A 115,343-nucleotide genomic window follows, 5' to 3' on the forward strand; every position below is an offset into this window, starting at 1 on the left:
CCGAAGCGGTGGACTGGGCGCTGCTGTGGCTGCCGGAAGGCGGCGAGCTGCTGACCGAAAGCTACGTCAACCTGATCCCGACCATGCAGGGCGGCACCCATGTCAACGGCCTGCGTCAGGGGCTGCTGGACGCGATGCGCGAGTTTTGCGAATTCCGCAACATCCTGCCGCGCGGCGTGAAGCTGTCGGCGGAGGATATCTGGGATCGCTGCGCTTACGTGCTGTCGGTGAAGATGCAGGATCCGCAGTTCGCCGGGCAGACCAAAGAGCGTCTCTCTTCGCGTCAGTGCGCGGCCTTCGTTTCCGGCGTGGTGAAAGATGCTTTCAGCCTGTGGCTGAACCAGAACGTTCAGGCGGCGGAACAGCTGGCCGAGCTGGCGATTTCCAGCGCCCAACGCCGTCTGCGCGCCGCCAAGAAAGTGGTGCGCAAGAAGCTGACCAGCGGGCCGGCGCTGCCGGGCAAGCTGGCGGACTGCACCTCGCAGGATCTGGCCATGACCGAACTGTTCCTGGTGGAAGGGGACTCGGCGGGCGGATCGGCCAAGCAGGCGCGCGATCGCGAATATCAGGCGATCATGCCGCTGAAGGGCAAGATCCTGAATACCTGGGAAGTCTCCTCGGACGAAGTGCTGGCCTCGCAGGAAGTGCATGACATTTCCGTGGCGATCGGCATCGATCCGGACAGCGAAGATCTCAGCCAGTTGCGCTACGGCAAAATCTGCATCCTGGCGGATGCGGACTCCGACGGTCTGCACATCGCTACGCTGCTGTGCGCGCTGTTCGTGCGCCACTTCCGTTCGCTGGTGAAAGGCGGGCACGTTTATGTGGCCATGCCGCCGCTGTACCGCATCGATCTTGGTAAAGAGGTGTTCTACGCGCTGGATGAAGAAGAGAAAGCCGGCGTGCTGGAACAGCTGAAGCGCAAGAAAGGCAAGCCGAACGTCCAGCGCTTTAAAGGGCTGGGCGAGATGAACCCGCTGCAGCTGCGCGAAACCACCCTCGATCCGAACACCCGCCGTCTGGTGCAATTGACGGTCGCGGAAGATGATGTCGATCAGACGCTGGCGGTGATGGACATGCTGTTGGCCAAGAAGCGTTCGGAAGATCGCCGCAACTGGCTGCAAGACAAGGGCGACATGGCCGAATTGGCGGTCTGAGCCTGACCCTGGCCCGGTGAAACGCCGGGCCGGCTTTCCCGCAGGGCGTTCATGCGGCGCCCGATAACCTGGGCCGGAATGCATGAAGATCACGCTCGAAGAATTGCTGGCGTTCACTTCGGTGGTCGACAGCGGTTCCATCACCGCCGCCGCCGATCGGCTCGGCCAGACGACTTCCGGCATCAGCCGCGCGCTCAGCCGCCTGGAGAATAAGCTCGATACCACCCTGATGCGCCGCACTACGCGTCGCCTGGAGCTGACCGAAGAGGGGCAAAGCTTCCTGAGCCATGCGCGTACGATCATCAACTCGGTGGAAAATGCCGAAGAACAAATGGCGGTGCGCCGGCAGATGCCGGCCGGGCGACTGCGGATCAATGCGGCTGCGCCTTTTATGGAGCACGTCATCGTGCCGCTGGTGGCGGGGTTCAGGGAACGTTATCCGCAAATTTCGCTCGAGCTGAACACCGACAATCTGATCATCGATCTGCTGGAAAAACGCACGGATATCGCCATTCGCATCGGCGCGTTGCGCGATTCGACCATTCATGCGCGCGCGCTGGGCGCCAGCCGGTTGCGCATCCTCGCCAGCCCGGCTTATCTGCAGAAGCACGGCACGCCGCAGAGCGTGGAGGCGTTGCACCGGCATTGTCTGCTCGGTTTTACCCAGCCGGAATCGCTGAACCAGTGGCCGTTGCGCTATCGCCAGGCGCCGCATTTCACCATCACGCCGACGATCTCGGCGTCCAGCGGTGAAACGCTGCGGCAATTGGCGCTGCGGGGCGAGGGGATCGTACAGCTGGCAGACTTTATGACCCGACGCGATCGGGAAGCGGGCAAGTTGGTGACGTTGCTGGAGCAGGAGACGCTGGACGTGCGCCAGCCGATTAATGCGGTGTATTACCGCAATACGCAATTGGCGGCGCGCATCACCTGTTTTCTTGACTACGTCAGCGCGCACATCGACGCGCAGACGTTATAAGGCGGAGCTTACAGGGCGTTTTCCAGGATGTAGATCTCGGTGTCCAGCACGCTGTCTTTGAGGGTGTCGCGGTGTTTGAGCATGTGCTCAATGGCCAGATGTTTTTCCAGATGCGCCATGCTTTCCCATTTCTCCAGCATGAACACCGAATCCGGCGACCGCTTCTGCCACGGCGCCTGGGTATTGCTGTCGACCATCGGCGTATATTCGCCGCAACCCTCTTCCGCCAGCACCAGCGGCACCAGCTTTTCAATGGCTTGCAGTACGGTGGCGCGGTGGCCGGGTTTCACTTTGATTTCTGCGATTACGGTGATCATGCTTACCTCGTTGATGAGTATGTTCTGCGTCAGTTAAGCAAAAATTTTCGCCAGATGCTCGCGATAACGTGCGATGTCCGCTTCGATATCCGGTTGTTTTATCACGTCATTGCAGATAAAGGTCGGCAGCGCTTCCATTCCCAGGAACTGGTTGGCCTTGTGGAAGTGCAGGTAAACGCCGTCGACGCCGACGCCGTGGAAGAACTGATCGGGATCGGTGAAGGCCTCCAGCGGGGCGTTCCAGGTCAGGCTCAGCAGGTATTTTTTGCCCTGGATCAGGCCGCCGGAGCCATATTTTTTGCTTTCGTCAGAACGAGAGCGGCCGTCGCTGGCATACAGGCTGCCGTGACCGGCGGTGAACACTTCATCGATGTATTTTTTCAGGATCCAGGGTTCGCCCATCCACCAGCCCGGCATCTGGTAGATGACCGCGTCGGCCCACAGGTATTTCTTTACCTCTGCTTCGATGTCATAACCGTCGTCGACCACGGTGACCTGCACATCGTGCTGCAGATCGCGCAGGAAGCTTTCCGCCACGTCGCTCAGGGTTTGGTTGAGTTCGCCGTTAGAATGGCCGAATTGTTTTTTAGCGTTGATAATCAGGATATTGCTCATCTTTCGCGGCTCCCGTCAGAGTTAAGATATGGCATGCTTCCCGCCGAAAAGGCGGAAACCAGCTCGCTGGCGACGAGTGTAATCGTTAGGCAGGCAAGTAAAAATGCGATCCAGCGCACAACAGTGTTGACTGCCAGTCAATAAACGAGCCACCAGACAGCGAAATTTTGCATAAACCGCAGCGCGCAACCGGCCGCCGCCGGCGATCCTTGCGCCAACTGTGACAGCCACCCTGCAGATGGGTTACTATCGCGGGCAGAATCGACAAGCGATGCCTTTTGTCGTCCAAGGGATTGCCAAGCCACGGTCTGAGGATAATTGAGTAATGAGTGATCTGACTCATGACGGTGTAGAGCGTTTACCGCTGCACACATTCACTGAAAACGCCTATCTGAACTATTCCATGTACGTCATCATGGATCGGGCGTTGCCGTACATTGGCGACGGTTTGAAGCCGGTACAACGCCGCATCATCTACGCCATGTCTGAACTGGGGCTGACCAACAGCGCCAAATTCAAGAAGTCCGCCCGCACCGTGGGCGACGTGCTGGGTAAATATCACCCGCACGGCGACAGCGCGTGTTATGAAGCCATGGTGCTGATGGCGCAGCCGTTCTCGTATCGCTATCCGCTGGTGGACGGCCAGGGGAACTGGGGTGCGCCGGACGATCCCAAGTCGTTCGCGGCGATGCGTTATACCGAATCGCGCCTGTCCAAATACGCCGAGGTCTTGCTGGCCGAGCTGGGCCAGGGCACGGTCGACTGGATCCCGAACTTTGACGGCACGCTGCAAGAGCCGAAGATGCTGCCGGCGCGCCTGCCGAACATCCTGCTGAACGGCACCACCGGCATCGCGGTCGGCATGGCGACCGACATTCCGCCGCACAACGTGCGCGAAGTCGCCGCCGCCGCGGTGGCGCTGCTCGACAAGCCGGGCGCTTCGCTCGATGACCTGCTCGAGTTCGTGCAGGGGCCGGACTTCCCGACCGAAGCCGAGATCATCACCCCGCGCGATGAAATTCGCAAAATTTACCAGAGCGGCCGCGGCTCGGTGCGCATGCGCGCCGTGTGGAAGAAAGAGGATGGCAGCGCGGTGATCACCGCCTTGCCGCATCAGGTTTCCGGCGCCAAGGTGCTGGAGCAGATAGCCAGCCAGATGCGCGCCAAGAAGCTGCCGATGGTCGAAGACCTGCGCGACGAATCCGATCACGAGAACCCGACGCGTCTGGTGATCGTGCCACGTTCCAACCGCATCGATCTGGAGCAGGTGATGAATCACCTGTTCGCCACCACCGATCTGGAGCGCAGCTACCGCATCAACATGAACATGATCGGTCTGGACAACCGCCCGCAGGTGAAAGGGCTGGTGGAGATCCTCACCGAATGGCTGGCCTACCGTCGCGATACGGTGCGTCGCCGCCTGAACTACCGCCTCGAGAAGGTGCTCAAGCGCCTGCATATCCTCGAAGGTTTGCTGGTGGCGTTCCTCAACATCGACGAGGTGATCCACATCATCCGCAGCGAGGATGAGCCGAAGCCGGTGCTGATGCAGCGTTTCGGCATCTCCGATACTCAGGCGGAAGCGATCCTCGAGCTGAAATTGCGTCACCTGGCCAAGCTGGAAGAGGTCAAGATCCGCGGCGAGCAGGACGAACTGGCGAAAGAGCGCGATCAGCTGCAGGCGCTGCTGGCGTCCGAACGCAAGCTGAATACGCTGATTAAGAAAGAGATCCAGGCCGATGCGCAGACCTACGGCGACGATCGCCGTTCGCCGCTGACCGAGCGCGCGGAAGCCAAGGCGATGAGCGAGCACGACTTCGTGCCGTCCGAGCCGGTGACCATCGTGCTGTCGGAAATGGGCTGGGTGCGCAGCGCCAAGGGCCATGACATCGATCCGACCGGGTTGAGCTACAAGGCCGGCGACAGCTTCCGCGGCGCGGCGCGCGGCAAGAGCAATCAGCCGGTGGTGTTTATCGACTCTACCGGGCGCAGCTATGCGCTCGATCCGATGACGCTGCCTTCGGCGCGCGGGCAGGGCGAGCCGCTGACCGGCAAGCTGACGCCGCCGCCGGGCGCCACCATCGAGCAGGTGCTGATGGCGGCCGACGATCAGAAGCTGCTGATGGCGTCTGACGCCGGTTACGGTTTCGTCTGCACCTTTAACGATCTGGTGGCGCGCAACCGCGCCGGCAAGGTGATGATCACGCTGCCGGACAACGCCAGAGCGCTGCCGCCGATGGAGATCCACGGCGCAGACGATATGCTGCTGTCGATCACCGCCGCCGGGCGCATGCTGATGTTCCCGGTCGCCGATCTGCCGCAGCTGTCGAAGGGCAAGGGCAACAAGATCGTCTCCATTCCGGCGGCGCAGGCCGCCGCCGGTGAAGACAAGCTGGCCTGGCTGTTCGTGCTGCCGCCGCAGGCGTCCGTCACGCTGCACGTCGGCAAACGCAAGCTGACGCTGCGCCCGGAAGATCTGCAGAAGTTCCGTGCGGAACGCGGCCGCAAGGGCACCCAACTGCCGCGCGGCCTGCAGCGCATCGATCGCGTCGAAGTGGATGCGCCGGTGCGGGCGTCGGGTGGCGACAGCGAAGAGTAAGCGTTGGCACCAGCGTTAACGGGCGGTCGCAGCATGCTGTGGCCGCCTTATTTATTTTTGCTGGCGTTTATTTTCCAAATAGTTAACATTTCTGCGCATAAAATTATTGTGCGTACTGCCGCCTGGCGGGAAAATAGCGAGAAATGCAGGCGACATAGGCGTGCTTTCCGCCTGGTCGGCAAATAATGAGTAAAGGAATCTGCGCAGCGAAGTAAACTGCGTTGGCAGTGTGCTAATGAGGTTGTTATGTTATTGATTTTGCGTGCCGTTCTCGCCACTCTTTTCTGTATTCTGGTGTGTATTTTCGGTTCGGTTTATTGCTTGTTCAGTCCGCGTAATCCTCGCCATGTGGCGACCTTCGGCCATCTTTTCGGCCGTCTGTCGACGCTGTTCGGCATCAAGGTTGAAACCCGCGTGCCGGCCGATGCGGCCAACAACGGCAACTGCATCTATATCGCCAACCACCAAAATAACTATGACATGGTGACGGCCTCTAATATCGTGCAGCCGCGCACCGTGACGGTCGGTAAAAAAAGTCTGGTGTGGATCCCGTTTTTCGGCCCGCTGTATTGGCTGACCGGTAATCTGCTGATAGATCGTGATAATCGCGCCAAGGCGCACGGCACCATCGCCCAGGTGGCGGAGCAGTTCAAGAAGAAAGACATTTCGATCTGGATGTTCCCGGAAGGGACCCGCAGCCGCGGCCGTGGGCTGATGCCGTTTAAAACCGGCGCGTTCCACGCGGCCATCGCCGCCGGCGTGCCGATTGTGCCTATCTGCGTATCCACCACCAGCGGTAATATAAATCTTAATCGCTGGAATAACGGTCATGTGATCGTCGAGATGTTGGCGCCGGTGGATACCAGCAAATACGGCAAAGAAAACGTGCGCGAGCTGGCGGCCCATTGCCGCGAGCTGATGGAGGCGAAAATCGCCGAATTGGACGCCGAAGTCGCCCAGCGCAACGCCGCCAAAAAATAAGAGTCTACCGGCTTCAAAGAAGAGTATTTTAATTGGCGTTCAGCGCCGTTAACGCCTGAGCGCCTGCTAATCTTGATTGGCGGGCGTTTGGGTTTTGCACACGGTTTAGTTATTGCTTTTCATGGAGAAAATATGTCACTCAGTCGACGTCAGTTTTTACAGGCATCGGGCCTGGCGCTGTGCGCGGGCGCCGTGCCGCTGAGGGCTGAGGCGAGCGGAACGCAGACCCCATTACCCATTCCCCCGCTGCTGGAGTCTCGCCGCGGTCAGCCGCTGTTCCTGACCTTGCAGCGCGCCCACTGGGCGTTTATGGATAACCGCAAAGCGGCGGTGTGGGGCATCAACGGCATGTACCTGGGGCCGACGGTGCGGGTTTACAGCGGCGACGACGTCAAACTGATCTACAGCAACCGCCTGCAGGAACCGGTAGCGATGACCATCAGCGGTCTGCAGGTGCCGGGCACGCTGATGGGCGGCGCGCCGCGCATGATGTCGCCCAACGTCGACTGGTCGCCGGTGCTGCCCATTCGTCAGGCGGCGGCTACCTGCTGGTACCACGCCAATACGCCAAACCGCATGGCGCCGCATGTGTATAACGGGCTGGCCGGATTGTGGCTGGTGGAGGATGCCGTCAGCAAAGCGCTGCCGCTGCCCAACCACTACGGCGTCGACGATTTCCCGCTGATCATTCAGGACAAACGCTTCGATAACTTCGGCACGCCGCAATACGATGCACCGTCGCAGGGCGGCTTCGTCGGCGATACGCTGTTGGTCAACGGCGTGCAAAACCCGTATGTCGACGTGTCGCGCGGCTGGGTGCGTTTGCGTTTGCTCAACGCCTCCAACGCGCGGCGTTATACCCTGCAGCTCAGCGACGGGCGGCCGTTCAACGTGATTGCCAGCGATCAGGGCTTCCTGCCTGCGCCGGTTGCGGTGCAGCAGCTGTCGCTGGCGCCGGGCGAGCGCCGGGAAGTGCTGATCGACATGTCGAAGGGCGACGAGGTGACCATCACCGCCGGTGAAGCGGCGGGCATCATGGATCGCCTGCGCGGCCTGTTCGAGCCGTCGAGCATTCTGGTGTCCACCCAGGTGCTGACGCTGCGCCCGACCGGCCTGCTGCCGCTGGTAACCGACAACCTGCCGATGCGCCTGCTGGCGGATCAGCTGTTGGACGGCAGCGCCAGCCGCACCCGCGATTTCCGCCTGGGCGACGGCGGCGTCGGCATCAACGGCGCAATTTGGGACATGAACCGCATCGACGTACAGGCGCAGCAAGGCACCTGGGAACGCTGGAACATTCATGCGGATACGCCGCAGTCGTTCCATATTCAGGGCGTGCAGTTCCTGATCAAACGCGTCAACGGCGCGCAGCCGATGGCGGAAGATCGCGGCTGGAAGGATACCGTCTGGGTCGATGGCGACGTCGAGCTGCTGGTGTATTTCAACCAATCCACCTCCGAACACTTCCCGTTCCTGTATTACAGCCAGACGCTGGAGATGGCCGATCGCGGCACCGCCGGCCAGCTGATGGTGCAGCCGACGATGTAACCCGCTCTGCGGGCCGCTTAGGGCGCCCGCAGCATCTCCAGGAAGGCCTGCACCACCGGCGTGACGCTGTCGGTACGGTATACCGCGTACAGATCCGCCGGCGGCGCCTGTTGCAGCGAGCAAAACCGCACGCCGGGCCACGGAATGCGGCCGTAGCTGTCCGGCAACAGCGTAATGCCGCAGCCTTCCGCCACCAGCGCCAGCAGGGTTTGCGGCTCGTTAACCTGATAAGCGACGTCCGGCAAAAATCCCTGCTGCAGGCACAGATTGTGCAGATACAGCCCCAGGCTGGCCTCATGCGGCGGCAGCACGATGAAGCTGTCGTTCTGCAGCGCCGCCAGCGGGATATTCTCCTGCTGCGCCAGCGGATGATCGAGCGGCAGCACCACGGCGATGCTTTCGCGCGCCAGCCGTTGGCAGCTCAATCCCGGCAGCGTCTGCTGCTGCGCCTCTCGCCATACCCCGATATCGATATGCCGCTTTTGCAGCGCGGCGATTTGCTGGCTGGGCGTCAGCTCATTCAACGACCAGGTAGCGCCGACGCTCTGCTCGCTGAACCGCCGCAGCGCCGCAATCAAGCCGCCCCAGGCCGAGGTGCCGACCATGCCGACCACCATGTGGCCGCCTTCGCCGCGCCCCATTTGTTGCACCTGATGCAGCGCGCTGTCGGCCTGATCCAGCAGCCGCTCGACGTTGCGCAGCAGCGTGCGGCCGGCCGGCGTCAGCGTCATGGAGCGGGTGGTGCGTTTGAACAGCACCACGCCGAGCTGGCTCTCCAGCTCTTTGATGTGCTTGCTGAGCGGCGGCTGTGACATATTCAACCGCCGCGCCGCCTGAGTGAAATTCATCTCTTCCGCCACCACGCGGAAATAGTGCAGCAGGCGGAAGTTAATTCGACCGGGATCGGGCAGGGCATGGGGCGGGTTCATCCGGGGTATCGCCTCCTGTGACGCAGCTCAACTTATAGATAAATGGAATAAATCGGCCGCCAAGAATGTATTGGTCTCGGCCGCGCCTCGCTCTCTACTATGGGGCTTATTGTCCCCCGCTTAAAGAGAGAATACGATGTTTAATCAAGAAGATGCTTTTATCTGCGCCGATGTTGTCCGCGCACGTCTGCCGGGTTTTCAGCCGAAAGCGGCCTTGATTCTCGGCTCCGGTCTCGGCGCTCTGGCGGAGGTGATGACCGAAACCGTCACCCTCGATTACGCGGCGCTGCCGGGCTTCCCGGTGAGCGGCGTCGCCGGCCACGCCGGGCAACTGGTCGCCGGCAAGCTGGAGGGCGTGCCGGTCTTGTGCATGAAAGGGCGCGGCCACTTCTATGAAGGGCGCGGCATGCAGGTGATGACCACCGCAGTGCGCACCTTCAAACTGCTGGGCTGCGAATTCCTGTTGGCGACCAACGCCGCCGGTTCGCTGCGCCGCTCGGTAGCGCCGGGCAGCCTGGTGGCCATTACCGATCATATCAATTTCATGCCGGAATCGCCGCTGGTCGGCGCCAACGACGAGCGCTTCGGGCCGCGCTTCTTCAGCCTGGCGAACGCCTACGATCGCGATCTGCGCGCCCAACTGGCGGCGGTGGCCGAAAGCGCGGGCATCCCGCTGGCGGAAGGGGTGTTCGCCGCTTACACCGGGCCGAACTTCGAAACGCCGGCGGAGATCCGCATGATGCAGACCCTCGGCTGCGACGTCGTGGGCATGTCGATCGTGCCGGAAGTCCTGACGGCGCGCCACTGCGGCCTCAAGGTGCTGGTGGTGTCCGCGATGACCAACTACGCCGAAGGGCTGTCGGATACGCCTCTTTCTCACGAACAAACGCTCAGCTGCGCGGCGCTGGCGGCGGACGATTTCATGCGCCTTATCCGCGAGCTGTTCAAAACGCTGTGACACCGTAAGCAAACCGGCGGCGGGCTGCAGTGGGCCCGCCGCACCAATCATCGTTGAAAGCATAATAACAAGGTGATGGCGATGACGATAAAAACACGATTGAAGGTGATGATTTTCCTGCAGTTCTTTATCTGGGGCGCCTGGCTGGTGACGCTGGGCTCCTATATGATCAACACGCTGCATTTCAGCGGCATGCAGGTGGGAATGGTTTACAGCGCCAAGGGGATCGCGGCGCTGATCATGCCGGGCCTGGCGGGCATCATCGCCGACCGTTGGATGAGGGCCAACTACCTGTATGCGCTTTGCCACCTGCTCGGGGCGTTGGCGCTGTACTGTGCGGCGCAGGTTGAGCAACCGATGCTGATGTTCTGGGTAATGCTGTTCAACGCCATGGTCTATATGCCGACCATCGCGCTCTCCAACGCCATTTCCTATTTTTGCCTGGAGAAGCACGGCTTTGACACGGTAAAGGACTTTCCGCCGGTGCGGGTGTACGGCACCGTGGGATTCATTCTGGCAATGTGGCTGGTCGGTTTCAGCCAAATCGAGCTCAGTAATCTGCAGCTGTATCTGGCTTCTGCGGCGTCGCTGCTGCTGTCCGCCTATTCGCTGACGCTGCCGCGCTGCCCGACCAACCGCGCGGCCGAGTCGAAGCGCTGGGTGAGCGTGCTGGGGCTGGATGCGCTGGTGCTGTTTCGCCAGCGGCGCATGGCGCTGTTTTTCCTGTTCGCCATGTTGCTCGGCGCGGCGCTGCAGATAACCAACACCTTCGGCAACCCGTTCCTGCACGATCTGTCGCTCAATCCGCTGTATCAGGACAGCCTCAGCGTCCGGTATCCGGCGGTGCTGCTGTCGCTGTCGCAGATCTCTGAAGTGTTCTTTATCCTCACCATTCCCTTTTTCCTGCGCCGTTACGGCATCAAGCAGGTGATGCTGATCAGCATGGCGGCCTGGACGCTGCGTTTCCTGTTCCTGGCCTACGGCACGCCGGTCGGTTTTGGTTTCGTGCTGCTGCTGTTGTCGATGATCGTCTACGGTTGCGCGTTCGACTTCTTTAATATTTCCGGCGCCATTTTCGTCGAGAAGGAGGCCGATCACCGCATCCGCGCCAGCGCGCAGGGGCTGTTCATGACCATGGTCAACGGTCTGGGCGCCTATGTGGGGGCGCTCGCCAGCGGCGAAGTGGTGGATTTCTTCAGCCGTGACGGCGTGAAAGACTGGCAGAGCATCTGGCTGGTGTTTGCGCTGTATACGCTGGTGCTGGGGATTGTGTTCGCGTTGAGCTTCAACTATCGCCACTCGCCGCAGGAGAGTGCGGCGGCGGCGCAGTAAGGCTGAGGGCGCTGGATGGCGGCGCCCTGAAACGTCAGGCCTGCGGGAAGCGTTGTTGCAGTTGATGCCGGTCCGGCGGATTGGCGGCGCCGAGGCTGGCCACCACGCAGGCGGCGACCCGGTTGGCCAGATCGACCGCCCGCGGCAGCGGCCAGCCGGCGGACAGCCCCGCCAGCAAACCGGCGCAGTGGGCATCGCCCGCGCCGATGGTATCGATGACGTCCACCGGATAGGCGGGAACGTGCAGCGGCGGCGTGCGGCCGTCGCAGATCCAGGCGCCGTCGCGATCCAGGCGGCAGATCAGCGTCAGGTTACGGGCGGCGGCATAGCGTTGCGCGGCATCCACGGCGTCGCCGGCGCCGCACAGCGCGGCCACTTCGTCGCGGTTGAGCGTCAGCAGGGTGTGGCTGTCGCTGAGCATGGCGAAGAAATCTTCGCTGAGCTGGGCAATGCGCGGGCCGGGATCGATCAGACGCGGTTGGTCGAACGGCATGCGCGTCAGCCACTCGCGCAGCGCTTCGCCGTTTTCGCCCGCCAGCTCGTAGCCGCTGGCGTAGATCAGGGTGTGTTCCGTCAGCGGCAGCGTGGCCAGCTGCGCTTTATTCCATTGGCTTTCGCAACCGGAAACCGTGATGAAGGTGCGTTCGCCGTTCGGCTCCACCAGCGCCAGGCACCAGCCATTGTCCATCTGGCCGTGGCGCAACAGCACCTCCAGCCCCAGTTCGCCCATGGCGGCTTCGATCGCCGCGCCCCATTCGCCGTTGCCGACCGGCATACCGTTGATCACCGGCACTTCAAGGCGCGTCAGCGCGCGCGCCACGTTGAACGCGCAACCGCCGATTTGGCGCGCCTGCGGCTGGGCTTCGATATCTTCGCCGCTGGTCGGCAGACGCGGCAGCGTCATCACCAGATCGCCGACCGCGCCCCCTATCACCAGGACCGGCGTTACAGCTTCCCATTCATTCATTGATGTTCTCTGCGTTGGGTCAGGTACAGACCGTAAGCGATCAGACTAACCGCAAACGACACAAACAGCCCCAGACTGGAGTCGGCAAACAAGCCTTTAGCCAGCGGGCCGTCGATAAAACCGGTTTTGGTGACCAGCAGGCCGCACAGGGCGCCGAGGAACCAGCAGAACAGCGGGGCTTTGCGCACGCCGCGGTTCTGGCCATGCAGGCCGTACAAAGCGTTGCCATCATACCCGTGGCGGCGGCGCAGGCACAGGTAATCGAGCAGGAAAATCGCCTCCCAGGCCGCCAGGAACACCCCGCAGAACACCAGGAAGGAGATGAACGGCCCCATAAAGTCACCGGAGATGAACAGCACATACAGGGCGATACCCAGCACCACCACGGCGTCGATCGATACCGCCAACCACTGTTTGACCTGCACGCCGATGGTCAGCAGGTTAAGGCTGGCGGAATACAGGCTGAGCACCGCGATGGTGACGATGCCGGCGGTGGCGGCCAGCAGATAAGGGATCGCCATCCAGGCGGGCAGCACTGAGCCTATCAGCGCGATGGGATTGGCGGCGTTGGCCAGATCGGGCAGCTGCACGGAAAGCAGAATGCCGGCCAGCATCAGCAACATCAGCGGCAAACAGGCGCCGCCCATCACCGCGGCGAAAATGCTTTTGCTCGACGAATTCGGGCTTTGATAGCGGCTGTAATCGGCGCCGGCGATCGCCCAACTGATGCCGGTACCGGCGGCGATCACCGAGACCGCCGGCAGGAAGCCGGTCAGCCAGCTGCCGGAAGGCAGCGCCAGCACCTGGCTCCACTCGGTGTTGAACAGGATATAGAGCACCACGATCAGCGTCATGGTGCCGAAGATGCGGCTGAACCAGCTTTGCATCCAGACTACGGTATTCTGCCCCAGCAGGCTGACGACGATAGTGAGCCCGGCGAACAGCAACAGGCTGAGCGCGGTCAGCAGATGGCTGGCCCCCAGCCCGAAGGCCTCGAACAGCGCCGCCAGCGTCAGGGTGCCGGTGATCACGTTGACCGCTTCCCAGCCCATCAGATTGATCCAACTGAACAGGGTAGGCGCCACGTTGCCCTTCAGCCCGAAAATCACTCGCGACAGCGTCAGCGTAGAGGTGCGCCCGCGCTTGCCGGCGAAGCTGGTGAGGCCAACCAGCACGAAGCTGGCGACGCCGAACAAGGCGGCGAGCACCGATTGCAGGAAGGATAAGCCGAAGCCGACGATGATGGCACCATACACCACGCCGAGAATGCCGATATTGGCTGCCGACCAGATCCAAAACAGCTCGATGGGCCGCCCGGTCTGTTCCGCATCCGGCACCCGGTCGATACCGGTGCTCTCTACCTTCCATGCTTCATTGCGATTGATATCGGTCATAGCAATTGATCCCTGTTGCGCAGCGCCTTGAGGGCCGCCGCAGTTGACTGAAAAGCGATTTTGTTGGCGCGGTGGCCGCCGCCTCGGATGAGGCTTGCCGACCGCACGGCGCCAATGAGTGTAGACAAAGAGTGGGTCTGCAGCGGAGTTTGGAAGAGAGAGAACGTTTTTATTTGCAGGCATCAGTCCGTTTCACCCGGCGCAAGGGGGATCGCGCGAGGGGATGATGAGCCGTGAGCAAGCTATCCATTAGCACCGTTGCTTATTATTTGTCATTTTTAGTGGCGTCTTGGGCAACGTGACCCATCGGGTACGGCGAGAAGCGGGCAATTCATCCCAAAGGGGCGCCCATCCGCTTCAGCGAACAGGATGCGGACAGCGTATGCCCGCTGCCTGACCATCAGGTGCGTCCTGTCTGGTCGGCAGCGGATTTTTAGTTGTTTTAAAGGTGGATCCCTGGTGTTGGTGCCATTGATGTTTCAACATCAATAAGCACAGATTACGCGCGATCTAGATCCAATGAAAGTCCATTGAATAAAAATTGTGATGTCCCTCTGAAAACATTAGTAATATTTTAGTTATGGTGAGAGGCTTTATCGCCGGATCGGCGATAGGAGAAAGCGAAGTTTGGGCATAGGGCGGAACAAGAGGGCGGGCGAATGACGGATTTTATGGCCTGGCTGCGTGAACATCTGGCGCAGGGGGCGGCGGCGCCGCGCTATATTCAGCTGGCGACGGCGATAGAAACCGCGATCAGGCAGCAGGTGCTGGCGGCGGAGGCATTTCTGCCGCCGGAGCGGCACATGGCGGAAGGTTTGGCGCTGTCGCGCGTCACCGTCAGCAAGGCGATGAAACTGCTGGAGGAGAAGGGGCTGATTTCGCGGCAGCAGGGCGTTGGTACCCGCGTGGCGATGCGTATCGGCTATTCCCTCGATAAGGACAGCGGTTTTACCGCTCAGGCGCTGCGTCACGGCAGCAGCGTCAGCAACCGATGGCTGCTGCGCGCGCGGGTCGGCGCGCCGGCCAAGGCCGCGGCGGCGCTGGGGATCGCGGAAGGGGATGAGGTGGTCAAACTGCGGCGTTTACGCCTGTTGAACGGCAGCCCGGTCTCGCTGGAAACCACCTATATTCCGCTGCGCTTCCTGCCTGAACCGGCGCAGCTGGAGCACTCGCTGTATGCGTTATGGCAATCGCGCGGCATCGTGCCTGAAGATAAACACTTTTTGTTGAAGGCGGTGTCATGCAGCGGCGAGGTCGCCGAGCTGCTCAACGTACCGTGCGGCGCGCCGTTGTTGCACATCATCCAAACCAGCCGCAACGCCCGGGGCGAGGCGCTGGAGTTCAGCGATATCTTGTGCCGCAGCGACGTTTATGAATTCGAGGTGAATGGTTAGCGAAATAACCATGCTCTTTTTGCCACTAGTGCGTATAATCGCCGCCCGGCGATTAATTAACCTGTAAAAAGAGCAGCAGAATGAGCACCACCAGCCTGATCCAACCCGATCGTGAACTGTTTTCTTATAAGCCTTATTGGGCGGAATGTTATGGCACCGCGCCGTTTTTACCGATGTCGCGAGCAGAGATGGATCAACTGGGCTGGGACAGCTGCGACGTGATCATCATCAGCGGCGACGCCTATGTCGATCACCCGAGCTTCGGCATGGCGATCATCGGCCGCATGCTGGAAGCGCAGGGCTTCCGCGTCGGCATCATCGCGCAGCCGGACTGGAGCAACAAAGAAGACTTCATGCGGTTGGGGAAACCGAATCTGTTCTTCGGCATCACCGCCGGCAACATGGATTCGATGATCAACCGCTATACCGCCGATCGCAAACTGCGCCACGACGACGCCTACACCGCCGGCAACGTCGGCGGCAAGCGCCCGGATCGCGCCACCCTGGTCTACAGCCAGCGCTGCAAAGAAGCCTATAAAGACGTGCCGATCGTGCTGGGCGGCATTGAAGCCAGCCTGCGTCGCATCGCCCACTACGACTATTGGTCGGATACCGTGCGCCGCTCGGTGCTGGTGGACTCCAAAGCCGACATGCTGATCTACGGCAACGGCGAACGCCCGCTGGTGGAAGTGGCGCACCGTCTGGCCGCCGGCGAGAAGATCGGCGATATCCACGATATTCGCAATACCGCGGTGATGCGTAAAGAAGCGCTGCCGGGCTGGAGCGGCGTGGATTCCACCCGCCTCGACAAGCCGGGCCGCATCGAACCTATCCCGAACCCGTACGGCGAGGATCTGCCGTGCGCCGACGGCGCCAAACCGAAGGAGCCGGAAGCCAAGCCTGTCACGGTGCGCGCCGCCAAGCCGAAGCCGTGGGAGAAGACCTACGTGCTGCTGCCGTCCTTCGAGAAAGTGAAGGGCGACAAGGTGCTGTATGCGCACACCTCGCGCATTTTGCACCATGAAACCAACCCCGGCTGCGCCCGCGCGCTGATGCAAAAACACGGCGATCGCTACGTGTGGATCAACCCGCCGGCGATCCCGCTGACCACGCCGGAGATGGACAGCGTCTTCGCCCTGCCTTACCAGCGCGTGCCGCACCCGTCCTACGGTCAGGAGCGCATTCCTGCCTACGACATGATCCGCTTCTCGGTGAACATCATGCGCGGTTGCTACGGCGGCTGTTCGTTCTGTTCGATCACCGAGCACGAAGGGCGCATCATCCAGAGCCGTTCGGAAGATTCGATCGTTCGCGAAATCGAAGAGATCCGCGACAAAGTGCCGGGCTTTACCGGCGTGATCTCCGATCTGGGCGGCCCGACCGCCAACATGTACATGCTGCGCTGCACCAACCCGCGTGCCGAGCAGACCTGCCGCCGCGCCTCGTGCGTGTATCCGGAGATCTGCACTTACATGGATACCAACCACGAGCCGACCATCAAGCTTTACCGCCGCGCGCGTTCGCTGGAGGGCATCAAGAAGATCCTGATCGCCTCCGGGGTACGTTACGATCTGGCGGTGGAAGATCCGCGCTATATCAAGGAACTGGCGACCCACCACGTCGGCGGCTACCTGAAGATCGCGCCGGAGCACACCGAAGAAGGCCCGCTGTCGAAAATGATGAAACCGGGCATGGGCAGCTACGATCGCTTCAAACAGCTGTTTGATCACTATTCGAAGCAGGCGGGCAAAGAGCAGTACCTGATCCCGTACTTCATCTCTTCGCACCCGGGCACCCGCGATGAAGACATGGTGAACCTGGCGCTGTGGCTGAAGAAGAACCGTTTCCGCCTCGATCAGGTGCAGAACTTCTATCCTTCGCCGATGGCCAACTCCACCACCATGTATTACAGCGGCAAAAACCCGCTGAGCAAGGTGGGGTACAAGAGTGAAGACGTGGTGGTGCCGCGCGGCGAGCGCCAGCGTCGCCTGCATAAGGCGCTGCTGCGTTACCACGATCCGGCCAACTGGGCGCTGATCCGCACCGCGCTGGAAGAGATGGGGCTGAAGCACCTGATCGGCAGCCGCCGCGAGTGTCTGGTGCCGGCGCCGAGCATCGACGAGCAGCGCGAAGCGAAACGGCTGCAGCGCCACACCCGACCGGCATTGACCAAGCATACCGACATCAATCGGCAGCGCACGCCGTCCAACCGGCCGCCGCGCAAACCGATTCGCAAGGCCAAGCCGTAACGACGAGGCCCGCGCGCAAACAAAAAGGAGAACCCTCGGGTTCTCCTTTTTACTTTGGCTAATTACAACCGTTCGTAAGCGGCTTCCACTTTCATCAAATGGCGCGGCGCCTGCGGTGCGGGATGGTATTTGCGCACGTGCCAGTTAAAGGCTTCCGGCGACAGGTTGTTAATCATCGCGATCGCCTGCTGGCGGTTGCTGGAGAAGGTGCGCAGTAGCGCGCCGGTGCCGTTGACGTAGGCGATGATGGTGGCGTAGCGCAGCGTGACGGGATTGGCGATCCCTTTAAGCTGTTGTTTTTGCAAGGTGGCCAGATAGGCGGCGCCGAGATCGATATTGGTGTCGGGATCCCGCAGGTCATCGTCGTCCGGGCAGCCGCGTTTGCCTTTGTAGCGGTAGGCATCACAGCCGGCGGTATCGGCTTTCAGCTGCATCAGACCGATCGCATTGGATCTGCTCACTGCGGAAGGGTTGAAGCCGGACTCCACCTGGATCATGGCGGTGATCAGCTTGGCGTCCACGCCGTATTCGCTGGCGGCGTCTTGAATGGCGCTATCGAAGGCGTGGCGATCGTAGCTGACGCGCTGTTTCTTGCCGGCGCAACCCGCCAGCACCAGCATGATGCAAAGCATGCCCAGCCGTGACCCGTGTGAGAAAGAGAATTTCATGGTGCTCCGTGCTTGTCTGTTTTTTTAACGGCGTTAACCGGTGGCCGGAGCCTCCGGCGTCGTCATCATAACGTCAGGCGGTGCAAAGGAGCAATGTGCGGGAAGGAAAAGCCCCCTCCGGCGGGAGAGGGCTGAGGGGGGTTACAGGGTATCCGGATCCGGCCCCAGGCGGTTGCCGACGTCCAGCTTGGCGATCTCGCCCAGTTCGTCCTTATCGAGTTTGAAATCAAACACCTCGAAGTTTTCGCGGATGCGCGACGGCGTGACCGATTTCGGGATCACGATAAGGCCGCTGTCCAGGTGCCAGCGCACCACGATCTGCGCCGGAGTCTTCTCGTATTTCTCGGCCAGCGCCTTGATCAGCGGCTGGTCGAATACCCCTTCACCGCCCTGCGCCAGCGGGCTCCAGGATTCGGTGGCGATATGGTGCGTGGCGTTCCAGGCGCGCAGCTGGCGCTGTTGCAGCAACGGGTGCAGCTCGATCTGGTTGACGACCGGCGCCACGTTGGTTTCATCCAACAGACGCTGCAGGTGCGGCGTATGGAAGTTGCACACGCCGATGCTTTTCACCAGGCCTTGTTCGCGTAGTTTGATCAGCTCGCGCCAGGCGGAGACGTATTGATCCTGCTGCGGGCGCGGCCAGTGGATCAGATACAGATCCACGTAGTCCAGCTTGAGCTTTTCCAGACTGGTTTCCAGCGCCGCCAGCGGATCGCCCTGATCGTCGTTCCACAGCTTGGTGGTGATGAACAGGTCGCTGCGCGGCAGCGCGCTGGACTGCAGCGCGGCGCCGACGCCTTCCTCGTTCTTGTAGATCGCGGCGGTGTCGATGGAGCGGTAACCGATCTCTAGCGCTTTGCTGACCGCGCGGGTGGTCTCTTCAATACTCGCCTGCCAAACGCCGAGACCCAACTGCGGCATCAGATTACCATCGTGGAGTTTGATGATGGGTTGTTGCGTTGTCATGCGCATCTCCTTGTGTACGGATTGCGGCGCCTGCGGCACCGAAACGGCTATAGATAAATTCTAGTTGGCAAAATGGGCGGTTGCCGGGTTTGCCAGCCTAATTTCAGCGGTGGCGGGAGGGCGATTTTCTCCCCGCTCTCCCTGCGAATGAGCGGTAAGACGAAGGGTACGAAACGAGCGACGGCGCGCTGAGGCGCCCGACTGCGCCCGACTGCGCCCGGCGATCGGCCGAGCGCAGAATGCGGCGAAAAATGGCTGGCGAAGACTAAAGCCTAGCAAAAAATCGCCGTTTTGCGATTAACGCGCCGCTTCATAAATGCGGCGGCTGACGTCCAGGGTGATGTCCTGATGTTCGCCCAGGGCGGTCATGCCGTGCTGCTGCAGCTTGTCGAGCAGCGCGGGAATGCTGCTGCCGTCGAGCTGATAATCCGCCATGCGGGTCGGCACGCCCATCTGCTCGAAGAAGGCGCGGGTGGCGGCGATCGCGTCGTCGATGCGGCTGTCTTCGCTGCCTTCGCGCAGGCCCCAGACGCGTTCAGCGTACTGCAGCAGCTTTTCGCGTTTCTGCGCTTTCTTCTCGTGCAGCAGCGCCGGCAGCACGATGGCCAGCGTTTGCGCGTGGTCGAGGTCGTGCATGGCAGTCAGCTCATGGCCCAGCATGTGGGTCGCCCAGTCCTGCGGCACGCCGGCGCCGATCAGGCCGTTCAGCGCCATGGTGGCGCTCCACATCACGTTGGCGCGCACCGCATAGTTCTCCGGCTCGGCCAGCGCGCGCGGGCCGTCTTCCAGCAGGGTCAACAGCAGGCCTTCGGCGAAGCGATCCTGCACCTTGGCGTCGACCGGGTAGGTCAGATACTGTTCCAGGGTGTGCACGAAGGCGTCGACCACGCCGTTGGCTACCTGGCGCGGCGGCAGCGAGTAGGTCACTACCGGATCCAGCACGGCGAAACGCGGCTGCACCAGCGGCGAGAAGAAGTGCTGCTTGTCGCCGCTGCTCTTCCGGGTGATCACCGCACCGCTGTTGGATTCTGAACCGGTGGCCGGCAGCGTCAGCACGCAGCCCATCGGCACCGCGTCAGTGATGTGGCTGCCGACGGTCTGCAGAATATGCCAGGCATCGCTGTCGGCCGTATAACGGGCCGCGGCGGCGATGAACTTGGTGCCGTCAACCACCGAACCGCCGCCGACCGCCAGCAGGAAATCGATGTTTTCCGCTTTCACCACCTCGACCGCTTTTATCAGGGTTTCGTAGGTCGGGTTAGGTTCGATGCCGGAGAATTCCCGCACGTCGCGGCCGGCCAGCGCGCTATACACCTGGTCGAGCACGCCGTTTTTCTTCACGCTGCCGCCACCGTAGGTGATCAGAATGCGCGCGTCCGCCGGGATCTGGCCGGCCATTTCGGCGATTTGCTGCTTGCCGAACAGGATTTTGGTTGGGGTATGCAGAATGAAGTTTTGCATGGTTGATTTCTCTCTTTCTGTCAGGCGGGCGCCAAAGCGGCGCAAAGGTTTCTGGCCCGTATTGTCAGCAACCTGGCGGTAACGCACAATGCACATTCCTGTTTGGTTCTTGCCTATTTCTACAACTGACTGTAGAAATAGAGAGTTTTAAATTATGATTTATGCCGAATCGTTCTGACTGTAAGAGGGTGTTTCCGTGATTGAAATCGATGCGCTGCGCAGCCGCATGGCGCGCCAGGCGATGGCTATCGCCACCGGCAACGGCTATACGCCGTCACCGGTGCCGCGGGTGAAGATCCTGTATGTCGATCGCCACTGCCCGCGCCAGCCGGTGATGTACGAACCGGGGATCGTCATCATCTTTCAGGGGCACAAGGTCGGCTATTGCGGCAACAAGGTGTTCCAGTACGATCCGCGCAACTACCTGCTGATGACGGTGCCGCTGCCGTTCGAGTGCGAAACCTTCGCCAGCCCGGAGCTGCCGCTGGTTGGGTTGGCGGTCAATATCGATACCCAAATGCTGCAGGACTTGCTGATCGACATCGGCGACGACGACTACCTGATGCAGCCGCGCGCGGAGAGCAACGGCGTAAACCTGGCCGAGCTGACGGAAGAGCTGTTGTGCGCCACCGAACGCCTGCTGGACGTGATGGCCAAGCCGCTCGACGCTCGGGTGTTGGGGCCGCAGATCGTGCGCGAGATCCTCTACTACGTACTGCGCGGCACCTGCGGCGCGTCGCTGCAGGAGCTGGTCAACCGTCATACCCATTTCAGTCAGATCGCCAAGGCGCTGCGGCGCATAGAAAATCAGTATGCCGAGAGCCTCAACGTCGAGCAGTTGGCCGGCGAGGTCAACATGAGCGTGTCGGCGTTTCACCATAACTTCAAGGCGGTGACCAACACCTCGCCGCTGCAGTACGTGAAGTCGTACCGGCTGCACAAGGCGCGTTTGCTGATGGTGCATGACGGCCTGAAGGCCAGTACCGCGGCGATCCGCGTCGGCTACGAGAGCGCGTCGCAGTTCAGCCGTGAATTCAAACGCCTGTTTGGCGTCACGCCGGGGGATGAAGTCGCCCGGCTGCGCGACGCCAATCCGCTAATGCTGGAGGGGTGAGCCGCCGCCGGGCGGCGGGCTATGGGGTCAGCACGATCTTGCCGAACGGGCCGCGATCGAGGTGATCCAACGCCTGCGGCAGTTGATCGAGCCGGTATACCTGGTCGATCACCGGCTGCAGATTGACGGCGTCCACGGCGCGCACCAGATCTTCCAGCGCGCGGCGGTGGCCGACGCCGATGCCCTGGATCTCCGCCGATTTCAGCAGCAGCAGGCCGGCGGGGGCGGAGATCTCGGCGCCCGCCAGCACGCCGATCACTGAGATGCGGCCGCCCACCGCCACGGCGCGCACCGAGTTGCCCAAATTCGGGCCGCCGACGGTATCGATCACATGGTCGATGCCGCGATCCTGCGTCAGCGCATAAATCGCCTCCACCCAATCGCCGTCCAGCCGGTTGATGCCATGATTGGCGCCCAATGCCAGGGCTCGCGCCAGCTTTTCATCGCTGCCGGAGGTGACATAGACCTCCGCGCCGTGGGCTTTGGCGATCTGCAGCGCGAACAGCGCCACGCCGCCGGTGCCTTGCACCAGCACCGTCTCGCCGGCATGCAGTTTGCCCTGTTCCACCAGCGCGAACCAGGCGGTCAGCCCGGCGCAAGGCAGGGTGCTGGCCCGCACGTCGTCCAGCGACGCCGGCGCCGCCACCAACCAGTCTTCATGCAAAATCACGTATTCCGCCAGCACGCCCTGATAGAAGCCGCCAAGGGTGTGGTAAGGCACCTGGCGCGCATCGCCGTACGGTTTTTGCCGGCCGTCGATCCAGCCGGGGCTGAAGGTAGAAATGACCCGGGCGCCGGGTTGGAAACGGCTGACGCCGGGCCCGACGGCGTCGACCTCGCCGGCCATGTCCGAGGCGGGGGTGAACGACTGCGGCAGCGTCAGCCCCATGCCGCTTTCAATCATCATTTTGTCGCGGTAGTTGAGCGCCACCGCCTTCACTTTCACTCTGATCTCGCGCGGCCCCGGCTGCGGGATCGCGTCGGTGGCCAGCTGCAGGTGTTCACGCCCCAGGGCGTCCATCGTCCAGCGTTGCATCGTGTCGGTCATGATGTTCTCCAAAGTCTGCGATTAACGACCTGTCGATAATATCGTTGATGAAGGTTCGCCAGTGGCGATAAGATTTCCGCAGATTGTTTCTTTTAGAGCGACAAACCATGAGCGATCGATTGAGCGGCATTTCGGTATTCGTCACCGCCGTGGAGGCGGGCAGTTTTGCGTTGGCGGCCAGTCGGCTGCACCTGTCGCGCTCGGCGGTGGGGAAAACGATCGCCCGGCTGGAACAGCGGCTGGGCGTGCGGCTGTTTCATCGCACCACCCGCAGCCAGAGCCTGACCGACGACGGCGCGTTGTTCTATGAGCGTTGCCTGCGGGCGCTGGAGGAGATCCGCGGCGCGGAAACGCTGCTGGAGTCGGGCAAGCGGCAGGTCAGTGGTCGGCTGCGGGTATCGATGCCGGTGTTGTTTGGCCGCATGTGCATCGCGCCGCTGCTGACCGAGCTGACGCGTGAGCATCCCGGCCTGGAGCTGGAGCTGTCGTTCAGCGATCGGGTGGTGGATCTGATTGAGGACGGTTTCGATATGGCGATCCGCAACGGCACGCTGGCCAACAGCAATGGGCTGGTGGCGCGGCGCATCGGCGATCACCGCATGACGCTGTGCGCCTCGCCGGCCTATCTGCAGCGGTGCGGCGAACCGCACAGCATCGAGCAACTGGCCCAGCACGAGGCGGTGACCTATATGCGCGCCGGCGCGCGGCGCAGCTGGCGGGTGCTGGACGAGAACGGCGAGCCGCAGGAAGTGATGCCGAATAACCGATTGCAGATGGACGATTTACAGGCGATTGCGGATGCGGCGACGGCCGGGTTCGGCATCGCTTGGCTGCCGTGTTGGCTGGTGCGTGAGCAGCTGTTGAGCGGGGTGCTGGTGCGCCTGCTGCGCGATCGGCCCGGCGCCGCCTTTGAAGCGCATGCGGTGTGGCCGCACACGCCTCACCTGCCGCTGAAGGTGCGGCTGGCGGTGGATACGCTGGTGAGCAAGTTGCCGCCTCGCCTGGCGTTGGTCGAGAAAGCGCTGTAGCGCGCCGGGATCAGGAAGAGGAGGCGCGTTTTTTACGCCAGACCACCAGCATGGCGCCGAGCAGGCCGACGAACAGCAGCAGCAGCGGCAGCAGCATCAGGCCGGTCATCACCTGGCTTTCGTGGCGTTTCACCAGCGGAATTTGGCTGAAAGCGTAGCCGAGGCCGACCAGCGCGCAGACCCAGATCGCCGCGCTCAGCCAGTTGAAAACCTGGAAGCGCGAGCTGTTGAGCCCGGAAATGCCGGCCATGGTCGGCAGCAGCGTGCGTACGAAGCCGAGGAAGCGGCCGATCAGCAGCGCCGTCAGCCCGTGGCGGTTGAACAGGTTATGCGCGCGCTGATGGTATTGCGCCGGCAGTTGCAGCAGCCAGCCTTTCACCAGGCTGGTGTGGCCCAGCCAGCGGCCCTGGATATAGCTCAGCCAGCAGCCGAGGCCGGCGGCGGCGGTCAGAATCAACAGGGTGGGGGCAAAGCCCATCACGCCTTTGGCGATCAGCGCGCCCGACAGCAACAGCAGGCTATCACCGGGGAGGAAGGAGGCGGGCAGCAGTCCGTTTTCCAAAAACAAGGTGGTGAAAAGTACGGCGTAAACCACCCAAATCACGCTGGGATCGGCGAGGGCGATGAAGTCCTGCTGCCAAAGCGCATGAATAATCTCTCGTAATACATCCATTTTATGTCCTGTTGCATGCCGGTTGCGCCCGGGGTCACGTTCTCCAGGATGCGGCGGTTACCGTATCTGACAGTTACCCGGTTAGTGTACCGCTAATAGCTTAAGCCGACATTAAACGAGACGAAGAAAATTACCGGAATCCGCCTTAGCGCACGCCGTTGAGGCGATCGAAGCCGGCCGCCAGATCGGCGATCAGGTCTTCGACGTTCTCCAGACCGATATGCAACCGCACCAGCGTGCCTGAAAAATCGACGCCGCCCGCCGGGCGGATCGCTTCCAGTTCTTCCGGCTGGTTGGCCAGGATCAGCGACTCGAAGCCGCCCCAGGAGTAGGCCATGCTGAAGTGGCTGAAGTTGTCCAGGTAAGCGGCCAGCTGCGCCTCATCCAGCCGCTCTTTCAGCACGAAAGAGAACAGCCCGTTGCAGCCGCTGAAGTCGCGGCGGTAGAACGCGTGGCCCTTGCAGCTGGGCAGGGCCGGGTGATTGACCGTCGCCACCTCCGGCCGTTCGGCCAGCCAGTTGGCGACCTCAATGCTGCTGCGTTCGTGCTGCTTGAGCCGCACGCTCAGGGTGCGCAGGCCGCGGCTCGCCATGTAGGCGGTGTCGGCATCCACCATCTGCCCCATCAGATAGGAGTACTCGCGCAGTTGCTCCCAACAGCGCGCGTTGGCGACGGCGGTGCCGAGCATGTAATCGGAATGGCCGATCAGGTATTTGGTGCCGGCCTGGATGGAAATGTCGATGTCAAAATCCAGCGCCTTGAACAGCACGCCCGCCGCCCAGGTGTTGTCTATCATGATCACCACGTCCGGCGCCACGGCGCGAATGGCCTGCACCATCGCCGGGATATCCTGCACTTCCAGGGTGATGGAGCCGGGGGACTCAAGGAACACCACGCGGGTATTGGGTTGGATAAGCGTGGCGATGTCGGCGCCGATCAGCGGATCGAAATAGGTGGTGCTGACGTTCATGCGGCCGAGGATGTGGGTGCAGAAGTCCTGGGTCGGTTCATACGCTGAGCCGGTGACCAGCAGGTGATCGCCAGCGCCGACGAACGACAGGATCGCATTGGCCACCGCCGCCGCGCCGCAGGGGTACAGCACGCAGCCGGCGCCGCCCTCCAGCTCCACCATCGCATCCTGCAGCGCGAAGTGGGTCAGCGTGCCGCGTCGGCCATAAAACAGCTCGCCGTGGGCGCGTTGCGCGGTGGCCTGTTTTTTGGCGGCGACGGAGTCGAAGACCAGGGAAGAGGCGCGTTGAGTCACGGGGTTGACGGAGCCCTGGGTGTAGCGTTTGCCGCGGCCGGCGCCGATCAGCGTGGTTTCGATGTGTTTTGACGTCATGGTACCTGGCTCACCTCTGGTTGCTCTGCTCTGCCCGTTTGCGATAGCCCTTACGTTAGCATGAGTTATTATAGCCATCCAGACGTTTTAACTTCTGGATATAGAAACGGCTATAATTGGCTGCCGCCCGCGCATTTTTCGCGTCATCCTTCTGCCGAGCGGCCAGAGAGAAGCCCATTCATCGGTCGAGACGCCGTTCGGCAGCGTGGCGTTGTTGCGCTGTTGTGGGAGAAAAGTAACGAAATCGCCCTATAAAAGGGGCTTTTAGCGGTGAACGGGCGTGGATTGGCGTTTGGTTGCGGAGGTGTCTAAAATTTTCTCGTTTATTTGGTAAATAATAATGAGAACTACTATCAATCCCCGGTTGGTTTGATATGATCGCACGCTGAATTATTCCTTAATTTTGATCGGTAATGGGTGGAGGCACAGCGTGAAAACGGCTGGCAAGAATTTAAATCAAGGATCGTTCGGCCAGGGCCGGGCGCAGTGGGGCAAGGCCTTTGGCCGCAGCCTGATGGCTTCAATGGTGCTGGTCGTAGGGTTGGCCGGCAGCGCGCAGGCTGCGCCGGCGACCCATCCGGCCGTTGCCGAAAGCGTTGCGCCGGCCACCGCGCCTGCGCCTGCAGCCGCCGCGCCGGAAAGCATCACACCGGTGAACCCGGCGCCCACGATCCAGCCACCGGAAACCCGCGGTATGGACTTGTCCATTTGGGGCATGTACCAGCACGCCGACGCGGTGGTGAAAGCGGTGATGATCGGCCTGGTGCTGGCGTCTATCGTGACCTGGACCATTCTGTTCGCCAAAGGCAGCGAACTGCTGCGCGCCAAGCGCCGTCTGCGCCGCGAGCAGTCGGCGCTGGCCGACGCGCGCTCGTTGGATGAAGCTTCCGAGCTGGCGCAAAATTTCTCCCCGGAGAGCGTCAGCGCGGTGCTGCTGAACGATGCGCAAAACGAGCTGGAGCTGTCCGCCGAGTCTGACGATAACAACGGCATCAAAGAGCGCACCGGTTTCCGCCTCGAGCGCCGCGTGGCGGCCTACAGCCGCAACATGGGCCGCGGCAACGGCTTTCTGGCCACCATCGGCGCCATCTCACCGTTCGTCGGCCTGTTCGGTACCGTATGGGGCATCATGAACAGCTTCATCGGCATCGCCCATTCGCAGACCACCAACCTGGCGGTCGTGGCGCCGGGCATCGCCGAGGCGCTGCTGGCGACCGCAATGGGCCTGGTGGCGGCGATCCCGGCGGTGGTGATCTACAACATCTTCGCCCGCGTTATCAGCGGCCATCGCGCCCAGGTGGGCGACGTGGCGGCCCAGGTCTTGCTGCTGCAGGGCCGCGATCTGGATCTGGCCGCAACGGCGGAAGCCAAGCGCTCACAGCACGCACATCAACTGCGGGCGGGGTGAGTCATGGCGATGCGCTTAAATGAAGATCTGGACGACAGCGGCGAACTGCATGAAATCAACGTGACGCCGTTTATCGACGTCATGTTGGTGCTGTTGATCATCTTTATGGTGGCCGCGCCGCTGGCAACGGTAGATATCCGCGTCGATCTGCCGGCTTCTTCCGCCAAGCCGCAGCCGCGGCCGGAAAAACCGGTTTTCCTGTCGGTGAAGGCCGACAAGCAGCTCTACGTCGGCGATCAGCCGGTGAATGCCGATCAGCTGACCTCGGTGCTGGATCAACGCACTCAGGCGAACAAAGAAACCACCATCTTCTTCCAGGCGGACAAGAGCGTGGACTATGAAACGCTGATGAGCGTGATGGACACCCTGCGTAAAGCCGGTTACCTGAAAGTGGGGCTGGTGGGCATGGAAGGCGCCGCCAAGTAGCGGCAGCAAAACGATAAAGGGCGCTCAGGCGCCCTTTTTTTACGGCTAAAGAGCTGTCACGCCTTTGCCAACAAATCCCTGGAACCGGCATGGCGCCAGTGGATGCGGCCCGGCAGATACAGCGCGTTCTGTTCCAGCGGCCGCTCGTCGATAAGCGCGGTGACGTTGTCGAAGCTATGTTGCGCCAGTGCCAGGCAGTCTTGCGCGACCGTGTCTATCTTCAGCGTCATGCAGTCGAACAGGTAGTGATCGTCGAAGCTGCACAGGTGAATGTCGCTCTCCATCAGCTGATGCTGAGTCAGATAACGCAATACGCCTTCCAGCAGGCCGCAGGCGGCGGTAAACAGCGCTTTGGGCGGACGCCCCAACTGTGCGCACAGCTGAGCGAACATCTCGTAACCTGAGCTGGGGTGATAGTTGCCGTTGATGATCCATTCCGGTTTGCACGTTACGCCGGCGCGCTCCAGGCCAAGCTGGAAGCCGGCCAGGCGATCGCGGGTCGGCGAAATGCGCGGCTGCCCGCCGAGAAAATAGATCTCATCCGGATGTTGGCGCGCGACCGTTTCCACCAGGTCGGCGGTCGAATTGACCGAATCGGTGATCACCAGCGGCAGTTCGGAGCCGGCGATCAGGCGATCCATTTGCACCACCGGCAGCCCGGCGTTGATCTTCTGGTATTCTGCGTCGTTCAACTGGCTGGAGGCGACGATCAAGCCGTCCACCTGCCGCTGTACCAGACTGTTCACCGCCATCATCTCCTGCGCCGGGTTTTCATCGGTGCAGGCGATCAACAGCTGCAGGCCGGCTTCGCGGCACAGCGTTTCCAGCTCGCGCGAAATCACCGCAAAGCCGTAGTTGGTCATCTCCGGCACCACCAGCCCCAGCGTGTGGCTGCGGTTGGAGCGCAAAGAGCGGGCGTGGATGCTGGGCTGATAATGGTGTTCGTGCGCCAGCGCCAGAACGCGGTCGCGGGTGTCGTCGGACACCCGATATTCCTTGCTGCGGCCGTTCAGCACCAGGCTGGCGGTCGATTTCGACACCCCGGCCAGCGTGGCGATGTCACTGATGGTAATGCGTTTATTTTTTTTCACTGACGCCATCTGAAGTCATCGGAGGATGCGTCATTCTAGCATGCATGGCGTCAGCGGCCAGTATTCCAACGCCAGCGGCGCGCTTCCGGACAGCCGCAGTTGCGGTTCGCTGGCCGGGAAGTAGCGTGTGCTCATCACCGCCTCGCCGCGGTTGATGAAGATCTCCACGCTGGAACGATCGAACAGCAACTGCAGATGCGTGACCGGGCCGCGCCAGTAACGGTGCTCCGGCTGGCCGTCGGCCAGGGAAGCGCGCGTCAGCCGCAGCCTTTCGCCGTCCCAGTTCAGCGTCATTGCGTCGCCAAAGGCGGCGTTGAACGCGCCCTGCGGCGCCAACTGCAGCTCCGCGGCCCCCAGCGCGCAGGCGGGGGCGTCATCGGCGCGGCCCTGCCAGCATGTTCGTTCGCCGCGCAGCTGTTGCAGCTCGCGCGCCGGACGCTGCTGGAGGCGGCCATGCCGCAGCGACAGCTCGCGCGGGCAGGTCATGGTGTGGATCCAGCCGTAGCGGCGCGTCGGATGGGCTTCTTCATCTTGCTCGGGCACGCCCATCCAGCCGAACAGCAAGCGGCGGCCATCTTCCGTCAGCGTAGTCTGCGGCGCATAAAACTCGAAGCCGGCGTCCAGTTCGCGGAATTCGCCGTGACGCAAGGCCGCCTGGCGGTAATCCAGCTTGCCGATCAGATAACCGGCCTGATAGCGATTGAGGTAGCGTTCCGGCTGCGGCGCCAGCCCCTGCGGGCAGCAGATCAACACGTCGGCGTCGTCCAGCGAGAACAGATCCGGGCACTCCCACATGTAGCCGAATTCGCCTAAGCCGTTCAGGCCGGAACCGGCGATCTCGCCCAGCGGTTGCCAGCCGCGCAGATCGGCGGAGCGCAGTAACAGCACCTTGCCGCGATCCTGCAAGTCCCGCGCGCCGAGCACCATGTACCACGCATTCTGATGACGCCACACTTTCGGATCGCGTACGTGCCCGCTGTAGCCCGCCGGCAGCGGCAGCACCGGCCCGAGTTTGCGGTACTCGCCCCGATCGCTTTCCTGAGCCAGGCACTGGTAAGCGGTGCGTGAGCCGTCGGGGAATTTCACGTTGCCGGTGTAGATCAGCGTGATTTTGTCTTCCGCCACCACCGCCGAGCCGGAGTAACAGCCGTGGCTGTCGTAACAGGCGCCCGGCGCCAGGGCGATCGGCTGATGCGTCCAACGCAGCAAGTCGGTCGACTGCCAATGTCCCCAGCACTTGTTGCGATGGTCGCAGCCCAGCGGATTCCATTGATAGAACAGATGATAAACGCCGTTGTGCTGGATAAAGCCGTTGGGATCGTTCAGCAAGCCAACGCTGGGCGCCAGATGCCAGGCCGGGCGGTGCGGATCGCGCAGCGCGAGTGACTGGCCGCTCATTACCGCCCGCAGCGCCTGTTTGATTAAGCTGAGTTCTTCCATCATTGCGCGTCCGTTTTATATTTCAGCAGCAGGGAGAGCACGAAGGCGCTGCCAAACGCGATCGCCAGGCCGATGATATAACTGACCAGCGAACTGGCCTGCACGATCGCCATGCCGGGGATCGCCGTCAGCCCGACCGCGTTCATGCCGACATGGTTGGCCACCACCCAGGCGCCGCCGAGCGCGCCGCCCGCCAGCGCCGCCAGGAACGGTTTCACGAAACGCAGGTTGATGCCGAACAGCGCCGCCTCGGTGATGCCGAGCATGGCGGAAAAGGCTGAAGGCACCGCGATGGCTTTGATTTTGGCATCGCGCGTTTTGAAATACACCGCCAGGCAGGCGCCGCCCTGAGCGATGTTGGCCATCGACCAAATCGGCAGCAGGAAGTTGACGCCGATGTTGGGGTTGCCGAGCAGCCCGGCCTCCACCGCGTGGAAGCTGTGATGGATGCCGGTGATGACAATGGCGGAATAGAGGCCGCCGAACAGCAGGCCGGCGAACCAACCGGCATGGGCGATCAGCGTGCTGAGCACGAAGGAGATGCCGTCGCCCAGCGCCCGGCCGGCGGGGCCGATAAACAGCAGGGCGACAAACCCGGAGATCACGACCGTCAGGAACGGCGTCAGGATCAAATCCAGCGCGTTGGGGATCACCTTGCGCAGGCGTTTTTCCAACAGGCTCATGAACCACACCGTCAGCAGCACCGGAAATACCGTGCCCTGATAGCCGATCATGGCGATCTCCAGACCGAAGAAGTTCATGGTATGGAACCCTCCGGCGACGCCCCAGGCGTTGGTCAGCGCCGGGTGCGTCAGAATGCCGCCGAGCGTGGCGCCCAGATAGGGGTTGCCGCCGAATTCGCGGGCGGCGGTGAAACCGATCAGAATCGGCAGGATAATGAACGCCGCCGAGCTGAACATGTTCAGCATCACGAACAGCGCGCTGTCGGCATCCGCCCAACCATAGGTTTTCACCATGCCGAGCAGCCCCATCAGCAGGCCGGAGGCGACGATGGCCGGGATGATCGGCACGAAGATGTTCGACAGCAGGCGGGCGATGCGCTGCAGCGGGTTGAGCTTTTTCGCCGCGATATCGGCGGCTTCGGCCTTGCTGGATTCGCTGACGCCTGCCGCCTTGATGAATTCCGCATGCACCTTGTTGACCAGCCCGGTGCCGAAGATCACCTGGATCTGACCGGCGTTGCTGAAGCAGCCTTTGACGCCGTCCAGTTTGCCGATGGCCTCTTTGTCCACCTTGCTGTCGTCCACCAGCACCAGGCGCAGGCGCGTGGCGCAGTGGGCGGCGCTGGCGATGTTCTCTTTACCGCCGAGCAGCGGCAACAGCGCGTTGGCGGTTGCGGTAATGTCCATGTTGTCCCCTTGCTGAATTAAAATGCCGCCGCGCTCTGCGCGGCGGAAATACGTTCATCGATGTCAGAAGAAATACTTGAATCTGGCGCGCACGCCATAACGCTGGTCGTTGTCGCCGTTGGCGATCTTGTTCTCGGCGTTGGCTTCCAGCAGCGAAACATAGGCGCCTAAATACACATTGAAATTCTTCATATTCATAATGTTAGGTATCTGATACGACGCGTGAACGGTGTGGATGTCGTAGTTGCCCGGCTCGCTGAGCGGATTGTGGATATCGGCGGCGATCCCGGCGGTATTGAACTCTTTGATGTTGTTGTGCGCATAGATATAACCCAGTTCGAAGCGCCGCCACAGCACGTTGACGCCGGCGGTCAAGTCCTGCTCGCCGGCGGCGTCCAGGTAGGCGGTGCTCAGGTTGGTCACCACGCCGTTATCCGGATCGGCCGCGTTGGTGTTCCAGCTCATGGTCATGCCGTAGCCGTTGCGCTTGGATTGATCGACGAAGCGGCCCTGGCTGTCCTGATAGCCGTAGGCATTATTCACCACGTTGCTTTCCATCGCCGCCGCGATGCTGAAGGCCTCTTTCTTCCAGGCGATCACCGGGCGCAAATAGGCGACGTTTTTCTTATTGTTCAGCGCATTGCCGTGGTAGCTGTTGTCCTGGAACAGTGAGGTGCCGTCTTCCACCAGCGTGTTCAGTTCGAAATAGACATCCCCGGCGTATTTGCTCAACATCAGGTTTCCGCCGCTGCTGCTGCGGCCACGGCCTTCTTTCATCATATAGATATAGCCAAAGCCGTCAGCGTAAAGATCGTTGGCGGTGTTGCCTGAATACTGAATGAAAGTGTCCTGATTCAGCGGGAACATGTCGTAGGCTTCGAAGCGGCCGATTTTGGTTTGCCAGTTCTTTTCATTGCCGAAGAAGAAAGCGGCGTCGTCCAGGTTCATTTTGCCGGTCATGTCCGCCAGCGGCTGGACGCTGAAACCGGAGAAGTTGCCGTCCGGATTGCGGCGATAGCCGTCCAGCCCCACCAGAATGCGGCCGTTGATGTCCCAGCGCTCTTTGTTGCCGGGTTTCCAATCCTTGTGATCGCTGCCTTTCAACGACGTCAGTTGGCCGCTGCGGCTGGCGCCGTCCAGATTGAACTCCACGTCGCCGTATAGCTTCAGATCGTTGAAGCCGTTCAGTTTCAGCGCGCCGGTCGTGGGGGATTGCGTTTCCAGCGCGGCGGCGCGTTGCGCGACCCGCGCGGTTTGCCGCTCGGTGCTGGCGGTGCGCTGCTCCAGCTGTTGCGCCCGGCGTTCCGCCGCCGTGGCGCGGGTTTCAGCCTGAGCGGCGCGCTGTTCCGCCTGCGCCAGACGTTGTTCCAGCGCGTTAAGACGCGCCTCGATACTGCCGTCGCCGGAGGCCGCAGCGGCAGAAGTGGAGAGGAAAAGCCCTGTTGTTATCGCCAAATAGCTGAGTTTTTTCATCATCGTCTATCATCCGGGAAGGGTTGTTATTATTTTTTGCTAAAATGCTAAACCGGTTTTTCATGGCGAAAGATAACGATCGAAAAGCGGACTGGCAATCAAGTTTGCTAACCCGATTCAGCTATTGTGATCGAGTGCGCAAATCGTGGGGTCAAAAGACCACGGCGCCCAGGGGATCGCCGTGGATGCAGGGGATCAGCGCAGAAAAGCGGCGAGCTCTTCGGCGTGGGGCAGGGCGGTCATGGCGCCTTTGGCGGTGGTGGCCAGCGCGCCGCAGGCCTGAGCCTGGGCGATAATCGCCGGCCATTGCGCTTCTTGCGGCAATGCGTGAAGGCGCGCCAGCGCCGCTAACAGCCCGGCGACAAACGCGTCGCCGGCGCCGGTGGTATCGACCGGCACGACAGGCGCCGCACGGAAATGACGCAGCCGTTGGCCGTCATGCACGTAGACGCCGTCGCCGCCCAGCGTGACCAGCAGCAGGCGCAGCGGATAGGTTTGCATCATCCAGCGGATGCCGTTCTCCACATCGTCAAGATGGCTGATGAAAACCAGCTCTTCGCGCGACAGTTTCACCACGTCCGCCAGCAGCAACGCCTTTTGCAGGCAGGGGCGCAGCGCTTCCGGTTGGTGCCAGATCTCTTCGCGGATATTGGGATCGAAACTGACCCGCCCGCCGGCCGCCCGAATGTTTTCCATTGCCGTAAAGGCCGCGCTGCGGCTGGGCTCCTGCGACAGTGCGATGGAGCAGAGATGCAGCCACTCGCCGCGTTGGAAGGCCGGCAGATCGTCAGGCTGTAAAAACAGATCGGCACTGGGCTGTACCATGAACGTGAATGAGCGTTCACCGTGCTGATCGAGATCCACCACTACCGTGGAGGTGTGGTGTTCGGGATCCGAAAGCATATGGTCAATATCCACCCCTTCTTCGCTCAGCACCTGCTGCAGAAAGGCGCCGAAGCTGTCTTGCCCCACTCGGCCGATAAAGGCGCTGTCGCCGCCCAAGCGGGCGACGCCCACCGCCACGTTAGCCGGCGCGCCGCCGGGGCATTTAAGATAACTGTTTGAATTTTCTGGCACCAAATCGACCACTGCGTCGCCCAGCACCCATACGCGATTCGCCATGCTTAATCCCTGTTTCTACCGATGTCTGATGGGTGGCTAAAATAGAAGAACCGGTTTAGCAAAGCAATGAAATAATGCGTCAGGCGTTTGGGGAGTGAGGAAGATCAAAAAATAGGGCGGGTCAGGCGCAGGAAATACCGCCCGCGATGCGAGCGGGCGGTATGGATGAACGAAGCGCCTGTAGTGGGCGCTGGGCGTCAGAATGCGACGGAACCCTGCACGAAGAAGGTGCGCGGTTCACCGACGTACTTGCCGAAGTTATTGTCGTTGGAGCGGGTAAAGTAGCGCTGATCGAACAGGTTTTTCACCCCGGCGCCCAGCGTCAGGTTCGATAGCTGCGGCCCGAAATTATATTCCCCGCGCATGTTCCACACCATGTAACCGGCGATATTGCCGAACTGACCATCGGCGCTTTCCTGCGTGACGTACTCCGGCCCGGTGCCCGGCGAATGCTGTTTGGACTGCGCGTAACCGTCCAGATTCCATACCCAGTTGCCGGTGGCGTAGCGCGTGCCGACGGTATAGACCTGGCGCGAGTAGAACGGCAAGTCTTTACCGGCGAAGTCGCCCTTGTCGGTGCTGGCCTTGGTGTAGGTATAGCTGGTGTAGACGCTGGCGCCGTCCAGCGCGCGGTTCAGCTCGCTGAGATCGTAGCTGAGCGCCAACTCGATGCCTTTGTGCTTGGTGGCGCCCATGTTGGTCCAGCCCACATCGTTGCTGATGTATTGCAGCTGATTATCGAAGTCGATATAGAACAGCGTGGCTTCGGCCTTGACCACGGTGTCGTCGTAGCGGGTGCCGAACTCATAGGTATGCGCTTTTTCCGCCGTCAGCCCCGGCGCAGGCTGGTTGCCGTTGCCGCCTTTGGTCAGCTGGAAATACTGCATGCTGCCGAACGAGGTGTTGGCGTTGGCGAACAGTTTCCAGGCGTCGGACAGGTGGTACATCACGTTCAATGACGGCAGCGGTTCGCTGTAGCTTTTCTCGCGGCTGATGTTGTTGAACGAATCGTCCACGTGGGTGCGAATGCTTTCATAACGCAGGCCCGGCGTGACCGTCCAGTTGCCGACGTTAATGGTATCGTCGATATAGAACGCGTTGGCTGCGGTGCCGCCGGAGGTGTGCTGGTAATAGTCCGGGGTATCCGGCGTGGCGCCGACATTCGCCGGGTTATACCAGGCCGAACGCGACGCCTTTTCATCCATGGTTTCATTCAGGTAGCGGTAACCGAGGGTGATCTCGTGCGCCATATCCCAGAAGCGAAACAGCTGCGAATAGCTTGGTTCGATCGCCCAGGTCGAATAGTGGCGCGGATAGGACACCATGCGCCGCAACCCGGCATTTTTGCCGGTGCCTTCCGACTCGATGTTGCTGCCGCGGTAGCTGTCGGTGAAGTAGGTCAACACTTCGAACTGTTTGTCGTCTTCCTGATGTTTGTATTTGAACGACATATCCTTGCGGCGGCCTTCGAACTGGTCCCAGGGACGCGTGGACTGGAACGGGTTCTGCGCGTATTGCGCGCTGCTCAGCCCGCCCGGCATGCCGGCTTTGGCGTCGTAGTAGTGGAAATTGGCCAGCAGTTCGTCACGATCGGTGAACGCATAACGCGTTTTCAGCATGAAATCGTCGATGTCGGTGTTGTCGTTGTTGTCGCGGTAGCCCTGGCCGTGCAGGCCGGAGTAAAGCAGCTCGGCGCCGAAGCCGTTATCTGCGGTGCCGCCCACCGAGGCGCTGGTCAGGGTCTTCAGGCCGCCGTGGCTGGCGCCCTGAGTTTGCACGCCGGCGGTGCCGCCAAACGCTTTTGGAATGTCGCGGGTGACGAAGTTGATCACGCCGCCGACGTTTTGCGGCCCGTAACGCACCGCGCCGCCGCCGCGCACCACGTCAACCGATTGCAGGTTGCCGATCGACAGCGGCGCCATCGACAGCTGTGGCTGGCCGTAAGGCGCGACGGCTAACGGAACGCCGTCCATCAGAATGGTGGAGCGCGGAGAAAGGCGTGAGGTCAGGCCGCGCACGCCGACGTTGAGCGAAATGTCGCTGCCGCCGGTGCCGTTGCTGTCGCGCACCTGCACGCCGGGCACACCGCGCAGGCTGTCGGCGATGGTTTGGTCGCCTTGCTCATGCATCTGCTGCTGAGTGACGATGGATCGCGCGCCCGGATGGTTGAGCAGCACCGAACTGGTATCAGGGTTGTCCAGCCAGTTGCCGACGACGGTTACCGTATCGGCATCGTTTTGAGATGAGTTATCAGCAGCAAGGATGGGGAAAGCAACGGCGATAGAGGTCGCCAGCAGGGAGAGGCGAAAAAGAATTGACATAATAATGCCTTAGAAGTTTCAGACCCGGATGTGTTTTTTTAGAAACGACAATCTTAATGATAATTATTGGCAAGTAAATAGAATTGTTATGGAATAGTTAAGCGGGTAACTACATGAAGGATGCCGGTAGCAGGGCCCGGTTGGCGGGCCCTGGCGGGGATTATTGCGGCGTAAGCCAGAAGACCCCGCTGTAATCCAGCGCGGTGAATTTCTGGTGCACGCTTTCGATATCCGCTTGCGGATCAATATCTTTAAACAGCGCCGGGTGCAGGAATTTGGCGATCGCCTCGACCGCGATAAAGTTGAGCGGCGTGTCGTAAAATTGATGATAAATCGCCATCACGCGTTTTTCTTTCACCGCTTTCAACACGTTAATGCCGGTGCGATCCAGCAGATGCACCAGTTTCTTTTGGCTGGTGGCCATATCGGTGGTGTAGCCCAGCGGCACGGCCAGCGTGCCGCGATGGCCACGGCTCCAGTCGGCGCCGGTCAGCAGATAGAAATCCGGATTGCTGGCGATCACCTGTTCGACGTTCACTTCACCGCCCATGTCTGAAAACAGTTTGCTGCCGATATTGTCGCCGCCGGCGGTATCGATAAACTGCCCGAAGCTGCCTTTGCCGAAGGTGTTGCAGCACTGTTCGCCTTTGATGCCGGCGCTGCGTTCGATGAAGACGCTGGGGCGCTGCTCCGGTTTCAGCGTGGCGACGCGCTGGCGCACCAGCTCGAGGCGTTGCTGATAGAAGCGGATAAAGGCGTCGGCGTTGGGCTGCTCGTCAAACACTTTGCCCAACAGCGCCATGCTGGCGACGGTGTTGGTCAGCGGCTGCTGGCGGAAATCGATGATCAGCACCGGGATGCCGACTTTTTCCAGCTGGGTCAGTACGCCGCTGTCCTTCAATTTGCTCAGCAGACCGATGTCGAAAATGATCAGGTCCGGTTGGCGCACCACCGCGCTCTCCACGCTGAAGTCACTGGTGTAGGGGTTGTCGAAGGTGGGGATTTGCATGACCTGCGGGAATTTTTTCGCATAGGCCTCAACCAGATCCGGCGCTTTGACCTTCAGCGAGTTGTCCCAGGCGATGATGTTTTTCAGCGGCTCCTGCGGATGCAGAATATTCAGCGCCAACAGCGCGCGGGCGTCGGCCAGGATAACGCGCTTGGCCGGTTGCGGCAGCGTAACCTGACGGCCGGCGACATCGGTAACGACGATCGGCGCGGCTTGAGCGGCGCCGGCCAACAGCAAAACGCAGGCGGCCAGCCAGCGGCCGGCTTTGGCGATAAGAACAGCGGACATGGAGATCCTTGAGTAATCGGCTAGGAACGAGAACGCAATGATAAGCGATATCCTTTCGCTTTTTGAACCTCTTCGCTGTCGATAGGCTACTCCTGGCCCATCAGCGGGTCGCTGACGCTGTGTTCGCCATCCTCCAGTCGGCCCGCCAGGCGGCGCCGCCAGCCTCCGGCGCTGTGCAGCGCAAGATCATACCAACCGCCGCTGGCGCGGGCGTCAAACGTTTGGCGGTGGCTGCCGCCCGCAGGCAGCGTGATGGGCCACGGGCCTTGTTGCGTGTAAGGGCAGCGGTCGAGAGTGACCGTCACCGTTTCGGCACCTGGGTTATCCAACTGCAGCAGCAGGCTGCGGCCCGTCGGGCGCAAACGCACTTCCGGCTGCGGCCGGCTCAGCGCGCCGCGCATTTCACGATGAAAGCCGTTGGGGCCGAGCAGCCACAGATGGTACCTGTCCTCCGTCTGCCAGTCGTCGCTGACCGCCTTGCCGGCCTCGACGGTATAGCGGCGCGGGATCTGCGTCAGATCTCGCCGGTCGTAGACGTGAAACACCGCCCCTTGCTCGCCGGTATTGAACAGGTTCAGCGTTACGCGCCGCTGCTCGGCCGCGACGCTGGCCTCGACGTGCAGCTGATAGGGCAGTGCGCGAGAAGGGCGCGCCAGGCGGCGTTGGTGTGGCAAACGCTGGCGGGCGGGCGGCGGCAGCGGCACCTGCGGCAGCTGCTCCTGGCGTTGACGCAGACCGTCGGCGGCGTGGCGGCTGGTGGCGGGCAGGCTCGGCAATGCTTCGCCGTTAGGATCGACAAAGTTGAACGCCGAGGTGAGATCGCCACACACCGCGCGGCGCCAGGCGCTGATGTTGGGTTCATGCACCTGAAAGCGCTTTTCCAGGAATTGCAGCACCGAGGTGTGATCGAAGACCTGCGAATTGACCCAGCCGCCGCGGCTCCAGGGCGACAGCACCAGCATCGGCACCCGCGGGCCGGGGCCGTAGATGCGGCCGTCCGGCGGCGGCTGGTTCTGCGAGCCGGGCGGCGCCACGTGCTGGAAGATCTCGGTATCGAACGGCACCGTCGATTTACCGGCGAAGCTGCCGTCTTCGCGCAGCGACGGCGCGGAAGGCGAAGGCATATGATCGAAAAAACCGTCGTTTTCGTCGTAGTTGACCAGCAGCACGGTTTTACTCCACACCTCCGGGTTGTCGGTCAGCGCGTTGAGGATCTCTTGCGTGAACCAGCCGCCCTGCACCGGGCTGGAGGGATCGGGATGTTCCGAATAGGCCGCCGGCGCGATGATCCAACTGACCTGCGGCAGTTTGCCCTGCTGCACGTCGGTGCGGAATCCGGCCAGCATGGCGTCCAGATCGTTGCCGTCGGCGGCCGGCAGGGTGTTGCCGTTGCCTTTGTACAGCGGCGCGGTCGCGTTGAGCTCGTCGCGATAAGGCACGAAGGCGTTGAAGTCTTTTGGCGGCCGAGCCGGGTTGCCCACCTGAATGCTGGCGGCGCGGTATTGGCGAAAGCCCGCCAGCGGGTTGTCGGTAAAGTTGTCCGGCAGGAATTGGTATACCTTCCAACTGACGCCGCTCGCCTCCAGCCGTTCCGGATAGGTGGTCCACCGGTAGCCGATCTCTGCCGGGCCGGGGCTGTCCCATTCGTTGACCACTACCGCCACGTCGGCGGCGGACGGGCCGTTGGTGCCGGTCCAGTGGAACAGCCGATTGGTGTTGGTGCCGGCGTGGATGGAGCAGTGATAGGCATCGCACAGGGTGAAGGCGTTGGCCAGCGCGAACTGGAACGGCAGCTCCTGCTGGCGGTAGTAGCCCATCGAGGCCGGCGTTTTGTAGGTGGGCCAGGCGCTCATGCGGCCGTGATCCCAGGCGGCTTGCTCATCCACCCACGAGTGCGGCGTGCCGGTGACGCGCTGGGCGTTGCCGCGTTTGCTGTCCAGATGGTAGGGCAGCACCAGCCGTTCAGCGCCCTGTTGCTGCCAGACCAGGCGATCGCCGGGCAGTGGAATGGTAAATCGATCGCTGAAGCCGCGCACGCCCGGTAAGGTGCCGAAGTAGTGATCGAAAGAGCGGTTCTCCTGCATCAGGATCACCACGTGTTCGACGTCGCGCAGGGTGCCGGTGCGGTTATTGGCGGGAATGGCCAGCGCTTTGCGAATCGAGGCGGGCAACAGCGAGAACGCCGATCCGATGGCGGCAGCCCGCAGGATGTCTCTGCGAGAAAGGTCAGGCATGCGTCGTTAATCTCCGTCAGTGTGCTTTGAAGATAGCCGCTGACGACGATAATGGCGAAAAATAACAGGGAGATGAAAGCGAGAGAAACAATGCTCCCTGGCGGGAGCATTGGGGGATGGGGCTTACTGTCTGATCAGGCGGCCGAGCGTCGGCGCCGTTTCGAAATCGCTGCGGAAGGGGTTGATGTCCAGGCCGCCGCGGCGGGTGTAACGCGCGAACACGCTGAGTTTTTCCGGGCGGCAGCTCTGCTTGATGTCGTTGAAAATGCGCTCGACGCACTGCTCGTGGAATTCGTTGTGCTGGCGGAAGGAGATCAGGTAGCGCAGCAGGCTTTCGCGATCGATTTTGCGGCCTTCATAGCGGATAACCACGCTGCCCCAGTCCGGCTGGTTGGTGACCAGGCAGTTGGATTTCAGCAAATTGGAAGACAGCGTCTCCGCTACGTGCTCCCCTTGATCGGCCGCGCCGCTCAGGTATTCCGGTTTGAAGGCGAAGTCGTCGACCGCGATATCCAGATCGTCGATGTTGATGCCCGGCAGACGATCGATCTGCGCCGGGTAACCTTCCAGACCCGGATAGAGCTTGACGGTGACCTGGCCATTGGCCGCCTGCGACAGATCCTTCTGCATGGCGGCGCTCACCTGTTCCACGCTGTCGAAGCGCGTTTGGTTGAAGCTGTTGAGATACAGCTTGAACGATTTGGATTCGATCAGGTTGGAAGAGGAGTGCGGGAAGGTAAATTCGCCGATGCCCACCACCGGTTTGCCCTTGCCGTTGAGCCACGACAACTCGAAGGCGGTCCACAGATCAAAGCCGCTGAACGGCAGCTGCCGTTCGTCCACGCCGATCAGATCGCGGCCGCGTGCGCGCGGCAAGGCTTCGAGCAATGCGGGAGCATATTGGTCCGGATAATCGGAGTTCGCGCCAAGATGGGTGATCTTATCTTGCTTTTGGATATGCATATTCATTGCCCTTTGCTTGTTCGGTATTGATGTAGCGGTTAAACAGACTGCGGGTGGCGTAAATCGGCCCGACGCCCAGCAGGGCGTAAACCACCTTGATCAGGAACTGAGACAGGATCATGGTTTTGATGATGTCCCAGCTCAGCACGTTGTAGAACGCCAGCGTACAGAACACCACGCTGTCGATGGCCGATGCGATTACGGTGCTGGTGATCACGCGCACGAACAGGTAGCGGGAGTTGGTCAACTCCTTGATCTTGCAAAGCAGATAGGAGTTGACGTTCTCGGAGATCAGATAGGCCGCCGAAGAGGCCACCAGCACCGCCATGATGCTGTGCACGATGCCGTTGTAGGTCTCGCTGTACTCCCACTGTGGAATGCTCGGCACCAGCGTCGTCACCCAGACGCCGAGGACGAAGGTCAGGTTGGCGATGAACGAGATGATGATGGTGCGTCTGGCCAGCCGCAACCCATAGAACTCGTTGAGAATGTCCACCAGGATGAACGTGAGCGGATAGATGAAGATCGCCGGCGGCGTGATGAGATGCAGCACCGGAATTTGGATCGGCTTGACGCCGCACAGCGTCGAGAAGATATAAATCACGCTGAGCGCCACGGTAATAATCAGGTAGGCGTACCAGGAACGTTCATGGCGATCGCTGAGCTCATAGGCGGTTTTTTGTTGATTGTCGCCGTAGAGTTTACGGTACAGCGCCTGCAGCTCGTGCCGGCTCAGATCTTCCGATATTTCGCTGTCGGCCAGCTCATTGAGCCCCATGGTAATGGTTTTGCCGGTGGCCAATACCATGACATTGGCCGCGATGGTGCCATGTCGGGTGAAGCCCAACAGCTTGAACTTCTGATTCGGTTCCATTTATAACCTTTCTCCAACGATATAACCCAGGAATTGCACCGTCTCCTGAAGGCGTTTGTCCATGCTTTCGCTGTCTTTGTCGTCAACCACAAAGAAGCCGCTTTTTCCCGAGTGATACAGCAAAGGTGAATCGCAAATCAGTACCGGCGGACGTTTAATGATAATGACTTCGCCCGGAATGAATGACCCTTTAATTTCGGTCTCTATTTTCATTGCCAACATGTTCGACTCATCGCCGAAGAAATAAGTCAAAGGAAACTCGGTGACCAGCTGCCCGATCTTGCGCTGCGAGACGGCCAGATAGCGCGACTGCGGGATCACCGGAATGGCGGAAGGGTTCTTGTTGCCTTCGGTGGACAACGTTTCGTTGAGCAGCTCCAGTTTTTCCAGATCGTAGTCTTCGATCTCTTCACAGGAGACACCGAAAAAATCTGAAATCCGATTAACGGTGGATTGCTGAACGTTGTTCACTCTTCCATCAAGAATTTTGTATAGGGTAGTGCGCGTCAGGCCGCTGCGGTTGGAAAAGGAAGCCTTGGTTTCACCGCGGGTACGCATTAGATATTCAATATTTTTAATGATGTTGATTTTGCGCTGTGCGTTGGGGGTTTTCATAGGCTGTCCTTACAAACATTACGCTGGCTTCACTATATCTTACGCGTTGGCGTTGTCCAGATAAAAAGGCGCAGGGGATAGGATAACAGACTGATTATTTTCGTTAATTATTGCTTTATGTCAGCGGCTTGGCGGGGGGCGGGCGACGTGGATGCGGAAGGCGGTTTGGGGAAATGATAAAGCTGTGCAAATCAATTGATTAGCTTTTGCTTATGGAAAAGTGAACACAAAAGCCAATTTTATGTTCACTTTTATGTTGACCAAAGGCGATTTCATGGGCTACTGTTCATGCAAGCTGAAGTTTTTCTTTACGATCAAAACACTGAAGCTAACGACTTTTATAATAAAAAGCTCAGAGGGGGATGTTCCCGCACTCTGAGCATAATGGATAGCTTGCTACCGACACCAGGGACCCTCATCACCACGGCCGTTTGTCTGCGCGATCGGCCTATTCCTTTGCGCTGAACTCCGCATTTTGCGAGCAATAAAACACTCCCCCGTCATCGGAGGAGTGCGTTAACGCCTGTGCGAAAATCAGAGCGACTTCTGCGAGGCCAGGGGTTTTTGCGCCCGACTGAAGGCCAGCTTGAGCACCCAATACAGCAGGCTGGCGGCCACCAGTGAGTTGATGGTCGGTACGCCCCATTCGGTCGCCAGGCCAACGGCGCCGCCGGCGATGCTGGCGACGATCGCCGCCCAGCCGATGGTTGGGGTTTCGTTCGGCAACTGGCCCGTACGGCGGCTCTCGTCCAGGATTTTGCGGTGGCTGCGCAGCAGGTAATAGTCCACCAGCATGATGCCGATAATGGGCGGGAAGACCACGCCAAGCACCGTCAGGAAGTCGACGAAGCGGTCGAGAATGCCCAGCACCGACAGCGTGGTGCCCAGAATACCGATCGCCAACGTGGTGTAGGTGTACTTCAGCTTTTTGCCGGTGATGCCTTCCACCGCGTTGACGATGCCCAGCGAAGAGGAGTACAGGTTGAGATCGTTGACGCGCAGGGTGGAAAACACCACCACCAGCAAACCGGCGCCGCCGGCCGCTTGCGACATGATGGTGACCACATCCGCGGTGCCCAGGGTTTTGGCGATCAGGATAGCCAGGCCATTCACCACGAACTCGCCGGCGACGATGGTGAAGATCGTAACGCCGAGCACGTGTTTGCCGTTTTTGGAGTAACGGGTCAGATCGGGCGTCATCAGGCTGGCCACGATGGCGCCGCCGACGACGATGGTGATGCCGGCGCTGATGGTCAATGGTTCACCCGGCGGCGCCAGCTGGATGATCTCCTGCAGGTTATGGCCGGAAAGCGCGGTCACTGAAATATAGGCCACCAGCATAATGAACATCGGCACCGCGATACGGGCGGCGATGCGCAACGCCTTGAAGCCGAATGCCACCAGGATGGTCAACAGCGTGCCCGAGAGCCCGGCGGCCAGGCCAAAGCCCAGCTTATTGCCGAGCGCGAAATCGAGCGACTTGGCGAAAATGGCGTTTTGAATGCCGAACCAACCCAGCAGGCTGACGGCCACGACCACGCCGATCAGCACCGAGCCCAGGCGGCCAAAGCCGCACCAGCGCGCCAGCAGGCTGCCAGAAATCCCTTCGCGCATGCCCGCCATCCCAAGCCCATAGGTCACCACGCCGAAGATCAGGCTGCCGACGAAAATGGCGGTGAAGGCGTCAATCAGCGTCATGGAGTTGCCGAGCACGGCGCCGAGCATGAACTGGTCCAGCGCGGTCAGCATGCCCATATGCACGATGGCCACGCTTAAAAACGAGACTCTTTTATCCTGCGGCACCCGGGTGAGCGGATAATCTTCGATCTTTATCACGGTGAGATCTTCCTTGCGGTTCAAATAAACTGAATGCCCTTGGTTATCAGGCGATCGGGAATGTAGTTATCCAGGTTGGCGTATTTGCAATACTCCTCAAACTGTTGCTGAGTATGCACGTTGGCCTTCTGGTAAATATTATAAATGCGGTTTTCGATGGTCTTATTGCTGACGTTATAGATTTTGGCGATCTCTTTCACCGTAAATCGCTGCAGCATAAGAAAAATGACATCGAGCTCGGCGCGGGTGAACAGCTCGTTGTTAACTTCGGTGGTCAAGATGCTGGGTTTTTGCTGATTGATGTATTTCAGCGGCGACAGGCTGTTCATCGGCTTGGCGTTCCAGATCACGCCGATCACCTGTTTGTCATCGTTGTAGACCGGCAGCTTTTCGCTGATAAACGGCGTCAGGCTGTCTTTGCCATACCAGTAGTGCGTCTCGATGACCGTGACCCGATCGCGCGCCGCTTCGGTCATCTTGTCATGCTCGATAAAGTCGGCGGCGGAATCGGCCCAGTCGGCGGGGAATTCGTGGTCATATTTTCCGGCGACGTCGAAATTCAGCGGCGTATTGGTATAGAGATAAGCGGCGCGGTTCATATAGAGGTGGCGGGACAGCTGGTCTTTGATGCCCCAGGGCTCGCTCAGGTGCTCCATCATGGTGATGAGGCCCTTGAAATAAGATTCATTATTTTTATGCGATGAACCCATACCCACCTCTGCGCCGCTCAGGCCGCGTTACAGGCTTTTAGCCAGGTAATGGCGGGTATGGCGATGCGCATAGTCACCCAGCTCGCCATAGACCCGGTAGCCCAGTTTTTCGTAGAAGCCTCTGGCCTGGAAATCGAAGGTATCGACGTAGGCCATATGGCAACCGCGCTTGCGGGCTTCTTCTTCGGCCAGCTGCATCAGTTGGCGACCGTAACCGCTTTTGCGGCATTGATCGCCGACCCAAAGATACTGTACTTCCAGGCCGCCCCACCAGGTACGTGCGACCAGACCGCCGACGATCTGCTGGTTGTCGTCGGTGACGGTCAGGAACAGCGGGTGAATGTCTACGGGCTGGGTTTTATGGTTGTGCGCCCAGAGGCTGTCGATAACGAACTCTTCATCCTGCGGGTTGGGTTTGTCGGTGATATTAATATTCATTTTTAATATAATTCCCTGATTTAATTATTCAAATCTGAACTAGACGCTTTCGCCCCAACCGCTTCTATTATCACTTTTATTAATGTATTTCAAGGGTGGTTTTCACCCTTTTCCGCCGTGCAGGCGGGCGCTTATAGTAAGCATCACAGGGTGAAGAAAATAGCGAAACAGGCAGTATTAAAACGCTGAAATGCCCTGCCAACACCATCTTTTCCTACTTGCGCCTCACCAGGGCCCCACCGGGAAAACTGCAGTACTGTACGGCTCCACCGGATAGAGCAAGCTAACTTGCCGACGGGGGAGCCACTTTGTTTTTGCGCATCCGTTCCGCGATGACTGCGCGCTGTCTCAGATATTAAACGCTCTTCTTATCAGAAGATATGAGCCGCCGATGAAAATGCGGTCGATACCCTCCTTTAGTCTTCATATGCCACGCTGCTCAGTGCCGGCTCGATGGCGGCACCCAGCATGGCGCCGTGTCCCAAGCTGGGCCACTCCCGATAGCCGACGGTAAGACCGTCGAGCTTTGCCAGGCGTTCCGCCAGCATTTGCGCCGCGTTCGCCGGCAGTGCAGGGCTCTTCACGCCGGGCGGGGCCGCGCGCTCGCGCTCCGCCAGACCCACCCACAACTGCAGCCTTGCCGCCGGCGTCGGATGCCGTTCCGCCCACTGCTGCGCCTCTTGCAGGATCATGCCGTTGCCCCACCACAGCGAGGGTTCCACGGCGATATAATGCTGGAAGGCGGCGGGATGGGCGAATAACGTATGCAGAACGAAGAGCCCGCCGTAGGAATGGCCCCACAGCGTTTGCCGCTGCTGATCGACCACCAGTTTGGCGGCGATCGCCGGTTTGATCCGCGTTTCAATCAATTGCAGGAAGGCCTCCGCGCCCCCGCCCGCCTGCGGGGGGTTCTTCATGCCCGTCGGCAGAGGCAGCGTATAGTCGTAGGCGCGGCCGGCGGCATCGATGCGCAGATCGTTGTCATAGCCGATCATCACCAGCACCGGTGGCCGCTTCGCCGTCGCCAATCTGGCCAGTAAGCTGGCGTTCAGCTCCATCAGCACCGCATTGCCGTCGAGGAAATAAATCGTCGGATAGCCGTCAGGCGCAGGCGCCCGACGCGGCTGGGCGATACGGACGCGGTAACGCCGTTGACCATCGGCGGAGGTGAAGCGCAGATCGCTGAAGCGGTAATCCGCAGAGTCGCTATCGGCGACGGTCACGCCGATCCTGCGTTCCAGATCGGGCCTGGCCTGCACGGCAGTCGGCAACCAAAAGCCGATGGCGAGCGCCAGAAGCGTGCAGATAAAATGCCGGTGAGACAATAACATGCGGGGCAGCGTCCTCGAAAAAGGCCGATATTAGCATCGGTACGCGCCCAGTAAAAACCTCTCCTTCGGGCGGGTATTTCAGTGGCGAAGTGCGGCCGGGATCAGGCGGTGGCTGCCTGATGCTTCGCAGGGTTAATAGCAACTCATTGTTATTATTGGCAAGTCAGGAATAAGAAGGGTTAAGATTAATTAGAAATGATTATGTTTTTTGGGAGGGGATAATCTGCTGATGGGTGCAAAAACACTCAATCATAAATGGGTGTTAGCGAAAAAAAAGCCCTATAAAATAGGGCAAAGACACACAACAACACCAGGGAAACTTTCCGGTATCTTATATTATAGCTTCCTATACATATAGAACATTTTATTATAAATATGTAAACGATTCTTATTAATGTTCTAATGCCATTGTTTTTCAAGGGGTTATGCCGCCCAAGGGGGAACGTTCCCGATGGCGGTGCAAGCCACTCCGCAGTGGATAAAGCGCAGGTGGCGGGGCGGTGCCGACCCGCCGCCCCACAGTGAGATGCCGGCGGGCGGCCTGCGAAAACGCCGGCCGGTATCTCCTGTTTGATGGATGCGCAGGGGAATTGCGCCGCCTTTTGTTGATGATAATCAGTGTTGTTGCAGCGTCAGCATCTTGCCAAGCAAAACATCGGTCGGTGGCAGAATATCCGTATCCAGCCCGGCCGAGGGGGTAAAGGTCAGCTCACCGAAAATGATTTGGCCCTGAGAGATGTAGAAATCAACGCGCACGAACTCGAAGGGCGCCGACAAACGAGCGGCATACTCAAACAGCTCATCGTATCCTTCCGGTTTCACGAAGGCGTCTATCTCCTCCTGGCTCAACGCCAGGCAGTCCTCGCTGTAGCAAAGGAACTTGAAATCTTTGTCGAAGAAGTAATATTTCGGCGTCCCGGTATCTCTGCCGACGCACAGCAAGGTGCAGTAAGGCACGCCGCGAAAACAATAAATTTTATAGTCTTCAGGCCCGTGACCATTGGCCGATTCGATATACTTTTCTCCAATGATCTTTTTTTGTATCCCTTTGTAGTTGAGTTCTACATAGGTTTTCCAGTAATCGTCTTTCATCCAGCCATCGATCAGCTGGGAGGCGCTTTTAATGTTCAACGATTGTTTATTCTGGCAAATTAAATTATATCCTGAGCCGTGATTTCCCTTGATGACAAATTTCTCAGGCAGCGTTTCCCATGGGATCTCCTGTACCGAATCACAGGCAAAGTACAGCTCATTTAGGATCTCTTCACATCCTTTTGCCTTGATGTACTCTCTAACCGCATATTTATCTGCGCATTGAGTGACTAAGGCATTTTTACTGTAGTCATTCAACTTAAGGTGATTGATTTTTTCATTCCAGGTCGATGGCGCCTGCAAGTTCAGCGGTTTGCCAAATGCTCTTTTGTAGATCAATCTGGCCTTGAATTCGGGGGCCAATACGGCCAACTGATTCATAATGAACTTGTTTATTTGTCTTTTCATATACGTAATTCCATCAAAGCATAGTGACAATGATTAAGACGTTCTTGTATTTAAAACGCGGGTGGCGCGCCTTCACTGCGCCATTGAATGGCTGTCGGCGTTGTTCCCAGATCAAATGGCTGGTGGTCTAACGCCCGATTAAGAATGCGGGCCGAACGCCACGCCATCAGGCTCAGCTGAGGATCGGCAATACCGTGATTATGCATACTGGCGTTCATCGCAAATAAGCAGTTCTCCGCCGGGCCTTCCCACTCAAAGGTAAAGTCCGGGGCTATGCGGTACTCGCCGTCCGCCGTGGTCAACAGTCGGTGGGCCAGAGGCGCAAGGAATTCAGGCGTCGCCGATTGATAACCGGTAGCAAAGATCACCACGTCCGCCTTGAAGGTTTCCTCGCCGTGATCGAGATGATGACGCGTTTCGAGTTGGTAGGCGTTATCCAGCGTGTGTTTTACGGCCGTCAGCGAACGGCTGGGCAGCAGGCGCACCCATAATTTCTCGCGCAGTACGTCGAAGCGGTGGTACATGGCGCGATAGATGGCCAGCAGCGACTCGCTGGTGATGCCGTCTGAGGTCATCTTTTGTTCGGCCAGCATATGCCGCTTGGCCGCGCTGTCCAGTGAGTAGAAACTCTCGACGTAATCTGGCGTGAAATATTCATTGGCAAAGGCCGCCTCATCAAGCGCGTTGTAATTGTTGCGTCGCGATATCCAGTCGAGTTGTTCTGGCTGCCCCCATTCCCCTTTAAAAATATTCAGGAACAGATCGGCGCCGCTCTGGCCGCCGCCGACGATCGCCACGCGTTTGCCTGCCAGATTAGGGTTGCGCAGCATCATTTCGCTGGCGTGGAAACAGCGATCGTTTTGCGCCGTCACGCAATCCGGTAACTTTATTTTCTTGCCAATACCGATGCTTACGTGTCTGGCGTGGAAGACCTCCCGTGAGGTGGTCACCACGAACTGGCGTTGCCGATCGTCAAACTCGACTCGCTGAACGTCTTGATTGAACGCCAACGATCCCATCCCGCTTGCGGCCCAGGTGAGGTAATCGGCGAACTCTTCACGCGATGCGGTACGCTGTTCGGTCGTCAGGAAACGGTAGAATTTTCGGTTTTTTACCAGATAGTTGAGAAAGCTGTAGGGATTGGTTGGGGCAACCGCGCTCACCAAATCCTTTAAAAAGTTGGTTTGCATGTTGCAGTCAGCCAAAATCATGCCCGGGTGCCAGGAGAAATGAGGTTTGCGCTCAAGGAATTGCCCCGTAAATCCCTCGATTTCGCTCCCTAAGGCCGCCAGGCTAAGATTCGACGGGCCAAGGCCAATACCGATGATATCGAAACGCTGATTCATTAATAAGCTCCAGTATAATGAGAATAATACCCAGAAATACGGCTGCAAAGGGGTTGGCTTATAGCAACCAGGCTGCCTTTTTCTTATAAGTAAACGACATGAATTAAAAATAATTAAAAGATATGCGGGTTAAAAATGCGTCATTTTTAAATGCCCGTTTAGAATTCGGTAGCACATCAGGTAAAGACTACGGGTGTATTTCTTTCCATGAAAGTCCCTGCGAAAGCTTGCGTATGTGTTTAATTAATATTCTTAAGCAATAATCTTAGAAACCGCGTTCATCATTCCATGTAAACGACACTCCGCAAAGAGGATAAGCCGCATGGGATTGGCATCGACTATTGACTGTTAACGTGTATACGCCGTTCTGCGTTCGGCTTGTGTTTCTTGAATCAGGTATTCGCTGCTTAGAATAGCGTTAAAAAGGATTCTGGGAAGGTGAAATAACATGATATTAGGCGTTGAGCGCTTTTTGAAAAGATGAAATTAAAGTGAAATTATGAAATCAGGCCGTTTTGATGATATTTTCATCATTATATTCAATGTGTTATTATCTTTTGGATGCGAGAGCTATTGCGTCTGGGCGGCATGGGGGTATCCGCTTTCACATCGGCCAATGCGCCCAGTTTTGTTGTTTGCGGGCCTGTATGGCGGGAAGTTATCCCTATATGCATTAATTTCAATGAGTGAATGTTCATGTTATATACAGAGGCGCCTGTTGACGTTGGAAAAGCGCCAATTAAAAACCGATTGGCCGACAGTTCGACGTTTAGGTTCGTTTAGGTTCAGCGACGGCGTGACGTGCAAGGATATCCGTGTGCCGCCGGAACTTACCTGAATGTAGCCGCCATTATATCAACCCGGTTTGAATTGTTTTGGCGTTTCTCTTTTATAATTCCTTTGCCGCTGATGATGATTCTCATTACCTGAGCGTTAAACGCCATGGGAATGGGGTAAAGTATGGCGCTCGCGGGCAAGAGAATCGATGTTGGCGCTGCGACAAACGGATTGCCGCAGCAATAATTTACTCGTGGATAAATTTAACGTCAGTTGGCGTACCTATCTGGACGCTTACGCCGTTGCCATATAATTCGCCGGTATCCAGATCGCGTTGTAATACGGTAACGTTATTACTAAACACATTGGCGACTAGCAAAAACTTTCCGCTTTTATCGAAGGCGAAAGCGCGCGGTTCGATACCGCCGGAAAGCGTGCGGCCAATCAGCGTGAGTTTGCCATTCTCCGGGTTAATTTTATAACCCACGATTTCGTTGGTTTTTTGGCGATTGCTCGCATAGAGGTATTTTCCGTCAGGGGAAAATGCCAGCCCGCCGCCGCCCTTTGCATCCGCGCGGGTGCTTTCCGTCAGCGCTAATGTCTGGATGTTCTCCAACCGATCGTTATTAATCTGGTAGGCAAAAATATTCGCTGACATTTCGCTGATCACGTAGGCGAATCTGCCATTTGCGGAAAAGATCATATGTCGCGGGCCGGTGCCCGGCGGAAACGACAAATCGTAATCCGGCGCGAGCCTGAACGGCGCGGCCTTATTTGCCGCGTCGTAGAAGAAGGCATGAATGATGTCGCCACCTAAATCGGCGGCGTACATCATGCGCCCGTCGGGGGTGAAGTTGACGGAGTGAATATGGGCGCTGGCTTGCCGCTCGGCAACGGCCTCTGAGCCCTTGGTGAAGGGAAAGCGCTGCAGCACCTCGCCGAGTTCACCGTTCTGGAGAATGGGGGCCACGATGACGCTGGCATGCCCGGGGGCGTTGGAGTAATTGGCGGCCAATAAGTAGCGTCCGTCTGGACTGATGGCGGCATGCGTCGGCTCTTGTCCCTGCGAGTCGATGCCGCTGATGCGTTGCGGGTCGCCGCCTTTGCCGAGCCTGAGCGTGCTGATTTGGCCTTGCTGAGTTTCATTGGTGGTATAGGCAAATTGGCGATTTTTGCTCAGAACTATCCAGGAAGGGCTGTCCATTTTTATGCGATTCAATGGCAGCAGGCTGCCGTCTTCGTTGAGCGCCAACCGATACATCCCCTGGCTGGGATAAACGGGCGGCTGAACCCGATCGCCGTCTCTTTCCCCTGTCCAGGTGCCAATCAAAACGATTTGCGCGGTGCTGCCCGGCTGCGGCTGCGGGGGAGCGGCCTGGGTGATCCAGGCCGGCAATAATAAAGACAGAAAGGAAAACTTGGCGATGCTGGGGAACGTTGCGTTTTTCATGGTCGGGCTCCTGGCGTGATTGACTGTGTTTTGTGACCGAGGCGAACGGTGTACAGGGTTTATCGTCGTAGCGAGGCACCGCCCAGAATGAACAGGCAGACATAACCAAAATAGTGCAAAACGCCGGCGGGGCCTATTTTTAGCACATCATTGGCGTATGGCATCAGAGCCTTGCGCGCCGGCAGACAAGCTCCCTGCGGCCGCCAGCGTAGGGAGCTTTAATTGGCGTGAATCACGCGCCGCGGCGTTTGCGCACCCGCCACGCGATGGCCGCCAATAGCGCCAGCGCGCCGCCGCCCAACCCCGGGGCCATATAGGGCTGCATCTCGGCCAGCAAGGGCGCCGGGCCCCCTCGTCTGAGGATCGCAACGTCTTCGGCGGTGACGTGCGCCGCGGGGTTGCCGTAATGTTGCAAGACATAGTTGCCGATCGCCGCAATCTGTTGGTCGTTCAAGGGATTGACATAGGATTGCGGGCCGAAATTCGGCATCAGGATATGTTGATCCCCGACGCGGCGCTCGACGCCGAACAAAATGGCCGAGATCAGATTGGAGGGATTGCGCGAGCCCGTCGCCGTGTTGTTGAACAGCGATGGATAGGCCTGGTTTTGACTGCCGCTGCCGTCGGGTTGGTGGCAGCTGGCGCAGTTGCCGCTAAACAAGGCGGCGCCGTCAATCACCGTCTCGTTGGCAGTCGGCGGATGCGCGCCGCGCAGCTCGGGTTCAACGTTGAACGGCTTGCCAAAGCTGTCTGCCGGCCGCGTATCGCGTCGATCTCTGATCGGCGGACTGTTTTTCAGGTAAGCGGCAATCGCGGCCAGATCGTCGTCCGACAAATATTGCAGGCTGTTTTCTATCGCTTCCGCCATGCCCCCCGCTGCCTGGTTTTTTCCCGCCGCGCGCCCGGTTTTCAAATACTGGATTAGCTCAACCTGGCTCCATCCGCCAATGCCGCTGATCGGGTCGGAAGTAATATTGGGCGCATACCAACTGCCGACCATGGCGCCGGAAAGCGGTTGCCCGCTGTATTCAGCCAGTAACACGTTGCGCGGCGTATGGCAGGTATCGCAGTGTCCAGGGCCGTTGACCAGGTAGGCGCCGCGGTTCCATTGCGCATCTTCGCTGCTGTCGGCGCTGAAATGCCCCTCTTCCAGAAACAAACTGTTCCAGGCCGGCATGATAAAGCGCAGGTTAAAGGGGAAGGGCAGTTCGGTTCGCCTGTTGTGCTGAACGACGGGGGCGACGCCGTTCATAAAGTAGGCGTACAGCGCGTGGATGTCCTCGTCGTTCAATTTGACGTATGACGTATAAGGCATTGCCGGGTACAGCGGGGTGCCGTCCGCGCGAATGCCTTCACGCACGGCGCGGGCGAATTGCGCTTCGCTGTAGCGGCCAATGCCGGTTTCCTTGTCGGGTGTGATGTTGGTGGTGTAAATCACGCCTACCGGCGTGGCGATGCTGTAACCGCCGGCAAATCGCTCGCCGCCTCCCGTTTGGGTGTGGCAGGCCTGGCAGTCCGCCGCTACCGCGAGCCGCTCGCCTTTTTCAATCAGCTCGGCGCTGAAATACGGTCCTTCGTCGGCGGCGAACGCCGAGCCTCCGCCCGCCGCGAGGAGCAGCGCCAGCCAGGCTATCCTTGCAGGTTTTCTCATGATTTCACCGCCAGTTTGCGGGCAATGTCGTCCGCCGCTTTAAGGCCCAGGGCCGCCATCGTCAGCGTGCTGTTCACCACGCTGGCTGAAGGGATGGCGCCACCGCCGGGCAGCCACAGGTTCGGATGATCGTGCGCACGGCAATCGCCGTTCACCACGGAATTTTTCTCATCGTTGCCCATGATGGTGCCGCCCATAATGTGATTATTGGCATTCAGGCTGGTGGTGATGTTGAATTCATCGGCATCAAACAATTGGCCAATATGCTTGAGCTGCCGGTGCGCCGCTTCAGCCCCTTTTCGCACATAGTCCCCCACGTCATAGTAAATGTCGGGGCAAGGCAAACCGTGGGCGTCTTTGCGCGTTGCGCTCAACGTCAGACGGTTATTGGGATCGGGCAGCGGTTCCAGACTGATGGACAAATCGACGCCGTACGCCGCGCGGCGGCGGATCTCGTCATCCAGCGCTTTCCCCACCAGGCCCTGCGCCAGGGCCTGGTGCGTAGCCGGCAAAACGCGGTTGATGTTATTGAGGATCATCTTGTTGGCTGAGTAATGCTTGCGGAAATCCCCATCGCGCGGGCCGACCAAACAGCTGCTCTGCGCCGGGCCGCGTCCTGGCCACAGCGGCTCTTTCGCCAGGAAGGTGCAGTGAAAGCCGGAGTGATCCATCATATTGCGGCCAACCTGATCGGAGCCGTTGGCGATCCCAGTCGGGTTTTGCGCATTGGCGGCCATCAACAGCAGGCGCGGGGTTTCGATGCCATTGCATGCCAGGACGAACGCGCTGGCGCTGGCTTTGTGCGACCGCTTTTGATTGTCCAGCCAATGCACGGCGGTAACCTGATTTCGTCCATCGGTATCGATTTTGTACGCCACCGCTTCCGCCAGCACGAGCGCTCCTTTCATTTCGGCGCGTTCGATGTGATGGATGCCGTTATACATGGCGCCAATCGGGCAGATAGGTTGGCAGTTATTGTTGCCGCAGCAGGTGGGCCGCCCCTGCCATGGTCGCGTGCTGCGCCCTTGGGGGATCGGTACGGAGCGGTAACCGTGCGGGTTGACCACTTCGGCGAAGCGCGTATCTCCGTGGGCCCAGGGCACCATATCCATGGGATAAGGCTTGCTGCGTGCTGAAGGCGATTGTTTGGCCGGATCGTTTGGGCCGGCGACGCCAATCGCCTCCTCCGCGCGGCAGTAGTAGGGCTCGAGATCGTCATAGGCGATGGGCCAGTCGCGGCCAACCCCGTACAGCGTTTTCATTTTGAAATCGTTTGGCAGATGGCGCCAGCAGGAGGCCGCCCAGTGCCAGGTTGTGCCGCCCACGGTGCGTAAATAGCCCTGCTTAAAGCTGTCCGCGCTTGGGCCACTTAACGCGACATAATCGTTTGGCGGAAAATAGAGCGGCGCGGTGGCGTAGGCTGATTGCGGGTACAAGCCTTGAAAATCGGAGCCCGCACGGTTATCAAACGGCATATTGCGCCAGTTTTCGACGGCCTGCGCGCGATCGATACGCAGGCCCGCCTCCAATACCAGCACGGAATAGCCTTGGCCGGCCAACTGGTCCGCCATCATGCCGCCGACGATCCCCGAGCCGACGATGACAATATCGGCCGAGGCATCGCCATCAGCCGTGAATACCGGTTTTTTCATGATTCAGCTCTCAGAGGGCAGTAAGGCGTTAACCTCAGGTGGGGCGGCGGTCCACCAAAGCGGGCCGTTGCCGCAATAGGTGGGCACAATCAAGGCGTCTTTAACCGGGCGATACATCAGGGCATCTTTATAAGCGATGAGACTGGCGTTTGCCCCCTGGCCCACGGTACCGGTATACCAGGCGGTGACGATGGCCGAGACCAATGCCGAGAGCCCCAGTTGGCCGGCGATTTGCTGAAGTTGCCGGGCGCTTTGTCCGGCCTTCACGCGTGCGCTTAATCGCTCAACCTGTGATGAGAATTGCGGGTTTGCGAGGCTCAACGCAGTGAAAATACGAGCCGAAAGGCCAGGGTCAATATCCTGACGTTCTGTCAATTGCCGGGAGAGCGCGAAGAAACGGGCAAAAAGCAGGGGGTTTTGCGCGGCGGTATGCTGTTCCGCCAGCGTGAGGAATGGGGCGCCGGCCAATGCGGTGGCGACAAGCGTTGACGCCAGGCCGAGCAAGACATTTCTGCGGCTGACGCCCTTGCCATGTTGATCCGGCTGTTCGCCATTGTCTGATAAACCATATTCCATATGTTTTTTCTCAACGGGTGTTTAATGCCAGAGCCAAAAAAGGCCAAAATATCAGTGGGTGAGCAGGCTAAATTAAGCGTTCTATTACGGTGATATGACGATCTTCACCGATGTGATGTTTTAAGAACGCCTGTCGGTAAATTAGCAGCGGCAACGGACGGTATTTATCAAAAAATCACAAGGTGAGTGCCGACCGCATTTTTGGTTTATTTTTAATAACGGCAGGGGATTATGTGGTGTGGCTCTGTTTAATTGATTGTTATTTAATGTTTTTATCGGTTTGTGACTGTGGGTTTTTATCAGGCGCAGAATGAAAACATTAATCGCATTGTTGCGTAACCCGTGTTTGCGTATTAATTCAAATGACGGCGAAAATAAGGAGGATCGGGTTATGGCGCAAATGGAAATAATACAGTGCCGTAAACACAGGCCAGGGGGGCGGGCATCAATTAAGACTGCGAATATAAAGGCCGAGATTTAGGTTAAAGAGATAGGAACAGGAGCACTTCTGCTCGGTATTCAAGGTCTCAGCGCTGGCCCGCAGGGTGAGGCCTTTGGCCGAATAATCGAACGCAGTTCGATGGAGAGTCCGTATCTCAGAAAGCGAAGAACCCGCCATAGGCGGGTTCTTCTAAATATGGTGCCCGGACTCGGACAACCGGCGCTGGCGCCGTGTTGAACAGCGCTTTAGCGCTGGCCCGTAGGGTGAGGCCCTTGGCCGAATAATCGAACGCAGTTCGATGGAGAGTCCGTATCTCAGAAAGCGAAAAACCCGCCATAGGCGGGTTCTTCTAAATATGGTGCCCGGACTCGGAATCGAACCAAGGACACGGGGATTTTCAATCCCCTGCTCTACCGACTGAGCTATCCGGGCAACGGGGCGCATTAAACCGTATTGGCCGGATGGCGTCAATCGCTTTCTGTCACAAAGCCGATCGGTTGCTCTATTTTCAGGCAGCGAACCCGAAGCGCTAGAGCCTGTGGCGATATCGGTACCCAATAAATATGCATAAAAAACGTGTATTTATACCACTTTGTCAATATTGTTTTTTATTTTTGTTGTTAAATAACAACGCGTTATCTTTGCGTTAACGCAAGCTCAACCCAGATGATTCTCGCTTGAACCTCGTAACGAATCATGCAATCATTGCGCAAATTTTAGCACTCTCCGTTCCCTGACGGTGTTCCCGCTTCTTATAAGTCAGAGGGTTATTGGCATGACTGGTTTTGTCGCTCAAGCGCTGTCGCGCACCAGACCTCTGACGCCGCCACCGTTCCGTCTCTGCTTGCTCCGAACGCCATCTGTCCGAATACGCCTGCCGATCATGCGGTAAGGCCGCGTGATGCTCGCTGTTAGGCATGCGTAAAGCCAGCGCTGCGGCCCTGATTTTACTGATGCCTGTCGGACGCTGCCAAGACCAGTTCCCCCGATAGCTGCCTGATGGTCCCCGATCATGAGGCGGTCACGCACGCCGCTTATGCTGCCGTGCCCGGGTATCGCTTTTACCGGGATAACCGCGTTATCTCATTACCGTGCCGGTGGCACACCCTCATCCTTCACCGTTTGAGAGTCAGCATGATGAAAGAATTGAAAATCGCAACCAGCGCCAGCCTGGTCGCCACCATTGAGACGCTGCGCCAGATCGTGCGCGTAGAGCAGACGGACTACACCGACGTGGCGGCGGTGGTGGTGTCGGTCGCCGACGTGGATGCCGGCATTCTGGCGCGCTTGCAGGCGACGGGGTTCGATATTCCGACCTTCGTGGCGGTAGAAGGGGACGAGCATCTTTCCCCGGATTATCTGCCGTTTGTCAGCGGGGTCTTCGCGCTGCTGGCCGGCGCCAGCAAGCCATTCTACATGGCGCAGCTGGAGGCAGCCGCCGACGCCTACGAGCAGGCGCTGCTGCCGCCGTTCTTCAAAACGCTGAAGACCTACGTCGAGATGGAGAATTCGACCTTTGCGTGTCCAGGCCATCAGGGCGGCGAGTTCTTCCGCAAGCACCCGGCCGGCCGGCAGTTTTTCGATTTCTACGGTGAAACCCTTTTCCGTTCCGACATGTGCAACGCCGACGTTAAGCTGGGCGATCTGCTGATCCACGAAGGCTCGGCCAAGGATGCGCAAAAGCATGCGGCGCGGGTGTTCAACGCCGATAAAACCTACTTCGTGCTCAACGGCACCTCGGCGGCCAACAAGGTGGTGACCAACGCGCTGCTGACCCGTGGCGATCTGGTGCTGTTCGATCGCAACAACCACAAATCCAATCACCACGGGGCGCTGATCCAGGCCGGCGCCACGCCGGTGTATCTGGAAACCGCCCGCAACCCGTTCGGCTTTATCGGCGGCATCGATGCGCGCTGCTTCGACGAGCGCTACCTGCGCGAGCAGATCCGCGAGGTGGCGCCGGAGAAGGCCACGGCGGCGCGGCCGTTCCGGCTGGCGATCATTCAGCTCGGTACCTACGACGGCACGATTTACAACGCTCGCCAGGTGATCGACACCATCGGCCACCTGTGCGATTACATCCTGTTCGACTCCGCCTGGGTGGGCTACGAAGGTTTTATCCCGATGCTGAAAGAGTGTTCGCCGCTGCTGCTGGAGCTGGACGAACACGATCCGGGCATTTTCGTCACCCAATCGGTGCATAAACAGCAGGCGGGGTTCTCGCAGACCTCGCAGATCCATAAGAAAGACGACCATATCAAAGGGCAAAAGCGCCACTGCAACCATAAGCATCTGAACAATGCGTTCATGCTGCATGCGTCGACCAGCCCGTTCTATCCGCTGTTCGCCGCGCTGGACGTCAACGCCAAGATGCACGCCGGCCCCGCCGGGCGCCGCATGTGGATGGACTGCGTCAAGCTGGGCATCGAGACGCGCAAACAGCTGCTCACGCGCTGCTCGCAGCTGAAGCCGTTTATTCCGCTGCAGGTGGCGGGCAAGGACTGGCAGGATTACGATACCGATCTGATCGCCAACGACGCGCGCTTCTTCACCTTCGTACCGGGGGAGACGTGGCACGGCTTCGAAGGTTACGCCCAGGATCAGTATCTGGTCGATCCGTGCAAGCTGCTGCTGACCACGCCGGGGATTGACGCCGCGACCGGCCAATACACCGAGTTCGGCGTGCCGGCCACCATTCTGGCCAACTTCCTGCGCGAGAACGGCATCGTGCCGGAGAAGTGCGATCTCAACTCGATCCTGTTCCTGCTGACCCCGGCGGAGAACCCGGCCAAGATGGAACAGCTGGTGGAGATGCTGGCGCAGTTCGAACGCTATGTCGAAGAGGATGCGCCGGTGAGCGTGGTGCTGCCGACGGTGTACCGCAAGAACGAGCAGCGTTACCGCGGCTACAGCATTCGCCGGCTGTGCCAGGAGATGCACGATCTGTACGTCAGCTTTGACGTTAAGCAGCTGCAAAAGGAGATGTTCCGTCAGGATCATTTCCCGCCGGTGGTGATGAACCCGCAGGACGCCAACGTGGAATTTATCCGCGACAACGTCGAGCTGGTGCCGATCGGCCAGGCGGAAGGGCGCATCGCGGCGGAAGGGGCCCTGCCGTATCCGCCGGGCGTGCTGTGCGTGGTGCCGGGCGAAGTGTGGGGCGGCGCGGTGCAGCGCTACTTCCTGGCGCTCGAGGAGGGCATCAACCGCCTGCCGGGCTTCTCGCCGGAGCTGCAGGGGGTCTACATCGAGAAAAAAGATCACGGCTGGAAGCGCATCTTCGGCTATATGATCAAACCATGAAAAAAGGGCCGGTTCGCACCGGCCCTTCTCCTATCCACGTGGGAAGCGCTACTTTCTGCGGTAGCTCTTCTGCGCGGTATTCACTTTCACCAGATAGCGGCGCGACTCGGCTGCCGGGTGCTTGGTGGTCAGCGTTTGGTACACGTCGCCCGGCTGCATGCCGTTGATGATGCCCACCGCGCGCGTTCTGTCGCTGGAGAACACCCGCAGCACGCTGCCGGCGCCGCCGTTGTAAGCGGTGATCACCGCATAGCGGCGCGAGGTCGGGTTCTGAATGCCGCCCAGGTAGTTGTTCTGCAGGATCGCCAGGTAGGCGGTGCCGGTATCGATGTTGTTCTCCGGATCGAACAGGTAGCTGCGGCTCGGGGTGCCCCATTTGCCGCGCATCTGGAACACATCCTTACCGGCGGTGTGCTGCACCACCTGCATCAGGCCCAGCGCGTCCGAACCGCTCACCGCATACGGGTTGAAGCTCGATTCGGTCTGCATGATAGCCAGGATCAGCGACTCGTCCACGCCGTATTTTTCCGACGCCTTGCGCACCATCGGCAGATATTTATGCGCACGTTTGTCCAGGTGGTTCGGCACCAGTTGGATGGTGACCGAGTAGATGACGTGCAGGCCGGAGGTGCGTTTTTGCAGCTTGGTTTGCAGCAGGTAATCGGCGAAGTGCGCCGCGCGCCATTCCCAGCGGATCGGCGCCCCTTTGTTATCCAGCACCTGGCCGTACAGGAACGGCTCTTTGCTGATCTGGATATCGTTGGCGTCGGAATAGAGGTCGATCGAACCCGGATCGTCACCCATCAGCAGCGTGCTGATGATCGCCTGGCGCAGGTGCGCGGCCGGATCGGTGGTGGCGATGGTCTCGACGGTGATGGCGCCGGTGTCGAAGTTGATGTGGCTGCGGGTTTGGTATTGGTCGGTGTACTTGACGTAGTCTTTCGGCCCGGCGATCAGAACTTCGTTCAGACCCCAGATGTTCTCGATGTTGTGGGCGAATTGGCCCATCAGAATGTCGAAGCCGTTGGTGTCTTTGATCCAGGCTTCGTTGATTTCTTCACTTTTTTTGCCGGAACAGGAGATCAGCAAAGGCGCTATTACGAGCAAAGCTAAAATTTTCTTCATCTTAAAGCCGTTTGGAAGAAGTATAAGAGGATTGAAGCGGGCCAGCGCCTGGCCCCAACAGCGTTATTCGCTCGGCGGCGTATAGCCTTCGATGTGCACGTCGTGCCCTTCGAACAGGAATTTGATCATTTCCTCTTCCAGCAGTTTGCGGTCATCAACGTTCATCATGTTCAGCTTCTTCTCGTTGATCAGCATGGTCTGCTTCTTCATCCACTCGCCCCAGGCTTCCTTGGAGATCTCGTTGTAGATGCGCTTGCCGACGTCGCCGGGATAAAGCTGGAAGTCCTGGCCTTCGGCGTCGCGTTGAAGGAAAGTACAAAAAATGGTGCGGCTCATGCTAATTCCTCATCGATGGCGCTATCGCCATATAAGTTTTGTTGGACCGGGGGCTGCTTCGCCAGCTGTTGCAACAGGCGGTCCACCGGCGCTGCCAGCCCGACCGACGGCGGCTGCGCTAAGTTATACCAGAGACCCGCGCCCTCATCCATGCCGCTGCCTGCCGCGTCGAGCGACAGCCACATCGGCACGATATCGAGATGGAAATGGCTGAACGTGTGGCGAAACGCGGTCAGCTGTTCCAGGCGCTTGCCTTTCAGACCGCGCTGCTGCAGCCAGAGTTCCAAATCCACGCGCGCGCTGAACTGCGGGAAGCAGAACAGGCCGCCCCACAGGCCCACCGCCGGGCGCTGCTCCAGCCACACGCGGTCGCCGTGTTGCAGCAATAAGAAGTAGGCGGTTTTTTCCGGCAGGGTCTGCTTGGGCTTCTTGCCGGGGTAGTTGGCCCAGCTGTGGTTGGCGTAAGACAGGCAGCCGACGTTGAGCGGGCAGAGTTCACACTTGGGCTTGGAGCGGGTGCAGACCATGGCGCCCAGATCCATCATCGCCTGGTTGAACTGGCCGACGCCCTGGGCCGGGGTGACTTCTTCGCTGATTTTCCACAGCCGGTTTTCGACCTCTTTTTTGCCCGGCCAGCCTTCCACCGCGTAGCAGCGAGCCAGCACGCGCTTCACGTTGCCGTCGAGGATCGGATAGTGTTGGCCCAGCGCCAACGATAGCACCGCGCCGGCGGTGGAACGGCCGACGCCCGGTAAATCGGCGATTTCTGCGAAGGTTGTCGGGAACTCGCCGCCGTGCTGTGCGACAATGGTCTGCGCCGCTTTGTGCAGGTTGCGGGCGCGAGCGTAATAGCCGAGGCCGGTCCACAGATGCAGCACTTCGTCCAGCGGGGCCTCCGCCAGCGCGCGCACGTTGGGAAAACGGGCCATAAAGCGCTGAAAATAAGGAATGACGGTGGCAACCTGGGTCTGTTGCAACATCACTTCGGAGAGCCATACTTGATAGGCGGTTTTCTCCAGCTGCCATGGCAGGGTTTTGCGGCCGTAGCGCTGGTACCAGTCAAGCACCACCTGTGCGAATTGTTGTGCTTGCATCATGAAGAGTCGTTATCCGGCAGAAAATGAAGCGAGATTGCAGCATAGAGTCATGATGCTGTAAACCGGAACTTTCCGACGCCGCACGGCGGGTACAGAAGATGAACACTTGCTAAACCAATGTATCTTTGCATAATGCGCGTTTCCCTAATTGGCAGCCAAACAGACAGAAAGCACTATGATTAATGACGTCATCTCCCCGGAATTTGATGAGAACGGCCGCGCGATGCGCCGTATCCGCAGTTTTGTCCGCCGCCAGGGGCGGCTGACCAAAGGCCAGCAGCACGCGCTGGAGAACTATTGGCCGGTGATGGGCGTGGAGTATCAGGCTGACGCTGTCGATCTCGCCGCGCTGTTCGGCCGCGAAGCGCCGACGGTGCTGGAGATCGGTTTTGGCATGGGCGCCTCGCTGGTGACCATGGCGGGCAACAACCCGCAGCAGAACTTTTTAGGGATCGAAGTACACTCGCCGGGCGTGGGCGCCTGCCTAGCCGACGCCCACGAGGCGAAGCTGAGCAACCTGCGCGTAATGTGCCACGATGCGGTTGAAGTGCTGGAAAACATGATCCCGGACGGCTCGCTGGACATGGTGCAGCTGTTCTTCCCCGATCCTTGGCACAAGGCGCGCCACAACAAGCGCCGCATCGTGCAAACGCCGTTTGTCGAACTGGTGCTGCGCAAGCTGAAGACCGGCGGCGTCTTCCACATGGCCACCGATTGGCAACCTTATGCGGAACATATGTTAGAGGTTATGAACGGGGTCGCAGGCTACCGTAATCTTTCCAGCGATAATGATTATGTGCCGCGTCCGGATTCGCGCCCACTGACGAAATTTGAATTACGCGGCCAGCGCCTGGGACATGGCGTTTGGGACTTGATGTTTGAGAGGAAAGAATAATGGCTAAGAACCGCAGTCGTCGTTTACGTAAAAAGTTGCACATTGAAGAATTTCAGGAGTTGGGTTTCTCCGTAGCCTGGCGCTTCGCCGAAGGCACGTCGGTGGAAGATATCGACAGCACGCTGGATACCTTCATCGATGAAGTGATCGAGCCGAACGGTCTGGCGTTTGACGGCAGCGGCTACCTGCAGTGGGAAGGTTTGATCTGCCTGCAGAAGATCGGCCACTGTACCGACGAGCATCGCGAACTGGTGAAAAACTGGCTGGAAGCGCGCAAACTGACCGACGTTAAGGTCAGCGATCTGTTCGATATCTGGTGGGATTGATCGCGCTTGCCCGATGAGCGCGGCTTCGCGCCGCGCCGTTTTATTGATCTAAGGTGCCTTAACGGCGCCTTTGTTTTGCCCGGAGTGTGACCGAGGTGGTAACAACATTGGATAACGCGTTGCTGGAAGAGATCCTGCAACAGGTGCGCCCGCTGATTGGCCAGGGAAAAGTGGCCGACTACATCCCGGCGTTGGCGGAAGTGCCCGCCGATCGGCTGGCGATCGCCGTGTGTACGGTGGATGGCGAACTGTTCCAGGCCGGCGACGCCGCGGAGCGCTTCTCCATCCAGTCGATCTCCAAAGTGCTGAGTCTGACGCTGGCGCTGACGCGCTATCAGGAGCATGAGATCTGGCGGCGCGTCGGCAAAGAGCCTTCCGGCCTGCCGTTCAATTCGCTGCTGCAGCTGGAGATGGAGCAGGGCAAACCGCGCAATCCGTTTATCAACCCCGGCGCGCTGGTGGTGTGCGACATGCTGCAAACCCGGCTCAGCGCCCCCAAACAGCGTATGCTGGAGGTGGTGCGTCAGTTGGCCGGTGAAGACGACCTGGCCTATGATCTGCGGGTGGCGCGCTCCGAGTTCGAACACTCCGATCGCAATGCGGCCATCGCCTATCTAATGAAATCGTTCGGCAACTTCGAAAACGACGTCATCACCGTGCTGCAAACCTATTTCCACTACTGCGCGCTGCGCATGAGCTGCGTGGAACTGGCGCGCAGCTTCGTCTATCTGGCCAATCACGGTCGTGATCTCAGCGGCGAGGCGGTGATCAGCCCGCTGCAGGCGCGGCAGATCAACGCCCTGATGATGACCAGCGGCATGTACGACGGCGCCGGCGAATTCGCCTATCGGGTGGGGATGCCGGGCAAGTCCGGCGTGGGCGGCGGCATCGTGGCCATCGTGCCGGGCGAACTGTCGATCGTCGTTTGGTCGCCGGAACTGGATGCTTCCGGCAACTCGCTGGCGGGAACTGCGGCGCTGGAACTGTTGTCTCAACGTATCGGTCGTTCGATTTTTTAATCCCAGTCTGGATGGGAGTCAGGAGAAGCTATGTTGAAGAAAACCGGGTTAGCCTTACTGCTGCTGGCGGCGACTGCCGCGCAGGCCCACGCCGAGTACCAGTGCAGCGTTAAACCCCAGGACGATGTGATCATCAGCCCGCAGAGCGTGCAGGTGAAAGGCGCCAGCGGCGATCTGCAAATATCGCCGGATGGCGACGTGATCCGCAACGGCCAGGCGCTGAGCCTGAACGACAGCCAGCGGCAGAAAGCCTTCAGTTACCAGAGCGCCTTGCGCAAGCAACTGCCGTGGATCGACGACGGCGCGCAGAAACACCTGGAGAAAGCCCGCGCAGCGCTGGATAAAGTGATCGTTAAAGAGCTGGGTAGCAACAGCAACGTGCGCAACCGGCTGACCACCCTGAATGGCCAACTGAAACAGCAGATGAACCGCATCATCGAGCACCGCAGCGACGGCCTGACCTTCCACCACAAGGCGATCGACCAGGTGGAGCAGGACGGCCGCAACATCGTGCAGCAGAGCATGGGCGGCGTGCTGCAGGACAGCCTGAACGAGATGGGCGTCAAACAGGCCGCCAACAGCGGCGGCAACCCGCTGCAGGCGATCATGGGCAATTTGGGCGGCTTGCAGAAGGCGATCCAGAACGAATGGAACAACCAGGAGCAGGACTTCCAGAACTTCGGTCATGACGTGTGCAACCGCGTCACCGCACTGGAAACCCAGCGCAAGGATCTGCTGAAGGCGTTGAAGTAACGGATAGATATCGCATATCCATATCAGAGACGCTGAGGCGAAGCGAAATTCTGGTTGATACCTATCAGGCATTGTTTTTGGAGGCTTGGCATGAGTATTTCGGCTAAACGCGTCAGCTTTGAGACGCGTGGGACGAGGATGTTTCCGTTGAGGGATTGCTGAAGGGGCGTGGCGACGTGACGCATCGCCCTCATAATGCCGCCTGAACATGAAAAAAAGCGCTGATCATTCAGCGCTTTTTTTTACTCGTCGTCCGCCAGGAACAGTTCCAGCAGCGAGTTGAGGAACAGTTTGCCCTTCTCGGTGATCTGCCAGTGCTCCGCGGTTTCTTCCAGATAGCCTTTGGCCAGCGCTTCGTCCAGCTGCGGGCGAATGACGCTTTCCGTCAGCCCGGTGTAGTTAGCGAAGTCGGCGCGCGGCGCGGCTTCCAGCAAGCGGAAGCGGTTCATGAAGAATTCGAACGGCCGATCCGCCGCCGCCACCTCATGCTGCTTGTCCATGTAGTCGCCGCGCATAAAGCCGCGCGGGTGCTTGGTCTTGGCGGTGCGCAGGATGCGCCCGTCGCTGAAGGTCACCTTGCCGTGCGCGCCGCAGCCGATCCCCAGATAGTCGCCGAAGCGCCAGTAGTTGAGATTGTGCTGGCATTGGTAGCCCGGCTTGGCGTAGGCCGAGGTTTCATACTGCTGATAGCCGGCGGCGCTCAGCAACTGGTGGCCGCGCTCGAAGATGTCCCACAGCGCATCGTCGTCCGGCAAAACCGGCGGGCGCGAGCTGAACAGGGTGTTCGGCTCGATGGTCAGCTGATACCACGACAGGTGCGGCGGATTGAGGGCGATAGCCTGGCGCAGATCGTCCAGCGCCTCTTCCAGCGACTGATCCGGGAGGCCGTGCATCAGATCGAGGTTGAAGCTGTGCAGGCCGAGGCCGGTCGCCAGCGTCGCCGCGCGTTTGGCTTCTTCCGGGCCGTGGATGCGCCCCAGACGGTTCAGCTTCTCGGCGCTGAAGCTTTGCACCCCGATGGAGATGCGGTTGACGCCGGCGCGCTGGTAGCCGCTGAAGCGATCGGCCTCCACGGTGCCGGGATTGGCTTCCATGGTGATTTCGGCGTCGTCGGCGACGCGAATGCGCGCCCGCACGCCGTCCAGCAAGGCTTGCATCGCCTCGGCGCTCAGCAGGCTGGGGGTGCCGCCGCCGATAAAGATAGTGCTGATTTCCCGGCCGCCGGCCAGCGGCAGGTCGGCATCCAGATCCGCCAACAGATGATCGACATACTCCTGATGCGGCACGTCACCCTTCAGCGCATGGGAGTTGAAGTCGCAGTACGGGCATTTCTGCACGCACCACGGGATGTGGATGTAGAGACTCAGCGGGGGCAGCTTAAGCATTGCGCATGGCTTCCAACATCAGCTTCAGCGCCTTGCCGCGGTGCGAAATCGCCCGCTTCTCGTCGCGGCTCAGCTCGGCGGCGGTGCGGCCCAGCTCCGGCACGTAGAAGACCGGATCGTAACCGAAACCGCCTTCACCGGCGGCCTGTTCGGTGATTTCGCCGGCCCAGCTGCCGTGGAACACCAGCGGCGTCGGATCTTGCGCATGGCGCAGATAGACCAGCACGCAGTGAAATTGTGCGCCGCGCCGGCCCGGCGCCACGTCTTTCATCGCCGCCAGCAGCTTGTCGAGGTTCTGCCGATCGTCGGCGTCTTCGCCGGCGTAGCGCGCGGAGTAGATGCCCGGCGCGCCGCCCAGCGCATCTACCGCCAGACCGGAGTCGTCGGCGATCGCCGGCAGGCCTGTGACCTGTGCCGCATGGCGCGCTTTCAGAATGGCGTTTTCGATAAACGTCAGGCCGGTTTCTTCGGCGGACTCCACGCCCAGATCGGTTTGCGCGACCACGTCCAGGCCGAAATCGGCCAACAGGTCGGCGAGTTCGCGCACTTTGCCCGGGTTACCGGTGGCAAGAACGACTTTTTGCATAATGACTACCTTGAAAATTATTCGATGAGCGCCGCGACCACGGCGGGGATCTGTTGCGGATTCACGATGCGTAACTGTTTATGCCGCCCCAGTTCGCCTTTCTCGATGGTGACGTTGCTTTTCGCCACTTTGAACTGCTTGGCGATAAACTTGATCAAATGGGCGTTGGCTTGGCCGTCGACCGGCGGGGCGGTGATGGCGACTTTCAGTTCGTCGCCATGCAAGCCGATAATTTGGTCGCGGCTGGCTTTCGGCTGAATATATAGCCTGATCGCCAGCCCGTCCAGCACGGGAGTGACTGCACTCACAGCAGGAACCAGATCTCGCCGAACACATCCATGCCCAGGTAGTTGATCAGATAGAGGATCAGGATCACTACCATGGCGGAAAAATCGATGCCGCCCATCGCCGGGATGATGCGACGGATCGGCGCCATCAACGGTTCGGTCAGTTGGTACATCACGTAGTCGATCGGGCTGCGGCCCTGGCTTACCCAGCTCATCAGCGCACGAATGATCATCACCCAGAAGATCAGGTAACCGGCGGACTTGACCAGCGAGATCAGGCCGAACAGCAGGTTATACGGACTAAGCGACAGCGCGTGGCTTTGTATCAGCAGCAGCAGCGGGTACTTGATGGTCATCAGCAGAAACGCCAGCAGCAGCGAAGCGCTGTCGATAGGCCCAAGCGATGGGATGATGCGGCGCAGCGGGCCGACCACCGGTTGGGTGATCTTCACCACAAACTGCGAGAACGGGTTGTAAAAATCGGTGCGCGTCCATTGCATCCAAATGCGCAGCAACAGCACCATCACGTACAGATCAATAACGGTCTTGACCAGGAAAGTCAGCGTTAGCATGAAGTGGTCCTTCTCCTTAACTCGGGGTTATTTAAAATAATTTTTCCATTTCTTGCGCACGGGAAACGGCGGCCTGCATCGCTTGCGCCACGGTTTCCGGCAGTTGGCGTTCGTTGAACACCCGCAGCGCTTCGGCGGTGGTGCCGCCTTTGGAGGTCACCTGCTCGCGCAGCGTGCCCAGCGGCGTATCCGGGTTGGCTTCAACCAGCGCGGCGGCGCCGGTAGCGGCCTGCTGCACCAGATCGCGCGCGGTCTGGCTGTCGAAGCCCATGCGTTCGGCTTCTTTTTGCATCGCTTCCATAAACAGGAAGAAATAAGCCGGGGCGCTGCCCGCAGCGGCGATCACGCCGTTGATGCCATTTTCGTCATCTACCCAGCAAACTTTACCGACCGAGGCCATTAAATCGCCGGTGTAGTCGCGATCCTGTTGGCTGACCTGCGCCGGCGCGTACAGCCCGCTCATGCCCTTGCCGACCAGCGACGGGGTGTTGGGCATGATGCGCACGATGTCCAGTTGGTCGCCGAGCAACTGATAGAAACGGCTGACCTGAATGCCGGCGGCGATCGACAGCACCAGTTTGCCGCCGAAATCGACCTGTTCGCGCAGCGGCTGACACACGTCGGCCATCATTTGCGGTTTGACCGCCAGTACCACGACGTCGGCTTCACGCGCGCAGGCGACGTTGTCGCCGCTGCTGACGATGCCGTAGTCCGCCGCCAACGCGTCACGGTTTTTCGGCGAAGGGGCGCAGACGCTGATGGATTTGGCCGGATAGCCGCCCGCGACCAGGCCGGCGATGATTGCACGCGCCATGTTGCCGGCGCCGATAAAGGTAATCTTGCGATGTTGCATCAAATCCCTCGTCTGTTTGTCAGGCCTGCGAGTAGTCGCGGGCGCCAAAAATTGCGGTGCCGATGCGCACCAGGGTGCTGCCTGCGGCGATCGCCGCCGCCATATCGTCCGTCATGCCCATCGACAGCGTATCGGCCTGCGGATAACGCTGACGCAGGGCGAGAAATGCGTCGTTCATCCGGCTGAATACCGCCAACTGCCGCTGATAATCCGTTTCCGGCGCCGGGATGGCCATCAGGCCGCGCAGCGCCAGATTCGGCAGCGCCGCGATCGCGTCGGCCAACGCCGGCAGTTCGTTCAACGCGATGCCGGATTTGCTCTGCTCATCGCTGATGTTGATTTGAATCAGCACGTTGAGCGGTGGCATGTCGGCCGGGCGCTGATCGCTCAGGCGCTGGGCGATGCGCAGCCGATCCACGGTATGACACCAGGCGAAATTTTCCGCCACCAGCCGACTCTTATTGGATTGCAGCGGGCCGATAAAGTGCCACACCAACTCACCGCCCTGCGTCGACTCGGCGAAATGCCGGATCTTGTCTACCCCTTCCTGCACGTAGTTCTCGCCGAAGGCGCGCTGGCCGGCGGTGATGGCTTCTTCGATCGCCGCCACAGGTTTGGTTTTGCTGACTGCAAGCAGAGCAACTTCTTCCGGCGCCCGTGCGCAGTTTTGCGCGGCGGACGCGATGCGGTTTCTGACATCCTGCAGGTTCTGTTGGATAGTGCTCATTATTGACCCGGGAGAGTGATATGGATATCGATGAATTCGTGGCCCTTAGTGTAAAGCATAATGCTTCCGATCTGCACCTTTGTGCCGGTCATCCGCCGATGTTGCGCATCGACGGTGAACTGCAACCGCTGGCGGCGGCGCCAACGCTGACGGCGCAAGGCGCGCAGGCCCTATGCGATGGATTGCTGAATGCGCAGCAGCGCGAGAGCCTGCGGCGGTTGGGGCAGGTCGATCTGGCGTTGCACAGGCCGGGCGGGGAGCGGTTGCGCGCCAACGTTTTTCAACAAAGCGCGGGGATTTCTCTCGCGTTGCGGCGTATCGCCGGGCAATCGCCTTCGCTTGCCGAGCTGGCGGCGCCGGCCATCGTCCCGGCGCTGCTGCGGCGCGCCGACGGATTGATCCTGGTCACCGGCGCCACCGGCAGCGGTAAGTCCACCACGCTGGCGGCGATGATCGACGAGATCAACCGGCACCAGCAGCGGCATATTTTGACGCTGGAAGATCCGATCGAGTTCCTGCACCGCAGCCGGCGATCGCTGATCCAGCAGCGGGAGATCGGCCGCGACAGCCACAGCTTCGATGCGGCGTTGCGCGCCGCGCTGCGCGAAGATCCGGATGTGATCCTGCTGGGTGAGCTGCGCGATACCGCCACCATCCGGCTGGCGCTCACTGCGGCGGAGACCGGCCACCTGGTGCTGGCGACGCTGCATACCCGCAGCGCGCCGCAGGCGGTAGAACGGCTGGTGGACGTGTTTCCGGCGGAAGAGAAACCCTATGTGCGCGCCCAGCTGGCGGGCAGCCTGCAAGCGGTGATCGCGCAAAAGCTGATGAGGCGCCCCGGCGGCGGACGAGTGGCGATCTTTGAAGTGCTGACGGCGACGACGGCGGTCAGCAACCTGATCCGTGAAGGGAAAACGCATCAGTTGGCGAGCGTGTTGCAAACCGGCGCGCAGTCCGGCATGCAAACCTTTGAGCAAGGTTTGCAGCAGCGGATCGACGCCGGTGTGTTGGGGGACTGCGCGGGGGAGGGAACGGGCGTTTAGCCCAGCTGCCGTTCGAACCAGCTTTCGAGGATAACCACCGCGGAGGCGGAATCCACGCTGCCTTTATCAAGCGCGCGGAAGCCGCCGCGATCGAACAGGTTGGCGCGCGCCTCCACGGTGCTCAGACGCTCGTCATGCAGATCGATCTGGATGCCGAAGCGGCCGTGCAGGCGGTTGGCGAACTTGCGCGCCTGGGCGGTAACGGGCTGTTCGGTGCCGTCCATGTTCAGCGGCAGGCCGACCACCACCAAATCCGGCTGCCACTCCTTCAGCAGTTTTTCGATTTTCAGCCAGTCCGGCGAACCGTCCTGCGCTTTGAAAGCCGGCAGGGCGCGGGCGCTGCCGGTCAACTCCTGGCCGACGGCCGCGCCGATGCTTTTGGTGCCAAAGTCGAAGGCGATAATGGTGCGGTTACTCATCAGGCGTGTCCTGCGTGGTTGGCGATGCTGCGAATGTCGATACCCAAAAGGTTCCCCGCCTCGCGCCAGCGGCTGGCGATCGGCGTGCGGAACAAAATGTCGGTGTTGGCTTCGATGGTCAGCCAGGCGTTTTCCAATACTTCCTGCTCCAACTGGCCCTTTTCCCAACCCGCATAACCCAGCGCCACCAGCACGTCGTCCGGTTGCTCCGGCGTGCCGAGCGTTTCCAGCACGTCTTTTGAGGTGGTGATCATGGTGTTGGGGGAAATTTGAATGCTGGCGCCAAAGCCGTGGCGCGGCGTATGCAGGATAAATCCGCGATCGTCCGCCAGGGGGCCGCCGGCGAACACCGGCTTGTCCAGGCTGATGGCCGGATCGCGCGCAGGCGGCATGATCTTCAGCTTGCTCAGCACCGTGGCTACCGTGAACTGCTCCACCGGTTTATTGATCACCAAACCCATGGCGCCTTCTTCATTGTGCTCGCAAATGTAAATCACCGAGCGCTTGAAGCGAGGATCCTGCAGCGTTGGCATGGCGATCAGAAAATGGTGCTGTAAATTCATGGCGTTAGTATAAGGTAATCAATGGGTGAGAAAATAAACAGCCGCCAGTATGCGGCTATACCCGCCGCCTTTCAAGCCGCTGCCGGAATGGCGGGCTTTGGCGGGCGCGATACAGGATAGCGGGCGGCATGCCGCCCGCATGACGCATTACTTCGCCGCCAGGCGCTTTTCAATGGCGTCCATCAGCATGCCGGTAATCGAAATCGGGAATGCCGCTTCGATCTCGCGCGCACAGGTTGGGCTGGTGACGTTGATTTCGGTCAGGCGATCGCCGATCACGTCCAGGCCGACGAAGATCAGCCCTTTCTCTTTCAGCGTCGGGGCGACGGCGCGGGCGATTTTCCAGTCGCTTTCGCTCAGCGGGCGCGCTTCGCCGCGGCCGCCGGCCGCCAGGTTGCCGCGGGTCTCACCCTGCGCCGGAATGCGCGCCAGGCAGTAAGGCACCGGCTCGCCGTCCACCACCAGGATGCGCTTGTCGCCGTCCTTGATCGCCGGCAGGAAGTTCTGCGCCATGCAGAAACGGCTGCCGTGTTCGGTCAGGGTTTCGATGATCACCGACAGGTTAGGATCGTCCTGCTTCACGCGGAAGATAGACGCGCCGCCCATGCCGTCCAGCGGTTTCAGGATGATGTCGCCGTGCTGCTGGTGGAATTTGCGGATGTGCGCGGCGCTGCGGCTGACCAGCGTATCCGGCGTCAGTTCCGAGAACCAGGCGGTGAACAGCTTCTCGTTGCAGTCGCGCAGGCTTTGTGGCTTGTTGACCACCAGCGTGCCTTTGACTTCGGCGCGTTCCAGAATGTAGGTCGCGTAGATGTATTCGGTATCGAACGGCGGATCCTTGCGCATCAGGATCACGTCCAGATCGTGCAGCGCCAGATCCTGCTCGGCGCCGAAGCTGAACCAGCTCTCCTTGTCTTCCTTCACGCTCAGCAGGCGGGTGCGGGCGCGCCCGTCACCGGCGTGCAGATAGAGATCGTTCATCTCCATGTAGTGCAATTCGTAACCGCGGCGCTGCGCTTCGAGCAGCATGGCGAAGCTGGTGTCTTTCTTGATGTTGATGGAATCGATAGGATCCATCACGATGCCGAGCTTAATCATCTTTTCTCCTTTAACCCAGGTCGCCGAAGCGGACCTGCAGAGCGGTAATGGCGGTGAGCGCTGTGGTTTCGGTACGCAGAACGCGTGGTCCCAGCAGAATATCAGTAAATCCGTGGTCGGTGGTCATGGCGATTTCGTCGGCGGACAAACCGCCTTCCGGGCCGATCAGCAGGCGAACGCGGTCTACCGGCTGCGGCAGCGTGTTGATGCTGTGGCTGGCGCGCGGGTGCAGGTTGAGTTTCAGGCTGCCGTCCTGCTCGGCGCACCAGGCCTCCAGCGACATCGCCTCGCGGATTTCGGGAATGCGGTTGCGGCCGCACTGTTCGCAGGCGGCGATGGCGATCTTCTGCCATTGTTGGATTTTCTTCGCCAGACGCTCGCCGTCCAACTTGACGCCGCAGCGCTCGGAAAACAGCGGGGTGATGACGTTGACGCCCAGCTCGATGGATTTCTGGATGGTGAACTCCATCTTCTCGCCGCGCGAGATCACCTGGCCCAGATGCAGGTTGAGCGGCGATTCGATGTCTTCCACGCGGCCGTCGCCGAGGCGCACCAGCACGCTCTTTTTGTCCACCCGGACTATCTCGGCGTCGAACACCTGGTTGCTGCCGTCGAACAGCTGTAGCGCCTGGCCGGCGCTCATGCGCAGCACGCGCCCGACGTGGTTGGCGGCGTCCTCGCTGAGGGCGATCTCCGCCCGGTCGGTCAACGGCTGCGGATGGTAAATGCGGGGTATGCGCATGGGTAGTCTGATCCTGACGAAACGGCGCCGCGGGTTGGCGGCGCCATGAAAGATAAAGGCTATAGTAGGTTAGCTTTTCCGCTGCTGACAAGCCTGTTGAATATAGGGGTTGTGGTTGCCCTGCACCTTGGCGATACGTGCTTCACGCTGACATTCCCATTGGCTCACCGGATATTGCCGGTTCCACACCTCGAACAGTTGGGTTTGCTGGCGTGACAGCCGCAGCTGGTAGCGATCGCGCATGTAGAAGTAGGTGCGGGCAATGGCGCCGCGGGCGCGGGCGGGCGGCTCCGCCTGTTTATTCTTGAAGTCCACCTTCATTGGGCACTGCCCGTACTGGCCTGCGCCGCCGTTCCATTGGCTGTACATGAAGTTGTTGCGGTCGCCGTTCACTTCGCCGATCGCCGGCTGCAGGTTGTGCAGATCGGTTTCTATCTGGCGATAGGTGGCGTCCTTATTGCAGTTTTTGCGTCCGCCGTCTTGCCAGCACTGCAGTTGGTGGCCGAACTGCCAGGCCGGAACCACGTGTTCCCACTCGATGCGCTGCGCGCGCTGGGCGTTTTTACGCACCTGATAGCCGCAGCCGGCGAGATCCGGGATGCCCTTCTTGCCTTGCCAGTCGATGCGGCAGCCGCAGTAAAAGCTGCCCGGCGCATCCTGGTTAATCTTGGCCGCCGCCGCTTTGGCCTGAGAGAAGTTATTGATGCCGTGCGCCTGTACGGCGCCTGCGGCGAAAACCGCCATAAACAAAATTCTGCGAAGCATATTCCAAAACAGCTCAAAATTGGAAAAGCAGGCAGGGTAACGGAACTTGCCGGTAGTGGCAAATGGCGATATTTGCTTGTTTTAACGTATAAATCGTTTAACTAAAGGTTCTCGCTAGCAAGAAATTTCAGTTTTTCGCCGCATCGGCGGCAGCGGTATTCGCTTTCGCCGCGCAGCACGCGGTTATGGCGGCGAATGGTGAGCGGGTGATGCCCACAGGCGCAGCGGTAGGGGAAGGTCTTGCTTTGCACCGAGGCGGTTTCGAAACGGTGAGTGCGGCTGGCGGGCGTCAGCAGCACGCTTTCCATCATCCAGCGCCATTCGCGGCCGTGCGGCGCCACCCGGCCGAATTGGCGAAACACCAGCAGGTGCGCCAGTTCGTGCGGCACCACTTCATCGATAAACGGCTGTTGGTTTTCCAGCAGCAGCACCGGGTTCAGGCGGATTTCCCAGCTTTGCAGCCAGGCGGTGCCCGCGCTGGTGCCGCGTTGCTGATAGACGATGCTGGGTTCGGGGAACTCGACGGCAAAATGCCGGCGGGCCAACTGCAGCTTTTCTCGCAGGCAGCGCATCACCGCTTGTTGCAGCGCGATGGGGATTCTCGGTTTGTTCATTGCGGCTAGCTTAAGCAATGGCGCGGCGGCTGACAATACGCGCCGGCGCAAATCGCATCCGGCGCTTTTTCGCCACATTGATAAAGCGATCGCCACCGATGGATTGTAATCAATGTGTTAACTGCGGGATAATAAAGCGTGCATGATGAGCCTGTACCCGCAGTTCTCACCGAGCAAGGTTGAAACGCCGCCTGTGGCAATCCCTTACGCAAAGAGCGGTTATTTTGCGATTTGGCGCAATAACTGACTGATTAAAAATACGTAAGGTGAAGGCAGTTTTTTGACAAGGCGCCGCCTCGCGCGCCGCAAGTGTGAATTTAACGCAGCTGATGTTGCAAGTGAGAGATCAATGTCGAATAAACCGTTCCACTATCAAGATCCGTTCCCGCTGAAGAAAGACGATACCGAATATTACCTGCTGAGCCGCGACCACGTTTCCGTGAGCGAGTTTGAAGGCCAGGAAATACTGAAAGTTGCCCCTGAAGCGTTAACCCTGCTTGCCCAGCATGCGTTCCACGACGCGTCGTTCATGCTGCGCCCGGCGCACCAACAGCAGGTGGCCGATATCCTCAAAGATCCGGACGCCAGCGAAAACGACAAGTACGTTGCGCTGCAATTTCTGCGTAACTCAGAAATCGCCGCCAAGGGTATTTTACCGACCTGCCAGGACACCGGCACGGCGATCATCGTCGGCAAAAAGGGCCAGCGCGTCTGGACCGGCGGCGGCGATGAAGAAGCGCTGTCGCGCGGTGTGTACAACACCTACATCGAAGAGAACCTGCGCTATTCGCAGAACGCCGCGCTGGATATGTACAAAGAGGTCAATACCGGCAGCAACCTGCCGGCGCAGATCGATCTCTACAGCGTGGACGGCGAAGAATACAAGTTCTTGTGCATCGCCAAGGGCGGCGGTTCAGCCAACAAAACCTATCTGTATCAGGAAACCAAGGCGCTGCTGTCGCCGGGCAAGCTGAAAAACTACCTGGTCGACAAGATGCGCACGCTGGGCACTGCGGCCTGCCCGCCGTACCACGTGGCGTTCGTCATCGGCGGCACCTCGGCGGAAGCGACGCTGAAAACCGTCAAACTGGCCTCGACCAAGTATTACGATGGCCTGCCGACCGAAGGCAACGAGCATGGTCAGGCGTTCCGCGATCTGGAACTCGAAGCGGAACTGCTGCAAGAAGCGCAGAACCTGGGGCTGGGCGCGCAGTTCGGCGGCAAATACTTCGCGCACGATATCCGCGTCGTGCGTCTGCCGCGTCATGGTGCCTCCTGCCCGGTCGGCATGGGCGTTTCCTGTTCGGCGGACCGCAACATCAAAGGCAAGATTAACCGCGACGGCATCTGGCTGGAAAAACTGGAGCACAATCCGGGTAAATTTATTCCTCAGGAGCTGCGCCAGGCCGGGGAAGGCGAGGCGATCAAGGTCGATCTCAACCGTCCGATGGCCGAGATCCTCAAACAGCTGTCGCAGTATCCGGTTTCCACCCGCCTGTCGCTGAGCGGCACCATCATCGTTGGCCGCGATATCGCGCACGCCAAGCTGAAAGAGCGCCTGGATCGCGGTGAGGGCCTGCCGCAGTACGTCAAGGATCACCCGATCTACTACGCCGGCCCGGCTAAAACGCCGGAAGGCTATGCGTCCGGTTCCTTGGGGCCGACCACCGCCGGGCGTATGGATTCCTACGTCGATCTGCTGCAATCTCACGGCGGCAGCATGATCATGCTGGCGAAAGGCAACCGCAGCCAGCAGGTGACGGATGCCTGCCACAAGCACGGCGGCTTCTACCTCGGCAGCATCGGCGGCCCGGCGGCGGTGCTGGCGCAGCAGAGCATCAAGAGCCTGGAGTGCGTGGAGTACCCTGAATTGGGCATGGAAGCGATCTGGAAAATCGAAGTGGAAGATTTCCCGGCGTTTATCCTGGTGGATGACAAAGGCAATGACTTCTTCCAGAAGATCCAGGCCGGCCAATGCGCCAACTGCCTGAAATAAGCGTTGCCCCCTTCGCCGCTCGCGGGCGGTGAAGGGGGACTGTGTAAAGTCCTGTAGCTTGCTGGACGGCGAGTTTTAACCTGTATACCCTACGCGGATAGCACTAAAATTCGACTAATGGAATATCGGTAACATAAGGTTCGGCAAGCACATGGGTACGCAGGAAAGTCACATCAGGGAATTGCTGGTCTGGATTGAAGACAACCTGACCAATCCGCTGTCGTTGGATATCGTTTCCGCCAAGTCAGGCTATACGAAATGGTACCTGCAGCGCATGTTCAAGAAGCAGACCGGATTATCGTTAGCCTCCTACATCCGCGCTCGTCGCCTCTACCTCGCCGCCTTCGCCTTGCGCTTCACGCAGAAGAGCATTCTGGACATTTCGGTTGAATATCAATTCGATAATCAGCAGACGTTCTCGCGCTGTTTCAAGAAACACTTCGCCGAGTCGCCCAGCGTTTATCGTCATGCCCGCAAACAGGACTTCAGCAATCTGGTGCGTTCACTCGCGGCCAGCCAGCCCGGCGATATTGAGGTTGAACGCGTCAGCATCGCCAGAGGGCAATACGCTTTTCACGGCAAGCAGTACGCTTACCACCTGGACATAGAGAGGTTGGATAAGTCGCATCTGCCGCAGCGCAGCGCGCTGCGGGCGCAGTTTTACACCTTGTTGGGCGAGCGCCCGACGCAAACCTATTCGTTTACCCAACTGGTGCCGGACGGCGAGCGGGTCAGGGTCGACTATACCCTGGGCGTGACGACGGACTACCCGCTGCGTGAAGGCGTGGCGCTGGAGCCGCTGCCTGAGATCCACGGCGAGTTTTGCCGTTTTCGCTATTCCGGCAAGCCGGTGGCGCTCAATGATCACATCATTAAAATTTACACGCAGGTGCTGCCCGAAATGGGGCTGGCCCGCGGTGACGGGCCGGACATGACGGTGTTCAGCTATTCGCTGAGCGGGAAAGAGGAGCTGCATCTGGAGCTGCAGCATCTGGTGCCGGTGGTGCCGTTGCACTGATCCCGTCGGCGGCCGGCCGCCGGTTTTTCTGCTGCACGATCGCCGCCATCACCGCCAGGGCGATCTCCGCCGGCGTTTTGCTGCCCAGCGGCAGGCCGATCGGCGCATGGATGCGTTCCAACTCCTGCGGCGTGAATTCGGCAATCTGCTGCAACCGCTGGCGCCGCCGCGCGCTGTTTCTCAGCGATCCCATGGCACCGATGTAAAACGCCGGAGTGTGGATCGCTTCCATCAACGTCAGATCGTCCATACGCGGATCGTGGGTCAGCGCCACGACGGCGGTATTGGCGTGGCAACCGCCGTCCTCAATGAACTTGGCCGGAAACTGGCGCAGCAGCGTTACGCCCGGTTTTAACTCGGCGGCGAAGTTATCCAGCGCCTCCGGGCGATTCTCGCAAACCAGCACCTCAAACCCCAGCGCCACGGCGAAATCGGCGCAGTACAGCGCCACGCTGGACAGCCCGGCGATCAGCAGGCGCGGTGCGGCCGCGATATGCAGGGTAATCTGTTCGAGCCGGCGTTCCACCTGGGTGGCGCTGGTGAAATGACTCTGCTCGAGGCTGTGGCAGGCGTGGGGCAGCGTCAGGCGTTTGATCAGCGCGTGATGCCCTTCCAGCGCGCCGGCGATGCGTTGCAGGTAAGCGACGCTGGCTTCTCCCACCGGCAGATACTCGATCAGCACGTCCAGCACGCCGCCGCACGGCAGCGCCACGTTGGGCGTCATACCGCCTTCGCCGTAACGGATCACCTGGCTGGCCGCCTGATACTCCCCGGCGGCCACGCGGCGCAGAAAGTCCTCCTCCACGCACCCGCCCGACAACGAACCGCTGTAGCGGCCGTCGTGGGTCGCCGCCATCAGCGCGCCCGGCGAGCGCGGCGAAGAACCATAGGTGCTGAGGACGGTGCATAACCAGACCGGCTGGTGTTGCAGCCAGCTTATCGCCTGGCTGACCACGGTGACATTAAGATGTTGCATAGGTGAATTTACTCGCTGGCCGGAAGTTGCGATGGAAGATCAATATCCTGCACGACGCCGGGGTGCTCAAGCGGCAACAGGTGCACCGCTGCGCCTTGCAGCAGCCCACGGGCGCCATTATCGCCGCGCAGTTGGCAAAGTTGTTTGCGCAATAGGGCGGAAAAGCCGACCGGGTGACCGGGCTGTTGCGCATAGCTGGGGCGTACGATCGCGTGTTGCCGTAAGGCGCTCGCCACCTGCCGGAAGACATCGGCGCTGACGAACGGCATATCGGCCAGATGGATCAGCCAGCCTTGCCAGTGCGGCGTGGCCGCAACGCCTGCGGCGATCGAGTCGCCGAGGCCCGCGCTGGCGAGCAGGGTAACCGGCACCTGGTTGGCGGCGCAGGCTGCCAGCACCGGCAGATTATCCGGACGGGTCACCACCTGCACCGGCAGCTCGGAAGCCAGCGCCTGGCGCAGGGTGTGTTCGAACAGCGAACGCCGCTCGCCCGCCGCATCGGCAAACCCGGCGTTCAGTTTGTTGCCCTGGCCGCCGGCCCGAATAAAGCGCTCCCCGCATCCGGCGGCGGTAATAATGATGCCCGTGATCATGGTTCAAGCCCGCGTTTGCGCAAATTATTTATTAGCGTACAAACCTTATGTGTTTTGCAAATGTTTTTTTGTTGAAAACAGCCTGTTAATCATCACATAATTTTAGTTATAAGCATATGCTTATGACGTCTACGGCAAGGTCGTCAGCGTTTGCGCAACAACACCGCGAACAAAAACCAATTACAAGAAAGACGTGAAGGACTTATTTATGAGCAATTTCAACCCGTCGCGGCGTCGCTTTATCAAAAGCGCCGTGATTGCGGGGGTATCCGTGTACCTCGCCCCCCTGTACAGCCGCGCCTACGCCGCGCTGTTCGAGCAAAAAATCCTCCAGTCGCCCAATTGGGATCCGCAGACCAAGCGCGTGCGTTTCCGTATCGACGGCCGCGCCAAGGTCATGGGACAGAAGGTGTTCGCGCGCGATATCCGCGCGGTGGACATGCCGCACTGGCCGCAGAAACAGGCGCACGCCTTCATTCTGCGCGTGACCAAGGCCGACCGGTTGTTCGAAGGGGTCGAGCTGTCGCTGTTGGGGGACGATCTGCAGCCGGATCGCCTGGTGACGGCGGAAGATCTGGCGCGCGACGGCCTGGCCTTTCCGGCGTTCTACGGTGACGACATGCTGCTGCCGAGCGGCAAAACCCCGGCCTACCTCGGCCAGGCGGTGGCGATCCTGATCTATCACGACTTCGCCCGTTTCCGCTTCGCCAAGGACAAGCTGAAATTCCGCGAAGAAACCATCAAATATGGCGCGGTGACCGGCCCGCTCGAGCGCGATCCCTGGGGCAGCTTCCGCTATGTGCGGGTGGGGGGAGAACAACCGTTCGACGACGATCGCTTCTCCAGCCTGAAGGACACGCCGATCTTCCCGGTGTCGATGAAAAAACACCTGCCGGTGTGGCCGGAAGGGCGCGAGGGCGGCAAGCTGGATCAGGAAGGCATGCGCTATGCAGGGATGATCGCCGACGAGTTGGCGAATCCGCCGGCCGACTGGCTGGTAATGTCGCGCCGCTACACCACGCAGTCGATCGACACCTCGGCGCTGGAGCCGGACAACGCCAACGGCTGGTTCGACGCGCAGACGCAAACCTTGCATCTGGTGGTGCCGACTCAGTCGCCGCAGGAAGTGGCCGACGAGATGCCGCGCATGCTGGCCAAGCGCAATCCGCCGGTGAAACAGCTGATCCTGCACCCGTGCTATACCGTGGGCTACGGCTCGAAAGACCACTACAACTTCCCGTATTACGGCGCGGTGGCGGCGATGTATGGCGACGGCCACCCGGTGCGCCTGGCCAACGATCGCTTCGAACAGTTCCAGACGGCGTTGAAGCGCCACGCGTTCGACATGAACTACCGCATCGCGGTGAATAAGCAGACCGGCGTCATGCAGTCGTTCCTCGGTGACATGACCGCGGACGGCGGCGGCCGCAGCAACTTTACCCCTTCGGTGGTGATGGTCGGCGCAACCGCCGCCCAGTCGATTTACTACTTCCCGAAAAGCGATCTGTCGTCGGTCGGGCTGGCTTCACGCGCCATCGACGCTGGTTCGGCGCGCGGTTACGGCACGCTGCAGAGCATGGCCGCCACCGAGATGATGGTGGATGAGTTGGCCGCCGAGCTGAAGATTGACCCGATCGAGTTCCGCCTGCGCAACGTGCTGAAATCCGGCATGAAAAACACCCAGGGGGCGATCCCGGCCGGTGCGATCCGCGCCGATGAAGTACTGGAAAAGGCGGCGAAGCATGAGATATGGCTTAAGCGCGCCGAACGCAAGGCCGAGTTTGAGAGCCGCCATCCCGGCAAGCGCTATGGCGTCGGCTTCGGCTGCGTGCAGAAAGACTTCGGCACCGGGGCGGAAACCTCGTTCGCCCGGGTGGAGCTGAGCGAAGACGGCCGCATCACCCTGCATCACAGTGGCGCGGAGATGGGCACCGGCATGTCGACCTCGCAGTCGGTATTGTGCGCGCAGTGGCTGGGCAAACCGGCCGACGAAGCGCACTTCTCGGTCACCGACTGGTCGGTATTGCCGATGGTCACCAGCGGCGATCCTTACCTGATGTCGCAGGAAGAGCAGGACAAGCTGCAAACCAACCCCAACTGGACGCCGAGCTACTGTTCGCCGTCGAGCGCCAGCAACTCGGCCTATTACTTCTCGCACAGCACCCGCGAAGCGGCGCGCCTGATCTTCGATCACGGCCTGTGGCCGGCGGCGATGGCGCTGTGGCAGGCCGGTATCGGCGGCGGCCAGGCGGCGCCGCTGGTGGTGCGGCGCGAAGATGCGCGTTGGGTCGAAGGCGGCCTGACGGCGGCGGGCATGTCGGTGCTGAGCCTCGAGCTGCTGGCCAAGACGGCTTATCAGATGGGCGGGGTCACCGGCGCGGCGGTGCATGTGTTCAACCGCTGGCAGTGGGCGGAGGCCGATTTCACGTTGAACGGCAAAAGCGAACGCCTGCCGGTCGACGGCATGGCGCTGCGCAACGCCGGCGGCGAATTCAAACCGCTGGCGCGCGGGCAGGTCTATTATCCGCCGACCCAGCGCAACAATGCGGCGGTGACCTACTACAGCGCCGTCGGCACGCTGGCGGAAGTGGCGGTGGATATCGCCACCGGCCAGGTGGAGTTGCTGAATCATCACTCGATCATGGAGTGTGGCAACCTGATCGTGCCGGAACTGGTTTCCGGCCAACTGCAGGGCGGGCTGGCGATGGGCATCGGCCATGCGCTGCACGAATATTTACCGCTGTACGAAGACGGCCCGGGCAACGGCACCTGGAACTTCAACCGTTACCACCTGCCGCGCGCCAGCGACGTGGCGGTATGGAAACAGAGCGGCGACATCCTGCCGGCGCTGTCGGAAACCGATCCGCCGAAAGGCATGGCGGAAGTGGTGATGATCCCGATCGTGGCCGCACTGGTCAACGCCATTGCCGACGCCACCGGCCACCGTTTCCGTGATTTGCCCGTTCGTGCAGAAAATATTCGTGAGGTATTACAATGAGCATTAAAACCCAGCCGATTTCCCTGACCATCAACGAGAAACAGTACGGCCCGATCGAGGTGCCGGAAGGCTTGATGATGATCGATTTCCTGCACGAGTATCTCGATTTGACCGGTTCGCGCCTCGGCTGCGGGCAGGGCATTTGCCACGCCTGCGTAGCTATTGTCGATCACCCGAGCGGCACCAGCGAAGAGGTGCGCACCTGCATCACCGGCGCGCATTTCTTCAACGGCAAGAAAGTGCGCACCGTCGAAGGCCACGCCAGGGTGGACGAACAGGGGGAGGTGGTTGAGCTGTCGCCGATCCAGCAGGCGTTTCTGGAGCACTACAGCTTCCAGTGCGGCTACTGCACGCCAGGCTTCGTCAACGCCGCCACCATTTTCGTGGAAAAGCTCAAGCGTGAGCCGATCGCCCGCGATCAGCTGGAGAACGCCATCGAGCAGGCGCTGGACAGCCATATCTGCCGCTGTACCGGCTACGTGCGCTACTACGAAGCGGTGCGCGACGTGGTGCTGAAAACGCCGGGCCTGCTGAAGGAGACGGCGCAATGAAAAAACGTCTCGCAGTGTTGATTGTGCTGGTGGCGATCGTGGTGATTGCGCTGCTGTGGTGGCGGGAAAACCGCCGTTACGACGGCCCGGTGCAGCAGGTAACCGCCAGCGCCGAACAGATCGCCCGCGGCCGCTATCTGGCGCAGGCCGCCGACTGCGCCGCCTGCCATACCGCCAGCGGCGGGGCGCCGTTGGCCGGCGGCTATCCGCTGGACACGCCGTTCGGCACGATTTACGGCAGCAACCTGACGCCGTCGGCCGACCACGGCATCGGGCGCTGGAGCAAGGACGACTTCTTCCTGGCGCTGACGCAGGGCGTGGCGCCGGGCGGACGGCACCTGTACCCGGCGATGCCTTACACCTCGTACAAGGGCATTTCGCGTCAGGACGCCGATGACATCTACGCTTACCTGATGACGCGCCCGGCGGTGGACGTGGCCATTCCGGCCAACGAGATGCCGTTCCCGTTCAACCAGCGCATGGCGCTGATCGGCTGGAATCTGCTGTTCCGCAGCCAGGATCCGCTGCCGGCCAGCTCGCAGGGCAGCTCGCCGCAATGGCAGCGCGGCCGCTATCTGGCCGACGTGCTGGGCCACTGTGGCGAATGTCACACGCCGCGCGGCGCGCTGGGGCAGATGGATCTCGGCAAGCCGATGCAGGGCGGCGATCTCGGCCGCTTCATGGCGCCGGGCATTACGCCGCACGGCTTGGCGCAGCGCGGCTGGACGCCGCAGGACGTCAGCCGCTTCCTCGGCACCGGCCTCGCGTCGCAGGGTTCGGCCTTCAGTGAGATGCATATGGTGGTGGATCTCAGCACCCGTCATTTGACGCCGGAAGACCATCAGGCGCTGGCGCTGTATCTGATGGGCGAGCAGCCGCCGGCGGCAGTGCCGGTGAAAATGGGGCAGGGCAGCGATGCCGGGCGCATGACCTATCTGGATCAGTGCGCCGGCTGCCATGCGCGCGAAGGCGAAGGCAAACCGCACGTCGCACCGGCGATGCGCGATAACGCCACGCTGCGCCAGGCGGACGGCAAGAACCTGATCGTGTCGGTGCTGGACGGCCTGCCGGCCCAGCAGTTCCCGAACGGTGAAAGCATGCAGAGCATGCCGGGCTTCGGCGAGCGTCTGAGCGATGCCGACGTGGCGGAACTGGTAAACTACCTGCGGGTGACCTGGGGTGGTTTGCCGGCGGACGTCACCGCCGAGCAGGTGAAAGCGCTGCGCAAGTAAGCGGCGTTCAGACGAAAAAAATGGCCCGCATCTGCGGGCCATTTTATTGCGCGGTCACGGGATTCAACGGCTGGTGACGCCGTCGACACGTTGGCTGCGCTGTTTGATGGCGTAACCGACGGCCAGGATCGCCACCCATACCGGGATCAGCAGCACCGAGATTTGAATGCCCGGCGTCAGGTACATGATCACCAGGATGCCGGCCATGAACAGCAGGCACAGGTAGTTGCTGAACGGGTACCAGAACGCTTTGAACTTCGGCACCACGCCTTCGCGGTTTTTGGCGGCGCGGAATTTCAGGTGCGCCAGGCTGATCATCGCCCAGTTGATCACCAGCGCCGATACCACTAACGCCATCAGCAGTTCGAAGGCGCGGCCCGGGATCAGGTAGTTAATCAGCACGCACAGCGCGGTGGCGAGGGCGGAAATGCCGATGGCCACCACCGGCACGCCGCGGCCGTCGACCTTCAGCAGGCTTTTCGGGCCGTTGCCCTGCTGCGCCAAGCCGTACAGCATGCGGCTGTTGCAGTAGACGCAGCTGTTGTAGACCGACAGCGCGGCGGTGAGCACCACGATGTTCAGCACGGTCGCCACCAGGTTGCTGTTCAGCGCGTGGAAGATCAGCACGAACGGGCTACCGCCTTCGACCACTTTGCCCCACGGGTACAGCGACAGCAGAATGGCCAGCGAACCGATATAGAAGATCAGGATGCGGTAGATCACCTGATTGGTGGCTTTCGGAATGCTTTTTTGCGGGTTGTCGGCTTCGGCGGCGGTGATGCCGACCAGCTCGAGGCCGCCGAAGGAGAACATGATCACCGCCATCGCCATCACCAGGCCCATGACGCCGTTCGGGAAGAACCCGCCCTGCGCCCACAGGTTGGTGACGGTGGCTTCCGGGCCGCCCATGCCGCTGAACAGCAGGTAGGCGCCGAACACGATCATACCGATAATCGCCACCACTTTGATGATGGCGAACCAGAACTCCATCTCGCCGTAAACTTTCACGTTGGCCAGGTTGATGGCGTTGATCGCCAGGAAGAATACCGCGGCGGAAACCCAGGTGGGGATCTCCGGCCACCAGTACTGCACGTAGATGCCGACCGCCGTCAGCTCCGCCATCGCCACCAGGACATACAGCACCCAGTAGTTCCAGCCGGAGGCGAAGCCGGCGAAATTGCCCCAGTATTTGTAGGCGAAGTGGCTGAAGGAACCGGCGACCGGCTCTTCCACCACCATTTCCCCCAGCTGGCGCATGATCAGAAACGCGATGAAGCCGCCGATGGCGTAGCCGAGAAGCACTGACGGGCCGGCCATTTTTATTGTTTGAGCGATACCGAGAAATAACCCGGTGCCGATTGCGCCACCTAAGGCGATGAGCTGAATATGGCGGTTTTTCAGGCCGCGCTTCAGCTGGTCACCATGCTGTTGACCATCCATCAATCTAACCCTCTGTCGTTGTGAATGCCCACCTGCCTGTAAAGCAGTGGTTACGATGTGTGTTTTGTTTTATTTACGGCGTTATAGCTATTAATTCCACGGCGCCGCTACCGTTTGGCAGAGAATAATGTTATGCGCGTCGGTTTGCACCTGCTTTGTCGTGTGAGTGATTAAGATTGCAGCAGTTTAGGAAACAAAATGCGGGTTGTGTGACGGCAGGGGGGATTCAGTGCATGAAATAAGCAACAAATCACATAATGCGCAAAAATAACGTAGATCTGAACGGTGGGCCGCGTTCAAATAATGAACGAACCGCCGTTGCGCTGTTCGCCAAATAGCCATTCATGAAAGCGTAATAACCATGCAATAAAACTCGGGCAAAAAGTTTGCACTCTGCCTTGCGTAAGGTTTGGTAAAAGTTAAATCCCCAACCCGCCGCGTAAATGGTAATACCATCACGGCGTTACCGGTTTGCAGCGGGGTTTTCAGCGGGGTGTTAAAATGTGCGGGTAACCTGATTTCGATCAAGGCCCGTATGGACAGGAGGTGAATACTTTGTTACTTTACCGTCACGTTTTTGAAATTGGTATTACCAATTGACTCCGCGCCATTCGCAGAGAAGAATTCACTCATGGCCTACAGCAAAATCCGCCAACCCAAGTTGTCAGATGTTATCGAGCAACAGCTCGAATACCTGATCCTCGAGGGGACACTGCGCCCAGGCGAAAAACTGCCTCCGGAGCGCGAGCTGGCGAAACAATTTGATGTCTCCCGTCCTTCTCTGAGAGAGGCCATTCAGCGCCTTGAAGCGAAAGGGCTGCTCCTGCGCCGTCAGGGCGGCGGCACCTTCGTGCAAACTAATCTGTGGCAGAGCTTCAGCGATCCGCTGGCCGAGCTGCTGGCCGACCATCCCGAATCACAGTTCGATCTGCTGGAAACCCGTCACGCGCTGGAAGGCATTGCCGCCTATTACGCGGCGCTGCGCGGCACCGATGAAGATCTGGCGCGCATCCGCGATTGCCACATCGTGATTCAACAGGCTCAAGACAGCGGCGATCTCGACGCCGAAGCCGATGCGGTCATGCAGTATCAAATCGCCGTGACTGAAGCCGCTCACAACGTTGTGTTACTTCACCTGCTACGCTGCATGGGGCCGATGCTGGAACAGAACGTGCGTCAGAACTTTGAATTGCTCTACTCGCGCCGTGAGATGTTGGCAAAAGTGAGCAGCCACCGCGCCGGAATTTTTGAGGCGATTGTGGCACGCGAGCCGGAAAAGGCCCGTGAAGCCTCGCATCGCCACTTGGCGTTTATCGAGGAAATCTTGCTGGATCTCAGCCGGGAGCATACTCGGCGCGAGAGATCGCTGCGGCGTCTCCAGCAACGCAAGGATTAAGAGCTGTCCTCTTCAGGGTACACCAGCCTGCGGGGGTTAAGTTCGAGGTACTTAGTTAAGTACTTAAGCGGCAACTAAACTGATGGGCCTGTCTTCGTGTGTTTTTTCACAGAGCACAGGAAGACAGGCTCCAAACAAACCATTAGACAGATAAGGAATACCACCATGTCAGAACGTTTAAACAATGACGTGGATCCGATCGAAACCCGCGACTGGCTGCAGGCGATCGAATCGGTCATCCGTGAAGAGGGTGTTGAGCGAGCTCAGTTTCTGATTGATCAGGTATTGGGAGAAGCCCGCAAAGGCGGCGTTAACGTTGCGGCCGGTGCTGCAGCGCACAACTACGTCAACACCATCGCGGTAGAAGACGAACCGGCTTACCCAGGCAACCTGGATCTGGAACGCCGCATTCGCTCTGCGATCCGTTGGAACGCGATCATGACCGTTCTGCGCGCATCCAAGAAAGACCTGGAGCTGGGCGGCCACATGGCTTCCTTCCAGTCTTCCGCGACCTTCTATGAAGTCTGCTTTAACCACTTCTTCCGCGCACGCAACGAGAAAGACGGCGGCGACCTGGTGTACTTCCAGGGCCACATCTCTCCGGGCGTTTACGCGCGTGCCTTCCTTGAAGGCCGCCTGACCGAAGAACAGATGAACAACTTCCGTCAGGAAGTGCACGGCAACGGCCTGTCCTCTTACCCGCATCCTAAGCTGATGCCGGAATTCTGGCAGTTCCCGACCGTATCCATGGGCCTGGGCCCAATCAGCGCCATCTATCAGGCGAAGTTCTTGAAATACCTGGAACACCGCGGCCTGAAAGACACCTCTGAGCAGACCGTTTACGCCTTCCTGGGCGACGGTGAGATGGATGAGCCGGAATCCAAAGGCGCCATCACCATCGCGACTCGCGAGAAGCTGGACAACCTGGTGTTCGTCATCAACTGCAACCTGCAGCGCCTGGACGGCCCGGTCACCGGTAACGGCAAGATCATCAACGAACTGGAAGGCATCTTCTCCGGCGCAGGCTGGCAGGTGCTGAAAGTGATCTGGGGCGGCCGTTGGGACGAGCTGCTGCGCAAAGACACCAGCGGTAAACTGGTTCAGCTGATGAACGAGACCCTGGACGGCGACTACCAGACCTTCAAATCCAAAGACGGCGCTTACGTGCGCGAGCACTTCTTCGGCCGTTACCCGGAAACCGCGGCGCTGGTCAAAGACATGACCGACGACGAAATCTGGGCGCTGAACCGTGGTGGTCACGATCCGAAGAAAATCTTCGCTGCACTGAAAAAAGCGCAGGACACCAAAGGCAAACCGACCGTTATCCTGGCCCACACCATCAAAGGTTACGGCATGGGTGAAACCGCGGAAGGTAAAAACATCGCTCACCAGGTGAAGAAAATGAACATGGAAGGGGTTCACCACTTCCGCGATCGTTTCAACGTGCCGGTTGCCGATGCTGACATCGAAAAACTGCCGTACATCACCTTCGAGAAAGATTCCGAAGAGTACAAATACCTGCACGAACGTCGCCAGGCGCTGAAAGGCTACGTGCCTACCCGTCTGCCGGAGTTCACCCAGAAGCTGGAAATGCCGGCGCTGGAAGATTTCAGCTCGCTGCTGGAAGAGCAGAACAAAGAGATCTCCACCACTATCGCCTTCGTGCGTGCCCTGAACGTGATGCTGAAGAACAAGTCGATCAAAGATCGCCTGGTGCCAATCATCGCCGACGAAGCGCGTACCTTCGGTATGGAAGGTCTGTTCCGTCAGATCGGTATCTACAGCCCGAACGGCCAGCAGTACACCCCGCAGGACCGTGAGCAGGTTGCTTACTACAAAGAAGACGAGAAAGGCCAAATCCTGCAGGAAGGCATCAACGAACTGGGCGCAGCCTCTTCCTGGCTGGCCGCAGCGACGTCCTACAGCACCAACGATCTGCCGATGATTCCGTTCTACATCTACTACTCGATGTTCGGTTTCCAACGTATCGGCGACCTGTGCTGGGCAGCGGGCGACCAACAGGCGCGCGGCTTCCTGATCGGCGGGACCTCGGGCCGTACTACCCTGAACGGCGAAGGTCTGCAGCACGAAGATGGCCACAGTCACATTCAGTCTCTGACCATCCCTAACTGCATCTCTTACGATCCGGCTTACGCGTACGAAGTGGCGGTCATCATGCACGACGGTCTGGTGCGCATGTATGGCGACAACCCGGAAAACGTGTACTACTACCTGACCACGCTGAACGAAAACTACCACATGCCTGCGATGCCGCAGGGTGCGGAAGAAGGTATTCGCAAGGGTATCTACAAGCTGGAAACGTTGGAAGGCAGCAAAGGCAAGGTGCAGCTGCTGGGCTCTGGCGCCATCCTGCGCCACGTGCGCGAAGCTGCGCAGATCCTGGCGAAGGACTACGGCGTGGGTTCCGACACCTACAGCGTGACCTCGTTCACCGAACTGGCGCGCGACGGCCAGGATTGCGAGCGTTGGAACATGTTGCACCCAACCGAAGCGCCACGCGTGCCTTACATCGCTCAGGTGATGAACGACGCGCCGGCGGTAGCCTCTACCGACTACATGAAACTGTTCGCCGAACAGGTTCGTACTTATGTGCCGGCCAGCGATTATCGCGTACTGGGCACCGACGGCTTCGGTCGTTCGGACAGCCGCGAAAACCTGCGTCACCACTTCGAAGTCGATGCGTCCTACGTGGTGGTTGCTGCTCTGGGTGAACTGGCTAAACGCGGTGAGATCGAAGCTTCTGTGGTTGCTGATGCAATCAAGAAATTCGACATCAACCCGGAAAAAGTTAACCCGCGTCTGGCCTAAGAGGTACTGAATAATGTCTATCGAAATCAACGTACCGGACATCGGTGCAGATGAAGTCGAAATCACCGAGATTCTGGTGAAGGTCGGCGATAAAGTTGAAGCGGAACAATCGCTGATCACCGTGGAAGGCGACAAGGCTTCCATGGAAGTGCCCTCCCCGCAGGCGGGCGTGGTGAAAGAGATCAAAGTGGCGGTCGGCGATAAAACCGAAACCGGCAAACTGATCATGATCTTCGAAGCGGCAGGCGCAGCGGAAGCTGCACCGGCGGCGAAAGCGGAAGAAAAACCGGCGGCAGCAGCTGCCCCGGCTGCCGCTGCGGCCAAAGACGTTGCCGTGCCGGATATCGGCGCCGACGAAGTCGAAGTGACCGAGATCCTGGTGAAAGTGGGCGACAAGGTGGAAGCCGAGCAGTCCCTGATCACTGTGGAAGGCGACAAGGCTTCCATGGAAGTCCCTGCGCCGTTCGCGGGCACCGTGAAAGAGATCAAGATCGCGACCGGCGACAAAGTGAAAACCGGTTCCCTGATCATGGTGTTCGAAGTGGCCGGCGCCGCTTCCGCTGCGGCCCCGGCTGCGGCGCAAGCACCGGCTGCAGCGCCTGCGGCCTCTGCGGCTAAAGACGTCGCCGTGCCGGATATCGGCGGTGACGAAGTCGAAGTGACCGAGGTGATGGTCAAGGTGGGCGACAAGGTTGCCGCCGAGCAGTCTCTGATCACCGTGGAAGGCGACAAGGCCTCCATGGAAGTGCCAGCGCCGTTCGCGGGCACCGTGAAAGAGATCAAGATCGCGACCGGCGACAAAGTGAAAACCGGCTCCCTGATCATGGTGTTCGAAGTGGAAGGCGCTGCGCCTGCCGCTGCCGCCGCTCCAGCCGCTAAAGCGGACGCTGCGCCGGCTCCGGCCGCCGCTAAAGCCGCCGCTCCGGCTGCGAAAGCTGAAGACAAAGGCGAGTTCGCCGAGAACGCGGCCTACGTGCACGCGACTCCGGTCATTCGTCGTCTGGCGCGTGAATTCGGCGTTAACCTGGCGAAAGTGAAAGGCACCGGTCGTAAAGGCCGCATCCTGCGCGAAGACGTTCAGGCTTACGTGAAAGACGCGGTGAAACGCGCTGAAGCGGCCCCGGCTGCTGCCGGCGGCGGTCTGCCAGGCATGCTGCCGTGGCCGAAAGTGGACTTCAGCAAGTTCGGCGAGATCGAAGAAGTCGAAATGGGCCGCATCCAGAAGATCTCTGGCGCGAACCTGAGCCGCAACTGGGTGATGATCCCGCACGTGACTCACTTCGACAAAACCGACATCACCGATCTGGAAGCGTTCCGCAAGCAGCAGAACGAAGAAGCGGCCAAGCGCAAGCTGGACGTGAAGTTCACGCCTGTCGTGTTCATCATGAAAGCCGTCGCTGCCGCTCTGGAGCAGATGCCGCGCTTCAACAGCTCGCTGTCCGAAGACGGTCAGAAGCTGACGCTGAAGAAATACATCAACATCGGCGTGGCGGTAGATACCCCGAACGGCCTGGTGGTTCCGGTGTTCAAGGACGTGAACAAGAAGAGCATCACCGAGCTGTCTCGCGAGCTGATGACCATCTCCAAGAAAGCGCGCGACGGCAAGCTGACCGCGGGCGAGATGCAGGGCGGCTGCTTCACCATCTCCAGCCTGGGCGGCATCGGGACAACTCACTTCGCGCCGATCGTCAACGCGCCGGAAGTGGCTATCCTGGGCGTCTCCAAGTCTGCGATGGAGCCGGTCTGGAACGGTAAAGAGTTCATGCCGCGCCTGATGATGCCGATGTCGCTGTCCTTCGACCACCGCGTTATCGACGGTGCCGATGGTGCGCGCTTCATCACCATCATCAACAACATGTTGTCCGACATTCGCCGTCTGGTGATGTAATGCAAAAGGGGCGCAGCATGCTGCGCCCCTGACGATTCTGTAGCAGTTTTGTCGGATTTTGCATAACTCGACAAAATTGTTGAGACACGGGTCACTCGAACACGCTTTGCAGATTATTAACAATTCTGTAAACTGCTCGCGGTGTAAGCGTCCCGGTGGATGAAGGGCGTTATGAGATCGATTAGCAATAAAAATGACGTCTGACCCGCCGGACAATCAATTAAGAGGTCATGATGAGTACTGAAATTAAAACTCAGGTCGTGGTACTTGGGGCGGGCCCGGCAGGTTACTCTGCAGCCTTTCGTTGCGCTGACTTAGGTCTTGAAACCGTTCTGGTTGAACGTTATTCCACTCTGGGCGGGGTTTGCCTGAACGTGGGATGTATCCCTTCCAAAGCACTGCTGCACGTTGCCAAAGTGATCGAAGAAGCCAAAGCGTTGGCCGAACACGGCATCGTTTTCGGCGAGCCGAAAACCGACATCGACAAAGTGCGCGTCTGGAAAGAAAAAGTCATCACTCAGCTGACCGGCGGTCTGGCTGGCATGGCGAAAGGCCGTAAAGTGAAAGTGGTCAACGGCCTGGGCAAGTTCACCGGCGCTAACACCCTGGTTGTTGAAGGCGAAAACGGCCCAACCACCATCAACTTCGACAACGCCATCATCGCTGCAGGTTCTCGTCCGATCCAACTGCCATTCATTCCTCATGAAGATCCACGCGTGTGGGATTCTACCGATGCGCTGGCGCTGAAAACCGTCCCAGAGCGTCTGCTGGTTATGGGCGGCGGCATCATCGGCCTGGAAATGGGCACCGTATACCATGCGCTGGGTTCACAGATCGACGTCGTTGAAATGTTCGATCAGGTTATCCCGGCGGCAGATAAAGACGTGGTGAAAGTCTTCACCAAACGTATCAGCAAGCAGTTCAACCTGATGCTGGAAACCAAAGTGACCGCGGTAGAAGCCAAAGAAGACGGCATCTACGTCACGATGGAAGGTAAAAAAGCGCCGGCAGAGCCACAGCGTTACGACGCGGTGCTGGTGGCGATCGGCCGCGTGCCGAACGGCAAACTGTTGGATGCCGGCAAAGCCGGTGTTGAAGTTGACGAGCGTGGCTTCATCAACGTCGACAAACAGCTGCGCACCAACGTGCCGCACATCTTCGCCATCGGCGACATCGTCGGTCAGCCGATGCTGGCGCACAAAGGCGTGCACGAAGGCCACGTCGCCGCAGAAGTTATCGCCGGCATGAAGCACTACTTCGATCCGAAAGTGATCCCATCCATCGCTTACACCGAGCCGGAAGTGGCGTGGGTGGGTCTGACCGAGAAAGAAGCGAAAGAGAAAGGCATCAGCTACGAAACCTCCACCTTCCCGTGGGCGGCTTCCGGCCGTGCGATCGCTTCCGACTGTGCAGACGGCATGACCAAACTGATCTTCGACAAAGAAACTCACCGCATCATCGGTGGCGCGATTGTCGGCACCAACGGCGGTGAGCTGCTGGGTGAAATCGGTCTGGCTATCGAGATGGGCTGCGACGCGGAAGACATCGCGCTGACCATCCACGCTCACCCGACCCTGCACGAATCCGTGGGCCTGGCGGCGGAAATCTACGAAGGCAGCATCACCGACCTGCCTAACCCGAAAGCCAAGAAGAAGTAATTCTGCTGGTTTGACCGGTTAACAAGCGGCTCCTGAGAAGGGGCCGTTTTTTTTTGCTCAGATGCAGAACGCGGTTTTTTGTGGCCGCTGCGCCAAATTCCGATCCTCATGCTTATATCCGTTTTAATTATGTGGATATAATGCCCTGTTTGTCCGGCAGCCGATTACGCTGCGCTCAACGATTCAGCAAAGATTTAATGTTGCTTTTATGTGAACGAATTAACAACCGTTTCAAATCCTGATATGCTGGCTGAGCGGAACCGGGCACTGTACCTTACAGTCCAGGACATCGACAGCAGTGCCCCGTCAGGATAGATGGCATCAATATCGCCGTGCGTTCTACCCATCAGTCTTTCATGCTGTAACGCTGTTTGACCGTGCTTGTTTGCCCCAATCACCGTTTCGGGGCCTTTACGGGCCGATCGCCTAGCAACAGAGTGAAACCCAAAGGGTATAAACCCGGTTTGCATATACGCCAGGCACAATAAATGACAATGAGAGCGAGGAGAACGTCGTGCTAGAAGAATACCGTAAGCACGTAGCCGAGCGTGCTGCTGAGGGCATCGCCCCTAAGCCGCTAGACGCCACCCAAATGGCCGCGCTGGTCGAACTACTGAAGAATCCGCCAAAAGGCGAAGAAGAATTCCTGTTAGACCTGCTGATTAACCGTGTTCCACCGGGCGTCGACGAAGCCGCCTACGTCAAAGCAGGTTTCCTGGCGGCCATCGCCAAAGGTGAAGCGACATCCCCCCTGGTTACCCCCGAAAAAGCCATTGAACTGTTAGGCACCATGCAGGGCGGCTATAACATTCATCCGCTGATCGAAGCCCTGGACAACGAAAAGCTGGCGCCGATCGCCGCCAAAGCGCTGTCCCACACGCTGCTGATGTTCGACAACTTCTACGATGTGGAAGAGAAGGCGAAAGCCGGCAACGCGCACGCCAAGCAGATCATGCAGTCCTGGGCCGATGCCGAATGGTACCTGTCGCGCCCGGAGCTGGCGGAAAAGATCACCGTCACCGTGTTCAAAGTGACCGGCGAAACCAACACCGATGACCTGTCTCCGGCGCCGGACGCCTGGTCGCGCCCGGATATCCCGCTGCACGCGCTGGCGATGCTGAAAAACGAACGTGAAGGCATCGTGCCGGATCAGCCGGGCAGCGTCGGCCCGATCAAACAGATCGAGCTGCTGAACAAGAAAGGCTTCCCGCTGGCCTACGTCGGCGACGTGGTTGGCACCGGTTCCTCCCGTAAATCCGCCACCAACTCGGTGCTGTGGTTCATGGGCGACGACATCCCGCACGTGCCTAACAAGCGCGGCGGCGGCGTGGTGCTGGGCGGCAAGATTGCGCCTATCTTCTTCAACACCATGGAAGATGCCGGCGCCTTGCCGATCGAAGTGGACGTGTCCGAGCTGAACATGGGTGACGTGATCGACGTTTACCCGTACAAAGGTGAAGTGCGCAACCACGAAACCGGCGCGCTGATCGCCAACTTCGAGCTGAAAACCGACGTGCTGCTGGATGAAGTGCGCGCCGGCGGCCGTATCCCGCTGATCATCGGCCGCGGCCTGACCACCAAGGCGCGCGAAGCGCTCGGCCTGCCGCACAGCGACGTGTTCCGCATCGCCAAACCGGTAGCCGCCAGCAACAAAGGCTTCTCGCTGGCGCAGAAAATGGTCGGCCGCGCCTGCGGCGTCGCCGGCATTCGCCCTGGCGAATACTGCGAGCCGAAGATGACCTCCGTCGGCTCTCAGGACACCACCGGCCCGATGACCCGCGATGAGCTGAAAGACCTGGCCTGCCTCGGCTTCTCCGCCGATCTGGTCATGCAGTCGTTCTGCCACACCGCCGCGTACCCGAAACCGGTCGACGTGACCACGCACCACACGCTGCCTGACTTCATCATGAACCGCGGCGGCGTCTCGCTGCGCCCGGGCGACGGCGTGATCCACTCCTGGCTGAACCGCATGCTGCTGCCTGACACCGTCGGCACCGGCGGCGATTCCCACACCCGCTTCCCGATCGGCATCTCCTTCCCGGCCGGTTCCGGCCTGGTGGCGTTTGCCGCCGCGACCGGCGTGATGCCGCTGGATATGCCTGAGTCGGTGCTGGTGCGCTTCAAAGGCAAAATGCAGCCGGGCATCACCCTGCGCGATCTGGTGCACGCCATCCCTTACTACGCGATCCAGCAAGGTCTGCTGACCGTCGAGAAGAAGGGCAAGAAAAACATCTTCTCCGGCCGCATTCTGGAGATCGAAGGCCTGCCGGATCTGAAGGTCGAGCAGGCGTTTGAGCTGACCGATGCGTCCGCCGAACGTTCCGCCGCCGGTTGTACCATCAAGCTGGACAAGGCGCCGATTGAAGAGTACCTGAACTCCAACATCGTGCTGCTGAAGTGGATGATCTCCGAAGGCTACGGCGATCGCCGTACGCTGGAGCGCCGTATTCAGGGCATGGAAAAATGGCTGGCGGATCCGCAACTGCTGGAAGGCGATGCGGATGCGGAATACGCAGCGGTGATCGACATCGATCTGAACGAGATCAAAGAGCCGATCCTGTGTGCGCCGAACGATCCTGACGACGCGCGCCTGCTGTCCGACGTGGCCAACAGCAAAATCGATGAAGTGTTCATCGGTTCTTGCATGACCAACATCGGCCACTTCCGCGCGGCGGGCAAGCTGCTGGATCAGCACAAGGGCCAGCTGCCGACCCGTCTGTGGGTGGCGCCGCCAACCAAGATGGATGCGGCTCAGCTGACCGAAGAAGGCTACTACAGCGTCTTCGGCAAGAGCGGTGCGCGTATCGAGATCCCGGGCTGCTCGCTGTGCATGGGCAACCAGGCGCGCGTGGCGGACGGCGCGACGGTGGTCTCCACCTCGACCCGTAACTTCCCGAACCGTCTGGGCACCGGCGCCAACGTCTATCTGGCGTCTGCCGAACTGGCCGCGGTAGCGTCCCTGCTGGGCCGCCTGCCGACGCCGGACGAGTACCAGACCTATATGGCGCAGGTCGACAAGACGGCGGCGGATACCTACCGCTACCTGAACTTTGACCAGCTGGGCCAGTACACCGAAAAAGCCGACGGCGTGATCTTCCAAACCGCCGTGTAAGCCGCTATATTGCGCAACTGTTTAACGGGAGGCCTTGGCCTCCCGTTTTATTTTGCTCAGTTGCCAACTTTGCGAGCGCTCACTGAGTTAGTCCGCCATTTATGTTTACACTAAGAAAAAGGGCTCAGGAGGGCATGCTATGGATTACGAATTTCTGCGTGACGTCACCGGTCAGGTGATCGTCAGATTTTCGATGGGGCATGAAGCGATTGGCCATTGGATCAATGAAGAAGTCAAAGGCGATTTCAACCTGCTGGACCGCATTGAAGCCGGCGCGGCCGAGGTCAAAGGCAGCGAGCGCCAATGGCAGCTGGAAGGCCATGAATATACGCTGCTGATGGATGGTGAAGAAGTGATGATCCGCGCCAATCAGCTGGAGTTCGAGGGCGACGAAATGGAAGAGGGGATGAACTACTACGACGAAGAAAGCCTCTCATTCTGCGGCGTTGAGGATTTCTTGCTGGTGTTGAAGGCCTATCGTTCTTTCATGCTGAAGTACTAAGCATCAGGGCGCGGCGCGCCGCGCCCTTTCCATCACAGATGCGGAATATTGCGGCCGTAATAGATTTCCTGCATCTCTTTCCATAACAGATCGGTGATCTGCTTGCGTTCGGCTGCGCTCAACGCCTCCGGCTCCGCGTTAAACAGGTAGTGCTTCAGATCGAAATCTTTCAGCAACATCTTGGTATGGAAGATATTTTCCTGGTAAACGTTCACGTCCATCATGTGATACAGCGCCTTGATGTCTTCCGACATAAAGTTCTGGATCGAATTGATCTCATGATCGATGTAATGTTTCACGCCGTTCACGTCGCGGGTAAAACCGCGCACGCGATAGTCCATGGTGACGATGTCGGATTCCAGCTGGTGAATTAAGTAGTTCAGCGCCTTGAGGGGCGAAATGACGCCGCAGGTCGAGACCTCGATATCGGCGCGAAAGGTGCATAGCCCGCCTTCCGGATGGCTTTCCGGGTAGGTATGTACGCAGATATGGCTTTTGTCCAGGTGCGCGACGACCGTATTCGGCAACGGGCCTGGGTGTTCCGACGTATCGACGTCTTTCGGATCGATGGGCTCTTCGCTGACCAGGATGGTGACGCTGGCGCCCTGCGGCTCGTAGTCCTGACGCGCGATGTTCAGAATATTGGCGCCGATGATCGAGCAGGTCTCGCTCAGGATCTCGGTCAGCCGGTTGGCGTTATATTGTTCGTCTATGTAGGCGATATAGCCGTCGCGATCGTCCGCGGTTTTGGCATAACAAATATCGTAAATACAAAAACTCAGGCTCTTGGTCAGGTTGTTGAAGCCGTGCAGTTTTAGCTTATGCAATTTAGGCCACCTCCTTTATCTTCTCGCTTAACGTGTTACGTTCAGGGCATTGAGCAAATATTGCGGCAGGGCAAAGCTGCCGACGTGAATTGCCGGGTTGTAATAACGGCAGTGTAGGCCGCTTTGGTTAAAGCGTTGTTGCAGAGTCGGCAGATCGATCTGGCGCAGTGCCGGGTTCTGGCTCGCCCAGGCAAAGGTCATGATGCCGCCGTAATAGGTCGGGATCGCCGCCTGATAGAAGCTGACGTCGGTAAAGTAGCGGCTCAGTTTGGCGTGGCTGTTGACCGCCTCATCCTGTTGCAGGAAGCAGACGCCGTTTTGCGCAACGAAAATGCCGCCCTCATTCAGGCAGCGGGCGCAGCCTTCATAAAACGCTGAGGTGAACAGGCTTTCGCCGGGGCCGATCGGATCGGTGCAGTCGGAGATGATCACATCGAACGTTTCGTCGGTTTGATTCACGAAGTTGACGCCGTCGTCGATCACCAGCTTGAAGCGCGGATCGTCATAGGCGCCGGCGCTGTGGTTGGGCAGGTATTGGCGGCAGAACTCGACGACACCGGCGTCGATTTCGACCATGGTGATCTGCTCAACGCCAGGATGCCGGCTGACTTCGCGCAGCATGCCGCCGTCGCCGCCGCCGATGATCAGCACTTTCTTCGCCTGGCCATGCGCCAGCAGCGGCACGTGGGTCAGCATTTCGTGATAGATGAACTCGTCACGCTCGGTGGTTTGCACCACGCCGTCGAGCGCCATCACGCGCCCCAGTACCGGGTTCTCGAAGATCACCAGATCCTGATGATCGGTCTTCTCGCGGTACAGCACCTTCTCTACCGAAAAGTACTGGCCGAAGCCCGTATGCAGCGTTTCGTACCAAATTTCTTTCTGGGTCATGTGCGGGAAACTCCGTAATAACAGCCATGAAAAATCGGCGCAACATCATAGCTAACTCTGCCTGGCGATGCACGGTTGAATTTCAGACAGAGAGAGCGGAGGGCGGACGGGCGAGGGGGAAGATTAATTGGCGTAGGCCAGCAGGCTCAGGGAGTCGCGCGCCAGCGATTTGCACTTCTTGGGCGTTGGAATGGCGATGCCGCTCAGATCGCGATAGCTGTCTTCGCCCAGCGCCTTCATGTTAAAGCTGTTGTAGTTGCTCAAATCCCAGCGGTTTTGTTGCGCGAAATAGACGATGGCGCGCTTGATTTGCGCATTTGGCAAATCGTTGTAGCCGCAATCATTTTTCAAATAAATAAATACCGCCGTCAGATCGGCCAGATCTTCCGCCTCGGATTCATTCAGCGCCAGACTGGCGTTGGAGAAGCCCAGCATCGCCAGCAACAGCATCGTTAACGTTGTTTTTTTCATCATGAAATAGGCCTGTTTGTCGTCTGCAGACGTTACCACACTTGCCTGTAAAGGCACCAAATTTTATTGCTGACGGGCGCTGCCATAGCGCTCACCCACGGCGCGCTCTTGATTGTGAGGCATAGCTTAAAATACCGCCAGGAAAGGCTTGACCTTCCGCCTGGGGGAAGGTTTAGGCTGGCTGCGTTGAGTTATGTCACTGAGAAAAGGGAGTCAGCGATGTTACGCCGTGATTTTATTAAATTGACCGCTGCATTGGGCGCCGCGAGCGCATTGCCGTTATGGAGCCGGGCCGCCTTAGCGGCCGAGCGGCCGGCCCTGCCGGTGCCCCCGTTGTTAACGCCCGACGCGCAGGGAAAGATTGCGCTGGCGCTGCAGGCGGGGGAAACCCGCTGGTTGCCCGGCGCCGCCACCAAAACCTGGGGATTCAACGGTGCGCTGCTCGGGCCAGCGGTGAAGCTGCAGCGGGGTCAGCCGGTGACGGTCGATATCAAAAACCGCCTGGCGGAAGCCAGTACCGTCCACTGGCACGGCCTGGAAATCCCCGGCGACGTCGATGGCGGCCCGCAGGCGTTGATCCATCCCGGCGCAACGCGCACGGTGAATTTCACCGTCGATCAACCGGCGGCCACCTGCTGGTTCCACCCGCATACCCACGGTAAAACCGGCAGCCAGGTGATGATGGGGCTGGCGGGGCTGGTGCTGCTGGAAGACGATGAAAGCGCCAAACTGCCGCTGCCGAAAACCTGGGGGCAGGATGACATTCCGGTGATCCTGCAGGATAAGCGCTTGGGCAAAGATGCCCAGATCGAATATCGCCTGGACGTGATGAGCGCGGCGGTGGGTTGGTTTGGCGATCGCATGTTTACCAACGGCGCGCAGTACCCGCAACATCTGGCGCCGCGAGGTTGGCTGCGTTTGCGTTTCCTCAACGGTTGCAACGCCCGCTCGCTGAATCTGGCGGCCAGTGACAACCGCCCGCTGTACGTCATCGCCAGCGACGGCGGTTTTCTGGCGGAGCCGGTGAAGCTGACCGAGCTGCCGATGCTGATGGGCGAGCGCTTTGAAGTGCTGGTCGATGCCTCCGACGGGAAAGCGTTCGACATCGTGACGTTGCCGGTGAAACAGATGGGCATGACGCTGGCGCCGTTCGATCGGCCGCTGCCGGTGTTGCGCATTCAGCCGTCGTTGGCGCAGGGCATCAAAACCATGCCGGACAGCCTGGTGAAGCTGCCGACATTGCCTGCCACCACCGGCATCCAGGAGCGTTGGCTGCAGCTGATGATGGATCCGCAGCTGGATATGCTCGGCATGCAGGCGCTGATGGATCGTTATGGTCACCAGGCGATGGCCGGCATGAGCATGAATCATGGCGCGACGGGCGCTGGAGACATGAAAGGTATGGACCACGGTAACATGAAGGGCATGGAGAAGGGCGGCATGCAGGGCATGGACCACGGCGACATGAGCAGCATGAAAGGCATGGATCATGGCAAGATGGCCGGGATGGATCATGGCGGCGCGCAGGGCAACGCTAAACCGTTCGACTTCAGCCATGGCAACATGATCAACGGCAAGGCCTTCGACATGAACAAACCGATGTTTGCCGCCAAACGGGGCCAGTATGAAAAATGGACCATTTCCGGCGAGGGCGACATGATGCTGCACCCGTTCCACATTCACGGCACCCAGTTCCGGATCCTGTCGGAGAACGGCAAACCGCCGGCGGCGCATCGCAGCGGCTGGAAGGACACAGTGCGCGTCGAAGGGTGGCGCAGCGAAGTGCTGGTGCGCTTCGATCATCCGGCAAGCAGTGAACATGCGTATATGGCCCACTGCCACCTGTTGGAACACGAAGATACCGGCATGATGATGGGCTTTACCGTCGGCGAATGATCGCGGCCCGTCGCTCAGGTGGCGGCGCGCTCGCGTCGCCACCGCTTGGTTCAATGAAAGGAAGCCGTTATACTGATTAAAATATCAGCTGTTGAGGAGTGCGTCATGCCGACAAAATTGGATCCCATCGTTTCTGAGTTTGAGACTCAAGAGCAGGCTGATAGTTACGATCGTTGGTTCAGAAGCACCGTGGAATCTTCCATCAATAGCGACACACCCCGCGTCCCCCATGACGAGGTTATGGCCGGTGCTCGTCACATTATCGAACAGGCGAAAGCCAAAAGAAAATCGGCCTGACCCTCATGTTAATCGTCAAATGGACTGACGAAGCAAAAACGGGTTTATACACGCTGCTTGCCTTTATCGCGGAGCGAAACCCACTTGCCGCTGAGGCTCTGTTGCAACGCATTGAAGAGTCGGTTATCCCGTTAGCGGAACATCCTTATCTGTTCCGGCCAGGCAGGGTGAACGGGACCCGTGAAATGGTCGTTCATCCTAATTACATTGTGGTTTACCGCGTGCTGGCTGCACACATTGAAATAGTGGGTGTCCTGCACGCTCGTCAGGAATACCCTTAATAAAGAAAACTCCCCTGTCCGGGAGAGAGGCAACTCGTAACGGCCTATGCTAAACTCTGCGCCTTTCTTCCGGCAACTGACCTGAATACTATGAAACACACTGTAGACGTAATGATTTCCGAGCAGGAAGTTAAGACCCGTATCGCCGAACTTGGCCGCCAGATCACCGAACATTACCGCGACAGCGGCAGTGACATGGTGCTGGTCGGGCTGCTGCGCGGCTCCTTCATGTTCATGGCCGATCTGTGCCGCGCGATTGACGTGCCGCATGAAGTCGACTTCATGACGGCTTCCAGCTACGGCAGCGGCATGTCCACCACCCGCGACGTGAAGATCCTCAAGGATCTGGACGAAGACATTCGCGGCAAAGACGTGCTGATCGTGGAAGACATCATCGATTCCGGCAACACGCTGAACAAAGTGCGCGAGATTTTGGCGCTGCGCGGGCCGAAATCGCTGGCGATTTGCACCTTGCTGGACAAGCCTGAGCGCCGTGAAGTGCAGGTGCCGGTCGAATACGTCGGCTTCTCGATCCCGGATGAGTTCGTGGTGGGGTATGGCATCGACTACGCCCAGCGCTACCGTCACCTGCCGTACGTCGGCAAAGTGGTGCTGCTGGACGAGTAATTGATGTGGGGCGCGGCCTGCCGCGCCCGCGGCGGGATTATACGCCTTTATCCTGCTTCAGTTTGGCTATCGCTTTGCGGTAGCCCATCTCCAGGCTCTCGCGGCTGGTCGCCAGCACTTCCATATCGCGCAGACGGCCGTCCTGAATGCCGTACACCCAGCCGTGGATCATCACCTTCTGGCCGCGTTTCCAGGCCGATTGCATGATGGTGGAGTGGCCCAGGTTGTATACCTGCTCAATGACGTTGATCTCGCACAGCATGTCAAAACGCTGTTCCGGCGGCAGCTCGCCCAGCAGCGAACTGTGCTTGTACCACAGATCGCGAATGTGCAGCAGCCAGTTGTCGATCAGCCCCAGCTCCGGGTTTTCCACCGCGGCCTGCACGCCGCCGCAGCCCAGGTGGCCGCAGATGATGATGTGTTCGACCTCCAGCACATCTACCGCATACTGCACCACCGACAGGCAGTTAAGATCGGTGTGGATAACGAGGTTCGCCACGTTGCGATGGACGAACAGTTCACCCGGCTCGAGGCCGGTCAGGCGTTCTGCGGGAACGCGGCTGTCAGAGCAACCAATCCATAAGAAGCGGGGCTTTTGCGCCTGGGCTAAACGTTCAAAAAAATCCGGGTCTTCCTGACTGATATTGGCCGACCAGGCCTGGTTGTTGGCGATAAGCTCTTCGATTTCTTTCATGGAGGTGATTGACCCGTAACGAACAGATTGCGTTGGGGTAATATAGGGTAAGCGTCACAATTTGGAAATCGGAACAGTGGTGCAACCTCATTTACCGCACGGATTCGACGCAGTGAAAACGCCGTCGATGCTAGGATTATTGTTATTGTTTCAAGCCTCGCAAACAGGGGGCGCGGCGGCATACTCATCGTTATAAGGTACTATTTTACATATGAATTATGCACTGGAATTAGCGCAGCTGACCAAGACTTACGCCGGTGGCGTCAAGGCGCTGCGCGGCATCGACCTGAGCGTCGAGGCGGGGGATTTTTATGCCCTGCTGGGGCCAAACGGCGCCGGAAAGTCCACCACCATCGGCATCATCAGCTCGCTGGTGAACAAAACCGCCGGCAGCGTGCGGGTGTTCGGTTACGACATCGATAAAGACATCGTCAACGCCAAACGCCAGCTTGGCCTGGTGCCGCAGGAGTTCAACTTCAACCCGTTTGAAACCGTATTGCAGATCGTGGTGAACCAGGCGGGTTACTATGGCGTCACGCGGCGTGAAGCGATGGCGCGCGCCGAAAAGTACCTCAATCAGCTGGACCTGTGGGGCAAGCGCAACGAGCGTGCTCGCATGCTGTCCGGCGGCATGAAGCGCCGTCTGATGATCGCCCGCGCGTTGATGCACCAACCAAAGCTGTTGATCCTCGATGAACCGACCGCCGGGGTGGATATCGAGCTGCGCCGCTCGATGTGGGGCTTTCTGAAAGAGCTGAACGCCCAGGGCACCACTATCATCCTCACCACCCACTATTTGGAAGAGGCGGAGATGCTGTGCCGCAACATCGGCATCATCCAGAACGGGGAGCTGGTGGAAAACACCTCGATGAAGGGGCTGCTGGCCAAGCTCAAGTCGGAAACCTTTATCCTCGATCTGGCGGCGAAAAGCCCGCTGCCGAAGCTGGACGGTTACCGCAGCCGCCTGACGGATACCTCGACGCTGGAAGTGGAGGTGATGCGTGAACAGGGGCTAAACGGCCTGTTCGCCCAGCTGAGCGCGCAGGGCGTGCAGGTGCTGAGCATGCGCAACAAGGCGAACCGTCTGGAAGAGCTGTTTGTCACCCTGGTTAACGGCAATGGAGAGAAAGCATGACGCGTTTGTATTGGGTGGCCTTACAGAGCATCTGGGCCAAAGAGGTGAACCGCTTCGCGCGCATCTGGATCCAGACCCTGGTGCCACCGGTGATCACCATGACGCTGTACTTCATCATCTTCGGCAACCTGATCGGTTCGCGCATCGGCGATATGCACGGCTTCAGCTACATGCAGTTCATCGTGCCCGGCCTTATCATGATGGCGGTGATCACCAACTCCTACGCCAACGTCGCGTCGTCGTTCTTCAGCGCCAAATTCCAGCGCAACATTGAGGAACTGCTGGTGGCGCCGGTGCCGACCCACGTGGTGATCGCCGGCTATGTCGGCGGCGGCGTGGCGCGCGGTATCTGCGTCGGCGTGCTGGTGACCATCATCTCGCTGTTCTTCGTGCCGCTGCAGGTGCACGCCTGGTGGGTGATTGCGCTGACGCTGTTGCTGACGGCGATCCTGTTCTCGCTGGCGGGGCTGATCAACGCGGTGTTCGCCACCACTTTCGACGACATCAGCCTGATCCCGACCTTCGTGTTGACGCCGCTCACCTACCTGGGCGGGGTGTTCTACTCGCTGTCGCTGCTGCCGCCGTTCTGGCAGGCGGTGTCGAAGCTGAACCCGATCGTCTATATGATCAGCGGTTTCCGCTACGGTTTCCTCGGCATCAACGACGTGCCGCTGGCGTTCACCATGGCGGTGCTGGTGGCGTTTATCACGGTGTTCTACCTGCTGTCCTGGTACCTGATCGAACGCGGCCGCGGCCTGCGCAGCTGATCCTGATGCGCCCTCGTTTTCCCGGCGGGGGCGCTTTTCCCGATTTGGCGCAGGCGGCGCGTAAATCAATAGAATCGCTCAAATAACCGCTAGTTCCCCGCTGTTCAAATCGTGCTATGCTGGCGCTCCACATTTCCTTCATTTTTGTCATTACGCACTCGTAAGCAGAACATCATCATGCGGCCTCAATACAAGTTGGCGACTGGGTTACTCGGCATTCTGATGTCGTTGGTTTCCCCTGTGAGCCTGGCGAATCTGCTGTCGGAAGACGGCGCGGTTAAATCTGAATACATGGAAGCGCAGCGCGACAGCGAAGTCTATTCGCTGGTGGGCGAGCATGTGATCCCGGTAGGGGAAGTGAAGCGCGGGCAACTGATCCAGGTGTTCCCGGCGGATGCGGAATACTACGAATTCAAATTCGGGCACGGCACCGGCTTTATCGATAAAGACGACGTGCGCGAGCTGAAGAAGTCGCGCAAGGTGCAAGACGATCTGGGCGAGCTGAACAAGCCGCTGACCAACCAGAATCTGATCACCCAAAAGGCGATCGACGTATACACCGCGGCGGACAAGAACAGCGAGGTCTTCGGCACGCTGGAAGGCAATCTGCGTTATCCGATCATCGGCAAGCTGAAGGATCGGCTGAACAATACCTGGTACGAGGTCAACATCGGCGATCGGCTGGGGTTCGTCAATGAGCTGGACTGCGAGATCGATAACGGCATACCGGTGCTGACCTACCATCACCTGCTGAAAAACGAAGAGAACAAGCGCTTCCGCCATACCTCGACCACTACCTCGGACGTGGCGTTCAGCAACCAGATGACCTACCTGAAGCAGGCGGGTTACGACACCATTTCGCTGTATCAGCTGGAAGCCTACCTGAAAAATCAGATCAACCTGCCGGGCAAGGCGATCGTGCTGACCTTCGACGACGGGCTGAAATCGGTTTATCGCTACGCTTACCCGGTATTGAAGGATTACGGTTTCCGCGCGACGGCGTTCATCATCTCTTCGCGCATCAAGCGTCATCCGCAGAAATGGAACCCGGACTCGCTGCAGTTTATGAGCGTCTCGGAGCTCAAGCAGATTCAGGACGTGTTCGACGTGCAGTCGCACACCCACTTCCTGCATCGCACCGACGGCAATCGCCAGCCGATTTTGCTGAGCCGTTCGCTGCACAATATCGAGTTCGATTTTGAGCGCTCGCGCCGCGCGCTGTCGCAGTTCAACCCGCACGTGCTGTATCTGTCTTACCCGTTCGGCGGCTATAACCAGCGGGCTATCCAGGCGGCGCAGGACGCCGGTTTCCATCTGGCGGTGACCACGGTGCAGGGTAAGGTGAAGCCGGGGGATAATCCCTATACGTTGAAGCGGCTGTATATTCTGCGCACCGACTCGATCCAGACCATGGCGGATCGGATAGCCAACAAGCCGGGCACGGTGGTGCAGTAAGGAAAAGAACGGGCGCGCGAGGCGCCCGTTTTACCGTCAGGCGACCTGAACCGGCACGGCTTTCGCCTTGCGCTGCAGGTTGTTGTCACCCTCGAAATAGGCGACTTTCGGGTGATGTTGGCGGGCGTCGGCGTCGGTCATTTGCACATAGGAGCAGATGATCAGTTTGTCGCCCACGCAGGCGCAGCGCGCGGCGGCGCCGTTGACCGAAATAATGCGCGAACCGCGCTCGGCGGCGATGGCGTAGGTGGAGAAGCGCTGGCCGTTATCCACGTTGTAGATATCGATCGCTTCATATTCCAGAATGCCGGCCGCTTCCAGGAAATCCTGATCGATGGCGCAGGATCCTTCATAGTGCAAGTCAGCCTGAGTGACTTTGACGCGATGCAGCTTGCCTTGCAGCATAGTACGTATCATAGCTTTACCTAACTGAATATCGGCCTTCACAGGCGTTGGGGTTGAACATCTCTCCTGCATCCCTGCAATCTCTATCGTCACCGATCGTTCCGCCATTGTCTACCTATGGTCAGGGCGGCAGGATGACGACAGTATAAAAAATGACTTACAGCGTCAGGTCAACCTGCTGGTTGTCGATAAGCCGCGCTTTGCCCAGCCAGGCGGCCATCAGCACCACCGCCCGTTGGCTGTCCACCGTCAGCGGCTGCAGGCTGTCGGCATCGCGAATAAACAGCTCATCCGGCGTAAAGCCGGCGGCGCGCAGTTGCTCGGCGGTCTGTTCCAACAGCGTTTCGACATGGCGCTCGCCATTGGCCAGCTGCTGCGCCAGCGCGTTCATGATTTTGCTCAGCTGCGGCGCAACCTTGCGTTCCTCGGCGGTCAGGTAACCGTTGCGTGAACTGAGGGCCAGGCCGTCTTTGGCGCGCACGGTCGGCACGCCGACGATGTCGATGTCGTAACCCATGTCCGCGACCATTTTGCGGATCAGCGCCAATTGTTGGTAGTCCTTCTCGCCGAAACAGGCCAAATCAGGCTGCACCAGGTTGAACAGCTTGCTGACGATGGTGGAAACGCCGCGGAAGTGGCCCGGCCGGCTTGCGCCTTCCAGAATGGTGGAGATGCCCGGCACGTCGACATAGGTTTGCTGCTCCAGCCCCTGCGGATAGACCGCGGCCGGGGCCGGCGCGAACACCAGATCGACGCCGCGGCGGGTCAGCTTCTCGCTGTCTTCCTGCAGCGTGCGCGGGTAGCGCGCCAGATCGTCCGGGCGATCGAACTGCATCGGGTTGACGAAGACGCTCACCACCACCACGTCGGCGCGGGCGCGCGCTTCATCGACCAGCGTCATATGGCCGTCGTGCAGGTTGCCCATGGTCGGCACCAGTGCGATGCGCTTGCCGTCCTGGCGCCAGCGGCGGATCTGCTGACGCAGCAGCGGCAGGGTTTCGATAATAATCATTGGGTGACTCCTGGAACCATCGCTTAGTTAAAAGAGTGTTCAGCCGCCGGATAGAGGCCTTGCTCTACTTCCTGAATGTAGTGTTGCACCGCCGTGCGGATATCGCCGCTTTGCGCCAGGAAGTTCTTGGCGAATTTCGGCGTGTGGCCGCCGGTGATGCCGAAGGCGTCGTGCATCACCAGGATTTGGCCGTCGGTGCCGTTGCCGGCGCCGATGCCGATGACCGGAATGGAGAGCGCTTCGGTGATCTGGCGTGCCAGCTCGGTCGGCACGCACTCCAGCACCAGCAGCTGAATGCCGGCCAGCTCCAGATTCTGCGCATCCTGCAGCAGCTGTTTGGCGGCCAGTTCGTCGCGCCCTTGCACCTTATAACCGCCGAACACGTTGACCGACTGCGGCGTCAGCCCCAGGTGGCCGCATACCGGCACCGCGCGTTCGGCGAGCATTTTCACCGTGTCGCACAGCCAGCTGCCGCCTTCCAGTTTCACCATGTTGGCGCCGGCGCGCATCAGCTCGGCGGCGTTGGCGAAGGTCTGTTCCGGGGTGGCGTAACTCATGAACGGCAAATCGGCCAGCAGCAGGCAGGCCGGCGCGCCGCGGCGCACGGCGCGCGTGTGGTAGGCGACGTCGGCGACGGTGACCGGCAGCGTGGAGTCGTGGCCCTGCAGCGTCATGCCCAGCGAATCGCCCACCAACAGGACTTTAATGCCTTGCTCTTCAAACAGCTTGGCAAAGCTGGCATCGTAGGCGGTAAGGGTAGCAAACTTGCGTTGCTCCTGTTTCCACTGGCGCAAATGGGTCACGGTGGTGGGTTTCATCACAACGTCTCCTGAAACGGGCCGTGCGGCTTACGCAGGCCCAGGCTGCAAAAAAGTGCAGCCATTCTACTGTAACCCGATCGGGGTGGGTAGCGCGGATCGCCATGCTTAAGCGGTTCTTAAGAACCTTGTGGTGCAATGGCGTCATGACTCAAAAGGGATACTCATGCGAATTCTGCTGATCGAAGATGACAAACTGATCGGGGACGGCATCAAGGCCGGGCTGACCAAACTCGGCTTTAATCTGGACTGGTTCACCGACGGCGCGGTTGGTAAAAACGCCCTGGGCAGTGCGCCGTATGACGCGGTGATCCTCGATCTCAGCCTGCCGGGCCTCGATGGACTGGATCTCTTGCGCCAGTGGCGCCAGGCCGGGCAGGATGTGCCGGTGCTGATCCTCACCGCCCGCGATGCGTTGGAGCAACGGGTCAGCGGGTTGCAAAGCGGCGCCGACGATTACCTGTGCAAGCCGTTCGCGCTGGCCGAAGTGGCGGCGCGCCTGCAGGCGCTGATCCGCCGTCGCCACGGCCAACTGATGCCACAGCTGACGCACGGCAACGTGGTGTTCGACAGCGCCACCCGCAGCGTGAGCTGCAACGGTGAACCGGTGACGCTGACGCCGCGTGAATTGGCGGTGCTGGAGCTGTTTCTGCACAACAAGGGGCGCGTGCTGGCGCGGCCGTTGATCCAGGAGAAGCTGTACAACTGGGACGACGAGGTGAGCAGCAACGCGGTGGAGGTGCATATTCACCACCTGCGGCGCAAGCTGGGCAACGGCTTCATCCGCACCATCCACGGCGTGGGCTATACGCTGGGGGATGCTCCGTGAAGCGCCTCAGCCTGCGGCTGCGTCTGATCCTGATTTTCAGCCTGCTGGCGCTGCTGACCTGGTGCACTGCCAGCGTGGTGGCCTGGGTGATGTCGCGCAATACCATCAACGAAGTGTTCGACACCCAGCAGATGCTGTTCGCCAAGCGGCTGGCGACCGCCAACCTCGGCGATCTGCTGGCCGATGAAAGCGCGCGCAGCCTGCCGAAAACCAAGAAGCTGGTGCATCATGGCAAACGGGGCGAGCAAGATGATGACGCGCTGGCGTTCGCCATCTTCGATCGCCAAGGCAAGATTCTGCTCAACGACGGCGAGAACGGTGCCGACTTCCTGTTTGACGGGGAGCGTGAAGGTTTTACCGACGGCGAACGCAAAGGCGATGACGACAGTTGGCGCCTGGTATGGTTGACCAGCCCAGACGGGCGCTACCGCATCGTGGTCGGCCAGGAGTGGGATTACCGGCGCGATATGGCGCTGGGCATGGTGACCGGCCAATTGGTGCCCTGGCTGGCGACGCTGCCGGTGCTGATGCTGCTGATTGCGCTGATGGTTGGGCGCGAGCTGCGGCCGCTGCGTGCGGTGGCCGCCGGTTTGCGTCGGCGCGCGCCCGATGACGCCACCCCGCTGGATGCGCGCCAGGTGCCAACCGAGGTGCGCCCGCTGGTGGATGCGCTCAACGCGCTGTTCGCCCGCATCAACGCGTTGCTGGTGCGGGAGCGGCGTTTCACCTCCGATGCCGCGCACGAATTGCGCAGCCCGCTGGCGGCATTGCGGGTGCAGACCGAAGTGGTGCAGTTGGCGGGGGACGATGCGCCGATGCGCGAGCACGCGCTGGATAATCTGACGGTCGGCATCGATCGCGCCACCCGGCTGGTGGATCAGCTGTTGACGTTGTCGCGGCTGGATTCGCTGTCGGATCTGGCCGAGCTGGCGCCCATTGACTGGAACGAACTGGTGATGATGACCCTGGCGGAACAGGATCGGCTGGCTCATGCGGCGGGCGTGACGCTGCGTTATGAACAGCAGGGAACGCCGCCGGTGCGTCAGGGGCAGACCCTGCTGCTGTCACTGTTATTGCGCAACTTGCTGGACAACGCGGTGCGTTACACCCCGCAGGGCGGCGCGGTCACCGTGACGTTGAGCGAGCGCTCGCTGACGGTAGAGGATGAGGGGCCGGGGGTGACGACAGAGCATCTGGCGCGGTTGGGGGAACGCTTCTATCGCCCGCCGGGACAGGAGCAAACCGGCAGCGGGCTGGGGTTATCGATCGTGCAGCGTATCGCCGGCTTGCATGGTTTACAGGTCAGTTTCGCCAATCGCCCGACAGGCGGGTTCGTCACGCGGCTGGCGCTGTAGGCGGGTCAGGATTTCGGTTTTGACGAGTGCCACAGCGCCATGCCGTTTTCCGGCACGCGCTTGAGGCAGCTGGCGAGCGGTTCGCCATCGGGGAAAATCAGATCGGGGGCGATTTCCGCCAGCGGGTAGAGCATGAATTCGCGCTCTTTCAGGCCGTAATGCGGTACGGTCAGGCGATCGGTATGGATCACCTTGTCACCGTACAGCATGATGTCTAAATCGAGCGTGCGCGGCCCCCAACGTTCATCCTTGCGCACGCGCCCCTGATTGCGTTCTATCGCCTGGGTATGGTCGAGCAGCTGTTCGGGCGGCAACAGGGTATCCAGCGCCACCACCGCGTTGAGAAAGTCCGGCTGGTTTTGCGGCCCCAGCGGCTTGGTGCGGTAAAACGAAGAACAGGTGACCAGCCGGGTGCGCGGGAGATGCTCCAGCGCCTCCAGCGCGGCGTTAACCTGTTGCAGCGGCTGCGCCAGGTTGCTGCCCAGCGCGATATAAACGCGGATCATTATGCCCCTTCTTTACGCGGTGCCCGGCGACGAGGACGGCGTTGACGCGCGCGACGCGGCGCCGGATCGTCACCCAGGGTGCTCAACATGGCTTTCTGCCGCGCCGGCGTGGCGTCCTGGAACTCACCCCACCACTCGGCCAGACGCAGCATTTCCTGATTGTCTTCCACTTCCGCACGCAGCGCCAGCAAATCATAGGCGGCGCGGAATTTCGGATGTTCCATCAGTTTGTGCGCGCGTTTGCCCTGACGACGAGACAGGCGCAGCTGCAGCTGCCAGATATCGCGCACCAGCGTGGTAATGCGTTTCGGGATCGCCAGCGAGCGGCACTGCTCGTCGAGCACATCGTTCATCGCCAGCGCGAAGGCGTCGTAGTACGCCAGGCCGCTTTCCTGCGCCAGTTTCTGCGCGTGCTCCAGCAGCGGGTACCACAGCATGGCGGCAAACAGGAAGGCCGGGTTGACGCGCATGTCGTTCTGCAGGCGATGATCGGTGTTCTTCAGCACCTGCACCAGAATGCGCTCCATCGGCGTATCGTGGTTCGGCGTGAAGTTGCGGGCGATCAGCGGGAACAGCGGTTGGAACAGCTGATATTCGCACAGCTTCAGGTAGGTCTGGAAACCGTAACCCGCCTGCAGCAGCTTGAGGGATTCTTCGAACAGACGCGCCGGTGGGATCTCATGCAGCAGCGAAGCCAGACGCGGGATCGGCTCGGCGGTCTCTTCACTGATGCGCATATCCAGCTTGGCGGCGAAGCGCACCGCGCGCAGCATGCGCACCGGATCTTCGCGGTAACGGGTTTCCGGATCGCCGATCAGGCGGATCACGCCTTGTTTCAGATCGTTCAGGCCGCCGACGTAATCGCGCAGGGTGAAATCCGCCACGCCGTAGTACAGGCTGTTGATGGTGAAATCACGGCGCTGGGCGTCTTCCTCGATCGAACCGAAGATGTTGTCGCGCAGCAGCATGCCGTTTTGCGCCTGCTGGGAGGAATTCTTGTCGGATTCCTGATTCTGTTCGTGGTGACCGCGGAAGGTGGCCACTTCGATGATCTCCGGCCCGAACATCACGTGCGCCAGACGGAAGCGGCGGCCGACCAGGCGGCAGTTGCGGAACAGCTTGCGCACTTGCTCCGGCGTGGCGTTGGTGGTGATGTCGAAGTCTTTCGGCTTTTTGCCGAGCAACAGATCGCGCACCCCGCCGCCGACCAGATAAGCCTCGTAGCCTGACTTGTTCAGGCGATAAAGCACTTTCAGCGCATTCTCGCTGATGTCTTTGCGCGAAATCGAGTGTTGTTCGCGCGGGATCACGGTCATCGAGTCGTTGCTCTCGGCGAGGGGGAAAGGCGGACGCTTGCGCGGCGTTGAGCGGCGGGCAGGGGCGTTGCTGCCGTTATCGGCGGCGCGCGGCTGCGGCGCAGGGCGGCTTGGCGCCGCGGCACGCTCTTCGCGGACTACGTTTTTATCGCCGGCCGCCGCGTCGTCGCGGGGCAGCTTGTCATCGCGGGTCAGTACCTTACGACAGAAGTTGGCTACTCGGGTAAAAATGGTACACCTCGATAGTGACTGATAAAAATGGAGCTAACAAAAAATAGCGGCTAATCATAGCTCACCATGGCTCCTTTGAGAATGCCGGCGTGTTTTCATACAGAGGGATAGCCTCCTGACGCGGCACGTTTTCCAACCGCCAGTGTTCGATCGCCCAGCTCAATAATAATGGCAGGTCAAGATCTTGCCAGCTTTCCGGCAGCGGTTGGCGCAGAAATTTCAGCGCGGCGATCAGCACCGGCCGCGGATCGCCAGCGGGCAACGCCGGCGCATGGTTTTGCTTCGACAGTTTGATGCCGTTGGCACCCAGCGCCAGCGGCAGATGCACATAGGCGGGCACCGGCGCCTGCAGCTGGCGGTAAAGGGCAATTTGGCGCACCGTCGGTTCGATCAGATCGGCGCCGCGGACAATCTCGGTCACGCCCTGAAAATGGTCGTCGATCACCACCGCCAGGTTGTAAGCGAACAGCCCGTCGCGGCGGCGAATGATAAAGTCTTCTCCCGCCAGCGCCGGATCGGCGTGCAATTCTCCCTGCAGGCGATCGTGGAACCGGTAAACGGGGGCGGTCTGACGCAAGCGGATGGCGGCGCCCTGCGGGCCGAGCTGCAAATCGCGGCAGTGGCCGTCGTACAATCCGCCGATTTGCTGGATGCGGCTGCGGGTGCAGGTGCAGTAATAGCTGAGCCCCTGGCGCTGCAACAGATCCAGCGCGGCGCGATAGGCGTCGTGACGTTGGGATTGATAGATGACCTGGCCGTCCCAGTGGAGACCATAATGTTCCAGCGCGGACAGGATGCGAGCGGCGGCGCCGGGGACTTCGCGCGGCGGGTCGATATCTTCGATGCGAACCAGCCACTGCCCGCGTTGGGCGCGAGCCTGAAGGTAGCTTCCCAGAGCGGCAATCAGCGAACCGAAATGCAGATCCCCGGAAGGCGATGGGGCAAAGCGCCCCACATAATGACTTTCTTGCATATCAGAGGGGAGGGGTTCCCTTTTCTCTGTGCGGCGCACGCGGATGCGCACGCCGCAGCGGTAACATACTCGTTATGCTTGAAACTGCATCTGTGTTAGCTGCGCCTGCTTACCCGAATCACTTACTTGAGTAAGCTCATCGGCATGCGCATTTTTGCCGCCTTGATGCAGCTCCAATCATGTAGAGTAGCGGTATTAGCCGGCCATCTGCTTTTCGCGGATCTCAGCCAGCGTCTTGCAGTCGATGCACAGATCGGCGGTCGGACGCGCTTCGAGGCGACGAATACCGATCTCCACGCCACAAGATTCGCAGTAGCCGAAATCATCGTCTTCCACTTTCTTCAGCGTTTTCTCGATCTTTTTGATCAGTTTGCGTTCACGGTCACGGTTACGCAGTTCAAGGCTGAACTCTTCTTCCTGAGTAGCGCGGTCGGCCGGATCAGGGAAGTTGGCTGCCTCTTCTTGCATATGCGATACAGTACGGTCCACTTCGTCCCTGAGCTGGTTGCGCCACGCTTCAAGAATGCGCTTGAAATGCGACAACTGGGCGTCGTTCATGTACTCTTCGCCCGGCTTCTCTTGGTACGGCTCCACCCCAGCGATGGCGAGAATGCTCAAGGACGAGGTTTTACGGTTTTGCCCTTCTTGCATGTTGCTTCTCCTACATACACACGCACTATCGAATCCCCAATGCGGGGGAAAAACAGGCCGCTATAAATAACAGAAGGAAGGTAGGTTGGCAATTATTCCTGTCGCCCGCTTGACAATCGTGTGAAGGAAGGCGTATTTGGCGATCGTGCTGGCCGGTTGTCTATTTATAGGGACCCGGCTGCGCTAATCGATAAAAAACGGCAGCTTATCGCAGAGATAAATACCGTCAGGTGATAATTTTGCCCCATAGCAAACCACTTCCACTCCCAACTGCCGGACCTGTGCCAACAGCGCCGCATAGCGCTCATCTATATGATGTGCCGGTGCGACCTGCTCAATACCGCTGTGTAACACGGCAAAGAACAATACCGCCCGTTGCCCGCTTTCAACCACGCTGAGCAACTCACGCAGGTGCTTTTGCCCTCTGAGCGTTACCGCATCAGGAAAGTAACCACGTTGTTGTTGCAGTAATGTGACTGACTTAACTTCAATATAGCAGTTAACCCGATTTTCTGCCTGTAATAACAAATCGATACGGCTGTTTTCACCGCCGTATTTCACTTCGCCGCTAATTTTACTGTAACCGGATAATTCATTGATTAAATTGTGTTCAATTGCCTCGCGCACCAGCGCGTTGGCGCGCAGGGTGTTGACGCAGATCCAGTGTCCCTGTTGGGTATGGGTCAGCTCCCAGCTGTGGGCGTATTTGCGTTTGGGGTTGTCCGACGTGGAGTACCACACGGTGTCGCCGGGCGTGGCGCAGCCGGTCATGGCGCCGGTATTGGCGCAGTGCAGCGTAAAGGTTTCCCCTTCCGGGGTGATCACGTCAGCCAGAAAGCGTTTGTAACGTTTGATCAGCGTGGCGGAGCGCAGCGGTGGAGAAAAAATCATGGGGATGCCTGCTTGGCCAGCGGCCACTGTTCAAGGTGTTGGTAACGGGTGCGGCCGTTTTCGAACACCGACTCATACAAGGAAAAGGCGTCGGCGCTGAATGCCCAGCCCGGCGTCGCCGGCGGGATCGCCACCGGCTGGGTGGCGGCGCGCAGCAGCGTGATGTGCGGATGGAACGGCAGCGCGCTTTGATGGCAGCCGCTGCGTGCGGCCTGCGAACGCAGCAGCTCGGCCAGCTGCAGCAGCCCGCGCGGCG

General features: G+C 59.7%; 102 protein-coding genes, 1 tRNA gene and 1 pseudogene (2 of these 104 running past the window's edge). 40 read left to right on the forward strand and 64 right to left on the reverse strand.

The genetic code is table 11. The features are described from left to right. Together parE and ACSBQV_RS17015 are read left to right on the forward strand one after the other, a co-directional pair. Positions 1–1,157: the 3' portion of a DNA topoisomerase IV subunit B gene (parE, locus tag ACSBQV_RS17010; protein WP_025304305.1), read on the forward strand. It extends 739 nt beyond the left edge of the window; 1,157 of the gene's 1,896 nt are visible here — the last part of the coding sequence; its start codon lies beyond the left edge, outside the window; its stop codon occupies positions 1,155–1,157. Between the two features lie 82 nt (positions 1,158–1,239). Further along, complete coding sequence (locus tag ACSBQV_RS17015; protein WP_060660232.1) at positions 1,240–2,136, forward strand: LysR substrate-binding domain-containing protein; 897 nt, start codon at positions 1,240–1,242, stop codon at positions 2,134–2,136. Between the two features lie 8 nt (positions 2,137–2,144). Here ACSBQV_RS17015 and ACSBQV_RS17020 read toward each other — a convergent pair whose 3' ends face one another. Continuing rightward, complete coding sequence (locus tag ACSBQV_RS17020; RefSeq protein WP_033644613.1) at positions 2,145–2,453, reverse strand: putative quinol monooxygenase; 309 nt, start codon at positions 2,451–2,453, stop codon at positions 2,145–2,147. A 33-nt stretch (positions 2,454–2,486) separates the two neighbouring features. Beyond that, positions 2,487–3,068 (reverse strand): NAD(P)H-dependent oxidoreductase, encoded by a 582-nt coding sequence (locus ACSBQV_RS17025; protein ID WP_042785391.1) that lies wholly within the window; start codon positions 3,066–3,068, stop codon positions 2,487–2,489. Positions 3,069–3,393: 325 nt separating this feature from the next. On the opposite strand from ACSBQV_RS17025, the gene parC reads away from it, so the two are divergent. From parC to ftsP, 3 genes are all read left to right on the forward strand, one after another. Continuing rightward, complete coding sequence (parC, locus tag ACSBQV_RS17030) at positions 3,394–5,667, forward strand: DNA topoisomerase IV subunit A (protein ID WP_004937261.1); 2,274 nt, start codon at positions 3,394–3,396, stop codon at positions 5,665–5,667. Between the two features lie 246 nt (positions 5,668–5,913). After that, positions 5,914–6,648, forward strand: coding sequence for a 1-acylglycerol-3-phosphate O-acyltransferase (locus tag ACSBQV_RS17035; protein ID WP_004937266.1), 735 nt, complete (start codon positions 5,914–5,916; stop codon positions 6,646–6,648). A 132-nt stretch (positions 6,649–6,780) separates the two neighbouring features. After that, the gene (gene ftsP / locus ACSBQV_RS17040; protein ID WP_033644615.1) at positions 6,781–8,196 is read left to right on the forward strand and encodes a cell division protein FtsP; all 1,416 of its coding nucleotides are present in this window, start codon (positions 6,781–6,783) and stop codon (positions 8,194–8,196) included. A 17-nt stretch (positions 8,197–8,213) separates the two neighbouring features. Here ftsP and ACSBQV_RS17045 read toward each other — a convergent pair whose 3' ends face one another. Next, complete coding sequence (locus ACSBQV_RS17045) at positions 8,214–9,125, reverse strand: LysR family transcriptional regulator (RefSeq protein WP_099783995.1); 912 nt, start codon at positions 9,123–9,125, stop codon at positions 8,214–8,216. A 136-nt stretch (positions 9,126–9,261) separates the two neighbouring features. Here ACSBQV_RS17045 and xapA point away from each other — a divergent pair, with 136 nt between their 5' ends. Next, the gene (gene xapA, locus ACSBQV_RS17050) at positions 9,262–10,083 is read left to right on the forward strand and encodes a xanthosine phosphorylase (protein ID WP_033651299.1); all 822 of its coding nucleotides are present in this window, start codon (positions 9,262–9,264) and stop codon (positions 10,081–10,083) included. An 81-nt stretch (positions 10,084–10,164) separates the two neighbouring features. Next, positions 10,165–11,415 carry a nucleoside permease gene (locus ACSBQV_RS17055; protein ID WP_099784119.1) on the forward strand — a complete coding sequence of 417 codons (1,251 nt, stop codon included), beginning with the start codon at positions 10,165–10,167 and terminating at the stop codon, positions 11,413–11,415. Positions 11,416–11,449: 34 nt separating this feature from the next. On the opposite strand, the gene ACSBQV_RS17060 is transcribed toward ACSBQV_RS17055, so the two are convergent. Together ACSBQV_RS17060 and ACSBQV_RS17065 are read right to left on the reverse strand one after the other, a co-directional pair. Next, the gene (locus ACSBQV_RS17060; RefSeq protein ID WP_033644619.1) at positions 11,450–12,382 is read right to left on the reverse strand and encodes a PfkB family carbohydrate kinase; all 933 of its coding nucleotides are present in this window, start codon (positions 12,380–12,382) and stop codon (positions 11,450–11,452) included. Further along, on the reverse strand, positions 12,379–13,776 hold the full coding sequence (locus ACSBQV_RS17065; protein WP_042785387.1) for a purine-cytosine permease family protein: 1,398 nt from the start codon (positions 13,774–13,776) through the stop codon (positions 12,379–12,381). Before ACSBQV_RS17065 ends, ACSBQV_RS17060 begins: the two co-directional genes overlap by 4 nt. A 659-nt stretch (positions 13,777–14,435) precedes the next feature. Here ACSBQV_RS17065 and ACSBQV_RS17070 point away from each other — a divergent pair. Both ACSBQV_RS17070 and ACSBQV_RS17075 read left to right on the forward strand, forming a co-directional pair. Continuing rightward, positions 14,436–15,170 (forward strand): GntR family transcriptional regulator, encoded by a 735-nt coding sequence (locus ACSBQV_RS17070; RefSeq protein WP_033644622.1) that lies wholly within the window; start codon positions 14,436–14,438, stop codon positions 15,168–15,170. An 80-nt stretch (positions 15,171–15,250) separates the two neighbouring features. Then, positions 15,251–17,419 (forward strand): YgiQ family radical SAM protein, encoded by a 2,169-nt coding sequence (locus ACSBQV_RS17075; protein ID WP_033651302.1) that lies wholly within the window; start codon positions 15,251–15,253, stop codon positions 17,417–17,419. A gap of 62 nt (positions 17,420–17,481) precedes the next feature. Here the strand turns inward: ACSBQV_RS17075 and ACSBQV_RS17080 are convergent, their stop codons facing one another. The 3 genes from ACSBQV_RS17080 to yqhD all read right to left on the reverse strand — a co-directional run bounded on the left by ACSBQV_RS17080 (position 17,482) and on the right by yqhD (position 20,514). Then, the gene (locus ACSBQV_RS17080) at positions 17,482–18,087 is read right to left on the reverse strand and encodes a transglycosylase SLT domain-containing protein (protein WP_033644624.1); all 606 of its coding nucleotides are present in this window, start codon (positions 18,085–18,087) and stop codon (positions 17,482–17,484) included. A gap of 141 nt (positions 18,088–18,228) precedes the next feature. After that, positions 18,229–19,053, reverse strand: coding sequence for a 2,5-didehydrogluconate reductase DkgA (gene dkgA / locus ACSBQV_RS17085; RefSeq protein WP_016930128.1), 825 nt, complete (start codon positions 19,051–19,053; stop codon positions 18,229–18,231). A 297-nt stretch (positions 19,054–19,350) separates the two neighbouring features. Continuing rightward, positions 19,351–20,514, reverse strand: a complete 1,164-nt coding sequence (gene yqhD / locus ACSBQV_RS17090; RefSeq protein WP_099784121.1) for an alcohol dehydrogenase — start codon at positions 20,512–20,514, stop codon at positions 19,351–19,353. A gap of 226 nt (positions 20,515–20,740) precedes the next feature. Between yqhD and ACSBQV_RS17095 the strand changes: the two genes are divergently transcribed. Beyond that, entirely contained in the window at positions 20,741–21,628 is an 888-nt protein-coding gene (locus ACSBQV_RS17095) for an AraC family transcriptional regulator (RefSeq protein WP_226886249.1), read from the forward strand. Between the two features lie 19 nt (positions 21,629–21,647). On the opposite strand, the gene ACSBQV_RS17100 is transcribed toward ACSBQV_RS17095, so the two are convergent. Beyond that, positions 21,648–22,676 (reverse strand): zinc-dependent alcohol dehydrogenase family protein, encoded by a 1,029-nt coding sequence (locus tag ACSBQV_RS17100; protein ID WP_099783999.1) that lies wholly within the window; start codon positions 22,674–22,676, stop codon positions 21,648–21,650. Positions 22,677–22,783: 107 nt separating this feature from the next. Between ACSBQV_RS17100 and ACSBQV_RS17105 the strand changes: the two genes are divergently transcribed. Continuing rightward, positions 22,784–23,704, forward strand: a complete 921-nt coding sequence (locus ACSBQV_RS17105; RefSeq protein WP_099784001.1) for a LysR family transcriptional regulator — start codon at positions 22,784–22,786, stop codon at positions 23,702–23,704. A 10-nt stretch (positions 23,705–23,714) separates the two neighbouring features. Here the strand turns inward: ACSBQV_RS17105 and ACSBQV_RS17110 are convergent, their stop codons facing one another. Next, entirely contained in the window at positions 23,715–24,377 is a 663-nt protein-coding gene (locus ACSBQV_RS17110; RefSeq protein ID WP_033644630.1) for a DedA family protein, read from the reverse strand. 145 nt (positions 24,378–24,522) lie between these two features. Further along, positions 24,523–25,719, reverse strand: a complete 1,197-nt coding sequence (metC, locus tag ACSBQV_RS17115; RefSeq protein ID WP_033644631.1) for a cystathionine beta-lyase — start codon at positions 25,717–25,719, stop codon at positions 24,523–24,525. Between the two features lie 430 nt (positions 25,720–26,149). On the opposite strand from metC, the gene exbB reads away from it, so the two are divergent. Both exbB and exbD read left to right on the forward strand, forming a co-directional pair. Continuing rightward, positions 26,150–27,127 (forward strand): tol-pal system-associated acyl-CoA thioesterase, encoded by a 978-nt coding sequence (gene exbB, locus ACSBQV_RS17120; RefSeq protein ID WP_080280861.1) that lies wholly within the window; start codon positions 26,150–26,152, stop codon positions 27,125–27,127. A gap of 3 nt (positions 27,128–27,130) precedes the next feature. Then, positions 27,131–27,553 carry a TonB system transport protein ExbD gene (gene exbD / locus ACSBQV_RS17125; protein WP_004937307.1) on the forward strand — a complete coding sequence of 141 codons (423 nt, stop codon included), beginning with the start codon at positions 27,131–27,133 and terminating at the stop codon, positions 27,551–27,553. Between the two features lie 56 nt (positions 27,554–27,609). Here the strand turns inward: exbD and ACSBQV_RS17130 are convergent, their stop codons facing one another. From ACSBQV_RS17130 to ACSBQV_RS17235, 22 genes are all read right to left on the reverse strand, one after another. Beyond that, a complete protein-coding gene (locus ACSBQV_RS17130) occupies positions 27,610–28,653 on the reverse strand; it encodes a LacI family DNA-binding transcriptional regulator (protein ID WP_089197435.1) in 1,044 nt (347 codons plus the stop codon). Positions 28,654–28,674: 21 nt separating this feature from the next. Continuing rightward, on the reverse strand, positions 28,675–30,084 hold the full coding sequence (locus ACSBQV_RS17135; protein ID WP_099784123.1) for a glycoside hydrolase family 32 protein: 1,410 nt from the start codon (positions 30,082–30,084) through the stop codon (positions 28,675–28,677). Beyond that, positions 30,084–31,454, reverse strand: a complete 1,371-nt coding sequence (locus ACSBQV_RS17140; RefSeq protein ID WP_099784002.1) for a sucrose-specific PTS transporter subunit IIBC — start codon at positions 31,452–31,454, stop codon at positions 30,084–30,086. The genes ACSBQV_RS17135 and ACSBQV_RS17140 overlap by 1 nt, the downstream gene beginning before the upstream one ends. A gap of 63 nt (positions 31,455–31,517) precedes the next feature. Further along, positions 31,518–32,927 carry a carbohydrate porin gene (locus tag ACSBQV_RS17145; protein WP_099784125.1) on the reverse strand — a complete coding sequence of 470 codons (1,410 nt, stop codon included), beginning with the start codon at positions 32,925–32,927 and terminating at the stop codon, positions 31,518–31,520. Between the two features lie 195 nt (positions 32,928–33,122). After that, a complete protein-coding gene (locus ACSBQV_RS17150) occupies positions 33,123–34,049 on the reverse strand; it encodes an aminoimidazole riboside kinase (RefSeq protein ID WP_099784004.1) in 927 nt (308 codons plus the stop codon). Positions 34,050–34,246: 197 nt separating this feature from the next. Further along, complete coding sequence (locus ACSBQV_RS17155; RefSeq protein WP_033644638.1) at positions 34,247–36,370, reverse strand: TonB-dependent receptor family protein; 2,124 nt, start codon at positions 36,368–36,370, stop codon at positions 34,247–34,249. A 160-nt stretch (positions 36,371–36,530) separates the two neighbouring features. Next, positions 36,531–37,667, reverse strand: a complete 1,137-nt coding sequence (locus ACSBQV_RS17160) for an ABC transporter substrate-binding protein (protein ID WP_099784006.1) — start codon at positions 37,665–37,667, stop codon at positions 36,531–36,533. Between the two features lie 86 nt (positions 37,668–37,753). Then, positions 37,754–39,901 (reverse strand): phosphocholine-specific phospholipase C, encoded by a 2,148-nt coding sequence (locus ACSBQV_RS17165; protein ID WP_099784008.1) that lies wholly within the window; start codon positions 39,899–39,901, stop codon positions 37,754–37,756. Positions 39,902–40,024: 123 nt separating this feature from the next. Further along, the gene (gene queF, locus ACSBQV_RS17170; RefSeq protein WP_047575474.1) at positions 40,025–40,864 is read right to left on the reverse strand and encodes an NADPH-dependent 7-cyano-7-deazaguanine reductase QueF; all 840 of its coding nucleotides are present in this window, start codon (positions 40,862–40,864) and stop codon (positions 40,025–40,027) included. Continuing rightward, positions 40,842–41,738: a queuosine precursor transporter gene (locus tag ACSBQV_RS17175; protein WP_434991471.1), complete on the reverse strand. Its 897-nt coding sequence runs from the start codon at positions 41,736–41,738 to the stop codon at positions 40,842–40,844. The genes queF and ACSBQV_RS17175 overlap by 23 nt, the downstream gene beginning before the upstream one ends. Further along, complete coding sequence (locus ACSBQV_RS17180) at positions 41,739–42,353, reverse strand: helix-turn-helix domain-containing protein (RefSeq protein ID WP_033644644.1); 615 nt, start codon at positions 42,351–42,353, stop codon at positions 41,739–41,741. Between the two features lie 534 nt (positions 42,354–42,887). Further along, on the reverse strand, positions 42,888–44,189 hold the full coding sequence (locus ACSBQV_RS17185; RefSeq protein WP_033644921.1) for a cytosine permease: 1,302 nt from the start codon (positions 44,187–44,189) through the stop codon (positions 42,888–42,890). A gap of 20 nt (positions 44,190–44,209) precedes the next feature. Further along, entirely contained in the window at positions 44,210–44,899 is a 690-nt protein-coding gene (locus ACSBQV_RS17190; protein ID WP_033644646.1) for a helix-turn-helix transcriptional regulator, read from the reverse strand. 27 nt (positions 44,900–44,926) lie between these two features. Further along, entirely contained in the window at positions 44,927–45,337 is a 411-nt protein-coding gene (locus ACSBQV_RS17195; protein ID WP_019453029.1) for a GNAT family N-acetyltransferase, read from the reverse strand. 416 nt (positions 45,338–45,753) lie between these two features. Further along, positions 45,754–46,668, reverse strand: a complete 915-nt coding sequence (locus ACSBQV_RS17200) for an alpha/beta hydrolase (protein ID WP_099784010.1) — start codon at positions 46,666–46,668, stop codon at positions 45,754–45,756. Between the two features lie 615 nt (positions 46,669–47,283). After that, positions 47,284–48,168, reverse strand: a complete 885-nt coding sequence (locus ACSBQV_RS17205) for an ATP-grasp fold amidoligase family protein (RefSeq protein ID WP_033651313.1) — start codon at positions 48,166–48,168, stop codon at positions 47,284–47,286. A gap of 50 nt (positions 48,169–48,218) precedes the next feature. After that, the gene (locus tag ACSBQV_RS17210; protein ID WP_089195187.1) at positions 48,219–49,514 is read right to left on the reverse strand and encodes a lysine N(6)-hydroxylase/L-ornithine N(5)-oxygenase family protein; all 1,296 of its coding nucleotides are present in this window, start codon (positions 49,512–49,514) and stop codon (positions 48,219–48,221) included. 1,024 nt (positions 49,515–50,538) lie between these two features. Beyond that, positions 50,539–51,741 (reverse strand): lactonase family protein, encoded by a 1,203-nt coding sequence (locus ACSBQV_RS17215; protein WP_080273418.1) that lies wholly within the window; start codon positions 51,739–51,741, stop codon positions 50,539–50,541. Between the two features lie 232 nt (positions 51,742–51,973). Continuing rightward, entirely contained in the window at positions 51,974–53,392 is a 1,419-nt protein-coding gene (locus ACSBQV_RS17220; RefSeq protein WP_046687810.1) for a cytochrome c, read from the reverse strand. Further along, on the reverse strand, positions 53,389–55,044 hold the full coding sequence (locus ACSBQV_RS17225; protein WP_099784012.1) for a GMC family oxidoreductase: 1,656 nt from the start codon (positions 55,042–55,044) through the stop codon (positions 53,389–53,391). The genes ACSBQV_RS17220 and ACSBQV_RS17225 overlap by 4 nt, the downstream gene beginning before the upstream one ends. Positions 55,045–55,047: 3 nt before the next feature. Then, the gene (locus tag ACSBQV_RS17230) at positions 55,048–55,620 is read right to left on the reverse strand and encodes a sorbitol dehydrogenase family protein (protein ID WP_042785376.1); all 573 of its coding nucleotides are present in this window, start codon (positions 55,618–55,620) and stop codon (positions 55,048–55,050) included. 798 nt (positions 55,621–56,418) lie between these two features. Further along, a tRNA-Phe gene (locus ACSBQV_RS17235) sits at positions 56,419–56,494 on the reverse strand. Positions 56,495–57,199: 705 nt separating this feature from the next. Between ACSBQV_RS17235 and speF the strand changes: the two genes are divergently transcribed. Then, complete coding sequence (speF, locus tag ACSBQV_RS17240) at positions 57,200–59,365, forward strand: ornithine decarboxylase SpeF (RefSeq protein WP_434991475.1); 2,166 nt, start codon at positions 57,200–57,202, stop codon at positions 59,363–59,365. A 48-nt stretch (positions 59,366–59,413) separates the two neighbouring features. Here the strand turns inward: speF and mltC are convergent, their stop codons facing one another. The 3 genes from mltC to mutY all read right to left on the reverse strand — a co-directional run bounded on the left by mltC (position 59,414) and on the right by mutY (position 61,923). Further along, on the reverse strand, positions 59,414–60,490 hold the full coding sequence (gene mltC / locus ACSBQV_RS17245; protein ID WP_033644661.1) for a membrane-bound lytic murein transglycosylase MltC: 1,077 nt from the start codon (positions 60,488–60,490) through the stop codon (positions 59,414–59,416). Positions 60,491–60,553: 63 nt separating this feature from the next. Further along, positions 60,554–60,826, reverse strand: a complete 273-nt coding sequence (locus tag ACSBQV_RS17250; protein WP_004937404.1) for an oxidative damage protection protein — start codon at positions 60,824–60,826, stop codon at positions 60,554–60,556. Then, positions 60,823–61,923 carry an A/G-specific adenine glycosylase gene (gene mutY / locus ACSBQV_RS17255; RefSeq protein WP_099784540.1) on the reverse strand — a complete coding sequence of 367 codons (1,101 nt, stop codon included), beginning with the start codon at positions 61,921–61,923 and terminating at the stop codon, positions 60,823–60,825. Before mutY ends, ACSBQV_RS17250 begins: the two co-directional genes overlap by 4 nt. Before the next feature lie 175 nt (positions 61,924–62,098). Between mutY and trmB the strand changes: the two genes are divergently transcribed. The 5 genes and pseudogenes from trmB to ACSBQV_RS17280 form a co-directional block, all read left to right on the forward strand. Beyond that, a complete protein-coding gene (gene trmB / locus ACSBQV_RS17260) occupies positions 62,099–62,818 on the forward strand; it encodes a tRNA (guanosine(46)-N7)-methyltransferase TrmB (RefSeq protein ID WP_004937410.1) in 720 nt (239 codons plus the stop codon). Beyond that, the gene (locus ACSBQV_RS17265; protein ID WP_004937412.1) at positions 62,818–63,144 is read left to right on the forward strand and encodes a YggL family protein; all 327 of its coding nucleotides are present in this window, start codon (positions 62,818–62,820) and stop codon (positions 63,142–63,144) included. The genes trmB and ACSBQV_RS17265 overlap by 1 nt, the downstream gene beginning before the upstream one ends. 95 nt (positions 63,145–63,239) lie before the next feature. Then, positions 63,240–64,163: a glutaminase B gene (glsB, locus tag ACSBQV_RS17270; protein WP_047575480.1), complete on the forward strand. Its 924-nt coding sequence runs from the start codon at positions 63,240–63,242 to the stop codon at positions 64,161–64,163. 30 nt (positions 64,164–64,193) lie between these two features. Next, on the forward strand, positions 64,194–64,916 hold the full coding sequence (locus ACSBQV_RS17275) for a DUF2884 domain-containing protein (protein WP_015379052.1): 723 nt from the start codon (positions 64,194–64,196) through the stop codon (positions 64,914–64,916). Positions 64,917–65,038: 122 nt separating this feature from the next. Beyond that, positions 65,039–65,122, forward strand: a pseudogene (locus tag ACSBQV_RS17280) (DUF2442 domain-containing protein); the annotation flags it as partial. 36 nt (positions 65,123–65,158) lie between these two features. On the opposite strand, the gene hemW reads toward ACSBQV_RS17280, so the two are convergent. Genes hemW through ACSBQV_RS17310 form a run of 6 tightly spaced genes read right to left on the reverse strand, consistent with a single transcriptional unit; the run spans position 65,159 to position 69,326 of the window. Further along, positions 65,159–66,301, reverse strand: coding sequence for a radical SAM family heme chaperone HemW (gene hemW, locus ACSBQV_RS17285; protein WP_099784538.1), 1,143 nt, complete (start codon positions 66,299–66,301; stop codon positions 65,159–65,161). After that, positions 66,294–66,887 (reverse strand): XTP/dITP diphosphatase, encoded by a 594-nt coding sequence (locus ACSBQV_RS17290; RefSeq protein ID WP_033651321.1) that lies wholly within the window; start codon positions 66,885–66,887, stop codon positions 66,294–66,296. Before ACSBQV_RS17290 ends, hemW begins: the two co-directional genes overlap by 8 nt. A 17-nt stretch (positions 66,888–66,904) precedes the next feature. After that, positions 66,905–67,195 carry a DUF167 family protein YggU gene (yggU, locus tag ACSBQV_RS17295; protein WP_004948014.1) on the reverse strand — a complete coding sequence of 97 codons (291 nt, stop codon included), beginning with the start codon at positions 67,193–67,195 and terminating at the stop codon, positions 66,905–66,907. Continuing rightward, entirely contained in the window at positions 67,192–67,746 is a 555-nt protein-coding gene (locus ACSBQV_RS17300) for a YggT family protein (RefSeq protein WP_042785370.1), read from the reverse strand. Before ACSBQV_RS17300 ends, yggU begins: the two co-directional genes overlap by 4 nt. Positions 67,747–67,777: 31 nt before the next feature. Further along, on the reverse strand, positions 67,778–68,599 hold the full coding sequence (gene proC / locus ACSBQV_RS17305) for a pyrroline-5-carboxylate reductase (RefSeq protein ID WP_033651322.1): 822 nt from the start codon (positions 68,597–68,599) through the stop codon (positions 67,778–67,780). A 19-nt stretch (positions 68,600–68,618) separates the two neighbouring features. Next, positions 68,619–69,326, reverse strand: a complete 708-nt coding sequence (locus ACSBQV_RS17310; RefSeq protein WP_099784536.1) for a YggS family pyridoxal phosphate-dependent enzyme — start codon at positions 69,324–69,326, stop codon at positions 68,619–68,621. Between the two features lie 20 nt (positions 69,327–69,346). On the opposite strand from ACSBQV_RS17310, the gene ACSBQV_RS17315 reads away from it, so the two are divergent. Then, the gene (locus ACSBQV_RS17315) at positions 69,347–70,369 is read left to right on the forward strand and encodes a type IV pilus twitching motility protein PilT (RefSeq protein WP_099784534.1); all 1,023 of its coding nucleotides are present in this window, start codon (positions 69,347–69,349) and stop codon (positions 70,367–70,369) included. On the opposite strand, the gene ruvX is transcribed toward ACSBQV_RS17315, so the two are convergent. The 6 genes from ruvX to ACSBQV_RS17345 all read right to left on the reverse strand — a co-directional run bounded on the left by ruvX (position 70,366) and on the right by ACSBQV_RS17345 (position 74,570). Next, positions 70,366–70,788, reverse strand: a complete 423-nt coding sequence (ruvX, locus tag ACSBQV_RS17320) for a Holliday junction resolvase RuvX (protein WP_015379046.1) — start codon at positions 70,786–70,788, stop codon at positions 70,366–70,368. The two genes, ACSBQV_RS17315 and ruvX, sit on opposite strands and share 4 nt — an antisense overlap. Beyond that, positions 70,788–71,351 (reverse strand): YqgE/AlgH family protein, encoded by a 564-nt coding sequence (locus ACSBQV_RS17325; protein WP_004937452.1) that lies wholly within the window; start codon positions 71,349–71,351, stop codon positions 70,788–70,790. The genes ruvX and ACSBQV_RS17325 overlap by 1 nt, the downstream gene beginning before the upstream one ends. 147 nt (positions 71,352–71,498) lie before the next feature. Continuing rightward, positions 71,499–72,449, reverse strand: a complete 951-nt coding sequence (gene gshB, locus ACSBQV_RS17330) for a glutathione synthase (protein ID WP_033651325.1) — start codon at positions 72,447–72,449, stop codon at positions 71,499–71,501. A gap of 10 nt (positions 72,450–72,459) precedes the next feature. Then, entirely contained in the window at positions 72,460–73,191 is a 732-nt protein-coding gene (gene rsmE, locus ACSBQV_RS17335; RefSeq protein WP_025304244.1) for a 16S rRNA (uracil(1498)-N(3))-methyltransferase, read from the reverse strand. 69 nt (positions 73,192–73,260) lie between these two features. Further along, positions 73,261–73,956, reverse strand: a complete 696-nt coding sequence (gene endA, locus ACSBQV_RS17340; RefSeq protein ID WP_025304243.1) for a deoxyribonuclease I — start codon at positions 73,954–73,956, stop codon at positions 73,261–73,263. A gap of 101 nt (positions 73,957–74,057) precedes the next feature. Beyond that, positions 74,058–74,570: a SprT family zinc-dependent metalloprotease gene (locus tag ACSBQV_RS17345; protein ID WP_099784532.1), complete on the reverse strand. Its 513-nt coding sequence runs from the start codon at positions 74,568–74,570 to the stop codon at positions 74,058–74,060. 349 nt (positions 74,571–74,919) lie between these two features. Between ACSBQV_RS17345 and fumA the strand changes: the two genes are divergently transcribed. Both fumA and ACSBQV_RS17355 read left to right on the forward strand, forming a co-directional pair. Further along, positions 74,920–76,566, forward strand: coding sequence for a class I fumarate hydratase FumA (gene fumA, locus ACSBQV_RS17350; protein ID WP_099784530.1), 1,647 nt, complete (start codon positions 74,920–74,922; stop codon positions 76,564–76,566). Between the two features lie 151 nt (positions 76,567–76,717). Next, the gene (locus tag ACSBQV_RS17355) at positions 76,718–77,584 is read left to right on the forward strand and encodes a helix-turn-helix domain-containing protein (RefSeq protein ID WP_033644684.1); all 867 of its coding nucleotides are present in this window, start codon (positions 76,718–76,720) and stop codon (positions 77,582–77,584) included. On the opposite strand, the gene ACSBQV_RS17360 is transcribed toward ACSBQV_RS17355, so the two are convergent. Next, a complete protein-coding gene (locus ACSBQV_RS17360) occupies positions 77,508–78,560 on the reverse strand; it encodes an XdhC family protein (protein WP_099784528.1) in 1,053 nt (350 codons plus the stop codon). The genes ACSBQV_RS17355 and ACSBQV_RS17360 overlap by 77 nt on opposite strands. Before the next feature lie 8 nt (positions 78,561–78,568). Next, positions 78,569–79,153, reverse strand: coding sequence for a nucleotidyltransferase family protein (locus tag ACSBQV_RS17365; RefSeq protein ID WP_099784526.1), 585 nt, complete (start codon positions 79,151–79,153; stop codon positions 78,569–78,571). Between the two features lie 208 nt (positions 79,154–79,361). On the opposite strand from ACSBQV_RS17365, the gene ACSBQV_RS17370 reads away from it, so the two are divergent. The 3 genes from ACSBQV_RS17370 to ACSBQV_RS17380 are packed head-to-tail and all read left to right on the forward strand — an operon-like array spanning position 79,362 to position 83,934. After that, entirely contained in the window at positions 79,362–82,151 is a 2,790-nt protein-coding gene (locus ACSBQV_RS17370) for a xanthine dehydrogenase family protein molybdopterin-binding subunit (RefSeq protein ID WP_099784524.1), read from the forward strand. Further along, on the forward strand, positions 82,148–82,702 hold the full coding sequence (locus tag ACSBQV_RS17375) for a (2Fe-2S)-binding protein (RefSeq protein ID WP_015379038.1): 555 nt from the start codon (positions 82,148–82,150) through the stop codon (positions 82,700–82,702). The genes ACSBQV_RS17370 and ACSBQV_RS17375 overlap by 4 nt, the downstream gene beginning before the upstream one ends. Continuing rightward, positions 82,699–83,934 carry a cytochrome c gene (locus ACSBQV_RS17380; protein WP_099784522.1) on the forward strand — a complete coding sequence of 412 codons (1,236 nt, stop codon included), beginning with the start codon at positions 82,699–82,701 and terminating at the stop codon, positions 83,932–83,934. The genes ACSBQV_RS17375 and ACSBQV_RS17380 overlap by 4 nt, the downstream gene beginning before the upstream one ends. A gap of 63 nt (positions 83,935–83,997) precedes the next feature. Here ACSBQV_RS17380 and ACSBQV_RS17385 read toward each other — a convergent pair whose 3' ends face one another. Continuing rightward, positions 83,998–85,374, reverse strand: coding sequence for an amino acid permease (locus ACSBQV_RS17385; RefSeq protein WP_004937488.1), 1,377 nt, complete (start codon positions 85,372–85,374; stop codon positions 83,998–84,000). Between the two features lie 631 nt (positions 85,375–86,005). Between ACSBQV_RS17385 and pdhR the strand changes: the two genes are divergently transcribed. The 6 genes from pdhR (at position 86,006) to yacL (ending at position 96,759) form a co-directional block, all read left to right on the forward strand. After that, positions 86,006–86,770, forward strand: a complete 765-nt coding sequence (gene pdhR / locus ACSBQV_RS17390; RefSeq protein ID WP_004937490.1) for a pyruvate dehydrogenase complex transcriptional repressor PdhR — start codon at positions 86,006–86,008, stop codon at positions 86,768–86,770. 165 nt (positions 86,771–86,935) lie between these two features. After that, the gene (gene aceE, locus ACSBQV_RS17395) at positions 86,936–89,599 is read left to right on the forward strand and encodes a pyruvate dehydrogenase (acetyl-transferring), homodimeric type (RefSeq protein WP_033632104.1); all 2,664 of its coding nucleotides are present in this window, start codon (positions 86,936–86,938) and stop codon (positions 89,597–89,599) included. Positions 89,600–89,612: 13 nt separating this feature from the next. Continuing rightward, the gene (gene aceF / locus ACSBQV_RS17400) at positions 89,613–91,487 is read left to right on the forward strand and encodes a pyruvate dehydrogenase complex dihydrolipoyllysine-residue acetyltransferase (RefSeq protein ID WP_099784520.1); all 1,875 of its coding nucleotides are present in this window, start codon (positions 89,613–89,615) and stop codon (positions 91,485–91,487) included. A gap of 233 nt (positions 91,488–91,720) precedes the next feature. Next, entirely contained in the window at positions 91,721–93,145 is a 1,425-nt protein-coding gene (gene lpdA, locus ACSBQV_RS17405) for a dihydrolipoyl dehydrogenase (RefSeq protein WP_033644926.1), read from the forward strand. Between the two features lie 514 nt (positions 93,146–93,659). Beyond that, complete coding sequence (acnB, locus tag ACSBQV_RS17410) at positions 93,660–96,257, forward strand: bifunctional aconitate hydratase 2/2-methylisocitrate dehydratase (protein WP_033644692.1); 2,598 nt, start codon at positions 93,660–93,662, stop codon at positions 96,255–96,257. A 139-nt stretch (positions 96,258–96,396) separates the two neighbouring features. Beyond that, the gene (yacL, locus tag ACSBQV_RS17415) at positions 96,397–96,759 is read left to right on the forward strand and encodes a protein YacL (RefSeq protein WP_004937507.1); all 363 of its coding nucleotides are present in this window, start codon (positions 96,397–96,399) and stop codon (positions 96,757–96,759) included. A gap of 32 nt (positions 96,760–96,791) precedes the next feature. Here the strand turns inward: yacL and speD are convergent, their stop codons facing one another. The 3 genes from speD to ACSBQV_RS17430 all read right to left on the reverse strand — a co-directional run bounded on the left by speD (position 96,792) and on the right by ACSBQV_RS17430 (position 98,948). Further along, the gene (speD, locus tag ACSBQV_RS17420) at positions 96,792–97,586 is read right to left on the reverse strand and encodes an adenosylmethionine decarboxylase (RefSeq protein WP_004937510.1); all 795 of its coding nucleotides are present in this window, start codon (positions 97,584–97,586) and stop codon (positions 96,792–96,794) included. Positions 97,587–97,613: 27 nt separating this feature from the next. After that, positions 97,614–98,477, reverse strand: coding sequence for a polyamine aminopropyltransferase (gene speE, locus ACSBQV_RS17425; RefSeq protein WP_167324598.1), 864 nt, complete (start codon positions 98,475–98,477; stop codon positions 97,614–97,616). A 123-nt stretch (positions 98,478–98,600) separates the two neighbouring features. Continuing rightward, positions 98,601–98,948, reverse strand: a complete 348-nt coding sequence (locus tag ACSBQV_RS17430; RefSeq protein ID WP_033644927.1) for a YacC family pilotin-like protein — start codon at positions 98,946–98,948, stop codon at positions 98,601–98,603. A gap of 219 nt (positions 98,949–99,167) precedes the next feature. On the opposite strand from ACSBQV_RS17430, the gene cueO reads away from it, so the two are divergent. The 4 genes from cueO (at position 99,168) to hpt (ending at position 102,049) form a co-directional block, all read left to right on the forward strand. Further along, positions 99,168–100,844, forward strand: coding sequence for a multicopper oxidase CueO (gene cueO, locus ACSBQV_RS17435; protein WP_099784516.1), 1,677 nt, complete (start codon positions 99,168–99,170; stop codon positions 100,842–100,844). Between the two features lie 105 nt (positions 100,845–100,949). After that, the gene (relB, locus tag ACSBQV_RS17440; RefSeq protein WP_004937521.1) at positions 100,950–101,141 is read left to right on the forward strand and encodes a type II toxin-antitoxin system RelB family antitoxin; all 192 of its coding nucleotides are present in this window, start codon (positions 100,950–100,952) and stop codon (positions 101,139–101,141) included. A gap of 5 nt (positions 101,142–101,146) precedes the next feature. Next, entirely contained in the window at positions 101,147–101,422 is a 276-nt protein-coding gene (locus tag ACSBQV_RS17445) for a type II toxin-antitoxin system RelE/ParE family toxin (RefSeq protein ID WP_099784514.1), read from the forward strand. A gap of 90 nt (positions 101,423–101,512) precedes the next feature. Next, on the forward strand, positions 101,513–102,049 hold the full coding sequence (gene hpt / locus ACSBQV_RS17450) for a hypoxanthine phosphoribosyltransferase (protein ID WP_048234659.1): 537 nt from the start codon (positions 101,513–101,515) through the stop codon (positions 102,047–102,049). Positions 102,050–102,086: 37 nt separating this feature from the next. On the opposite strand, the gene can is transcribed toward hpt, so the two are convergent. Further along, on the reverse strand, positions 102,087–102,743 hold the full coding sequence (gene can, locus ACSBQV_RS17455; RefSeq protein ID WP_015379031.1) for a carbonate dehydratase: 657 nt from the start codon (positions 102,741–102,743) through the stop codon (positions 102,087–102,089). Between the two features lie 211 nt (positions 102,744–102,954). Here can and ACSBQV_RS17460 point away from each other — a divergent pair, with 211 nt between their 5' ends. The 3 genes from ACSBQV_RS17460 (at position 102,955) to ACSBQV_RS17470 (ending at position 106,100) form a co-directional block, all read left to right on the forward strand. Beyond that, positions 102,955–103,878: an ABC transporter ATP-binding protein gene (locus ACSBQV_RS17460; RefSeq protein WP_033644695.1), complete on the forward strand. Its 924-nt coding sequence runs from the start codon at positions 102,955–102,957 to the stop codon at positions 103,876–103,878. Continuing rightward, positions 103,875–104,645 (forward strand): ABC transporter permease, encoded by a 771-nt coding sequence (locus tag ACSBQV_RS17465; RefSeq protein ID WP_033644696.1) that lies wholly within the window; start codon positions 103,875–103,877, stop codon positions 104,643–104,645. The genes ACSBQV_RS17460 and ACSBQV_RS17465 overlap by 4 nt, the downstream gene beginning before the upstream one ends. 177 nt (positions 104,646–104,822) lie before the next feature. Further along, positions 104,823–106,100 carry a polysaccharide deacetylase family protein gene (locus ACSBQV_RS17470; protein WP_033651335.1) on the forward strand — a complete coding sequence of 426 codons (1,278 nt, stop codon included), beginning with the start codon at positions 104,823–104,825 and terminating at the stop codon, positions 106,098–106,100. A gap of 36 nt (positions 106,101–106,136) precedes the next feature. Here ACSBQV_RS17470 and panD read toward each other — a convergent pair whose 3' ends face one another. The 3 genes from panD to panB form a co-directional block, all read right to left on the reverse strand. Continuing rightward, complete coding sequence (panD, locus tag ACSBQV_RS17475; protein WP_004937544.1) at positions 106,137–106,517, reverse strand: aspartate 1-decarboxylase; 381 nt, start codon at positions 106,515–106,517, stop codon at positions 106,137–106,139. Positions 106,518–106,662: 145 nt separating this feature from the next. Then, a complete protein-coding gene (gene panC / locus ACSBQV_RS17480; RefSeq protein ID WP_046687790.1) occupies positions 106,663–107,517 on the reverse strand; it encodes a pantoate--beta-alanine ligase in 855 nt (284 codons plus the stop codon). A gap of 23 nt (positions 107,518–107,540) precedes the next feature. Then, entirely contained in the window at positions 107,541–108,335 is a 795-nt protein-coding gene (gene panB / locus ACSBQV_RS17485; RefSeq protein WP_004937548.1) for a 3-methyl-2-oxobutanoate hydroxymethyltransferase, read from the reverse strand. A 166-nt stretch (positions 108,336–108,501) separates the two neighbouring features. Here panB and qseB point away from each other — a divergent pair, with 166 nt between their 5' ends. Together qseB and qseC are read left to right on the forward strand one after the other, a co-directional pair. Further along, positions 108,502–109,164, forward strand: a complete 663-nt coding sequence (qseB, locus tag ACSBQV_RS17490) for a quorum sensing response regulator transcription factor QseB (protein WP_033651337.1) — start codon at positions 108,502–108,504, stop codon at positions 109,162–109,164. Then, positions 109,161–110,519, forward strand: coding sequence for a quorum sensing histidine kinase QseC (gene qseC / locus ACSBQV_RS17495; RefSeq protein WP_099784512.1), 1,359 nt, complete (start codon positions 109,161–109,163; stop codon positions 110,517–110,519). Before qseB ends, qseC begins: the two co-directional genes overlap by 4 nt. A 5-nt stretch (positions 110,520–110,524) precedes the next feature. On the opposite strand, the gene folK is transcribed toward qseC, so the two are convergent. From folK to thpR, 6 genes are all read right to left on the reverse strand, one after another. Then, positions 110,525–111,025 carry a 2-amino-4-hydroxy-6-hydroxymethyldihydropteridine diphosphokinase gene (gene folK / locus ACSBQV_RS17500; protein WP_060660258.1) on the reverse strand — a complete coding sequence of 167 codons (501 nt, stop codon included), beginning with the start codon at positions 111,023–111,025 and terminating at the stop codon, positions 110,525–110,527. Next, positions 111,025–112,572 (reverse strand): polynucleotide adenylyltransferase PcnB, encoded by a 1,548-nt coding sequence (gene pcnB / locus ACSBQV_RS17505; RefSeq protein WP_071883579.1) that lies wholly within the window; start codon positions 112,570–112,572, stop codon positions 111,025–111,027. The genes folK and pcnB overlap by 1 nt, the downstream gene beginning before the upstream one ends. A gap of 61 nt (positions 112,573–112,633) precedes the next feature. Further along, on the reverse strand, positions 112,634–113,545 hold the full coding sequence (gene gluQRS, locus ACSBQV_RS17510) for a tRNA glutamyl-Q(34) synthetase GluQRS (protein WP_099784510.1): 912 nt from the start codon (positions 113,543–113,545) through the stop codon (positions 112,634–112,636). A gap of 195 nt (positions 113,546–113,740) precedes the next feature. Beyond that, complete coding sequence (dksA, locus tag ACSBQV_RS17515; RefSeq protein ID WP_004937569.1) at positions 113,741–114,196, reverse strand: RNA polymerase-binding protein DksA; 456 nt, start codon at positions 114,194–114,196, stop codon at positions 113,741–113,743. A gap of 183 nt (positions 114,197–114,379) precedes the next feature. Beyond that, positions 114,380–115,087: a DNA/RNA nuclease SfsA gene (gene sfsA, locus ACSBQV_RS17520; protein WP_004937572.1), complete on the reverse strand. Its 708-nt coding sequence runs from the start codon at positions 115,085–115,087 to the stop codon at positions 114,380–114,382. Then, positions 115,084–115,343, reverse strand: partial view of an RNA 2',3'-cyclic phosphodiesterase gene (gene thpR / locus ACSBQV_RS17525; protein ID WP_042785353.1) — the 3' end only. Its footprint extends 283 nt past the window's final position; only the last 260 of its 543 coding nucleotides appear in the window; its start codon lies off the right edge, out of view; it ends in the stop codon at positions 115,084–115,086. Before thpR ends, sfsA begins: the two co-directional genes overlap by 4 nt.

The organism is Serratia sp. B501, assembly GCF_051172315.1.
In the GTDB taxonomy this organism is placed as follows: Bacteria; Pseudomonadota; Gammaproteobacteria; order Enterobacterales; family Enterobacteriaceae; genus Serratia; species Serratia ureilytica.

Coding starts and splice junctions, on each gene's coding strand:
- ACSBQV_RS17015 (WP_060660232.1), top strand. CDS start 1,240: ATGAAGATCACGCTCGAAGAATTGCTGGCGTTCACTTCGGTGGTCGAC.
- ACSBQV_RS17020 (WP_033644613.1), bottom strand. CDS start 2,453: ATGATCACCGTAATCGCAGAAATCAAAGTGAAACCCGGCCACCGCGCC.
- ACSBQV_RS17025 (WP_042785391.1), bottom strand. CDS start 3,068: ATGAGCAATATCCTGATTATCAACGCTAAAAAACAATTCGGCCATTCT.
- parC (WP_004937261.1), top strand. CDS start 3,394: ATGAGTGATCTGACTCATGACGGTGTAGAGCGTTTACCGCTGCACACA.
- ACSBQV_RS17035 (WP_004937266.1), top strand. CDS start 5,914: ATGTTATTGATTTTGCGTGCCGTTCTCGCCACTCTTTTCTGTATTCTG.
- ftsP (WP_033644615.1), top strand. CDS start 6,781: ATGTCACTCAGTCGACGTCAGTTTTTACAGGCATCGGGCCTGGCGCTG.
- ACSBQV_RS17045 (WP_099783995.1), bottom strand. CDS start 9,125: ATGAACCCGCCCCATGCCCTGCCCGATCCCGGTCGAATTAACTTCCGC.
- xapA (WP_033651299.1), top strand. CDS start 9,262: ATGTTTAATCAAGAAGATGCTTTTATCTGCGCCGATGTTGTCCGCGCA.
- ACSBQV_RS17055 (WP_099784119.1), top strand. CDS start 10,165: ATGACGATAAAAACACGATTGAAGGTGATGATTTTCCTGCAGTTCTTT.
- ACSBQV_RS17060 (WP_033644619.1), bottom strand. CDS start 12,382: ATGAATGAATGGGAAGCTGTAACGCCGGTCCTGGTGATAGGGGGCGCG.
- ACSBQV_RS17065 (WP_042785387.1), bottom strand. CDS start 13,776: ATGACCGATATCAATCGCAATGAAGCATGGAAGGTAGAGAGCACCGGT.
- ACSBQV_RS17070 (WP_033644622.1), top strand. CDS start 14,436: ATGACGGATTTTATGGCCTGGCTGCGTGAACATCTGGCGCAGGGGGCG.
- ACSBQV_RS17075 (WP_033651302.1), top strand. CDS start 15,251: ATGAGCACCACCAGCCTGATCCAACCCGATCGTGAACTGTTTTCTTAT.
- ACSBQV_RS17080 (WP_033644624.1), bottom strand. CDS start 18,087: ATGAAATTCTCTTTCTCACACGGGTCACGGCTGGGCATGCTTTGCATC.
- dkgA (WP_016930128.1), bottom strand. CDS start 19,053: ATGACAACGCAACAACCCATCATCAAACTCCACGATGGTAATCTGATG.
- yqhD (WP_099784121.1), bottom strand. CDS start 20,514: ATGCAAAACTTCATTCTGCATACCCCAACCAAAATCCTGTTCGGCAAG.
- ACSBQV_RS17095 (WP_226886249.1), top strand. CDS start 20,741: ATGGCGCGCCAGGCGATGGCTATCGCCACCGGCAACGGCTATACGCCG.
- ACSBQV_RS17100 (WP_099783999.1), bottom strand. CDS start 22,676: ATGACCGACACGATGCAACGCTGGACGATGGACGCCCTGGGGCGTGAA.
- ACSBQV_RS17105 (WP_099784001.1), top strand. CDS start 22,784: ATGAGCGATCGATTGAGCGGCATTTCGGTATTCGTCACCGCCGTGGAG.
- ACSBQV_RS17110 (WP_033644630.1), bottom strand. CDS start 24,377: ATGGATGTATTACGAGAGATTATTCATGCGCTTTGGCAGCAGGACTTC.
- metC (WP_033644631.1), bottom strand. CDS start 25,719: ATGACGTCAAAACACATCGAAACCACGCTGATCGGCGCCGGCCGCGGC.
- exbD (WP_004937307.1), top strand. CDS start 27,131: ATGGCGATGCGCTTAAATGAAGATCTGGACGACAGCGGCGAACTGCAT.
- ACSBQV_RS17130 (WP_089197435.1), bottom strand. CDS start 28,653: ATGGCGTCAGTGAAAAAAAATAAACGCATTACCATCAGTGACATCGCC.
- ACSBQV_RS17135 (WP_099784123.1), bottom strand. CDS start 30,084: ATGGAAGAACTCAGCTTAATCAAACAGGCGCTGCGGGCGGTAATGAGC.
- ACSBQV_RS17140 (WP_099784002.1), bottom strand. CDS start 31,454: ATGGACATTACCGCAACCGCCAACGCGCTGTTGCCGCTGCTCGGCGGT.
- ACSBQV_RS17145 (WP_099784125.1), bottom strand. CDS start 32,927: ATGAAAAAACTCAGCTATTTGGCGATAACAACAGGGCTTTTCCTCTCC.
- ACSBQV_RS17150 (WP_099784004.1), bottom strand. CDS start 34,049: ATGGCGAATCGCGTATGGGTGCTGGGCGACGCAGTGGTCGATTTGGTG.
- ACSBQV_RS17155 (WP_033644638.1), bottom strand. CDS start 36,370: ATGTCAATTCTTTTTCGCCTCTCCCTGCTGGCGACCTCTATCGCCGTT.
- ACSBQV_RS17160 (WP_099784006.1), bottom strand. CDS start 37,667: ATGTCCGCTGTTCTTATCGCCAAAGCCGGCCGCTGGCTGGCCGCCTGC.
- ACSBQV_RS17165 (WP_099784008.1), bottom strand. CDS start 39,901: ATGCCTGACCTTTCTCGCAGAGACATCCTGCGGGCTGCCGCCATCGGA.
- queF (WP_047575474.1), bottom strand. CDS start 40,864: ATGCATATCCAAAAGCAAGATAAGATCACCCATCTTGGCGCGAACTCC.
- ACSBQV_RS17175 (WP_434991471.1), bottom strand. CDS start 41,738: ATGGAACCGAATCAGAAGTTCAAGCTGTTGGGCTTCACCCGACATGGC.
- ACSBQV_RS17180 (WP_033644644.1), bottom strand. CDS start 42,353: ATGAAAACCCCCAACGCACAGCGCAAAATCAACATCATTAAAAATATT.
- ACSBQV_RS17190 (WP_033644646.1), bottom strand. CDS start 44,899: ATGGGTTCATCGCATAAAAATAATGAATCTTATTTCAAGGGCCTCATC.
- ACSBQV_RS17195 (WP_019453029.1), bottom strand. CDS start 45,337: ATGAATATTAATATCACCGACAAACCCAACCCGCAGGATGAAGAGTTC.
- ACSBQV_RS17200 (WP_099784010.1), bottom strand. CDS start 46,668: ATGTTATTGTCTCACCGGCATTTTATCTGCACGCTTCTGGCGCTCGCC.
- ACSBQV_RS17205 (WP_033651313.1), bottom strand. CDS start 48,168: ATGAAAAGACAAATAAACAAGTTCATTATGAATCAGTTGGCCGTATTG.
- ACSBQV_RS17210 (WP_089195187.1), bottom strand. CDS start 49,514: ATGAATCAGCGTTTCGATATCATCGGTATTGGCCTTGGCCCGTCGAAT.
- ACSBQV_RS17215 (WP_080273418.1), bottom strand. CDS start 51,741: ATGAAAAACGCAACGTTCCCCAGCATCGCCAAGTTTTCCTTTCTGTCT.
- ACSBQV_RS17220 (WP_046687810.1), bottom strand. CDS start 53,392: ATGAGAAAACCTGCAAGGATAGCCTGGCTGGCGCTGCTCCTCGCGGCG.
- ACSBQV_RS17225 (WP_099784012.1), bottom strand. CDS start 55,044: ATGAAAAAACCGGTATTCACGGCTGATGGCGATGCCTCGGCCGATATT.
- ACSBQV_RS17230 (WP_042785376.1), bottom strand. CDS start 55,620: ATGGAATATGGTTTATCAGACAATGGCGAACAGCCGGATCAACATGGC.
- speF (WP_434991475.1), top strand. CDS start 57,200: ATGAAAGAATTGAAAATCGCAACCAGCGCCAGCCTGGTCGCCACCATT.
- mltC (WP_033644661.1), bottom strand. CDS start 60,490: ATGAAGAAAATTTTAGCTTTGCTCGTAATAGCGCCTTTGCTGATCTCC.
- ACSBQV_RS17250 (WP_004937404.1), bottom strand. CDS start 60,826: ATGAGCCGCACCATTTTTTGTACTTTCCTTCAACGCGACGCCGAAGGC.
- mutY (WP_099784540.1), bottom strand. CDS start 61,923: ATGATGCAAGCACAACAATTCGCACAGGTGGTGCTTGACTGGTACCAG.
- trmB (WP_004937410.1), top strand. CDS start 62,099: ATGATTAATGACGTCATCTCCCCGGAATTTGATGAGAACGGCCGCGCG.
- ACSBQV_RS17265 (WP_004937412.1), top strand. CDS start 62,818: ATGGCTAAGAACCGCAGTCGTCGTTTACGTAAAAAGTTGCACATTGAA.
- ACSBQV_RS17275 (WP_015379052.1), top strand. CDS start 64,194: ATGTTGAAGAAAACCGGGTTAGCCTTACTGCTGCTGGCGGCGACTGCC.
- hemW (WP_099784538.1), bottom strand. CDS start 66,301: ATGCTTAAGCTGCCCCCGCTGAGTCTCTACATCCACATCCCGTGGTGC.
- ACSBQV_RS17290 (WP_033651321.1), bottom strand. CDS start 66,887: ATGCAAAAAGTCGTTCTTGCCACCGGTAACCCGGGCAAAGTGCGCGAA.
- ACSBQV_RS17300 (WP_042785370.1), bottom strand. CDS start 67,746: ATGCTAACGCTGACTTTCCTGGTCAAGACCGTTATTGATCTGTACGTG.
- proC (WP_033651322.1), bottom strand. CDS start 68,599: ATGCAACATCGCAAGATTACCTTTATCGGCGCCGGCAACATGGCGCGT.
- ACSBQV_RS17310 (WP_099784536.1), bottom strand. CDS start 69,326: ATGAGCACTATCCAACAGAACCTGCAGGATGTCAGAAACCGCATCGCG.
- ACSBQV_RS17315 (WP_099784534.1), top strand. CDS start 69,347: ATGGATATCGATGAATTCGTGGCCCTTAGTGTAAAGCATAATGCTTCC.
- ruvX (WP_015379046.1), bottom strand. CDS start 70,788: ATGAGTAACCGCACCATTATCGCCTTCGACTTTGGCACCAAAAGCATC.
- ACSBQV_RS17325 (WP_004937452.1), bottom strand. CDS start 71,351: ATGAATTTACAGCACCATTTTCTGATCGCCATGCCAACGCTGCAGGAT.
- gshB (WP_033651325.1), bottom strand. CDS start 72,449: ATGATTAAGCTCGGCATCGTGATGGATCCTATCGATTCCATCAACATC.
- rsmE (WP_025304244.1), bottom strand. CDS start 73,191: ATGCGCATACCCCGCATTTACCATCCGCAGCCGTTGACCGACCGGGCG.
- endA (WP_025304243.1), bottom strand. CDS start 73,956: ATGCTTCGCAGAATTTTGTTTATGGCGGTTTTCGCCGCAGGCGCCGTA.
- ACSBQV_RS17345 (WP_099784532.1), bottom strand. CDS start 74,570: ATGAACAAACCGAGAATCCCCATCGCGCTGCAACAAGCGGTGATGCGC.
- fumA (WP_099784530.1), top strand. CDS start 74,920: ATGTCGAATAAACCGTTCCACTATCAAGATCCGTTCCCGCTGAAGAAA.
- ACSBQV_RS17355 (WP_033644684.1), top strand. CDS start 76,718: ATGGGTACGCAGGAAAGTCACATCAGGGAATTGCTGGTCTGGATTGAA.
- ACSBQV_RS17360 (WP_099784528.1), bottom strand. CDS start 78,560: ATGCAACATCTTAATGTCACCGTGGTCAGCCAGGCGATAAGCTGGCTG.
- ACSBQV_RS17365 (WP_099784526.1), bottom strand. CDS start 79,153: ATGATCACGGGCATCATTATTACCGCCGCCGGATGCGGGGAGCGCTTT.
- ACSBQV_RS17370 (WP_099784524.1), top strand. CDS start 79,362: ATGAGCAATTTCAACCCGTCGCGGCGTCGCTTTATCAAAAGCGCCGTG.
- ACSBQV_RS17375 (WP_015379038.1), top strand. CDS start 82,148: ATGAGCATTAAAACCCAGCCGATTTCCCTGACCATCAACGAGAAACAG.
- ACSBQV_RS17380 (WP_099784522.1), top strand. CDS start 82,699: ATGAAAAAACGTCTCGCAGTGTTGATTGTGCTGGTGGCGATCGTGGTG.
- ACSBQV_RS17385 (WP_004937488.1), bottom strand. CDS start 85,374: ATGGATGGTCAACAGCATGGTGACCAGCTGAAGCGCGGCCTGAAAAAC.
- pdhR (WP_004937490.1), top strand. CDS start 86,006: ATGGCCTACAGCAAAATCCGCCAACCCAAGTTGTCAGATGTTATCGAG.
- aceE (WP_033632104.1), top strand. CDS start 86,936: ATGTCAGAACGTTTAAACAATGACGTGGATCCGATCGAAACCCGCGAC.
- aceF (WP_099784520.1), top strand. CDS start 89,613: ATGTCTATCGAAATCAACGTACCGGACATCGGTGCAGATGAAGTCGAA.
- lpdA (WP_033644926.1), top strand. CDS start 91,721: ATGAGTACTGAAATTAAAACTCAGGTCGTGGTACTTGGGGCGGGCCCG.
- yacL (WP_004937507.1), top strand. CDS start 96,397: ATGGATTACGAATTTCTGCGTGACGTCACCGGTCAGGTGATCGTCAGA.
- speE (WP_167324598.1), bottom strand. CDS start 98,477: ATGACCCAGAAAGAAATTTGGTACGAAACGCTGCATACGGGCTTCGGC.
- ACSBQV_RS17430 (WP_033644927.1), bottom strand. CDS start 98,948: ATGAAAAAAACAACGTTAACGATGCTGTTGCTGGCGATGCTGGGCTTC.
- cueO (WP_099784516.1), top strand. CDS start 99,168: ATGTTACGCCGTGATTTTATTAAATTGACCGCTGCATTGGGCGCCGCG.
- relB (WP_004937521.1), top strand. CDS start 100,950: ATGCCGACAAAATTGGATCCCATCGTTTCTGAGTTTGAGACTCAAGAG.
- ACSBQV_RS17445 (WP_099784514.1), top strand. CDS start 101,147: ATGTTAATCGTCAAATGGACTGACGAAGCAAAAACGGGTTTATACACG.
- hpt (WP_048234659.1), top strand. CDS start 101,513: ATGAAACACACTGTAGACGTAATGATTTCCGAGCAGGAAGTTAAGACC.
- can (WP_015379031.1), bottom strand. CDS start 102,743: ATGAAAGAAATCGAAGAGCTTATCGCCAACAACCAGGCCTGGTCGGCC.
- ACSBQV_RS17460 (WP_033644695.1), top strand. CDS start 102,955: ATGAATTATGCACTGGAATTAGCGCAGCTGACCAAGACTTACGCCGGT.
- ACSBQV_RS17465 (WP_033644696.1), top strand. CDS start 103,875: ATGACGCGTTTGTATTGGGTGGCCTTACAGAGCATCTGGGCCAAAGAG.
- ACSBQV_RS17470 (WP_033651335.1), top strand. CDS start 104,823: ATGCGGCCTCAATACAAGTTGGCGACTGGGTTACTCGGCATTCTGATG.
- panD (WP_004937544.1), bottom strand. CDS start 106,517: ATGATACGTACTATGCTGCAAGGCAAGCTGCATCGCGTCAAAGTCACT.
- panC (WP_046687790.1), bottom strand. CDS start 107,517: ATGATTATTATCGAAACCCTGCCGCTGCTGCGTCAGCAGATCCGCCGC.
- panB (WP_004937548.1), bottom strand. CDS start 108,335: ATGAAACCCACCACCGTGACCCATTTGCGCCAGTGGAAACAGGAGCAA.
- qseB (WP_033651337.1), top strand. CDS start 108,502: ATGCGAATTCTGCTGATCGAAGATGACAAACTGATCGGGGACGGCATC.
- folK (WP_060660258.1), bottom strand. CDS start 111,025: ATGATCCGCGTTTATATCGCGCTGGGCAGCAACCTGGCGCAGCCGCTG.
- gluQRS (WP_099784510.1), bottom strand. CDS start 113,545: ATGCAAGAAAGTCATTATGTGGGGCGCTTTGCCCCATCGCCTTCCGGG.
- dksA (WP_004937569.1), bottom strand. CDS start 114,196: ATGCAAGAAGGGCAAAACCGTAAAACCTCGTCCTTGAGCATTCTCGCC.
- sfsA (WP_004937572.1), bottom strand. CDS start 115,087: ATGATTTTTTCTCCACCGCTGCGCTCCGCCACGCTGATCAAACGTTAC.